This window comes from Streptomyces sp. NPDC054047, assembly GCF_055585065.1.
The window spans coordinates 169318-280103 of the sequence record NZ_JBVJKV010000011.1; the positions used below are offsets into that span (position 1 = coordinate 169318).

At 70.9% G+C, this 110786-nt stretch carries 105 protein-coding genes (2 of these 105 only partly in view); 54 read left to right on the forward strand and 51 right to left on the reverse strand.

Features of this window, described 5'->3' with window-relative positions:
- Positions 1-183, forward strand: the 3' end of a protein-coding gene (locus ACZ6ZP_RS33070) for an acyl-CoA mutase large subunit family protein (protein ID WP_469409469.1). 1398 nt of this gene lie to the left of the window's left edge; the window shows 183 of its 1581 coding nt (coding positions 1399-1581); its start codon lies beyond the left edge, outside the window; the stop codon is at positions 181-183.
- Positions 184-306: 123 nt separating this feature from the next.
- On the forward strand, positions 307-960 hold the full coding sequence (leuE, locus tag ACZ6ZP_RS33075; RefSeq protein ID WP_399983522.1) for a leucine efflux protein LeuE: 654 nt from the start codon (positions 307-309) through the stop codon (positions 958-960).
- A 30-nt stretch (positions 961-990) separates the two neighbouring features.
- Here leuE and ACZ6ZP_RS33080 read toward each other — a convergent pair whose 3' ends face one another.
- A complete protein-coding gene (locus tag ACZ6ZP_RS33080) occupies positions 991-1455 on the reverse strand; it encodes a MarR family winged helix-turn-helix transcriptional regulator (RefSeq protein WP_469409471.1) in 465 nt (154 codons plus the stop codon).
- A gap of 33 nt (positions 1456-1488) precedes the next feature.
- A complete protein-coding gene (locus ACZ6ZP_RS33085) occupies positions 1489-2949 on the reverse strand; it encodes an FAD-dependent oxidoreductase (RefSeq protein ID WP_469409473.1) in 1461 nt (486 codons plus the stop codon).
- Between the two features lie 29 nt (positions 2950-2978).
- Between ACZ6ZP_RS33085 and ACZ6ZP_RS33090 the strand changes: the two genes are divergently transcribed.
- Positions 2979-3662, forward strand: coding sequence for a TetR/AcrR family transcriptional regulator C-terminal domain-containing protein (locus tag ACZ6ZP_RS33090; RefSeq protein WP_469409616.1), 684 nt, complete (start codon positions 2979-2981; stop codon positions 3660-3662).
- Here ACZ6ZP_RS33090 and ACZ6ZP_RS33095 read toward each other — a convergent pair.
- The 3 genes from ACZ6ZP_RS33095 to ACZ6ZP_RS33105 are packed head-to-tail and all read right to left on the reverse strand — an operon-like array spanning position 3646 to position 7123.
- Positions 3646-4800 carry an acyltransferase family protein gene (locus ACZ6ZP_RS33095; protein ID WP_351170795.1) on the reverse strand — a complete coding sequence of 385 codons (1155 nt, stop codon included), beginning with the start codon at positions 4798-4800 and terminating at the stop codon, positions 3646-3648. The genes ACZ6ZP_RS33090 and ACZ6ZP_RS33095 overlap by 17 nt on opposite strands.
- Positions 4797-6146: a polysialyltransferase family glycosyltransferase gene (locus tag ACZ6ZP_RS33100; RefSeq protein WP_469409479.1), complete on the reverse strand. Its 1350-nt coding sequence runs from the start codon at positions 6144-6146 to the stop codon at positions 4797-4799. Before ACZ6ZP_RS33100 ends, ACZ6ZP_RS33095 begins: the two co-directional genes overlap by 4 nt.
- A complete protein-coding gene (locus ACZ6ZP_RS33105; protein WP_351170789.1) occupies positions 6146-7123 on the reverse strand; it encodes a glycosyltransferase family 2 protein in 978 nt (325 codons plus the stop codon). Before ACZ6ZP_RS33105 ends, ACZ6ZP_RS33100 begins: the two co-directional genes overlap by 1 nt.
- 198 nt (positions 7124-7321) lie before the next feature.
- On the opposite strand from ACZ6ZP_RS33105, the gene ACZ6ZP_RS33110 reads away from it, so the two are divergent.
- The 13 genes from ACZ6ZP_RS33110 (at position 7322) to ACZ6ZP_RS33170 (ending at position 22710) form a co-directional block, all read left to right on the forward strand.
- Entirely contained in the window at positions 7322-8647 is a 1326-nt protein-coding gene (locus tag ACZ6ZP_RS33110; RefSeq protein ID WP_351170786.1) for a DUF6716 putative glycosyltransferase, read from the forward strand.
- 56 nt (positions 8648-8703) lie between these two features.
- Complete coding sequence (locus ACZ6ZP_RS33115; protein ID WP_351170784.1) at positions 8704-9990, forward strand: N-acylneuraminate cytidylyltransferase; 1287 nt, start codon at positions 8704-8706, stop codon at positions 9988-9990.
- A gap of 14 nt (positions 9991-10004) precedes the next feature.
- The gene (locus ACZ6ZP_RS33120) at positions 10005-10937 is read left to right on the forward strand and encodes an N-acetylneuraminate synthase family protein (RefSeq protein WP_351170782.1); all 933 of its coding nucleotides are present in this window, start codon (positions 10005-10007) and stop codon (positions 10935-10937) included.
- A gap of 69 nt (positions 10938-11006) precedes the next feature.
- Positions 11007-12128 carry a hypothetical protein gene (locus ACZ6ZP_RS33125; protein ID WP_351170780.1) on the forward strand — a complete coding sequence of 374 codons (1122 nt, stop codon included), beginning with the start codon at positions 11007-11009 and terminating at the stop codon, positions 12126-12128.
- 159 nt (positions 12129-12287) lie between these two features.
- Positions 12288-13550, forward strand: coding sequence for a M20 family metallopeptidase (locus ACZ6ZP_RS33130; RefSeq protein ID WP_351170777.1), 1263 nt, complete (start codon positions 12288-12290; stop codon positions 13548-13550).
- 175 nt (positions 13551-13725) lie between these two features.
- Positions 13726-14832: a BMP family lipoprotein gene (locus ACZ6ZP_RS33135; protein WP_366462369.1), complete on the forward strand. Its 1107-nt coding sequence runs from the start codon at positions 13726-13728 to the stop codon at positions 14830-14832.
- A gap of 209 nt (positions 14833-15041) precedes the next feature.
- Entirely contained in the window at positions 15042-16097 is a 1056-nt protein-coding gene (locus tag ACZ6ZP_RS33140; protein WP_351170771.1) for a BMP family lipoprotein, read from the forward strand.
- 164 nt (positions 16098-16261) lie between these two features.
- Positions 16262-17896 (forward strand): ABC transporter ATP-binding protein, encoded by a 1635-nt coding sequence (locus ACZ6ZP_RS33145; RefSeq protein WP_361471986.1) that lies wholly within the window; start codon positions 16262-16264, stop codon positions 17894-17896.
- Complete coding sequence (locus ACZ6ZP_RS33150; RefSeq protein ID WP_351170768.1) at positions 17893-19038, forward strand: ABC transporter permease; 1146 nt, start codon at positions 17893-17895, stop codon at positions 19036-19038. The genes ACZ6ZP_RS33145 and ACZ6ZP_RS33150 overlap by 4 nt, the downstream gene beginning before the upstream one ends.
- On the forward strand, positions 19035-20297 hold the full coding sequence (locus ACZ6ZP_RS33155; protein ID WP_351170765.1) for an ABC transporter permease: 1263 nt from the start codon (positions 19035-19037) through the stop codon (positions 20295-20297). Before ACZ6ZP_RS33150 ends, ACZ6ZP_RS33155 begins: the two co-directional genes overlap by 4 nt.
- Positions 20294-20683 (forward strand): cytidine deaminase, encoded by a 390-nt coding sequence (locus ACZ6ZP_RS33160; RefSeq protein ID WP_361471953.1) that lies wholly within the window; start codon positions 20294-20296, stop codon positions 20681-20683. Before ACZ6ZP_RS33155 ends, ACZ6ZP_RS33160 begins: the two co-directional genes overlap by 4 nt.
- Positions 20684-20792: 109 nt before the next feature.
- Positions 20793-22070, forward strand: coding sequence for a thymidine phosphorylase (locus ACZ6ZP_RS33165; RefSeq protein ID WP_361471956.1), 1278 nt, complete (start codon positions 20793-20795; stop codon positions 22068-22070).
- A gap of 280 nt (positions 22071-22350) precedes the next feature.
- A complete protein-coding gene (locus ACZ6ZP_RS33170; protein WP_351170756.1) occupies positions 22351-22710 on the forward strand; it encodes an STAS domain-containing protein in 360 nt (119 codons plus the stop codon).
- Here ACZ6ZP_RS33170 and ACZ6ZP_RS33175 read toward each other — a convergent pair.
- Complete coding sequence (locus ACZ6ZP_RS33175; RefSeq protein WP_351170753.1) at positions 22597-23604, reverse strand: sigma-70 family RNA polymerase sigma factor; 1008 nt, start codon at positions 23602-23604, stop codon at positions 22597-22599. The two genes, ACZ6ZP_RS33170 and ACZ6ZP_RS33175, sit on opposite strands and share 114 nt — an antisense overlap.
- A gap of 118 nt (positions 23605-23722) precedes the next feature.
- Positions 23723-25015: an MFS transporter gene (locus tag ACZ6ZP_RS33180; RefSeq protein WP_469409489.1), complete on the reverse strand. Its 1293-nt coding sequence runs from the start codon at positions 25013-25015 to the stop codon at positions 23723-23725.
- Positions 25016-25077: 62 nt separating this feature from the next.
- Between ACZ6ZP_RS33180 and ACZ6ZP_RS33185 the strand changes: the two genes are divergently transcribed.
- Positions 25078-26076 carry a LysR family transcriptional regulator gene (locus ACZ6ZP_RS33185; protein ID WP_366462373.1) on the forward strand — a complete coding sequence of 333 codons (999 nt, stop codon included), beginning with the start codon at positions 25078-25080 and terminating at the stop codon, positions 26074-26076.
- A 23-nt stretch (positions 26077-26099) separates the two neighbouring features.
- On the opposite strand, the gene ACZ6ZP_RS33190 is transcribed toward ACZ6ZP_RS33185, so the two are convergent.
- The gene (locus ACZ6ZP_RS33190) at positions 26100-26864 is read right to left on the reverse strand and encodes a prolyl oligopeptidase family serine peptidase (protein ID WP_351170744.1); all 765 of its coding nucleotides are present in this window, start codon (positions 26862-26864) and stop codon (positions 26100-26102) included.
- A 114-nt stretch (positions 26865-26978) separates the two neighbouring features.
- On the opposite strand from ACZ6ZP_RS33190, the gene ACZ6ZP_RS33195 reads away from it, so the two are divergent.
- Both ACZ6ZP_RS33195 and ACZ6ZP_RS33200 read left to right on the forward strand, forming a co-directional pair.
- The gene (locus ACZ6ZP_RS33195; protein ID WP_469409494.1) at positions 26979-28148 is read left to right on the forward strand and encodes an adenosine deaminase; all 1170 of its coding nucleotides are present in this window, start codon (positions 26979-26981) and stop codon (positions 28146-28148) included.
- Between the two features lie 142 nt (positions 28149-28290).
- Positions 28291-28695: an ATP-binding protein gene (locus ACZ6ZP_RS33200; RefSeq protein ID WP_366462375.1), complete on the forward strand. Its 405-nt coding sequence runs from the start codon at positions 28291-28293 to the stop codon at positions 28693-28695.
- 92 nt (positions 28696-28787) lie between these two features.
- On the opposite strand, the gene ACZ6ZP_RS33205 is transcribed toward ACZ6ZP_RS33200, so the two are convergent.
- The 5 genes from ACZ6ZP_RS33205 to afsQ1 form a co-directional block, all read right to left on the reverse strand.
- On the reverse strand, positions 28788-28991 hold the full coding sequence (locus ACZ6ZP_RS33205; RefSeq protein WP_344523558.1) for a PspC domain-containing protein: 204 nt from the start codon (positions 28989-28991) through the stop codon (positions 28788-28790).
- A 90-nt stretch (positions 28992-29081) separates the two neighbouring features.
- Positions 29082-29630 carry a VanZ family protein gene (locus tag ACZ6ZP_RS33210; RefSeq protein WP_383819992.1) on the reverse strand — a complete coding sequence of 183 codons (549 nt, stop codon included), beginning with the start codon at positions 29628-29630 and terminating at the stop codon, positions 29082-29084.
- A gap of 96 nt (positions 29631-29726) precedes the next feature.
- Complete coding sequence (locus tag ACZ6ZP_RS33215; RefSeq protein WP_351170732.1) at positions 29727-30329, reverse strand: hypothetical protein; 603 nt, start codon at positions 30327-30329, stop codon at positions 29727-29729.
- Positions 30326-31909, reverse strand: coding sequence for an ATP-binding protein (locus ACZ6ZP_RS33220; protein WP_469409498.1), 1584 nt, complete (start codon positions 31907-31909; stop codon positions 30326-30328). The genes ACZ6ZP_RS33215 and ACZ6ZP_RS33220 overlap by 4 nt, the downstream gene beginning before the upstream one ends.
- Positions 31906-32583 (reverse strand): two-component system response regulator AfsQ1, encoded by a 678-nt coding sequence (gene afsQ1, locus ACZ6ZP_RS33225; protein WP_030562528.1) that lies wholly within the window; start codon positions 32581-32583, stop codon positions 31906-31908. Before afsQ1 ends, ACZ6ZP_RS33220 begins: the two co-directional genes overlap by 4 nt.
- A 181-nt stretch (positions 32584-32764) precedes the next feature.
- Between afsQ1 and ACZ6ZP_RS33230 the strand changes: the two genes are divergently transcribed.
- Positions 32765-33544 carry a SigE family RNA polymerase sigma factor gene (locus ACZ6ZP_RS33230; RefSeq protein ID WP_351170726.1) on the forward strand — a complete coding sequence of 260 codons (780 nt, stop codon included), beginning with the start codon at positions 32765-32767 and terminating at the stop codon, positions 33542-33544.
- Between the two features lie 177 nt (positions 33545-33721).
- On the opposite strand, the gene ACZ6ZP_RS33235 is transcribed toward ACZ6ZP_RS33230, so the two are convergent.
- The gene (locus ACZ6ZP_RS33235; protein ID WP_351170724.1) at positions 33722-34360 is read right to left on the reverse strand and encodes a uridine kinase family protein; all 639 of its coding nucleotides are present in this window, start codon (positions 34358-34360) and stop codon (positions 33722-33724) included.
- A 123-nt stretch (positions 34361-34483) separates the two neighbouring features.
- On the opposite strand from ACZ6ZP_RS33235, the gene ACZ6ZP_RS33240 reads away from it, so the two are divergent.
- Positions 34484-34885, forward strand: a complete 402-nt coding sequence (locus ACZ6ZP_RS33240; RefSeq protein ID WP_351170722.1) for a hypothetical protein — start codon at positions 34484-34486, stop codon at positions 34883-34885.
- 95 nt (positions 34886-34980) lie between these two features.
- On the opposite strand, the gene ACZ6ZP_RS33245 is transcribed toward ACZ6ZP_RS33240, so the two are convergent.
- Genes ACZ6ZP_RS33245 through deoC form a run of 3 tightly spaced genes read right to left on the reverse strand, consistent with a single transcriptional unit; the run spans position 34981 to position 38260 of the window.
- Positions 34981-35868 (reverse strand): aldehyde dehydrogenase family protein, encoded by an 888-nt coding sequence (locus tag ACZ6ZP_RS33245; protein WP_351170720.1) that lies wholly within the window; start codon positions 35866-35868, stop codon positions 34981-34983.
- Positions 35861-37300 (reverse strand): aldehyde dehydrogenase family protein, encoded by a 1440-nt coding sequence (locus tag ACZ6ZP_RS33250; protein WP_351170718.1) that lies wholly within the window; start codon positions 37298-37300, stop codon positions 35861-35863. Before ACZ6ZP_RS33250 ends, ACZ6ZP_RS33245 begins: the two co-directional genes overlap by 8 nt.
- 3 nt (positions 37301-37303) lie before the next feature.
- Positions 37304-38260, reverse strand: coding sequence for a deoxyribose-phosphate aldolase (gene deoC, locus ACZ6ZP_RS33255; RefSeq protein WP_383820503.1), 957 nt, complete (start codon positions 38258-38260; stop codon positions 37304-37306).
- Between the two features lie 145 nt (positions 38261-38405).
- On the opposite strand from deoC, the gene ACZ6ZP_RS33260 reads away from it, so the two are divergent.
- On the forward strand, positions 38406-39041 hold the full coding sequence (locus ACZ6ZP_RS33260) for a PH domain-containing protein (RefSeq protein ID WP_351170713.1): 636 nt from the start codon (positions 38406-38408) through the stop codon (positions 39039-39041).
- Between the two features lie 31 nt (positions 39042-39072).
- Here the strand turns inward: ACZ6ZP_RS33260 and ACZ6ZP_RS33265 are convergent, their stop codons facing one another.
- The 4 genes from ACZ6ZP_RS33265 to ACZ6ZP_RS33280 all read right to left on the reverse strand — a co-directional run bounded on the left by ACZ6ZP_RS33265 (position 39073) and on the right by ACZ6ZP_RS33280 (position 44369).
- Positions 39073-40416 carry a hypothetical protein gene (locus ACZ6ZP_RS33265; protein ID WP_469409504.1) on the reverse strand — a complete coding sequence of 448 codons (1344 nt, stop codon included), beginning with the start codon at positions 40414-40416 and terminating at the stop codon, positions 39073-39075.
- Between the two features lie 142 nt (positions 40417-40558).
- Complete coding sequence (locus ACZ6ZP_RS33270; protein ID WP_469409619.1) at positions 40559-42202, reverse strand: phospho-sugar mutase; 1644 nt, start codon at positions 42200-42202, stop codon at positions 40559-40561.
- A 703-nt stretch (positions 42203-42905) separates the two neighbouring features.
- Positions 42906-43730 carry a purine-nucleoside phosphorylase gene (locus ACZ6ZP_RS33275; RefSeq protein ID WP_351170710.1) on the reverse strand — a complete coding sequence of 275 codons (825 nt, stop codon included), beginning with the start codon at positions 43728-43730 and terminating at the stop codon, positions 42906-42908.
- A gap of 201 nt (positions 43731-43931) precedes the next feature.
- On the reverse strand, positions 43932-44369 hold the full coding sequence (locus ACZ6ZP_RS33280; protein WP_160506851.1) for a gamma-glutamylcyclotransferase family protein: 438 nt from the start codon (positions 44367-44369) through the stop codon (positions 43932-43934).
- A 118-nt stretch (positions 44370-44487) separates the two neighbouring features.
- Between ACZ6ZP_RS33280 and ACZ6ZP_RS33285 the strand changes: the two genes are divergently transcribed.
- Both ACZ6ZP_RS33285 and ACZ6ZP_RS33290 read left to right on the forward strand, forming a co-directional pair.
- Entirely contained in the window at positions 44488-45936 is a 1449-nt protein-coding gene (locus ACZ6ZP_RS33285; RefSeq protein ID WP_351170706.1) for an NAD(P)H-quinone dehydrogenase, read from the forward strand.
- Positions 45937-46145: 209 nt separating this feature from the next.
- A complete protein-coding gene (locus ACZ6ZP_RS33290) occupies positions 46146-47123 on the forward strand; it encodes a DeoR/GlpR family DNA-binding transcription regulator (RefSeq protein ID WP_351170703.1) in 978 nt (325 codons plus the stop codon).
- On the opposite strand, the gene ACZ6ZP_RS33295 is transcribed toward ACZ6ZP_RS33290, so the two are convergent.
- Both ACZ6ZP_RS33295 and ACZ6ZP_RS33300 read right to left on the reverse strand, forming a co-directional pair.
- Positions 47109-47744, reverse strand: a complete 636-nt coding sequence (locus ACZ6ZP_RS33295) for a TetR/AcrR family transcriptional regulator (RefSeq protein ID WP_351170700.1) — start codon at positions 47742-47744, stop codon at positions 47109-47111. The two genes, ACZ6ZP_RS33290 and ACZ6ZP_RS33295, sit on opposite strands and share 15 nt — an antisense overlap.
- A 137-nt stretch (positions 47745-47881) precedes the next feature.
- Positions 47882-49654 (reverse strand): acetyl/propionyl/methylcrotonyl-CoA carboxylase subunit alpha, encoded by a 1773-nt coding sequence (locus ACZ6ZP_RS33300; protein ID WP_351170697.1) that lies wholly within the window; start codon positions 49652-49654, stop codon positions 47882-47884.
- A gap of 381 nt (positions 49655-50035) precedes the next feature.
- On the opposite strand from ACZ6ZP_RS33300, the gene ACZ6ZP_RS33305 reads away from it, so the two are divergent.
- Entirely contained in the window at positions 50036-50512 is a 477-nt protein-coding gene (locus ACZ6ZP_RS33305; protein ID WP_366462378.1) for a hypothetical protein, read from the forward strand.
- A 67-nt stretch (positions 50513-50579) separates the two neighbouring features.
- Here ACZ6ZP_RS33305 and ACZ6ZP_RS33310 read toward each other — a convergent pair whose 3' ends face one another.
- The 4 genes from ACZ6ZP_RS33310 to ACZ6ZP_RS33325 form a co-directional block, all read right to left on the reverse strand.
- Entirely contained in the window at positions 50580-51188 is a 609-nt protein-coding gene (locus tag ACZ6ZP_RS33310) for a nucleoside triphosphate pyrophosphatase (protein ID WP_351170691.1), read from the reverse strand.
- A gap of 19 nt (positions 51189-51207) precedes the next feature.
- The gene (gene mmpB / locus ACZ6ZP_RS33315) at positions 51208-51336 is read right to left on the reverse strand and encodes a morphogenic membrane protein MmpB (RefSeq protein ID WP_272902837.1); all 129 of its coding nucleotides are present in this window, start codon (positions 51334-51336) and stop codon (positions 51208-51210) included.
- A gap of 95 nt (positions 51337-51431) precedes the next feature.
- The gene (locus tag ACZ6ZP_RS33320; RefSeq protein ID WP_351170687.1) at positions 51432-51638 is read right to left on the reverse strand and encodes an acyl-CoA carboxylase subunit epsilon; all 207 of its coding nucleotides are present in this window, start codon (positions 51636-51638) and stop codon (positions 51432-51434) included.
- Between the two features lie 63 nt (positions 51639-51701).
- Positions 51702-53360 (reverse strand): acyl-CoA carboxylase subunit beta, encoded by a 1659-nt coding sequence (locus ACZ6ZP_RS33325; RefSeq protein ID WP_351170684.1) that lies wholly within the window; start codon positions 53358-53360, stop codon positions 51702-51704.
- A 149-nt stretch (positions 53361-53509) separates the two neighbouring features.
- Between ACZ6ZP_RS33325 and ACZ6ZP_RS33330 the strand changes: the two genes are divergently transcribed.
- The 5 genes from ACZ6ZP_RS33330 (at position 53510) to hutH (ending at position 59770) form a co-directional block, all read left to right on the forward strand.
- Complete coding sequence (locus ACZ6ZP_RS33330; protein WP_469409507.1) at positions 53510-54394, forward strand: biotin--[acetyl-CoA-carboxylase] ligase; 885 nt, start codon at positions 53510-53512, stop codon at positions 54392-54394.
- A 222-nt stretch (positions 54395-54616) separates the two neighbouring features.
- Complete coding sequence (locus ACZ6ZP_RS33335) at positions 54617-55792, forward strand: adenylate/guanylate cyclase domain-containing protein (RefSeq protein ID WP_351170678.1); 1176 nt, start codon at positions 54617-54619, stop codon at positions 55790-55792.
- Between the two features lie 117 nt (positions 55793-55909).
- A complete protein-coding gene (locus ACZ6ZP_RS33340) occupies positions 55910-56707 on the forward strand; it encodes an enoyl-CoA hydratase/isomerase family protein (RefSeq protein ID WP_351170675.1) in 798 nt (265 codons plus the stop codon).
- A 73-nt stretch (positions 56708-56780) separates the two neighbouring features.
- Entirely contained in the window at positions 56781-57980 is a 1200-nt protein-coding gene (locus tag ACZ6ZP_RS33345) for a GGDEF domain-containing protein (RefSeq protein WP_361472811.1), read from the forward strand.
- 251 nt (positions 57981-58231) lie between these two features.
- Positions 58232-59770, forward strand: coding sequence for a histidine ammonia-lyase (hutH, locus tag ACZ6ZP_RS33350; protein ID WP_351170837.1), 1539 nt, complete (start codon positions 58232-58234; stop codon positions 59768-59770).
- Positions 59771-59842: 72 nt separating this feature from the next.
- On the opposite strand, the gene ACZ6ZP_RS33355 is transcribed toward hutH, so the two are convergent.
- Positions 59843-60613, reverse strand: a complete 771-nt coding sequence (locus ACZ6ZP_RS33355; protein WP_366465096.1) for a PepSY domain-containing protein — start codon at positions 60611-60613, stop codon at positions 59843-59845.
- A 107-nt stretch (positions 60614-60720) separates the two neighbouring features.
- Entirely contained in the window at positions 60721-61044 is a 324-nt protein-coding gene (locus ACZ6ZP_RS33360) for a hypothetical protein (protein WP_361472805.1), read from the reverse strand.
- A 110-nt stretch (positions 61045-61154) separates the two neighbouring features.
- Between ACZ6ZP_RS33360 and ACZ6ZP_RS33365 the strand changes: the two genes are divergently transcribed.
- The 5 genes from ACZ6ZP_RS33365 to ACZ6ZP_RS33385 all read left to right on the forward strand — a co-directional run bounded on the left by ACZ6ZP_RS33365 (position 61155) and on the right by ACZ6ZP_RS33385 (position 68857).
- Entirely contained in the window at positions 61155-61514 is a 360-nt protein-coding gene (locus ACZ6ZP_RS33365; RefSeq protein WP_351170663.1) for a hypothetical protein, read from the forward strand.
- Positions 61515-61764: 250 nt separating this feature from the next.
- Entirely contained in the window at positions 61765-63024 is a 1260-nt protein-coding gene (locus ACZ6ZP_RS33370; protein ID WP_351170660.1) for a L,D-transpeptidase, read from the forward strand.
- 141 nt (positions 63025-63165) lie between these two features.
- Positions 63166-64644, forward strand: coding sequence for an ABC transporter permease (locus ACZ6ZP_RS33375; protein ID WP_469409510.1), 1479 nt, complete (start codon positions 63166-63168; stop codon positions 64642-64644).
- A 58-nt stretch (positions 64645-64702) separates the two neighbouring features.
- Positions 64703-65386 (forward strand): ABC transporter ATP-binding protein, encoded by a 684-nt coding sequence (locus tag ACZ6ZP_RS33380; RefSeq protein WP_351170654.1) that lies wholly within the window; start codon positions 64703-64705, stop codon positions 65384-65386.
- A 129-nt stretch (positions 65387-65515) separates the two neighbouring features.
- Positions 65516-68857 carry a S8 family peptidase gene (locus ACZ6ZP_RS33385; RefSeq protein ID WP_469409513.1) on the forward strand — a complete coding sequence of 1114 codons (3342 nt, stop codon included), beginning with the start codon at positions 65516-65518 and terminating at the stop codon, positions 68855-68857.
- A 48-nt stretch (positions 68858-68905) separates the two neighbouring features.
- On the opposite strand, the gene ACZ6ZP_RS33390 is transcribed toward ACZ6ZP_RS33385, so the two are convergent.
- Positions 68906-69277, reverse strand: coding sequence for a YybH family protein (locus tag ACZ6ZP_RS33390; RefSeq protein WP_361472795.1), 372 nt, complete (start codon positions 69275-69277; stop codon positions 68906-68908).
- Between the two features lie 62 nt (positions 69278-69339).
- Between ACZ6ZP_RS33390 and ACZ6ZP_RS33395 the strand changes: the two genes are divergently transcribed.
- Both ACZ6ZP_RS33395 and ACZ6ZP_RS33400 read left to right on the forward strand, forming a co-directional pair.
- Complete coding sequence (locus ACZ6ZP_RS33395) at positions 69340-69771, forward strand: winged helix-turn-helix transcriptional regulator (RefSeq protein ID WP_366464636.1); 432 nt, start codon at positions 69340-69342, stop codon at positions 69769-69771.
- The gene (locus ACZ6ZP_RS33400) at positions 69768-70538 is read left to right on the forward strand and encodes a group II truncated hemoglobin (RefSeq protein ID WP_351170641.1); all 771 of its coding nucleotides are present in this window, start codon (positions 69768-69770) and stop codon (positions 70536-70538) included. The genes ACZ6ZP_RS33395 and ACZ6ZP_RS33400 overlap by 4 nt, the downstream gene beginning before the upstream one ends.
- Before the next feature lie 26 nt (positions 70539-70564).
- Here the strand turns inward: ACZ6ZP_RS33400 and ACZ6ZP_RS33405 are convergent, their stop codons facing one another.
- A complete protein-coding gene (locus tag ACZ6ZP_RS33405) occupies positions 70565-71473 on the reverse strand; it encodes a helix-turn-helix transcriptional regulator (protein WP_351170638.1) in 909 nt (302 codons plus the stop codon).
- Positions 71474-71591: 118 nt separating this feature from the next.
- Between ACZ6ZP_RS33405 and ACZ6ZP_RS33410 the strand changes: the two genes are divergently transcribed.
- Positions 71592-72650, forward strand: a complete 1059-nt coding sequence (locus ACZ6ZP_RS33410) for an NAD(P)-dependent alcohol dehydrogenase (RefSeq protein ID WP_351170635.1) — start codon at positions 71592-71594, stop codon at positions 72648-72650.
- A 284-nt stretch (positions 72651-72934) separates the two neighbouring features.
- A complete protein-coding gene (locus tag ACZ6ZP_RS33415) occupies positions 72935-73327 on the forward strand; it encodes a VOC family protein (protein WP_351170632.1) in 393 nt (130 codons plus the stop codon).
- Here the strand turns inward: ACZ6ZP_RS33415 and ACZ6ZP_RS33420 are convergent.
- Positions 73324-74139: an alpha/beta fold hydrolase gene (locus tag ACZ6ZP_RS33420; RefSeq protein ID WP_366464634.1), complete on the reverse strand. Its 816-nt coding sequence runs from the start codon at positions 74137-74139 to the stop codon at positions 73324-73326. The genes ACZ6ZP_RS33415 and ACZ6ZP_RS33420 overlap by 4 nt on opposite strands.
- 51 nt (positions 74140-74190) lie before the next feature.
- Here ACZ6ZP_RS33420 and ACZ6ZP_RS33425 point away from each other — a divergent pair, with 51 nt between their 5' ends.
- Entirely contained in the window at positions 74191-75159 is a 969-nt protein-coding gene (locus tag ACZ6ZP_RS33425; RefSeq protein ID WP_469409517.1) for an aminoglycoside phosphotransferase family protein, read from the forward strand.
- 161 nt (positions 75160-75320) lie between these two features.
- Positions 75321-75707: a helix-turn-helix domain-containing protein gene (locus ACZ6ZP_RS33430; RefSeq protein WP_351170834.1), complete on the forward strand. Its 387-nt coding sequence runs from the start codon at positions 75321-75323 to the stop codon at positions 75705-75707.
- Positions 75708-75721: 14 nt separating this feature from the next.
- Here ACZ6ZP_RS33430 and ACZ6ZP_RS33435 read toward each other — a convergent pair whose 3' ends face one another.
- Together ACZ6ZP_RS33435 and ACZ6ZP_RS33440 are read right to left on the reverse strand one after the other, a co-directional pair.
- Positions 75722-76327 carry a ClpP family protease gene (locus tag ACZ6ZP_RS33435; protein WP_469409519.1) on the reverse strand — a complete coding sequence of 202 codons (606 nt, stop codon included), beginning with the start codon at positions 76325-76327 and terminating at the stop codon, positions 75722-75724.
- 1 nt (position 76328) lies between these two features.
- Positions 76329-76976, reverse strand: a complete 648-nt coding sequence (locus ACZ6ZP_RS33440; protein WP_351170620.1) for an ATP-dependent Clp protease proteolytic subunit — start codon at positions 76974-76976, stop codon at positions 76329-76331.
- A gap of 227 nt (positions 76977-77203) precedes the next feature.
- Here ACZ6ZP_RS33440 and ACZ6ZP_RS33445 point away from each other — a divergent pair, with 227 nt between their 5' ends.
- Positions 77204-77638, forward strand: coding sequence for an ester cyclase (locus ACZ6ZP_RS33445; protein ID WP_351170617.1), 435 nt, complete (start codon positions 77204-77206; stop codon positions 77636-77638).
- A gap of 30 nt (positions 77639-77668) precedes the next feature.
- Here ACZ6ZP_RS33445 and msrA read toward each other — a convergent pair whose 3' ends face one another.
- Positions 77669-78379, reverse strand: a complete 711-nt coding sequence (msrA, locus tag ACZ6ZP_RS33450; protein ID WP_469409522.1) for a peptide-methionine (S)-S-oxide reductase MsrA — start codon at positions 78377-78379, stop codon at positions 77669-77671.
- A gap of 134 nt (positions 78380-78513) precedes the next feature.
- Positions 78514-79632: a hypothetical protein gene (locus ACZ6ZP_RS33455; protein ID WP_469409524.1), complete on the reverse strand. Its 1119-nt coding sequence runs from the start codon at positions 79630-79632 to the stop codon at positions 78514-78516.
- Positions 79633-79721: 89 nt separating this feature from the next.
- On the opposite strand from ACZ6ZP_RS33455, the gene ACZ6ZP_RS33460 reads away from it, so the two are divergent.
- Positions 79722-80876, forward strand: a complete 1155-nt coding sequence (locus tag ACZ6ZP_RS33460; protein ID WP_351170592.1) for a cystathionine gamma-synthase — start codon at positions 79722-79724, stop codon at positions 80874-80876.
- 16 nt (positions 80877-80892) lie between these two features.
- Here ACZ6ZP_RS33460 and ACZ6ZP_RS33465 read toward each other — a convergent pair whose 3' ends face one another.
- The 3 genes from ACZ6ZP_RS33465 to ACZ6ZP_RS33475 form a co-directional block, all read right to left on the reverse strand.
- Entirely contained in the window at positions 80893-81147 is a 255-nt protein-coding gene (locus tag ACZ6ZP_RS33465) for a hypothetical protein (RefSeq protein WP_351170589.1), read from the reverse strand.
- The gene (locus tag ACZ6ZP_RS33470; RefSeq protein WP_351170586.1) at positions 81144-81626 is read right to left on the reverse strand and encodes a sigma factor-like helix-turn-helix DNA-binding protein; all 483 of its coding nucleotides are present in this window, start codon (positions 81624-81626) and stop codon (positions 81144-81146) included. The genes ACZ6ZP_RS33465 and ACZ6ZP_RS33470 overlap by 4 nt, the downstream gene beginning before the upstream one ends.
- Positions 81627-81754: 128 nt before the next feature.
- Positions 81755-82258: a MarR family winged helix-turn-helix transcriptional regulator gene (locus tag ACZ6ZP_RS33475; protein ID WP_351170583.1), complete on the reverse strand. Its 504-nt coding sequence runs from the start codon at positions 82256-82258 to the stop codon at positions 81755-81757.
- A gap of 145 nt (positions 82259-82403) precedes the next feature.
- On the opposite strand from ACZ6ZP_RS33475, the gene ilvA reads away from it, so the two are divergent.
- The 3 genes from ilvA to ACZ6ZP_RS33490 all read left to right on the forward strand — a co-directional run bounded on the left by ilvA (position 82404) and on the right by ACZ6ZP_RS33490 (position 85720).
- Positions 82404-83633, forward strand: a complete 1230-nt coding sequence (ilvA, locus tag ACZ6ZP_RS33480) for a threonine ammonia-lyase (protein ID WP_469409528.1) — start codon at positions 82404-82406, stop codon at positions 83631-83633.
- 228 nt (positions 83634-83861) lie between these two features.
- Complete coding sequence (locus ACZ6ZP_RS33485; protein ID WP_469409530.1) at positions 83862-84872, forward strand: ATP-binding cassette domain-containing protein; 1011 nt, start codon at positions 83862-83864, stop codon at positions 84870-84872.
- Positions 84869-85720, forward strand: coding sequence for an ABC transporter permease (locus ACZ6ZP_RS33490; protein ID WP_399983678.1), 852 nt, complete (start codon positions 84869-84871; stop codon positions 85718-85720). Before ACZ6ZP_RS33485 ends, ACZ6ZP_RS33490 begins: the two co-directional genes overlap by 4 nt.
- Positions 85721-85815: 95 nt before the next feature.
- On the opposite strand, the gene greA is transcribed toward ACZ6ZP_RS33490, so the two are convergent.
- Together greA and ACZ6ZP_RS33500 are read right to left on the reverse strand one after the other, a co-directional pair.
- On the reverse strand, positions 85816-86313 hold the full coding sequence (gene greA, locus ACZ6ZP_RS33495) for a transcription elongation factor GreA (protein ID WP_249588092.1): 498 nt from the start codon (positions 86311-86313) through the stop codon (positions 85816-85818).
- 255 nt (positions 86314-86568) lie between these two features.
- Positions 86569-86976 (reverse strand): DUF4307 domain-containing protein, encoded by a 408-nt coding sequence (locus tag ACZ6ZP_RS33500; RefSeq protein ID WP_351170571.1) that lies wholly within the window; start codon positions 86974-86976, stop codon positions 86569-86571.
- 114 nt (positions 86977-87090) lie between these two features.
- On the opposite strand from ACZ6ZP_RS33500, the gene mca reads away from it, so the two are divergent.
- Positions 87091-87972 (forward strand): mycothiol conjugate amidase Mca, encoded by an 882-nt coding sequence (gene mca / locus ACZ6ZP_RS33505; protein ID WP_351170568.1) that lies wholly within the window; start codon positions 87091-87093, stop codon positions 87970-87972.
- 19 nt (positions 87973-87991) lie between these two features.
- Entirely contained in the window at positions 87992-88204 is a 213-nt protein-coding gene (locus ACZ6ZP_RS33510) for a hypothetical protein (RefSeq protein ID WP_383826404.1), read from the forward strand.
- Here the strand turns inward: ACZ6ZP_RS33510 and ACZ6ZP_RS33515 are convergent.
- Positions 88201-91401 (reverse strand): tetratricopeptide repeat protein, encoded by a 3201-nt coding sequence (locus tag ACZ6ZP_RS33515; protein WP_351170562.1) that lies wholly within the window; start codon positions 91399-91401, stop codon positions 88201-88203. The two genes, ACZ6ZP_RS33510 and ACZ6ZP_RS33515, sit on opposite strands and share 4 nt — an antisense overlap.
- Positions 91402-91535: 134 nt before the next feature.
- On the opposite strand from ACZ6ZP_RS33515, the gene ACZ6ZP_RS33520 reads away from it, so the two are divergent.
- Positions 91536-93575 (forward strand): thioredoxin domain-containing protein, encoded by a 2040-nt coding sequence (locus ACZ6ZP_RS33520; RefSeq protein WP_361472749.1) that lies wholly within the window; start codon positions 91536-91538, stop codon positions 93573-93575.
- A 229-nt stretch (positions 93576-93804) separates the two neighbouring features.
- Here the strand turns inward: ACZ6ZP_RS33520 and ACZ6ZP_RS33525 are convergent, their stop codons facing one another.
- The 4 genes from ACZ6ZP_RS33525 to trhA form a co-directional block, all read right to left on the reverse strand.
- On the reverse strand, positions 93805-94569 hold the full coding sequence (locus tag ACZ6ZP_RS33525; protein ID WP_469409535.1) for a Mut7-C RNAse domain-containing protein: 765 nt from the start codon (positions 94567-94569) through the stop codon (positions 93805-93807).
- 76 nt (positions 94570-94645) lie between these two features.
- Entirely contained in the window at positions 94646-95290 is a 645-nt protein-coding gene (locus ACZ6ZP_RS33530) for a TetR/AcrR family transcriptional regulator (protein WP_361471489.1), read from the reverse strand.
- Positions 95287-96846 carry an MFS transporter gene (locus ACZ6ZP_RS33535; protein ID WP_469409537.1) on the reverse strand — a complete coding sequence of 520 codons (1560 nt, stop codon included), beginning with the start codon at positions 96844-96846 and terminating at the stop codon, positions 95287-95289. Before ACZ6ZP_RS33535 ends, ACZ6ZP_RS33530 begins: the two co-directional genes overlap by 4 nt.
- 128 nt (positions 96847-96974) lie before the next feature.
- Positions 96975-97703 carry a PAQR family membrane homeostasis protein TrhA gene (gene trhA / locus ACZ6ZP_RS33540; RefSeq protein ID WP_351170547.1) on the reverse strand — a complete coding sequence of 243 codons (729 nt, stop codon included), beginning with the start codon at positions 97701-97703 and terminating at the stop codon, positions 96975-96977.
- A gap of 310 nt (positions 97704-98013) precedes the next feature.
- Between trhA and ACZ6ZP_RS33545 the strand changes: the two genes are divergently transcribed.
- Both ACZ6ZP_RS33545 and ACZ6ZP_RS33550 read left to right on the forward strand, forming a co-directional pair.
- Positions 98014-99858: a phosphoenolpyruvate carboxykinase (GTP) gene (locus tag ACZ6ZP_RS33545; protein ID WP_351170544.1), complete on the forward strand. Its 1845-nt coding sequence runs from the start codon at positions 98014-98016 to the stop codon at positions 99856-99858.
- Between the two features lie 194 nt (positions 99859-100052).
- Complete coding sequence (locus ACZ6ZP_RS33550; protein WP_469409541.1) at positions 100053-101771, forward strand: Ig-like domain repeat protein; 1719 nt, start codon at positions 100053-100055, stop codon at positions 101769-101771.
- Positions 101772-101909: 138 nt separating this feature from the next.
- Here the strand turns inward: ACZ6ZP_RS33550 and ACZ6ZP_RS33555 are convergent, their stop codons facing one another.
- Positions 101910-102320 carry an SCO4983 family protein gene (locus ACZ6ZP_RS33555; RefSeq protein WP_351170538.1) on the reverse strand — a complete coding sequence of 137 codons (411 nt, stop codon included), beginning with the start codon at positions 102318-102320 and terminating at the stop codon, positions 101910-101912.
- A 93-nt stretch (positions 102321-102413) separates the two neighbouring features.
- Positions 102414-103625, reverse strand: coding sequence for a pyridoxal phosphate-dependent aminotransferase (locus ACZ6ZP_RS33560; RefSeq protein WP_351170535.1), 1212 nt, complete (start codon positions 103623-103625; stop codon positions 102414-102416).
- A gap of 208 nt (positions 103626-103833) precedes the next feature.
- Between ACZ6ZP_RS33560 and ACZ6ZP_RS33565 the strand changes: the two genes are divergently transcribed.
- Entirely contained in the window at positions 103834-104667 is an 834-nt protein-coding gene (locus ACZ6ZP_RS33565) for a S1 family peptidase (RefSeq protein ID WP_366462964.1), read from the forward strand.
- Positions 104668-104808: 141 nt separating this feature from the next.
- Entirely contained in the window at positions 104809-105678 is an 870-nt protein-coding gene (locus ACZ6ZP_RS33570) for a trypsin-like peptidase domain-containing protein (protein WP_351170529.1), read from the forward strand.
- Between the two features lie 53 nt (positions 105679-105731).
- On the opposite strand, the gene ACZ6ZP_RS33575 is transcribed toward ACZ6ZP_RS33570, so the two are convergent.
- Positions 105732-107159: an FG-GAP-like repeat-containing protein gene (locus ACZ6ZP_RS33575; RefSeq protein WP_383826343.1), complete on the reverse strand. Its 1428-nt coding sequence runs from the start codon at positions 107157-107159 to the stop codon at positions 105732-105734.
- A 640-nt stretch (positions 107160-107799) separates the two neighbouring features.
- On the opposite strand from ACZ6ZP_RS33575, the gene ACZ6ZP_RS33580 reads away from it, so the two are divergent.
- Entirely contained in the window at positions 107800-108411 is a 612-nt protein-coding gene (locus ACZ6ZP_RS33580; protein WP_351170520.1) for a hypothetical protein, read from the forward strand.
- A gap of 354 nt (positions 108412-108765) precedes the next feature.
- Here ACZ6ZP_RS33580 and ACZ6ZP_RS33585 read toward each other — a convergent pair whose 3' ends face one another.
- Positions 108766-110382, reverse strand: coding sequence for an N-acyl-D-amino-acid deacylase family protein (locus ACZ6ZP_RS33585; RefSeq protein ID WP_366462961.1), 1617 nt, complete (start codon positions 110380-110382; stop codon positions 108766-108768).
- A gap of 100 nt (positions 110383-110482) precedes the next feature.
- Positions 110483-110786, reverse strand: the 3' portion of a protein-coding gene (locus ACZ6ZP_RS33590) for an amino acid deaminase (RefSeq protein WP_469409547.1). Its footprint extends 1004 nt past the window's final position; the window shows 304 of its 1308 coding nt (coding positions 1005-1308); the start codon falls outside the window, past its right edge; its stop codon occupies positions 110483-110485.

Sequence of the window (110786 nt, forward strand, 5' to 3'; positions counted from 1 at the left end):
CGGGCGGAGCGCGACCGGGCGGCGGTGGACGCGGCGCTCTCGGAGCTCCGGGAGGCGGCCAAGGGGGACGCGAACGTCCTCTACCCGATGAAGGACGCGCTGCGGGCGCGGGCGACGGTGGGCGAGGTGTGCGACGCGCTGCGGGAGGTGTGGGGGGCGTACGTGCCGACGGACGCGTTCTGAGGTCCCGACATTCCGGCCTGAGGTCTTGAGATCCTGAGGTCCTGAGGTCCTGAGGGGAGATGCGGTGTCCGATGTGCGGACACCGCATCCGCTATGTCGTACGCGCGTGCGAGACTCCGCCCCATGCTGGGTGTCACCGATCTTCCGACCTATCTCGCGGGCCTCGCCCTGATCATTCTGCTGCCGGGGCCGAACTCGCTGTACGTGCTCTCCGTGGCCGCGCGCAAGGGCGTACGCACCGGCTATACGGCCGCGGCGGGCGTGTGGTGCGGCGACGCGGTCCTGATGACGCTGTCGGCGGCAGGTGTGGCTTCCTTGCTACAGGCCAATGCCGTGCTCTTCGGGATCGTGAAGTACGCCGGTGCGGGGTATCTGACCTGGCTCGCGTTCGGGATGCTGCGGGCTGCGGTGGCCATGTGGCGGACGCGGCGCGAGCCGGTCGCCGAGCAGGAGGGCGCGGAGGCGGGAGCCGCCGCGGAGCGGCCGTTCCGCAGGGCGTTGGTGATCAGCCTGCTCAACCCGAAGGCGATCCTCTTCTTCATCGCCTTCTTCGTGCAGTTCGTCGATCCGGGGTACGCCTACCCCGCGCTCTCCTTCCTCGTGCTCGGCGCCTTCGCCCAGGTGGCGAGCGTCCTCTACCTCACCGCCCTGATATTCAGCGGCACCAGGCTGTCGGCCGCGTTCCGCCGCCGCAGGCGGCTCTCGGCGGGAGCCACCTCGGCGGCGGGCGCGCTGTTCCTCGGTTTCGCGGCGAAGCTGTCGCTCGCCGGCGGGTGAGCTCAGGGGCCGGGCTCAGTGGGGCCGGGCTCAGTGGTGCCAGGCTGATCCGCCCACGTTGTGGATCATCCGCTGGAGCACCTTGAGGGTGCGGACGTACTCCTCGTCCGGGATGCCCGCGTGGATCTGCGCGCGGGTCTTCTCCTGGCGCGCGGCGGCGTCGTCCCGGAGCGCGCGGCCCTCGTCGGTGATGCGAAGGCGCCCGTCGGCGCTCTTGGTGAGCAGGCCGCGCTCGCTCAGTGCGCGGATGTCGTGCTCCAGGGAACCGTCGCCCACGTTCAGGTAGCCGCGCAGGGTGGCCACGACGGCCGCCTTGTCGCGTCCGTCGTCGGCGACGATCTGGTTCAGGATCCACCACTCGGGCTGCGTGAGCCCGAACTCGGCGAGCATGGTGCGGATGTGGTGGACGACGGCCTCACCGGCGGCCGATGCCCAGTAGCCGATGGGCTGGGTGATGAGGTCTTCGTCGCTGTGGGAGTACGTGAAAGTGTCCATGCCCAGAAGGTAGAACCTCAAGTTTGCTTGAGGTCAACTGCCTTCGTGGATCAGCCTGATGTAGTCCGTCAGGCCCGTCGCGTCCTCGCCCGCCCAGCCGACGTACCCGTCGGGGCGCACCAGGAAGAGGCCCTTGCCGTAGGGCGCGTAGGCGTCGATGCGCCGGACGTGCACCAACTCCTCGTCCAGCGGCGGGAGTTCCGCGTCCGTGCCGACCGCGAGGAGCGTGCAGTGCGGGCCCCTGAAGGCGTCGAACAGCCGCCCCGTGCCGCACGGCCCGTCCGGCGCCCGGTCGCCCGCCCGCAGCGCCTCATCCGGGAGGCCGGTCCGGGTCTCCACCGACAGGGAGCTGTCCCGGTAGCCAAGACCCAGCTGGCGCGTGGCCGCCCCGCGCCGCTCCTCGCCTCGGTGGATGCGGGTGGACAGGCCCAGCATCCGCGCGGCGTTGGGCAGCCGCTCGGCCTCGTACGTGTCGAGGAGGGCCGCGGGTGCGCCGCCCCGCAGGACCGCGCCCAGCTTCCAGCCCAGGTTGTACGCGTCCTGCACGCTGGTGTTCAGGCCCTGCCCGCCCGCCGGTGAATGCACGTGCGCCGCGTCCCCGGCCAGGAACACGCGTCCCTCGCGGAACCGGTCGGCGAGCGCCGCGCGCGGCCGGAAGTCGGAGGCCCAGCGCACCTCGGTCACCTCGTCGGCGGTCAGATGCGTCCGCGCGGCGACGACCTCGCGTACGCCGTCGAGCGAGGTGTCGGGGGCGGTCCCGGCCGGGAACTGGGCCGTCAGCTGGAAGTCCGGCGTGCCCGACAGCGGGCAGAGCGCCAGGAAGCCCGCGCCCTCGGCGGTGGGCGGGAACATGTGCCAGTTGTCGCGGTCCAGGGTGGGGATGCGGACGTCGGCGACCAGGATCGGGTTCGGGTCGACGCTCTCGCCCGTCATGCCGATGCCGAGCGCCGCGCGCACGGTCGAACGGCCGCCGTCGGCCGCCACGGCGTAGGCCGCGCGGACGGTCCTGCCGTCCGCGAGGCGTGCGGTGACGCCGCCCTCGTCCTGGGCGAGGCCGGTCAGCGCGGCGCCGAACTCGACCTCGGCGCCGCCGAGTTCACGCAGGCGGGCGTGCAGGATCTCCTGCGTGCGCCACTGGGGGAGCATGAGCGGCCGGTCGTAGGGGGCGTCCAGTGTCGGCTGGATCTCCTCGAACATCCGGTGCTCGCCCTGCCGCTCGCCGTCCTGCCAGACCATGCCGACCGGGTAGGGGCCGCCCGCGGCCTCGGCCGCCCCGATGACGCCGAGGTCGTCGAAGACCTCCTGGGTGCGGGGCTGGATGCCCTTGCCACGGGAGCCGGGGAAGAGGGTGTCGGCCCGCTCGACGACGAGGGCGCCGACACCGCGCCGTGCGAGGTCGCAGGCGAGGGTCAGTCCGGTGGGCCCGGCGCCCACGACGAGTACGTCGGTCGTGACAGCCACGGCAGGGCTGTCCTTAACGCTGTTAAGTTCCATGGGTCGGAGCCTGCGCTTAACGGTGTTAAATTGTCAAGGTGGCTACGACACCCCTGGACCGCACCCGCGTCGCGAGCACCGCCCTGAGGCTCCTGAACGAGACGGGCCTCGACGGGCTCTCGCTGCGCGCCATCGCCAAGGAGCTGGACGTCAAGGCGCCCGCTCTGTACTGGCACTTCAAGGACAAGCAGGCGCTGCTCGACGAGATGGCGACGGTCATGCTGCGGCGCATGAACGAGGATTTCGCGGCGGACGAGATGCCGGGCGCCGACTGGTCCCAGACCCTGGCCGCCGCGATGCGGGGCCTGCGGCGGCACCTGCTGATGTACCGCGACGGCGCGAAGGTCTACAGCGGCACGCACTTCACCGACCTGTCGTACGCCGCCCCCATGGAGGCCCACCTGCGCAGACTCACCGACGGGGGCTTCACCCCCGGCGGCGCGGCCCGCGCCTGGTTCACGGTGTACAGCTACACGATCGGCTACGTGATCGAGGAGCAGTCCATGGGCCCCGACCCCGTCAAGGAGGAGGGCGGCTACGACCTGGCGGCCCGCGCGGAGCGCCTTTCCGCGTTTCCGCTCGCGGCGGCCGCGGGCGACGAGATGTTCCGTGACTTCGACGCGGGGTTCGAGAAGGGCCTCGCCGCGGTGGTCGCCGGGATCGGGGCGACGATGACGGTCACTTCCGGGCCGACGGTCACTTTCGGGTCATGAGCCCGTTCCGGATCAGCGGCGTGAGCCGCTCCTCCACGAAACGGTTCAGCAGCCACGCGAGCAGCAGCATCGCCGCGACGGTCAGGCCGAAGGTCGCGTACGACGGGAGGCCGAGGCCCCGGTGCAGCGCGCCCACCGTCACCCAGCCCAGGTGCTCGTGCACCAGGTAGAACGGGTACGTCAGGGCTCCCGCCACCGTCAGCCACTGCCAGTCGACCCGGTGCAGGGCGCCGAGCGCGATCAGGAGCACCGCGGCGAAGCCCGCCGTCACGACCGCGATGATGCCGAAGGACGTGCGGTAGGAGAAGAAGTCCGGGTTCGGGGCGTGCCACAGGCGATCGACCGCGTAGTGCTGGCCGATCAGCCAGCTCACGCCCACGATGCCCCAGGCCGTGAGGTCCTTGCGGTCGCGGTGGACGAGGTAGATGCCGATGCCGCCGATGAAGAAGGGCGCGTACTCGGGCATGAGGACGAGGTCGAGCAGCGGCTCGTTCGCGCCCTCCGCGACGACCGCGGCCAGGGTCCACACCGCGCAGAACAGGATCACGCGGGCCCGGTTCGCGCCCGGCAGGACGACGCAGAGGGCGAACAGCGCGTAGAAGCGCAGCTCGGCCCAGAGCGTCCAGCAGACCCCGAGCACCCGGTCCACGCCCAGCGGCTGCTGGAGCATGGTCAGGTTCACCAGGGCGTCGCTCGGTGAGACCGCCTCGTACGCCACCACGGGCAGCGCGAACACCGCCGTCACCAGGATGATCGCGGCCCAGTACGAGGGGAAGAGACGCGAGGCGCGGGACGCGAAGAACGCGCGCAGCGGACGGCCCCAGCCGCTCATGCAGATCACGAAGCCGCTGATCACGAAGAAGACCTGCACGCCGAGGCAGCCGTACGCGAACCAGCTGTGCGCGGTGGGGAACTGGAGCCGCGGCGAGCTGCCCCACGCCTCGGTGATCTCGCCGTCACGGCCGCCGTAGTGGTAGGCCGCGACCATCAGGGCCGCGATGAGCCGCAGCCCGTCGAGCGCTCTGAGGCGGGGTCGCGCGCGCTTGGCGGCCGGGGCGGCCGGAATCGTGCGCGTGAGGGCGTCGGTGGTGTCCGGCCCCGGCGATGCCTGCGGGAGCGTGGTTCCGGGAGAGGTCATCCGAGTGCGGTCCGCTTGATGGAGCGCTGGACCGAGCGGGCGCGGCGCGCGACCCGGCGTACGGCCGCGTTGCGCGGGATGAACGAGAGCTGCGAGGGCACCGCTCCGGGCAGCGCCAGGGCCGTCAGGCGGCGCCGCTTGAAGTAGCGCCAGGTGTGCGGGGTCAGATGCGTCGAGAGGTACCGCTCGGCCGCCCCGCGCCGGCGCGGGTAGATCTGCGGCTGCATGGCGAAGCCGACGGCGACGAGCAGCTCGCCCAGGTCGGCGGCGGGCATGCCCGGCTGCCGTCCGGTGACCGCGCTCTTGTCGGCGAGGTCGGGGATCAGCGCGTCCACGATGGTGACCGGGACCCGGTTGCTGTTCTGGTAGGGCGCGAGCCGCTCCAGGAGCGTCTCCGTGCCGGTGCGGGCGACCGGCAGGTTGTAGAGCGCGGAGGCCGTGAGCAGCGCGGTCGAGAAGCAGCCGATGACAAGCGCGGGACGCATCCGCTGGTAGAGGACCTCGGCCAGGACCGGCGAGTCGAGGACGGTCAGCTCCACGCCGATCGCCTCCGCCTCCTTCTCCAGCATCCGCGACCAGCGCGCCGGGGCCGTCGGGTGCGGTTTGAACACCACGCGGGTATGGCCGAGTTCGGCGGCGCCGCGCACCATGCGCACGTGCATCTCCTCCTCTTCCTCGGCGGTCAGGATGGAGAGGGCGGAGAGGTACTGGCCCAGGAGCAGGGCGGGTTCGTGCAGGTCCGGCAGGTCGTTCTCGCCGTCGGCCAGGCGGCCGAGCACCTTCACGAACGCCTCGGTCGGCACGATCTCCGGCTCGACGTCGAACTCGGTCAGGAGCAGCGGGGTCAGACCCGGCACCAGGTCCAGGTGGAGGAGGCGGCGCACCCGCGTGCCGACCAGCGGGTCGAGCTTGTTGCGGGTTGGGCCGTAACTCATCAGGCCGTCCGCGTAGACGTCCACGGGCGCGCCCGTGAAGATCTGCGTCAGGGCCAGGGCCGGGTTGACCTGGATCGACTCGACGGCCAGCTCGATGTCGTCGTCACCGAGGTCCCACAGGAGCCGGATGTACCGCTCCCACAGCGGGACGTCGTCCATCCGGGGGGCCCAACCGCCCGGATGGAAAGGGGAGATGGCCTCGTTCCAGGACCGTACGTCGTCGAAGCGGTCCCGCAGGCGCTCGAAGCCCGGCATCTCGTCCACGGCGACCGTCGTCTCCGGCGTCGCCGCGTTGTTGCTGATGAGCAGCAGCCGCCGGTCGGCCGGGCCGAAGCCGTCGGCGTCGATCGCGGCGGCCAGCGTCGCGGTGCCGTACAGCGTGGACGCCAGGAAGATCTGCGTCGTCGCCATTACGCGGCCACCTCCGCCGACACCGGGCGCCGGCGCAGCCGGCGAAGACGGGTCGCCCGCTGTATGTCCATGGAGTCGAGGGCGTCGTCGAGAACGCCCTGCGGCATCCGCTTCAGGGCGGCCGCACTCAGTGACTTCAATTTCCGCGCCACTTGTGGCTCGAACCTTTCGATGGATCCCAGATGGTGGGAAATGATCGCGCAGTAAGTACGGACGGCCTTCGGCAGGAGTTTGTCCGCGTCGCGGTCCTCTGCCGTTTCCCGGACCACCTGGTCGAATGCCCGGATGAAATCGAGCTGGCGTACGTCACCGATCTGCGTCAGTGACGACGCGACCCCGCGCCGGTAGAAGACGCCGAGCAGCCCCACCGCGGCGAAGGATTCCGCCTCGCGGTGCAGCCGCCAGATCCACGGCCGGTCCTCCGCGGTGCGCAGACCGTCCGTGAAGTGGAGCAGGCCCTGGTCGGCCAGGCGCCGGTGGTAGATGCCCGCCCAGGCGTAGGCGTAGTCGACGGACGTCGACCGGTCGGCGGGCAGGATGACGTCCCGCGGCGGCATGACGACGCCGCGCCTGCCGTGCGGGACCCGGTGGACGGAGCGGGCCCGAGCGGTGCACTGCACATGGTCGGTCCGCACGAAGTCGCAGCCCAACTGCTCGATGGCGGCGACGAGTTGCGCGTAGTAACCGGGAGCGAGCCAGTCGTCACCGTCCAGGAAGGTGAGGTACTCGCCGCGCGCCGCGTCAAGGCCCGTGTTGCGGGCGGTCGCCAGACCGCCGTTCGTCTCATGTCTGAGATGGACGGCGCCGGGCAGCTCGCGCGCGGCACGCTCCAGGATTTCTGGAGTCTCATCCTTCGAACAGTCGTCGACGAGAATGAATTCGAAGTCTTCGCGTGCGTTCGCTCGCAGACTCCTCAAGGTGTCGGGCGCGTATTGCTGCACGTTGTAGAACGGCACGATGACGGAGAGCTTAACCACGTGGGTGACGTTAGGTGTCGGCCCGGCATTCGTCTTGGCCGAAGGTGAGATGTCAGGTGAACGACGCATGGCGGAATGGTTAACCGGCCTGCTTACCGGCGGTTTCCCGGGCTGATTCGCCATTCGTCGGCGTGCTGTTAACCGTTTGTTGCACCTGAGTTGGGCCGCCAATCTCAATGCCTTCCTAGCGTCCTTCCTGTGCCAGTAAGCAACAGCGGGACGACACGGATCACCGTGCTCGCCGACTCCGACACCCGGTGGAAATGGGGTGCGCTCACCGCGAGCCGCCTCGCGGGTGAGGGAGCGGACACACGCCTCGACGGACGCCTCCTCCGCGGCCGGGCCACGCCCACCGTCCGTCAGCTCGAAGAGGTCGGGGTGCGCGCGGACTCGCTCCGCGAGGTCACCGCCGTCGAGTTCCTGCGCGAGGTGGAGCGCGAAGCGCCCGACGTCATCGTGCTCGCCCTCGTGGGCGGCGCGGTCCAGGCGGTCCTGCACGGTCTCGCCCGCGTGGCGGAGAAAGCCGCCGGCGAGAAGCGGCCCGTCGTCGTCACCGGCTATGTCGGCGTCGTCTACGAGAAGCTCGCCGACGGCCTGCTGCTCCGGCACGGCGCGGACGTCGTCCTCGCCAACTCCCGTCAGGACGCGGAGCGTTTCCGTGCCGTGTACGAAGGAGTGGGCGCCGACGCGTCGAGTGTCGTGGAGAGCGCGCTGCCCTTCCTCGGCGGCGCCGCTTATCTCGAAAAGGACCAGAAGCGCGACCCCTACACGGTCGTCTTCGCCGCGCAGCCCTCTGTCCCGGACAGCCGCGCACACCGGACGTACCTGCTCAGCCGCATGGTCAAGCACGCACGGCTGCACCCGGACCGCGAGGTCCTGCTCAAGCTGCGCAGCAAGCCCGGCGAACACACCACGCACATCGAGGAACTGCCCTACCAGAAGCTCGCCAAGGGCGAGGACCTGCCGCCCAACTGCCGTCTCGTGTACGGGAACATGGGCGAGGTCCTGGACCGCACCGACCTGCTCGTCACGGTCAGCTCCACCGCCGCGCTCGAATCCCTGCACCGCCGCATCCCCACCGCGGTCCTCACCGACCTCGGGGTGCGCGAGGCGCTCGGCAACCACCACTTCATCGGCTCCGGATGCCTGGCGTCCTGGGACGAGATCGACGCGGGGTACAGCCCCGAGGCCGCTCCGGAGTGGGTCGCACGGCAGGGCGTCGCCCCCGACGGGACGTACGCGACGGCGTTCGACGCGGCACGTGAGCGCGTCGCGAGCCTCCTCGCGCGGCCCGCGCTGCCCGCGATCGCCCCGTACTACAGCCTCACCACCGCCCCCGGATACCTCCCCGGCATCCTGGCCCGCCACCACCTGGGCCCGGACGGCTCCCCGCTGCCCGGCGCGCCCGCGGCGGACCGCGGGCCAGGGCCGGTGCGCCAGGCCGTCCGCAGCGCGGCGCGCGGCGCCTACCGGCACGGGGTGCAGCGCGTGGCCCCCGTCATCCGGCGGATGGGCGAGCTGTGATCCCGCCCCGAGGCATCCCCCCGCAAGGCCCCCTTCCTGGCCCTCAAGGAGCCCCCATGTCCCACCCCCACCCAGCGGGAACCCAGGCCCACCGCGTCCTCGCCGTCATCCCGGCCCGCGGCGGCTCCAAGGGCGTGCCCGCCAAGAACCTCGCCCCGGTCGGCGGTGTGCCCCTGGTGGCGCGCGCCATCCGCGAGTGCCTGGCCGCGCGGCTCGTCACGGACGTCGTCGTCTCCACGGACGACCACGTGATCGCCGAGGCCGCGCGCTCGGCCGGCGCCGAGGTGGTCCTGCGGCCCGCGGCGATCGCGGGGGACACCGCGACCAGCGAGGCGGCGGTGCTGCACGCGATGGACGCGCACGAGTCGCTGCACGGCAGCACCGTGGACGTCGTCCTGCTCGTGCAGTGCACCAGCCCCTTCATCGTCCGCGAGGACGTGGACGGCGTGGTCGGCTCGATCCTGGACGGCGGCGCGGACACGGCACTGACCGTGGCGCCCTTCCACGGCTTCGTGTGGCGCGACGCCGACGACGAGCCCGCCGCCCTCGACGCGCGGCGCACCGGCGAGGTGGGCGGCACCACGAAGGTCGCCAACTCGACCGCCACCGACGGCGGTTACGGCGTCAACCACGACAAGTCCTTCCGCCCGCGCCGCCAGGACCGCCCCCAGGACCTCCTGGAGACCGGCGCGGTCTACGCGATGGAGGTCTCCGGCTTCCGCGAGCACAAGCACCGCTTCTTCGGGCGCACCGAGCTCGTACGGACCGACCCCGCGCGCGTCCTGGAGGTCGACGATCCGCACGACCTCGCCCGCGCCCGCGCGCTCGCCCCGCTCTTCGACGGCGGCCGGGCCGACGCCCTTCCGACCCGCGACGACATCGACGCGGTCGTACTCGACTTCGACGGCACCCAGACCGACGACAGGGTGCTGATCGACTCCGAAGGACGGGAGTTCGTCTCCGTGCACCGCGGGGACGGCCTCGGCATCGCGGCCCTGCGTGACTCGGGCCTCCCGCTGCTGATCCTGTCCACGGAACAGAACCCGGTCGTCGCCGCCAGGGCCAGGAAGCTCAAGATCCCGGTCCTGCACGGCATCGACCGCAAGGACCTCGCACTCAAGCAGTGGTGCGAGGAGCAGGGCATCGCTCCCGAGCGCGTGCTCTACGTCGGCAACGACGTCAATGACCTCCCCTGCTTCGGCCTCGTCGGCTGGCCAGTGGCGGTCGCGAGCGCCCACGACGTCGTACGCGGCGCCGCACGCGCGGTCACCGCTCTCCCCGGTGGTGACGGCGCGATCCGAGAGATCGCCGCATGGATCCTCGGCCCCTCCCTCAACAAGTAAGGAAAGTTCCTGCCATGAGCTCCAACTCCCGTCTGCGCACCTTCGGTTCGAAGACCGCCGGTCCCGGTCAGCCCGTCTACATCACCGGTGAGATCGGCATCAACCACAACGGCGACCTCGAGAACGCCCTCGCGCTGATCGACGCGGCCGCCGACGCCGGCTGCGACGCGGTCAAGTTCCAGAAGCGCACCCCGGAGATCTGCACCCCGCGCGACCAGTGGGACATCGAGCGCGACACCCCCTGGGGCCGGATGACGTACATCGACTACCGCCACCGCGTGGAGTTCGGCGAGTCCGAGTACCAGGCCATCGGCGAGCACTGCAAGAAGCGCGGCATCGACTGGTTCGCCTCCCCGTGGGACACCGAGGCCGTCGCCTTCCTGGAGAAGTTCGACGTCCCGGCCCACAAGGTCGCCTCCGCCTCGCTGACGGACGACGAGCTGCTGCGCGCCCTGCGTGCCACGGGCCGCACGGTCATCCTCTCGACCGGCATGTCGACCCCGAAGCAGATCCGCCACGCGGTCGAGGTCCTCGGCTCGGACAACATCCTGATGTGCCACGCCACGTCGACGTACCCGGCGCAGGCCGAGGAGCTCAACCTCCGCGTCATCAACACCCTGCAGGCCGAGTACCCGAACGTCCCGATCGGCTACTCCGGTCACGAGACGGGCCTGCAGACCACGCTCGCCGCGGTCGCCCTCGGCGCCACCTTCGTGGAGCGCCACATCACCCTGGACCGCGCCATGTGGGGCTCGGACCAGGCCGCCTCGGTCGAGCCGCAGGGCCTGACCCGCCTGGTGCGCGACATCCGCACCATCGAGGCCTCCCTCGGCGACGGCGTCAAGAAGGTCTACGAGTCGGAGCTCGGCCCGATGAAGAAGCTGCGCCGCGTGGCGGGCGTCGTCGCCGAGGCCGACGCGGCCGAGCGCGAGCCGGTCTCGGTCTGAGCGCGCGGGCGCTCTTAACGGGACCTTTCACCGGTACCGCCGACAAGGACAGGACACGGTCATACGACGATGAGCCCCCGACCCGGGCCGACGGCCCCCACCGCTGCGGCGCCCACCACCCTGGCGTTCGTGGAGAGCCCCGTACAGCTCCTCAACGTCCTTGAGTGGGCGCATACGGCCGGGGCCACGGGCCCGGCCGGGGGTCTCACCGTCGTCGTCCTCTCCCCGAACGACCCCATGACCCGCGGCCAGCTGCGCCGCATGGCCCAGCTGGCCCGGGACGAGGGCCTGAACGTCCGCTGGGAGGAGGCGCGCGGCGGCGGGGCCGCCCCCTTCCAGACGATCGGCGGCCTGACGGGCTCCCTGCGCGCGGCGGACCGGATCGTCATCGGCGATCCGTTCTCGCGCTACGTACAGCTGCTCCTGACGATCACGCGGGCCCGCTCGCTGGTGGTCGTGGACGACGGCACGGCCACGATGGAGTTCGTGGCCCAACTGGCCGCCGGCGAGCGCCTGGTGCGCTGGCACCGGCGCGGCGGGCGGCCCGGCGCGCGCGACATCGCCTTCGCCCCGATCTCGGCCGCCGCCCGGCGCCGGCTGACGCCCGGCGGCAAGCGCACGGTGGAGGTCTTCTCCTCCATGCCGATCGACTCGGCACCCGCGGGGGTGCGCATCACGGCGAACACCTTCGCCTGGACACGGGAGCGGTTCGGCCCGCCGCGCGTCTCCAAGGGCGCCGACCTGGTCGGCACCTCGCTGGTGGAGACCGGCGTGGTGGACCCCGACCGTTACGTGGAAGCGGTCCGCGGCCTCGCCCGCGCGCACGGCGCCACGCGCTACTTCGCACACCGGCGCGAGAGCTCCGAGAAGCTCCACCGCCTGGCGGTCGAGACGGGACTTCAGGTGGTCCGCCCCGACCTGCCCCTCGAACTGATCGCACGCCGCGGCCCGATCGGCCGCACGATCCTGAGCTTCCCCTCGACGGTGGTGCACACGCTGCCGCTCGCCCTCGCGGGCACCGAGGTCCGGGTCGCGGTGTGCGACATCGACCCGGCCTGGCTGACGGAGAACGCGTCGCCGCGGGCCCAGGGCTTCCTGTCGGGCGTCACGGGCACGGCGCGCGACGTGCATCGCCTGGCTTCGGTGGCCTCGGCGCCGACGGCGCGTCGGGGGGCCGCGGCCCCGGCGTGACCAGCGTCTTTCCCCCTGAAAAGCGGAAGAGTTTACCCATCTCAACTAGCGGCTATGCGCCACGCGGCCACTTTTTCTTACCCTATCGGGCTGAACTTTTGTTGATCGTGGGTCAGTTGGCCCGCCCCTCGCCCTACCCTTCAGAGGGTGAACCAACTGATGTCACGAGAGTCCGAGCGAGGGTCCGAGGCCGATCTGCCCGGAGAAGCAGCGGGGGACGCTCCCGGGGAAGCAGTACTCCCCGGTGCGCTCCCGGACGCCTTGCGCACCGAACTCGTCGCCTTCCGGCGCGACTTGCACATGCACCCCGAGCTCGGGAACCAGGAGTTCCGCACGACCGCGGCGCTCAAGGCCCGGCTGGAGCGCGCGGGCCTCAAGCCCCGCGTACTCGACATCGGCACGGGGCTCGTCTGTGACATCGGCACCGAACAGTGGGACGGCGTGCGCCCCATGCTCGCGCTGCGCGCCGACATCGACGCGCTGCCCATCCCGGACACCAAGCTCGGCGTCGCGTACCGCTCCACCGTGCCCGACCGCGCCCACGCCTGCGGGCACGACGTGCACACCACCGTGGTGCTCGGGGCCGGTCTCGTGCTGGCCGACCTCGCCGACCAGGGCCAACTCCCGCAGCCCGTACGGCTGATCTTCCAGCCCGCCGAGGAGGTGCTGCCCGGCGGCGCGCCCGACGCCATCGAGTCGGGCGTCCTGGAGGGCGTCGGCCGCATCATCGGCGTGCACTGCGACCCCCGCGTCGACGCGGGCAAGATCGGCCTGCGGCACGGCGCGATCACCTCCGCCTGCGACCGCCTGGAGGTCTCGCTCGACGGCGCCGGCGGCCACACCGCGCGCCCCCACCTCACCACCGACCTCGTCACGGCCGCGGCCAAGGTCGTCACCGAGGTCCCCGCCCTGGTCGCGCGCCGTATCGACGCCCGCTCGGGGCTCGCGGTGACGTGGGGCCGCATCGAGTCCGGGCACGCCTGCAACGTCATCCCGCAGCACGCCGAACTCTCCGGCACCGTCCGCTGCCTGGACCTCACCGCCTGGCGGAAGGCGCCCGACCTGGTGATCGGCGCGATCCAGGAGATCGCCGACCTCTACCGCGCCAAGTCCGAGGTGAACTACATCCGCGGGGTGCCGCCCGTCGTGAACGACCCGGACGTGACGGATCTGCTGCGGGAGTCCATGGAGCTGCGGCGCGGGCCGCACTCGGTGGAGGACACCGAACAGAGCCTGGGTGGCGAGGACTTCTCCTGGTACCTGGAGCACATGCCCGGAGCGATGGCCCGCCTCGGCGTCCGTCCGCCAGGCGAGCGCACCGTCCGCGATCTGCACCAGGGCGACTTCGACGCGGACGAGTCGGCGATCACGGTGGGCGTCGAGCTCTTCACCGCGGCGGCGCTGCTGGACGGCGCCCGGTAGGTAACCACCGCTATTGGCCGGTTACGGCGGACCCGTTCACCCGGACGTAACCGGCCCTCGGCACGAATAGGTAACGGCAGTGCGAAACCCCGTTCCCCTCGCTTTCTACGCGCGTTACTGTGCGCCGAAATCAGGCCCTTCAAGGGTGCTTTGGGGAACGTAAGGGGTGCGTCCTATGCGTCTTCGTCGAGGATCTCGTGGAACCCGAGGATCGAAGCTCTCCCAAGTGGCCGTAGTGGTGGCGTCCCTCGCCCTCGCGGCCTCAGCGTGCGGCAAGACCAGCAGCGAGGCCTCGCAGGAGGACGACAAGGACGACAAGTCCGGCTCGTCCTCGAAGTACGACGCCAAGGGCGTCGGCCTCGCGTACGACATCGGAGGCCAGGGCGACCAGTCGTTCAACGACGCCGCGTACGCCGGATACGCCAAGGCCCGCAAGGACTTCAAGATCGGCGGCGTGGACATGGAGCCCGGCGACGGCGAGTCCAGCGCCGACAAGGTGCAGCGCATCGAGCAGCTCGCCAAGCAGGGCTACGACCCGGTGATAGGCGTCGGCTACATCTACGCCCCCGCGATCAAGGAGGCGGCCGAGAAGTTCCCGAAGACCACCTTCGGGATCATCGACGACAACACCGTCAAGGCCGACAACGTCGCCGACCTCGTGTTCCACGAGGAGCAGGGGTCCTACCTGGCGGGCGTCGCCGCCGCGAAGGCGACCAAGGCCGACCACGTCGGTTTCATCGGCGGCGTCGACATCAACCTCATCCACAAGTTCGAGGCCGGCTTCGTGCAGGGCGTGAAGTCCGTCGACCCCAAGATCAAGATCGAGAAGCGGTATCTGACCGAGAAGCCCGAGGACGGCGGCTTCTCCAGCCCCGACAAGGGGCAGAACGCGGCGAGCGGCCAGATCGAGTCGGGCGCCGACGTGCTCTACCACGCGGCCGGGCTCTCCGGGCAGGGCGTGATCCAGGAGGCCGGCTCCCAGAAGGTGTGGGCGATCGGGGTCGACTCCGACCAGTACAAGCAGAAGGCCCTGGCCAAGTACAAGGACTACATCCTCGGCTCGGCCCTCAAGGACGTCGGCGGCGCGGTCTACGACCTGACGAAGTCGGTCGTCGAAGGCAAGCCGATCACGGGCGAGCAGCGCTACGACCTGAAGTCGGGCCGCGTCGGGTTCGCCGACTCGAATCCGAAGTACACGGCCATGAAGGACGTGGTCGCCGCCGTGGAGAAGGCCGAGAAGGACATCGTCGACGGCAAGGTCACGGTGAAGACCACGCCGTAGCCGGTCCTGTGGCAGGTGGGGCGCCCCGTGCGGTGAGGGGCGCCCCACACTGCGTACATGCTCCCGCAACCTCGCGGCCACAGCTCGATAACGGACGGGACAGAAGGGTTCTTATGTCAGGTCTACGCGCGTTACGCTGCGGCGAAATCAGCGCCAGGTGAGGCGCTCGTACGTGCTTGTGCTTGCTTGTACATAAGGAGTTCCTCTCTATGCGCCGGGTTTCGCGAATTGCCGCAGCGGGTGTAGCCACCGCCGCACTCGCCGTCTCCGCCACCGCTTGCGGCGGCACGTCCAGCGACGCCGCCGGTTCCAAGGGCGACGGCAAGAACAAGGGCGTCGCCATCGCGTACGACGTCGGCGGCAAGGGCGACCAGTCCTTCAACGACGCCGCGACCGCCGGCATGGACAAGGCCGCCAAGGACCTGAAGGTCGGCAAGAAGGCCGTCGAGCCGACGGACGGCGAGTCCGACGCCGACAAGGCGCAGCGCCTCACCGAGCTCGCCAAGCAGGGCTACAACCCGGTGATCGGCATCGGCTACGCCTACGCGCCCGCCGTCAAGGAGGTCGCCGCGAAGTTCCCGAAGGTCACCTTCGGCATCGTCGACGACGCCACCATCGACGCGGACAACGTCTCCGACCTGGTCTTCAACGAGGAGCAGTCCTCGTACCTGGCGGGCGTCGCCGCGGCCAAGGCCACCAAGACCAAGACCGTCGGCTTCATCGGCGGCGTGAACAACAACCTGATCCGCAAGTTCGAGGCCGGCTACGTCCAGGGCGTCAAGTCCGTCGACCCGAAGATCAAGATCAAGCGACAGATGCTCACCGAGAAGGCCGAGGACGGCGGCTTCTCCAGCCCGGACAAGGGCAAGGAGGGCGCCAGCGGCCAGATCGAGGATGGCGCCGACGTGGTGTACCACGCGGCCGGCCTCTCGGGTCAGGGCGTCATCGAAGCCGCCGCCGCCGAGAAGGTGTGGGCGATCGGCGTCGACTCCGACCAGTACAAGCAGAAGGCCCTGGACAAGTACAAGAAGTACATCCTCACCTCGGCGACCAAGGACGTCGCCGGAGCGGTGTACAACCTGACCAAGTCGGTCCAGGATGACAACGCCAAGGGCGGCGTGGTCCGTGCGGACCTGAAGTCCGGCGGTGTCGCGCTCGCCGACTCGAACCCCGAGTTCAAGAAGATGAAGGACCTGCAGGCCGCCGTGAAGAAGGCCGAGCAGGACATCATCAGCGGCAAGATCAAGGTCAAGATCACGCTGTAACGGGACTGCGCCTTAACGGCGAAGTCACGGCCGCGGAACGGGGTGTGGGGGACGATGGTTCTCCCGCGCCCCGTTCGCGCGGCCCACTGCTCAACTCCCGTCGAACCAGGGGCGCTACGCGCGTAGGTGGCCCCTTTCCTGAGGATTCCCGAGGAGAGTGCGCCATCGACGCGTCCACCAGCCCTCCGCCCACCGCCAAGGTCTCGGCCGCCCCGGGTGGCACCGCCGTTGAACTCACCGGCATCACCAAGCGATTCCCGGGCGTCGTGGCCAACCACGACATCCGCCTGACCGTCCGCAAGGGCACCGTGCACGCCCTCGTCGGCGAGAACGGCGCGGGCAAGTCGACCCTGATGAAGATCCTCTACGGCATGCAGAAGCCGGACGAGGGCACCATCGCGGTCGACGGCACCCAGGTGACCTTCGCCAGCCCCGCCGACGCCATCGCGCGCGGCATCGGCATGGTCCACCAGCACTTCATGCTCGCCGACCAGCTCACGGTCCTGGAGAACATCGTTCTCGGCAGCGAGAAGCTGCACGGCATCGGCGCCGCGGCCCGCCGCAAGATCGCCGAGATATCCGACCGGTACGGCCTCGGGGTGCGCCCCGACGCGATGGTCGAGGACCTCGGCGTCGCCGACCGCCAGCGCGTGGAGATCCTCAAGGTCCTCTACCGCGGCGCCACCACGCTGATCCTGGACGAGCCGACCGCGGTCCTCGTGCCGCAGGAGGTCGACGCGCTCTTCGACAACCTGCGCGAGCTGAAGTCCGAGGGCCTGTCCGTCATCTTCATCTCCCACAAGCTGGGCGAAGTCCTCTCCGTCGCCGACGACATCACCGTCATCCGGCGCGGCACGACCGTCGGCACGGCGATCCCGTCGGAGACCACCCCGCGCCAGCTCGCCGAGCTGATGGTCGGCAGCGAGCTGCCCACCCCGGAGACGGCCGAGTCGACCGTCACCGAACGGGCGATGATCGAGGTCAAGGAGCTCAAGCTGCTCGCCGACGGCGAGTCGGGCCGCGCCCTCCTCGACGACATCTCCTTCACCATCCACGAGGGCGAGGTCCTTGGCCTCGCGGGCGTCGAGGGCAACGGCCAGACCGAGCTGATCGACGCGCTCATCGGCCTCAAGCACGCCGACTCCGGCGTGATCCGCATGGCGGGCGAGGACATCACCGCCATGGCCACGCGCCACCGCCGCGAGCAGGGCGTCGGCTACATCCCCGAGGACCGCCACCGCCACGGCCTCCTCCTGGAGTCGCCGCTCTGGGAGAACCGCATGCTCGGGCACATCACCGAGAAGCCCAACTCCCGCGGCAAGGGCGGCTTCTGGCTCGACCCCAAGGGCGCGCAGGCCGACACCCGGCGCATCGTCGAGCAGTACGACGTGCGCACCCCCGGCATCGACGTCACGGCGGCCTCCCTCTCCGGCGGCAACCAGCAGAAGCTGATCGTCGGCCGCGAGATGAGCCACAAGCCCCGCTTCCTGATCGCCGCCCACCCCACCCGCGGTGTGGACGTCGGCGCACAGGCCCAGATCTGGGACCAGATCCGCGAGGCCCGCCGCGAAGGACTGGCCGTCCTGCTCATCTCGGCGGACCTGGACGAGCTGATCGGCCTCTCCGACACCCTCCGCGTGATCTACCGCGGGCGGCTCGTCGCCGACGCCGACCCGGCCACCATCACGCCGGAGGAGCTCGGCTCGGCCATGACCGGCGCGGCGTCGGGCCACCTCGAACACGTAGAAGAAGACCCCGAAGAGGGCTCTGCCGGCACTTCAAAGGACGAGGCCCGATGAAGAAGTTCGACAAGGAGCGCGTGCTCCTCGCGGTGGCCGGACCGGTCATCGCCCTTGTCGTGGCCGTGGCGCTGACCTCGGTCGTGCTGCTCGCGTCGGGCAAGAACCCGATCGAGCCGTACACCCTGATGCTGGAGCAGATCAGCTACTCCGACGTCCAGGTCCTGACCATCAACCAGGCCGGGATGTACTACCTGGCCGCGCTCGCGGTGGCCGTCGGCTTCCGCATGAACCTGTTCAACATCGGTGTGGACGGGCAGTACCGCCTCGCCGCGATGACCACCGCCGTCGTCGGCGCGCACGTGGCGCTTCCCGCGCCGCTGCAGATCCCGCTCCTGATGCTGGTCGCCATGCTCACCGGCGCCTTCTGGGCGGGCATCGCGGGCATCCTCAAGACCACCCGCGGGGTCAGCGAGGTCGTCGCGACGATCATGCTCAACGCCATCGCGACGAGCGTCATCGGCTACATGACCCTCACCGACAACTTCGGTGTCCCGGTCGGCAACAACCAGACCACCGGCGAGATGCACGAGTCCGGCTGGTTCCCCGGGATCAGCATGGGCGAGTCCGGCGAGATCTACGGCTTCGTGATCGTCGCCGCGCTCGCCGGTGTCCTGTACTGGCTGGTCCTGGGCCGCACCCGCTTCGGCTTCGACCTGCGCGCCACCGGCGCCTCCACGTCGGCCGCCGCGGCCTCCGGCGTGAACGCCAAGCGCATGGTGCTCAGCGCGATGCTGATCTCCGGCGCGGTCGCCGGCCTCGCGGGCATGCCGATCCTGCTCGGCGACACCCACACCTACAGCCTCAGCTTCCCCGCGGGGCTCGGCTTCACCGGCATCGGCATCGCGCTGCTCGGCCGCAACAACCCGGTCGGCATCGCGTTCGCCGCACTGCTCTGGGCCTTCCTCGACAAGGCGTCGCCCGCTCTCGACTACGCCCAGCCGGTCGCGTACGACAAGGAGATCGCGGTGATCATGCAGGGCCTCATCGTGATCGCGGTCGTCGTCTCCTACGAGGCCGTACGCCGCTGGGGCCTGAGCCGTCAGCAGCGCCGCGTCGGCGAGGAGCTGGCCGCGGCCGCCCGCAACGACAACGGCAACGACGGCAACAACGACACCGTGAAGGAGGTGGCTGCCCGATGAGCACGGCAACCGTGGCCAAGCCCCCGGCCAAGCAGCCCAAGCCGGGCCGCCGCCGCATCTCGCTCCCCGTCCTCCTGCTGATCATCGCGGGCGTCCTCGCCCTCACGTCCGTGGTCCGGCTGATCACCGGCGCGGACGGCATCACCTCCACCGGCCAGATGTCCACCGCGCTGCGGCTCGCCGTGCCGATCGGTCTCGCGGGCCTCGGCGGTCTGTGGGCCGAGCGCGCGGGCGTCGTCAACATCGGCCTGGAGGGCATGCTCATCCTCGGCACCTGGTTCGGCGCGTTCGCCGGATACCAGTGGGGCCCGTGGGTCGGCATCCTGTTCGGCATACTCGGCGGCGCGCTCGGCGGTCTGCTGCACGCGATCGTCACGGTCACCTTCAACGTGAACCACATCGTCTCCGGTGTGGCCCTGAACATCCTCGCGCTCGGCGTCACCCGCTACCTCTCCACCTTCGCCTTCGAGGGCAAGGAGGGCGGTACGTCCAAGCAGTCGCCGCCGGTCGACTCGCTCGGCGAGTTCTCCGTGCCGGGGCTTTCGGACTGGTTGCAGGACCTGAACGAGAAGCACTGGTTCCTCGTCTCGGACCTCGCGGGCCTGCTCGGCGGCCTGTTCACCAACCTCTCGCCGCTCACCGTCATCGCCGTCGCGATGGTGCCGCTGAGCTGGTGGGTCCTGTGGCGCACGTCGTTCGGTCTGCGTCTGCGCTCCTGCGGCGAGAACCCGGTCGCCGCCGAGTCCCTCGGCGTGAACGTCTACAAGTACAAGTACCTGGCAGTGATCATCTCCGGTGGCCTCGCGGGCCTGGGCGGCGCGTTCCTGTCGCTCGTCGCCTCCAACATCTACCTGGAGGGCCAGACCGGCGGGCGCGGCTACATCGGCCTCGCCGCCATGATCTTCGGCAACTGGATGCCGGGCGGACTCGCGCTCGGTGCCGGACTGTTCGGTTACACCGACAGCCTGAAGCTCCGGGGCGGCGGCACGAACGTGCACGCACTGCTCCTGCTGCTCGCGATCCTGCTGGTCATCGGCGCGGCCTACCTCGTATGGCGCAAGCGTTACGTCCCCGCGGCGATCACCGCGGCCGTCTCGGCGCTGATGTTCGCGTGGTACGGCTTGACCGACGAGGTTCCCAACCAGGTCGTCACCGCGACGCCGTACGTCGTCACGCTGCTGGTGCTCTCGCTCTCCGCCCAGCGGCTTCGGATGCCGAAGGCGGACGGACAGCCCTACCGAAAGGGACAAGGAACGTGACCGAGACCGACTGGGACGCGCTGCGGGATGCTGCGCGCGAGGCCATGTCCCGTGCGTACGCGCCCTACTCGGGCTTCCCGGTCGGTGCCGCGGCCCTCGTGGACGACGGCCGCACGGTGTCGGGCTGCAACGTCGAGAACGCGTCGTACGGTCTTGGCCTGTGCGCCGAGTGCGGCCTGGTCTCGCAGCTCCAGCTCACCGGGGGCGGCCGTCTGACGCACTTCACGTGCGTCGACGCCAAGGGCGAGATCCTGATGCCCTGCGGACGCTGCCGCCAGCTGCTCTACGAGTTCGGCGGCCCGACGCTCCTCCTGGAGACGGCCGCGGGCGTCCGGACCCTGGGCGAGATGCTGCCGGACCCGTTCGGCCCGGAGCACCTCAACTGATCGTCGCCCCCTGCCTGTTGCTGTCGCGCGGGCAGGGGGCGACTTCATCTCGCGGCTCTATGCGCGTAGAGTCGCGCTCACCGTTTTAGGCGCAAAGAGGGGTTATGCCATGGACGTCATCTCCGTCATCCGTACGAAGCGGGACCGAGGCGAGCTGAGCGGCGAGCAGATCGACTGGGTCATCGACGCCTACACGCGCGGCGTGGTCGCCGACGAGCAGATGTCGGCGCTCGCCATGGCGATCCTGCTGAACGGCATGAACCGCGGCGAGATCGCCCGCTGGACGGCCGCGATGATCGCGAGCGGCGAGCGCATGGACTTCTCTTCCCTCTCCCGCCCCACGGCCGACAAGCACTCCACGGGCGGCGTCGGCGACAAGATCACGCTGCCGCTCGCCCCGCTGGTCGCCGCGTGCGGCGCCGCGGTCCCGCAGCTGTCGGGCCGGGGTCTTGGCCACACCGGCGGCACGCTGGACAAGCTGGAGTCGATCCCGGGCTGGAAGGCCCTCCTCTCGAACGAGGAGATGCTCTCCGTCCTGGACGGCGTCGGCTCGGTGATCTGCGCGGCGGGCGACGGCCTGGCCCCGGCGGACAAGAAGCTGTACGCGCTGCGGGACGTGACCGGCACGGTGGAGGCCATCCCCCTGATCGCGTCCTCGATCATGTCGAAGAAGATCGCGGAGGGTACGGGCTCGCTGGTCCTGGACGTGAAGGTCGGCACCGGTGCCTTCATGAAGACCCTGGAGGACGCCCGCGAACTGGCCTCCACGATGGTGGGCCTCGGCACGGACCACGGCGTACGCACGGTGGCGCTGCTCACGGACATGTCCACGCCGCTGGGCCTGACGGCGGGCAACGCCCTTGAGGTCCGCGAGTCGGTCGAGGTCCTCGCGGGCGGCGGCCCGGCCGACGTGGTGGAGCTGACCCTGGCCCTGGCGCGGGAGATGCTGGACGCGGCGGGCCTGAAGGACGTGGACCCGGCGAAGGCGCTGGCCGACGGCTCGGCGATGGACGTGTGGCGCCGGATGATCGCGGCCCAGGGCGGCGACCCGGACGCGACGCTCCCGGTGGCCCGCGAGACGCACGTCGTGACGGCGCCGTCGTCGGGCGTCCTGACCCGCCTCGACGCGTACGACGTCGGCGTGGCCGCGTGGCGCCTCGGCGCGGGACGCGCGCGCAAGGAGGACGTGGTGCAGGCGGGCGCGGGCGTCGAGCTGCACGCGAAGCCGGGCGCTCAGGTCCGCGCGGGGGAGCCGCTCATGACCCTGCACACGGACACCCCCGAGCGCTTCGAGTACGCCTTGCAGGCGGTGGCCGGTTCCTTCGACATCGCCCCCGAGGGCACGGAGTTCTCGGCGTCGCCGATCGTGCTGGACCGCATCGCGTAGGGGTGCGGTGGGGGCGGTCCCCTGCGGGGCTATTCCCCAACCCCGCCCCTTCCCGAAAACCCGCTCTGGCGCGGGGGCCTTGGTGGCCGTCATCACCGGCTCCGCCGAGTTCGTCCTCAAACGCCGGACGGGCTAGAACCATCCGGCCCCGGGCCGGAATGGTTCAGCCCCTCCGGCGTTTGAGGAGCGGGGTCTGGGGCGGAGCCCCAGGTAGGTCCGGCCCGCCGCAGGCGAAGTGGACCTACCGATGAGTTCCGGCCCCCCGGCGAGTCATCCCAACGTGAACCCAGAGACGCAGCCACACCTGACCCTGACCGGAACCCTCGACCGAGAGATCACGCAGCGCCTCTGCGAAGAGGCCCGCGCCACGCTGCAGGCGACCGACGCGGACGTCCTCGTGTGTGACGTGGCGGGCCTCGGCCCGCCCGTCCTCGCCGCAGTGGACGCCCTCGCCCGGCTCCAGCTCACCGCCCGCCGCGCCGGTGGCCGGATCCGCCTGCGGAACCCGGCCCCGCACCTGCGCGAGCTACTCGACCTCGTCGGGCTGCCCATGGAGATCGAGATGGGCCGGCAGGCCGAACAGCGGGAACCACCTGGGCGTGTCCAGGAAGCAGTGGAAGCCCGCGATCCGCCCCTCTGAGATCTCGATGACCTGCACCGCCCACGGCGCGAACCCACCCTTCTCGGGGTCGGGCTTGTAGTGGGCGAAGCCCGGCGTGCCGTTGACGTCCACCGGGAACAGCCTGCTGTCGGCGCAGGAGGCGCCGATGGTCGACATGAAGCCCGTGATGTCCGCCGTGCCGCGCAGCCACAGGTCGAACGGGGGCATCGTCATGATGGCGTCTTCGTGCAGCAGCGCCGTCAGCGCCGCCATGTCGTAGCCCTCGAAGGCCGCGACGTATCGCTCGAGCAGCTTCTGCTGCTCCTCGTCCAGCGGGTCGGAGACCGCCGTGTCGTCGGCCGGGCCCTCGGCCAGCGTCGCCCGCGCCCGCTGCAACGCGCTGTTGACGGAGGCCACCGATGTGTCGAGGAGCTCGGCGGCCTCGCTGGCCTTCCACGCGAGGACCTCGCGCAGGATCAGCACCGCCCGCTGCTTGGGCGGCAGTTGCTGGAGGGCGGCGACGAACGCGAGCCGCACCGACTCCTTCGCCACGGCCGCCTCCGCGGGGTCGCTGACGGACGGCAGCATGCGCGCGTCCGGCATCGGCTCCAGCCACACATTGTCCGGGCGCGGCGTGAGCGCGGCCTGGGCCAGCGGCGCCGCCGCGGTCAGGTCCATGGGACGGGCGCGGCGGTTGCCCGCGTTCAGCATGTCCAGGCAGACGTTCGTCGCGATGCGGTACAGCCACGACCTCAGGCTGGAGCGGCCCTCGAACTTGTCGTAGCTCCGCCAGGCGCGGACCATCGTGTCCTGCACCGCGTCCTCGGCCTCGAAGGCCGAGCCCAGCATGCGATAGCAGTACCCGGTCAGTTCGACCCGGTGCTTCTCCAGCGTGACGTCCAGTTCCGACGTCGTCCCTGCGATGTCCGTCATCCCAACCCACCCCTGCGGCTGCCACGAAAGTCCCAGCACTTTGGAAGCTACCGCAGCCCACTGACAACGGCCCCCGGAGTAGGAAAACCCGCAGGCGGGAGTGGTCGTCCGGGACGGCTCAGTGCGCCGCCACGAGCCCCCGGCGCTGCTGGACCCGGGCCGCGTGCGATCCCCAGACGGTGATCGACACGACGCCGAGCACCGCGAGCAGCCCCAGGCCCACCGTCCCGGCCCAGCCCCCGGAGTGGAAGGCGACCGCGCCGAGCGTGCCGCCCGCGCTGGAGCCCAGGTAGTACGCGGACTGGTAGAGCGCCGAAGCCTGTGCCCGCCCCGTGGTGGCCGTACGGCTCACGGAGGAGGAGGCGACCGCGTGGCCCGCGAAGAAGCCCGCGGTGATCAGGACGAGCCCGAGCAGCACCATGACCAGCGAGTCGGAGAGGGAGAGCAGCAGGCCGCCCGCCGTCGTGCTCACCGCCAGGTACAGCGCCCCGCGCCTGCCGAGCCGCGCCACCAGCTTCCCCGCGGCGGCCGACGAGACCGTGCCGACGAGATAGACCAGGAAGATCGAGCCGATGATGCCCTGCGGGAGCGAGAAGGGCGCCTCGGTGAGGCGGTAGCCGATCACCGTGTAGACCGCGCCGAACACCGTCATGAACAGCGCGCCGATCGCGTACAGCCTGCACAGCAGCGGGTTGGCGAGGTGCGAACGGATCGTCCGGCCAAGCGCCTTGGGGTTGAGCGAGCCCGCGGTGAAGTGGCGCGGCGCGGGCAGCAGCGCGCGGAACGCGAGCGCGCACAGGACGGCCACGATGGCCACCACGCCCACGGCCACGCGCCAGCCCCAGGCCTGCGCGACCCAGCCCGTGATGACGCGCCCGCTCATGCCGCCGATGGAATTGCCCGCCACGAACATGCCGATCGCCGCGACAAGCGCCTTGGGCCTGACCTCTTCCGCGAGGAAGGCCATCGCGGACGCCGGGAGCCCGGCGAGCGCCGCGCCCTGGACGGCGCGCAGCGCGATGAGCGCGCCCACGGAGGGCGCGAAGGGGACGAGAAGACCCACGACCACCGCGACCGTCAGCGAGACCGTCATCAGCGTCCGCCGCCCGAAGCGCTCGCTGAGCGCGCTCAGCGGCAGTACGAAGAGGGCGAGCGCACCCGTGGCGGCCGACACCGTCCAGCTCGCCGTGCTCGCGCTGACGCCGAAGTCGGCGGAGACGAGGGGGAGCAGCGCCTGTGTGGAGTACAGCAGGGCGAAGGTGGCGACACCCGCGAGGAAGAGGGCGAAGCTCATCCGGCGGTAGCCGGGCCCGCCGGGATTCAGGCGCGTGTCGGTGGCATCGGTGGGAGGGGACGACGGAGGAAGGGCGACCGCGTGGGTGGCGGACGCCCCGCTACTGGCAGGAGGCATGTGTCGAACGTAGGCACACGTGACTCATCCGTCCAATGCATGGAATGGTCATAATCGTTCCCATGGTGCATGAGCGCAGTTCAGAGCGGCGTCTGTCGCAGAGCAGTTACGTAGGAGACACCGGAGCGTTCGCGTCGCTGCCGGCCGAGCTGACCCCCGGGTCCTGGTCCGCGCTGCTCTCGCCCCGGCTCGCGTACTTCGCGGGGGTGGCGCGGACGGAGCACGTGACGCGGGCCGCGCAGGAGATGCAGGTGCCGCAGTCGACGCTGTCGCGCGCGCTGGTGCGCCTGGAACAGGACCTGGGGGTGGACCTGTTCGCGCGGCACGGCCGGACGGTGTCCCTGACCCCGGCGGGCCGTACGTTCCTCGCCTCCGTCGAGCGGGCGCTCGGCGAGGTGGAGCGGGCCGCGGAGTCCGTGCGGGCGGACGCGGACCCGGCGTCGGGCAAGGTGGCCTTCGGGTTCCTGCACACGATGGGCTCGGAGACCGTGCCCGGCCTGATCCGCGCCTTCCGGGCGGACCACCCGAGGGTCCGCTTCAGCCTCGTGCAGAACTACGGGGAGGCGATGATCGAGCGGCTTCGGGCGGGGGAGCTCGACCTGTGCCTGACCTCGCCCGTGCCCGACGCCCCCGATCTGGTGGCCCGCCGCCTGGACGAGCAGCGGCTGCGTCTCGTGGTGCCGGACGACCACCGGCTGGCCTCACGGAAGCGGGTGCGGCTCGCGGAGGCGGCGGACGAGGCCTTCGTGACGCTCGAGCCCGGCTACGGGCTGCGCCGCATCACGGACGACCTCTGCCAGGAGGCGGGCTTCAAGCCGCGGATCGCGTTCGAGGGGGAGGAGGCGGAGACGCTGCGGGGTCTGGTGGCGGCGGGCCTGGGCGTGGCCCTGCTCCCACCACCGGCCGTTCCCCGCCCGGGAGTCGTGGAGCTGACGGTGACGGGGCAGCGGGCGGTGCGGGAGATCGGCGTGGCCTGGCTGGACGGCCACCCGGACACGCCGCCGGTGGCGGCGTTCAAGAAGTTCCTGCTGGGGCGGCGGGGCCGGTTGCTGCCGGAGTAGCGGCCGTTCCGTGCCGCATCGAATCAGTGCCGCATCGAATCCCCGAACCCCGCGGCCAGCGGCATGCGCAGACCGAGCGGCGGGGGAGCGGCCAACGCGTCCTCCAAGGGGCGGGCGTACGCGTGGCCGAACAGGGAGCCCAGGACGAAGTCCGATGCCAGGGCCTGGACTTCGGACTGGTGCTGCTGCAACCGGTGGCCGTCGGAGTGGACCTCGAACCGGCACACCTCCCGGTTCGCCTTCTTCGCCCGCGCCGCGAGCCGGAACGAAAGCTCGGGATCGGTCCGCTCGTCGTTCGTGCCGTGCACGATCAGGACCCGCCGCCCCACGAGCTGCTTCACCGGCTCGGGGGACGCGGCCACATCGTCCTCGGGCAGCCAAGGGGCCAGCGCCAGAACGGAGTTGACCGCGTCGTGGCCGCTGGCCCGCAGCGCGGCCCGGCCGCCCATGTCCATGCCGACAAGGCAGATGGAGACGTCGCCGTAGAGGCGGACGATCTCGTCCGCCGCCCACTCGGCGTCCCGCGCGAGCTCTGCCTGCGCCCCGTTCCACCCGCGGCAGCGGTAGTGCACGACGTGCGCGGCGAGCCCCTCGCCGCGGCCGTCCTGGGCGAGCTTGCGGCCGAGCGCGCGCACCGCGACCGCGGCGAACGGGGACGGCTTGCGGGCGGAGGTCTCGTGGCCGCCGGGGAGCAGCAGCACCGCGCCACTGACCGCCGAAGGCCGGGTGCCGATCACACGCCCCAGCCTGGCCGCGCGCGCGGAATCGGGCGTCGCTTGCTGTGCCATGACAGAACAGTGTCAGAAGCGATGGTGTACGCCACCCGTCCGCGGGGTCACTGTTACGTATCGACCCATGAGATCCCCCCAGCGATCTACGCGCGTAGGCGCTAGAGTGCCGAGATGACGAGCCAGACCACCACAGCCGGTCAGACGGACCGCGAAACGCCCAGCGCCGAACAGATCCGCCGCGCCCCCAAGGTGCTCCTGCACGACCACCTGGACGGCGGCCTGCGCCCCGGCACCATCGTCGACCTCACCCGTGAGTCGGGGTACGAGGGGCTGCCCGAGACCGACCCCGACAAGCTGGGGATCTGGTTCAGGGAAGCCGCCGACTCCGGTTCGCTGCCGCGCTATCTGGAGACCTTCGCCCACACCTGCGCGGTGATGCAGACGAAGGACGCCCTCAAGCGCGTGGCCGCCGAGTGCGCCGAGGACCTCGCCGAGGACGGCGTCGTCTACGCCGAGATCCGGTACGCCCCCGAGCAGCACCTGGAGCAGGGCCTCACCCTCGAAGAGGTCGTCGAGGCCGTCAACGAAGGCTTCCGGGAGGGCGAGCGGCGCGCGAAGGCGAACGGCCACCGCATCCGCGTGGGCGCGCTGCTCACCGCCATGCGGCACGCCGCCCGCGCCCTGGAGATCGCCGAACTCGCCAACCGCTACCGCGATCTGGGCGTCGTCGGCTTCGACATCGCGGGCGCGGAGGCGGGCTTCCCGCCCACCCGCCACCTCGACGCCTTCGAGTACCTCAAGCGCGAGAACAACCACTTCACGATCCACGCGGGCGAGGCCTTCGGCCTCCCGTCGATCTGGCAGGCCCTCCAGTGGTGCGGCGCGGACCGGCTCGGCCACGGCGTGCGGATCATCGACGACATCCAGGTCGCCGACGACGGCACCGTGAAGCTCGGCCGCCTCGCCAGCTACGTGCGCGACAAGCGCATCCCCCTGGAGATGTGCCCCAGCTCGAACCTGCAGACGGGCGCCGCCAGCTCGTACGCCGAGCACCCCATCGGCCTGCTCCGCAAGCTGCACTTCCGGGCCACGGTGAACACCGACAACCGTCTGATGTCCGGCACCAGCATGAGCCGCGAATTCGAGCACCTGGTCGGCACATTCGGCTACACACTCGACGACATGCAGTGGTTCACAGTCAATGCGATGAAATCAGCGTTCATTCCTTTCGATGAACGCCTGGCCATGATCAATGACGTGATCAAGCCCGGATATGCCGAGCTGAAGTCCGAATGGCTGTTCCGTCAGACCGCCTCCACCAGGGCTTCTGCCGACGTGTAACAGAAATTGACGCAATGCGGACGCGGCCGGGAACATTAATTCCCGGCCGCGTTTTTGCTGTTTCGCTGTTTGCGGACCGCCCCTTCACATGTTTACGGTCGTGGGCCGCTCAAAAGTCCCCCTCATCAAGGACGCATTGAAGATGAAGCAGTCTGCCGCCAAGACCCTCGGTGTCGCCGCTCTCGGCGCCGCCTTCGCAGCCGCCGGCGCGGGTGCCGCCAACGCCGCCCCGGCCCTGCCCGACGCCTCGGGCCTGCTGGGCTCCGCCGCCTCCGCGCTCCCCACGAACCAGGTCGCCGAGAACCTGCCCGCCGGTGGCCCCGAGGCCGTCGCCGCGGGCCAGAGCGCGCTCGGCAGCACCCTGGAGGCCAGCGCGCCGACCGTCGCCGCGCTCGGCGAGGGTGTGAAGGACGCCTCCGACCGCGGCAAGCCCGCCGCGGGCGACCCGGTCTCCGGGCTGCTCGGTGGCCTGCCGCTCGCCGGCGCCCTGCCCACCCAGGGCCTGCCCACGCAGGGTCTGCCCCTCCAGGGCCTGCCGCTCGGCTGATCCTCGCCGGTCTCCGCGTACGCCGATGGGGCGCACCCTTTCGCAAGGGCGCGCCCCATCGGCGTACGCGTGTGGCGGCGGGGGCCGCCGGATCACCAGGCTGCCTGCCGGGCCTTGCCCTCGGTGGGCAACAGGACCCAGAGCGCTATGTAGAGCAGGAACTGCGGTCCGGGAAGAAGGCACGAGAGCACGAAGATCACGCGCATCGTGGTCGCCGATGTGCCGAAGCGCTTGGCGAGGGCGGCACAGACTCCGCCGATCATCCGGCCGTTCGTGGGGCGGGCAAGGGCGGTCATGGTGGCTCCTTCGTGAACCGTCGGCCTGAGGTCCGGGGGCGTTTCCCCGATGACTCAAAGTTACGTTCACGAAGCGGGCAAAGCGTCACTCTAGGGTGCGATGCCGACCCTGGGAATCGTCGGGGTCGACCCCTGAGAAGCGTCCTCCCGAAGGAGGGTCGCGCGCTGCCCGAAGTCGTTACGGCGACGGAGCCTGGCCCTGACCGCGGGTACCACGGCGAGATGCGCGAGGGCCACGCCCACGGCGTTCAGGAACAGCGAGTCGATGTCGACGACCTGCCCCGGCACCCCGGTCTGGAGCAGTTCGATGCCGAGCGAGATCAGCGCGCCGGCCGCGACCGTACGCACCAGCGAACCCAGCGGCGAGACGTGGACCCGCCCCCCGGCGAGCGGAAGCAGCAGGCCGAGCGGGGCCAGGAGCAGCAGGCTGCCGCCTATCTGCCGGGCGGCCTGCACAGGCCCGAGCGCCAGATCCGCCTTGATGCCGGCGAACGGCTGAAGGTTCGCCGCGCTGACCCAGGGCACGTCCAGTGGACGCAGAGTGAGCCAGCCGACGAACAGAAGATGCGCGACGAGGAGGAATCCTCCTGCCGCACGGAAGCGGATGGCGGGCCCGTGGCCGCCCGAGCCTTGACGCACGCCCCCCAAGACGCGCCCAGCGGCAGGATCGGTTCCGCGCATCTCCTCCCGGTACGCGGCGGTGTCCTGATCGCACAGGGTGACTGTCCTGTTCGGCTACTTCACCGTCTCGGTGGGCGGAGCCACCGTCCCGGGGCGCTGGCGGACCGCCTGGGTGCATTCGTAGCGGCGCAGCGGGTCGTCGCCGGGGCCGCCCATGATCACCTCGCGGTCGTCGCCGGCCGCCGCGCTGTCCGCGAACGTGCACACGATCTGCGCCAGCGCGAACGCCGACAGGTCCTCCGGGGACGTGCTGAACCGCAGCGCGTCCTCGGGGTCCCCCTTCTCGGGGCCGCTGACGACCGTGCCGCCGCGTACGTCGGTCGCGAAGCCCGCCTGCTTCTCCGGGGCCGACGGTGCGTGCGCGAGCTCGTCCAGGAGCGCCTGAGCGATGCGGACCCGGTCGGTCGTCGCCTTGTCGGTGGGGATGCGCACCGACCGGTCGACGGTCACCAGCTGCGCCGCGCACACCAGGAAGACCTGCACGGGGACGCCGCTGGTGGACTGCGAGGCGATGCTCGACCCGGACATCACGCACGGCACCCGGGAAGGGCCGGGCCCGAAGTCCGTCGGCACCTCCGTCGCGCGGATGCCGCACCCGGCGAGCGTCGCGGTCAGGGCGGTGGCGAGGAGAGCGGCCCGCAGCCGTCGGCGGTTCATCGCTTCTCCCCCTCGACGGCGTCCGCGTCGTCGTCCGTGCCGTCCGCCGCCTCGTCCTCGGGCAGCAGATCCGAGGGATCGCGCGGCAGCCACAGCGTGAACACCGCACCGCCCTTCGCCGAGTTCGCGGCGGTGATCTCGCCGCCGTGGATGTGGGCGTTCTCCAGGGCGATGGAGAGCCCCAGACCGCTGCCCTCCGAACGCGGCCGGGACGCGCTCGCCTTGTAGAACCGGTCGAAGACGTGCGGCAGTACGTCCTCGGGGATGCCGGGGCCGCCGTCGCGCACCGCGATGACGAGCTTCTCGCCCGCGAGCCGCACCGAGACCTCCACCGGCGAACCGCCGTGCTTGAGGGCGTTGCCGATCAGGTTCGCCAGGATCACGTCCAGGCGCCGCGGGTCGAGCCGCACCATGATGCCGCGCTCCGCGTCCAGCTCGACCGCGTCGAGCCAGGCACGGGCGTCGATGCAGGCCGTGATCTGGTCGGCGATGTCGACGTGGTCCAGGACGAGCCTGGCCGTGCCCGCGTCGAAGCGGGTGACCTCCATCAGGTTCTCCACCAGGTCGTTCAGCCGGCGGGTCTCGCTGACCACCAGACGTACGGCGGGCTCGATCATCGGGTCGACGGAACCGGTCTCCGCGTCGAGCTCCTCCTCCAGGACCTCGGTCACCGCGGTGATCGCGGTCAGCGGCGTACGCAGCTCGTGCGACATGTCGGCGACGAAGCGCCGCGACGCCTCGTCACGGGCGCTCATGTCGTCGACCTTCTTCTCCAGGCTCTCGGCGGTCCGGTTGAACGTCCGTGACAGATCGGCCAGTTCATCCGTGCCCGACACCCGAAGGCGCGTGTCCAGCTTGCCCTCGCCGAGCCGCCGCGCCGCGACGCCGAGCCGGTGCACCGGTTTGAGCACGGTGGTCGCCGCGGCCTGCGCGAGCAGCGCGGAACCGATCAGCGCGAGCCCGGTGGCGATCGCGAGCGACCAGCCCAGCGAACTCAGGTCCTTCGCCTCCGGCTCGAGGGACTTGAGCATGTAACCGGTCGGGCCACCGCCGATGACCTTGGCACCGCCCACGAGATACGGGGTGCCGCCGTCCACGGTCCGCTGCCAGTACAGGTGGTAGGGACTCTTGTTGCTGGAGGTGAGCGGCTGTTCCTTGTTCACCGTCTTGCGCAGCGACTTGGGCACGTCGGCGAGCGTGAAGGCGTCCAGGTCGGAGTAGCCCACGATCGTGTCGCCGTCGGCGTCCTTGCCGATCAGGAGCACGCTGTAGCGCTGGCTGCTGTTGGCCATCGTCCCGGCGGCCTGCTGCAGTTCGTCCTGGGTCGGATTGGGCGGCAGCGCGCCTGCGCGGGTCTGCATCTCCTGCTGGAAGTCCTTCAGGGCCGCGTCCTGCGCGCGGGTCAGGACCGCCTCGCGGTTGAGCCAGTACGCGATTCCGGAGGCCGTCACGGCGGCGGTGAGCGCCACCAGGCCGAACACCACGACCAGCCTGAGCCGCAGGCTCGTGAAGCGGAGGCCCGCCATTATCGCCTTGCGCGCCGCGGCCCAACCGCGGAGCTTGTCCTGCGGTTTGGTCACTGAGGAGTGTCCAGCCGGTAGCCGACCCCACGGACCGTACGGATCAGAGTCGGCGAGGACGGCACGTCCTCCACCTTCGCGCGCAGGCGCTGCACACACGCGTCCACGAGCCGGGAGTCGCCGAGGTAGTCGTGCTCCCACACCAGGCGCAGCAACTGCTGCCGCGACAGCGCCTGTCCGGGCCTGCGGCTCAGCTCAAGGAGCAGCCGCAGCTCGGTCGGCGTGAGCTGGAGATCCTCGCCGTTCTTCGTGACGGTCATCGCGGCGCGGTCGATGACGAGCGAACCGAAGGTCGCCGCGTCATTGGCCTCGCGCTCACCGCGCCGCAGGACCGCGCGGATACGGGCGTCGAGCACCCGGCCCTGCACGGGTTTCACGACATAGTCGTCGGCACCGGACTCCAGCCCGACGACCACGTCGATGTCATCGCTGCGCGCGGTCAGCAGGATGATCGGCAACTGGTCGGTGCGCCGGATGCGACGGCACACCTCGAACCCGTCGATGCCCGGCAGCATCACATCCAGCACGATCAGGTCCGGCCGCTGCTCACTGAGCAGCTTCAGGCCGTCCTCGCCGGTGGCAGCAGTAGCCACCCGATGCCCTTGGCGGGTGAGCGAAAGCTCAAGGGCCGTACGGATGGCGTCGTCGTCCTCGATCAGCAACAGGGAAGGCACGGACGTCATTCTGTCCCATGGCAAGGCCACAGTTCGACTGTTGGAGCGCTCCCACACTTCTCCCCTACACATAGAAGGGCTGTTGCAGGCCTGTGACAGTCGGCGGACACCGTCATGAAGTGGGTCCGGCAGAGTTTTGGTCACACGGAAGAAGCCGGACTCCACCGACGGGGGGCGCGAGATGAACACACTGCACAGCACCAGCTCAAGCGCAGTTATCACGCGTCTCCACGACGTGATCCGGACTGCCGAGAGGCACGAGAAGTCCGGTGCCGTGAGCGGGCGGGGGTGCGCTCGCGGCACCGGGCGTCAGCACACCGCGTACATGACGGTGGTTGACGCGTTCCGGGGGGAAACCCACGGGAGCGACGGGGGAACCGATGGGGGGGCTCACGGGGGAGCCGCGTACAGGGAGGACACGGGGGAGCGCACATCCGCGTCGGAGGCGGAGTTCACCGCCTACGTCCAGGAGCGTCGTGCCTCCCTGTACGCAACCGCCTATCACCTGACCGGTGACCGTTTCGAGGCCGAGGACCTGCTCCAGAGCGCCCTCTTCTCGACGTACCGGGCCTGGGACAGGATCAGCGACAAGGCCGCGGTCGGCGGATACCTCCGCCGCACCATGACCAACCTGCACATCAGCGCCTGGCGGCGCCGCAAGCTCAACGAATACCCGACCGAGGAGCTGCCGGAGACGGCGGGCGACACGGACGCGATGCGTGGCACCGAACTCCGTGCGGTTCTCTGGCAGGCCCTGGCCCGCCTCCCCGAACTTCAGCGGACGATGCTGGTCCTGCGCTATTACGAGGGCCGCACGGACCCCGAGATCGCGGACATCCTCGACATCAGTGTGGGCACGGTGAAGTCCAGCATCTGGCGCTCCCTGCGCCGGATGCGCGAGGACGAGGTCCTCAGCTTCGGCCGTGACCAGGAAGAGTCCTTCGGCGAGTTGGTCGCCTAGGGATCACGGGGGCCGCCGCTCCCGGGGGGAGGCGGCGGTTGGAGGGGGATCCGGGGGGATCCACGGGGGAAAACGGGGATCACGGGGGAAACAGGCAGCAGGACCGGAAGGCCGGGGGGTCTTTCCGGTCCTGCTGCCTTTGGTACGCGGTCTCTTCGTACGTGGAGCCCCGTGGAGCTACGCGGCGTCCGCGCGAGCCTTGACGCACCGCCCGGCGGCAGCGGCGGCGACCCGCCCCAACGCCTCGTCCTTCCCGCAGGGGTGAGCGCCCAGCGCGGTCTGCCGGGCGACGATGGCGCGCTCGGCGCGCATCAGCCGCCAGCCGCGCCGCAGCAGGAACGCCACGGACTTGCGGCCCTCGCGCAGATCCCGCAGCAGCCGCCGCCGGAAGGTCGTCGACGGCCGGCCCCGCAGACAGATCGCGTCGGCGAGCACGCCGATCTCCCGGCACCGGCCCACGATGTCCGCCGCGAAGATGCCCTCCGCGATGAAGAGGGGCGTGCGCTCGATGTCCATCGCGCTCTCGCCCGTACGCGAGCTGGTGGCGATGTCGTAGACGGGGACGCGCGTACGTCCCGTGCGGCACAGCTGCTCGATGGCGGCGACGGCGACGTCCGTGTCCCAGGATGCGGGGGAGTCCCAGTCGATGTCGGTGCTGCCGGGGACCAGTGGAAGCGTCGGGTCGCCGGCTTCCTTGTAGAAGTCGTCGAGGCACAGGACGGGCAGTCCGGAGCGGGTGGCGAACGACGACTTGCCTGAGCCCGAGGGACCGGCGAGCAGCACGACTCGGGTGGGTATCGGGGGATGGGAACTCACGAGAGAACAGTGTGCTGCATTGGGCCGCTCAGATGACCCGACGGGTAGGGCTTTGGTGCCCGCACCATCACTCAACTACTCTACGTGGGCAACTGATTACTCAAGAGGATACGGGCGGTACCCATGGCACGGCACGCAACAGCCTCCAAGAACCTCTCCCGAGCCCTCCTGCGCGCGGGTCTGACGGTCACCGTCGCGGGCGCGGCGCTCGGCATCGGCGGGGCGGCGACGGCGAACGCCGCACCCGCGCCCGCCGCCCCCGCGTCCGACAACCTGCCGGCGGCCGGTGAGGGAGTGCTCCGGGCGGTGGAGGAGGTCGCCGCGGGCGGGATCGGCCCCACCAAGGACCTCAAGCTCAACCCGCTCGCCGGGACCGGCGTGGACCCGCTGGACAACGCGGTGGGCACCCGGATCGCGGACTTCAAGCCGGTCTCGACGGCGCCGCTGACCGCGCCGCTGGCCAAGGGCGGCTCGCTGAACGACCTGCCGGTGGTGAGCTCGGCCGCGGCGCTGCTGCCCGGCTAGCCCCAGCGGCGTACCGACGTGGCGAAGCCCCGGACCTCCTGGACGGAGGAGGACCGGGGCTTCGCCGTGCGGGGAGTGGCTCGGTGCGGCAGGCCTCAGTACGAGGAGCCGGACGCGCCCAGCGAACCCGTGGGGTGCCAGACCGTCTTGGTCTCCAGGAAGGCCGTCAGGCGGTGCGTGCCCGGATCGGCCGACCAGTCCACAGGCTGTGGACGGACGACGCGCTTGAGGTTGTCCGCCGCGGCGACCTCGAGATCCTTGGCCAGGGTCTCGTCCTCGACGCCCGCGAGGTCGATCGCGTTCACGTCCTGGTGGGCGGCGAGCGACGGGGTGATCTCCGCCGTCCTGCCCGACAGGATGTTCACGACGCCGCCCGGCAGGTCGGAGGTGGCGAGCACCTCGCCCAGCGAGAGCGCGGGCAGCGGGGAGTCCTCGCTCGCGATCACCACGGCCGTGTTGCCCGTCGCGATCACCGGGGCGATGACGGACACCAGGCCCAGGAACGACGACTTCTGCGGGGCGACGACCGTCACCACGCCCGTCGGCTCGGGCGAGGAGAGGTTGAAGAAGGGGCCCGCGACGGGGTTTCCGCCGCCCACGATCTGGGCGATCTTGTCGGTCCAGCCCGCGTACCAGACCCAGCGGTCGATCGCCGCGTCCACCACGGCGGCGGCCTTGGACTTCGACAGGCCCTCGGCCTCGGCGACCTCACGGACGAACTGGTCCTTGCGGCCCTCCAGCATCTCCGCGACGCGGTAGAGGATCTGGCCGCGCAGATAGGCCGTCTTGCCCGCCCAGGAGCCCTGCGCCTTGCGCGCGGCCACGACCGCGTCACGCGCGTCCTTGCGGGACGAGAGCGGGGCGTTGGCCAGCCACTTGTTCTTGGAGTCCGTCACCTCGTACACCCGGCCGCTCTCGGAACGCGGGAACTTCCCGCCGACGTACAGCTTGTAGGTCTTCAAGACCGTGAGTCGATCAGACATCGAGGTACGCCTCCAGGCCGTGGCGACCGCCCTCGCGGCCGTAACCCGATTCCTTGTAGCCGCCGAAGGGCGAGGTCGGGTCGAACTTGTTGAACGTGTTGGCCCAGATGACGCCCGCGCGCAGGCGATCGGCGACCGCGAGGATGCGGGAGCCCTTCTCCGTCCAGATGCCGGCGGAGAGGCCGTACTGCGTGTTGTTGGCCTTGGCGACGGCCTCTTCCGGCGTACGGAAGGTGAGGACCGAGAGCACCGGGCCGAAGATCTCGTCGCGGGCGACGGTGTGCGCCTGCGTGACGTTCGTGAAGAGCGTCGGCGCGAACCAGTAGCCGGACGAGGGCAGTTCGCACGGGGCGGACCAGCGCTCGGCGCCCTCCGCCTCGCCCGTCTCGGTGAGCGCGGTGATGCGGGCGAGCTGCTCGGCGGAGTTGATCGCGCCGATGTCGGTGTTCTTGTCGAGCGGGTCGCCCAGGCGCAGGGTCGTCAGACGCCGCTTGAGGGCGTCGAGCACCTCGTCCTGGACCGACTCCTGTACGAGGAGGCGCGATCCGGCGCAGCAGACCTGGCCCTGGTTGAAGAAGATGCCGGTGACGATGCCCTCGACGGCCTGGTCGATGGGGGCGTCGTCGAAGACGATGTTCGCGCCCTTGCCGCCCAGTTCGAGCGTGACCTTCTTGTCCGTGCCCGCGACCTGGCGTGCGATGGCCTTGCCGACGGCGGTCGAGCCGGTGAAGGCGACCTTGTTCACGTCCGGGTGGGCGGTCAGGGCCGCGCCCGCGTCGCCGTACCCGGGAAGGATGTTGACGACGCCCTTGGGCAGGCCCGCCTGGCGGCAGATGTCCGCGAAGAAGAGCGCGGAGAGGGGAGTCGTCTCGGCGGGCTTCAGGACGACCGTGTTGCCCGTCGCGAGCGCCGGGGCGATCTTCCACGCCAGCATCAGGAGCGGGAAGTTCCACGGGATGACCTGGCCCGCGACGCCGAGCGGCCTCGGGTCCGCGCCGTACCCCGCGTGGTCGAGCTTGTCGGCCCAGCCCGCGTAGTAGAAGAAGTGCGCGGCGACCAGGGGGAGGTCGGCGTCGCGCGTCTCCTTGATGGGCTTTCCGTTGTCGAGGGTCTCCAGGACGGCCAGTTCGCGGCTGCGCTCCTGGATGATCCGCGCGATGCGGAAGAGGTACTTGGCGCGCTCGGCGCCCGGAAGCGCCGACCACTTCTCGAAGGCCTTGCGGGCGGCCTTCACCGCGCGGTCGACGTCCTCGGACGAGGCCTGCGCGACTTCGGAGAGGACCTCTTCGGTGGAGGGCGAGACGGTCTTGAAGACCTTGCCGTCCGCCGCCTCCACGAACTCGCCGTCGATGAACAGGCCGTACGACGGCGCGATGTCGACGACGGAGCGGGACTCCGGTGCGGGGGCGTACTCAAAGCGTGGGGAAGTCATGGGTCAGTCCACCGTCACGTAGTCGGGGCCGGAGTAGCGGCCCGTGGCCAGCTTCTGGCGCTGCATCAGCAGGTCGTTGAGGAGCGATGAGGCGCCGAAGCGGAACCAGTGGTTGTCCAGCCAGTCCTCGCCCGCTGTCTCGTTCACCAGGACGAGGAACTTGATCGCGTCCTTGGAGGTGCGGATGCCGCCTGCGGGCTTCACCCCGATCTGTACCCCGGTCTGCTCGCGGAAGTCGCGTACGGCCTCCAGCATCAGGAGGGTGTTCGCGGGGGTGGCGTTCACGCCGACCTTGCCGGTCGAGGTCTTGATGAAGTCCGCGCCCGCGAGCATGCCGATCCAGGAGGCACGCCGGATGTTGTCGTACGTGGACAGCTCGCCGGTCTCGAAGATGACCTTGAGCCGGGCCTCGCCGGAGGCTTCCTTCACGGCGCGGATCTGCTCGAACACCGTCATGTAGTCGCCGGAGAGGAAGGCGCCGCGGTCGATGACCATGTCGATCTCGTCGGCACCCGCCGCGACGGCCTCGCGGACGTCACCGAGCTTCACGTCGATGGCGGCGCGGCCCGCGGGGAAGGCGGTCGCGACGGACGCGACCTTGACGCCGCTGTCGCCGACGGCCGCCTTGGCGGTGGCCACCATGTCCGGATAGACGCAGACCGCGGCGGTCTTCGGCGTGCCGCGGTCGGTCGGGTCCGGGTTCACGGCCTTCGCGCCGAGCGCCCGGACCTTGCCCGGGGTGTCGGCGCCCTCCAGCGTCGTCAGGTCGATCATCGAGATGGCGAGATCGATGGCGTACGCCTTCGCCGTGCTCTTGATCGAGCGGGTGCCGAGCGCCGCGGCACGAGCCTCCAGGCCGACCGTGTCGACGCCGGGCAGCCCGTGGAGGAAGCGGCGCAGCGTGCGGTCCGACGCTGTGGCGTCGCTCAGCGCGTGTGCGGGTACGGATGCAGTGGGCATGGTCACGAGGGGAGCATATCTACGCGCGTAGCGGCTGTACAGGGGGCGGGTCGCGACGGAGAGGGGGCGGGCGTCGCGGCAGCCGGGGGGCGTCCCCGGAGGACCCGCAGGCCCCCCGCGTGGGACCTCAGGCAGAATCAGGGGTATGACCGACCCCCAGCACCCCGTGGCGGAGCCCGAGTACAAGGACCGGACGTACCGGTCGTCCGGCGGTATCGCCGGAGGCGTGCTGCTGCTCGCCCTCGGCGGCTGGCTCGGCATCGACGCGATGATCCGCGGCGAGGGCCGCACCCCGTGGCTCGCGCTCGCCGGGCTGCTCCTCGCGGTGCCGCTCGTCGTCGCCTTCACCGTGCGCCCCGCCGTGTACGCCAACGACGACCGCATCCGCATCCGCAACCCCTTCCGGACCATCACGCTGCCGTGGGCGTCCGTCTCGGGTCTGCGCTCCGGGTACTCGAACGAGGTCTTCACCCAGTCCGGCACCAAGTACCAGCTCTGGGCCATCCCGGTCTCCCTCCGCGGCCGCAAGAAGGCCTCCAGGAGGAAGTCGCAGGGGGTGGCCGCGGGCGATCCGGGCTTCCTCGACCCGCGGCGCCCCGGACAGCAGGCGTCCCTCCGCGCGGCCGGCGACCAGATCATGGACGACCTGCGCGAACTCTCCGAGCTCCGCGCCGACGCGAAGACCGCGCAGGGCGAGCCCGAGGTGCGCTGGGGCTACGAGATCATCGCGCCCGCGGTCGCCGGGGCGGTGCTCCTCGCGGTGGTGCTGGCCTTCCTCTAGGGACGCTCACCGGCCTGCCCGAGCGCCGCTCTCACGGCGGGCCCATCCACGCCAGCAGCATGTGGCCCCCGAACGCCGCCGACGTCACCGCCGCGGCCACCATCACCGTCACGGCGACCTGGGTCCGCGCGCGGGCCAGCGCCGCCGCGAGCGGCAGCAGCAGGGGAAAGCCGGGGAGCAGGAAGCGGGCCCGCGGGAAGTAGACCCCCTTGCTGCCGAGCACGATCAGCAGCAGCAAGCCGGTGAAGACCAGCAGCGGCAGCGGCTGACGGTCGCCCACCGACAGGACGAACAGCGCCAGCGACGCGAGCAGTGTCGCCGTCACCATCGTCAGGAACAGCTGCGGCCGTTGGACCGCGAGCAGGTCGTACATGGTCCGCAGGGTGCTCACCCCGCCGTCCCACTCGTTGTGCCACAGCTTCTGTACGGCGAAATAGCCGTCCCAGCGGTCGAGCCGCAGCCCCACCCAGGCGACGTACGCGACCCAGCCGAGCGGGGCGAGCAGGGCGCCCAGGAGGGTGCGCACGGGGAAGCGACCCTCTCCGTGGCCCTCGTGGCCCTCGTGGCCCTCGTAGCCCTTGAAGTCCCTGTAGCCCTCGGAGCCCTTGCGCCGACGTTGCCGGAACAGCGTGAGCAGCGCCGTCAGGGAGACCGCGGCCGCGAGCGCGACGCCCGTGGGGCGGGTCAGGCCCGCGAGCGCGGCCAGCGAGCCCGCCCAGATCCAGCGGCCGGTGAGCACGGCGTACAGCGCCCACGCGGTGAGCGCCGTGAACAGCGACTCCGTGTAGCCCATCCACTGCACGAGCGCGACGGGCAGCGAGCCCCAGAGGGCGGCGAGCAGGACGCCGGTCCTGCGCCCGTGGAGGTGGTCGCCCACCGCGAAGATCCCCCACGCCGCGAGGAACGAGCAGCCGACGGCGACCGCGAGCCCCACGGCCCCGCGCGGCTCCGGGACGATCACGCTGCCGGCCCTGATGAGCAGCGGATGCAGGGGGAAGAAGGCGAGGTTGTTCGCGTCGATCTGGGTGCCCAGGGTGTCCGCGTACCCCTTGTCGGCGATCCTCAGATACCAGTCGCAGTCCCACGACTCCGCCAGCAGGTGCCAGACGCCGCGATGCTCCGTGCGCGCCCAGAGGGCGAAGACCAGGACTCCGAAGAGACGCACGGCGGCGTACGCGAGGAGTGCGGGCGACGCGTGCCGCAGGGCGCGGGCGGCGCGTGCGGGGCGGCCCTGGGTGCGGTTCGGGGTGACGCGGGGGCGGCGGGACGGAGGGACGATCCGGGGCGGGGCGGCGGACGTCGAGGCGGTCGAGGTGTCTGGCGGAGTGTCTGTCGAGGTGTCGGTCGGGGTGTCTGGGGTCGGTCCGTACGGCACTGCGGCAGCTCCCGGAACGTGATCGTGCGCTGCCGGTCACCCTTCCTGGGGGACCGGCAGCGCACCGGATCGCTGCGGCAGCTGCGCCGTCGGAACCACCCGGACGGGTGGCGGCCCTGCGGCCACCCGCCCCGGAGGCCCGCTAGATGCCCGCGGCCGCGGACAGGTCGTTCTTGATCGCTCCGAGGAGGTCCGTCGCCCTGGCGCGGGCGGCGGGCAGGTCGGCCTTCGTCGCCACCGGGACCACCACCTCCAGGTAGCACTTCAGCTTCGGCTCCGTGCCGCTCGGGCGCACGATGACGCGTGCCCCGTCGAGCGTGTAGCGCAGGCCGTCCGTGGGCGGCAGCTTCTCCGTGCCCTGCGTCAGGTCCTCGGCCTTGGTCACGGGCAGGCCCGCGAGCTCCGTCGGCGGCAGCTCGCGCAGGCGGCGCATCGCGTCCGCGATCAGGGAGAGGTCCTCCACGCGGACCGACAGCTGGTCGGTGGCGTGCAGACCGTGCTCCACGGCCAGGTCGTCCAGGAGGTCGAGCAGCGTGCGGCCCTGCTCCTTGAGCTCGGACGCCAGCTCGGTGAGGAGCAGCGCCGCCGTGATGCCGTCCTTGTCGCGTACGCCTTCGGGGTCCACGCAGTAGCCGAGGGCCTCTTCGTAGCCGTAGCGCAGGCCGTCCACGCGGGCGATCCACTTGAAGCCGGTGAGGGTCTCCTCGTACGGGAGGCCCGCCTTCTCCGCGATCCGGCCCAGGAGGGAGGAGGAGACGATCGACTCGGCGAACGTGCCGCGGGCGCCTCTGCGTACGAGGTGGGCAGCGAGGAGCGCGCCGACCTCATCGCCCCGGAGCATGCGCCAGTCGGCGGGGTCTGTGCCGTCCTTGACCGCCGCCGCGCAGCGGTCCGCGTCCGGGTCGTTGGCGATGATCAGGTCCGGGTCCACCTCGCGGGCCTTCGCGAAGGAGAGGTCCATCGCGCCCGGCTCCTCCGGGTTGGGGAACGCGACCGTGGGGAAGTCCGGGTCGGGCTCCGCCTGCTCGGCGACGAGGACCGGGGCGGGGAACCCCGCCCGGTCGAACGCTGCGAGGAGGGTGTCCTTGCCGACCCCGTGCATCGCCGTGTAGACGGTGCGGGCCGTGCGGGGGGAGCCGGGGGCCAGGACGGCGTCCGTGCGGGCCAGATAGGCGTTCAGGACGTCGTCCGAGAGGGTCTCCCAGCCGGTGTCCGGGCGGGGGACGTCGTGCAGCGAGACGATCGCGTCGATCTGCGCCGCGATCTCCGCGTCCGCGGGCGGCACGATCTGGGAGCCGTCGCCCAGGTAGACCTTGTAGCCGTTGTCGCGCGGAGGGTTGTGGCTCGCCGTCACCTCTACGCCCGCGACCGCCCCGAGGTGCCTTATGGCGAAGGCGAGTACGGGGGTGGGGAGGGGGCGGGGGAGTACGGCGGCCTTGAGACCGGCGCCGGTCATGACGGCCGCGGTGTCGCGCGCGAAGTCCTCCGACTTGTAGCGGGCGTCGTAGCCGATCACTACGGGGCCGTCGGTCTGGTTCTTGGACTTGAGGTACGCGGCGAGGCCCGCGGCCGCGCGGATGACTACGGAGCGGTTCATGCGCATGGGGCCCGCGCCGAGTTCGCCGCGGAGGCCGGCGGTGCCGAACTGGAGGGTGCCGCCGAAGCGGGCGGCCAGCTCTTCGGTGTCCCCGCCGTCGATGAGCTTGGCGAGCTCGTCGCGGGTGTCGGGGTCCGGGTCCTCGGCCAGCCAGGCCTGGGCCCGCGCGATGAGTTCAGAGTCGTCCAACACGTGACGTCAGCCTCTCGTATGCGGAGTTCTATTGCGGGGCGCTCCGGGTACCCCTACCCGGGGTACGGCCCTACGGGGGTTCTTCGGCCCGCCCCGGGTACGCCCCCTACCTACCCGGCGCGGCGGCCCTGCGGGCGCATTTGCAACTGGGCCGGGTGCGCCCCCTGCCGACCCGGTGCGGCTGGTTCGTCCTGCCGCGCCTATCCGGTGCGGCTGGTTCGGGGCTTCCCTGTCCCGCCGCTACCCACCCGGTGCGGCTCGTTCGGGACTTCCCTGTCCCGCTGCACCTACCTGGTGCGGCTCGTTCGTGGCTTCCCTGTCCCGTCGCTCCGCGACGGAGCTTTCCCGCCCACCCACCCGATCACCCCGCAGCTCCCGGGCAATCGGGTGGGCGGGCGGGAAAGCTTGTGCGGCAATGGGTGCTGCTGCCGCTGCGAGGCAACTGGGCGGTGGTCCCGGTGCTGCGGGGCGATCGGGCGGGTGGGCGGGAAGGCTTGTGCGGCAGCGGGCAATGCTGCGGGGCGATCGGGTGGGCGGGTGGGAGAAGCCCGCGCGGCAGCGAGCACCGCACGCCACCCCACCCAGCACCCCGGCAGAGGCACCCCGCCAGGCAAGGCACCCCGCCAGGCAAGGCAACACCCCCACCAGCAAGGCGCCCCCGCCAGGCAAGGCGCCCCCGCCAGACAAGGGCCCCCGCCCGCTAAATGCGGCCCAAGACCTGACCCAGCAGCTCCCCCATGCGGGTAGCGCTGTCGCGGCCCGCCTGGAGGACCTCCTCGTGGTTGAGGGGCTCGCCCGTCATGCCCGCGGCGAGGTTCGTGACCAGGGAGATGCCGAGCACCTCCGCGCCGGCCTCGCGCGCGGCGATCGCCTCGAGGACCGTCGACATGCCCACCAGGTCCGCACCGATCGTGCGGGCCATGCGGACCTCGGCCGGAGTCTCGTAGTGCGGGCCGGGGAACTGCGCGTAGACGCCCTCTTCGAGAGAGGGGTCGATCTCCTTGCAGAGGGTGCGCAGACGCGGCGAGTACAGGTCCGTGAGGTCCACGAAGTTCGCGCCGACGATCGGCGACGTGGCCGTCAGGTTGAGGTGATCGCTGATCAGGACCGGCTGACCGGGGCGCATGCCGTCCCGCAGACCGCCGCAGCCGTTCGTCAGCACGATCGTCTTGCAGCCCGCGGCCACGGCCGTCCGCACGCCGTGCGCGACGGAGGCCACGCCACGGCCCTCGTAGTAGTGGGTGCGGCCCAGGAAGACCAGGGCGCGCTTGTCGCCGACCGTGAAGGAGCGGATGCGGCCGCCGTGGCCCTCCACCGCCGGCGGCGGGAAGCCGGGCAGTTCGGTGACGGGGAACTCGGCGTCGGGCACGCCGAGCGCGTCCACCGCCGGTGCCCAGCCGGAGCCCATCACGAGGGCTACGTCGTGGGTCTCGGCACCCGTCAGCTCACGCAGGCGCGCGGCGGCGGCGTCGGCGGCGGCGTAGGGGTCGCCCTGGATGTCGTCCGGAATAACTGAAGCGTTCACGCGGACGAGAGTAGCCGCTCGTGCCCTACGCGCGTAGATGACGATGCTCACGGGATTCGGATCGTTGTCTTGTCGTTTCCGACGAGAGGTTCGACGAGAGGTTCGACGAGAGGTTCAACGAGAGGTTCAACGAGAGGTTCGAGGGGGCGAGGAAGGTTCGAAGAGGGGCGCGGCGCGCGCCACAGCCCGGGGCAGGCGCCCCTAGCAGGGCCGCTTCCGCAGCTCCATCACGTAGTCGTGGGGCGCTCCCGCGGTCTCCGCAGCGTCGGCGAGCTCCCCCAGATAGCGCGCGGACGGCAGGCCGCCCTCGTATCCGTTGAGCACGTACACCCAGGCGGGTTCCTCGCCGTCCAGGGTGTGCACGCGCACCCGCATCCGCCGGTAGACGTCGAGCCCCACGCCCTCCCACCGGTCCAGGGAGTCCTCGTCCATGGGGGCGACGTCGTACAGCGTGACGAAGACCTGGGAACGCGGCGCCTCCACGATGGTGGCCAGCGCGCCCTCCCACCCCATGTGCTCCCCGCCGAAGGTCAGCCGCCAGCCGTTCAGCCAGCCGGTCTGGCGCAGCGGCGAGTGCGGGGCGCGGCGTGACATGAGCCGCGGATCCAGATTGCCGGCGTACGCGGCGTAGAGCGACATGGGGTCGAGGGTACGGCAGCCGACGCGTGCGTCCCTCCGGTAACGGAAGTGCCCTTCTTGTAGGGAGAACGGCCCGGATGGAGCCCCCGGGGCGAAGCACCTTGAAGCGTGCGGGACAATGGAGTACGTGACTCGGATCGTGATCATTGGCGGCGGACCCGGCGGATACGAGGCGGCACTCGTTGCCGCCCAGCTCGGCGCGGAGGTGACCGTCGTCGACTGCGACGGTCTGGGCGGGGCGTCGGTGCTCACCGACTGCGTCCCGTCCAAGACTCTGATCGCCACGGCCGAGGTGATGACCAGCTTCGACTCCTCCTACGAGGAGCTCGGCATCATCGTCGCGGACGACACTCCGCACATCGACAGCCCGGCGCGCGTCGTCGGCGTCGACCTCGGCAAGGTCAACCGGCGTGTGAAGCGCCTGGCGCTCGCGCAGTCCCACGACATCACCGCCTCCGTCACGCGGGCCGGCGCCCGCGTGCTGCGCGGCCGTGGCCGCCTGGAGGGCCAGCAGGACACCGACGGCTCGCGCAAGGTCGTCGTGCGCGCGGCCGACGGGAGCGAGGAGACCCTCGTCGCCGACGCGGTCCTGATCGCCACCGGCGGGCACCCGCGCGAGGTCCCCGACGCGCTGCCCGACGGCGAGCGGATCCTGAACTGGACCCAGGTGTACGACCTGGACGAGCTCCCCGAAGAGCTCATCGTGGTCGGTTCCGGTGTCACCGGTGCCGAGTTCGCCGGCGCCTATCAGGCGCTCGGGTCGAACGTCACGCTCGTGTCGAGCCGTGACCGCGTGCTGCCCGGCGAGGACCCGGACGCCGCCGCCGTCCTGGAGGACGTCTTCCGGCGCCGCGGCATGAACGTCATGTCGCGCTCGCGCGCCGCCTCCGCCAAGCGCGTGGGCGACCGCGTGGAGGTGACGCTCGACGACGGCCGCGTCATCACCGGTACGCACTGTCTGATGGCTGTCGGTGCCATCCCGAACAGCAGCGGCATGGGCCTGGAGGAGGCCGGGGTCAAGCTCAAGGACTCCGGGCACATCTGGACCGACAAGGTGTCGCGCACGTCCGCGCCGGGTGTGTACGCCGCCGGTGACGTGACCGGGATCTTCGCGCTCGCCTCCGTGGCCGCCATGCAGGGCCGCATCGCGATGTACCACTTCCTGGGCGACGCGGTGCAGCCGCTGAACCTGAAGACCGTGTCGTCGAACGTCTTCACCGACCCGGAGATCGCGACCGTCGGCTACAGCCAGTCCGACGTCGACGGCGGCAAGATCGACGCCCGCGTCGTCAAGCTGCCGCTCCTGCGCAACCCGCGCGCGAAGATGCAGGGCATCCGCGACGGCTTCGTCAAGATCTTCTGCCGTCCCGGTACGGGCATCGTGGTGGGCGGTGTGGTCGTCGCGCCGCGCGCCTCGGAACTGATCCACCCCATCTCGATCGCGGTCGACAACAATCTGACGGTCGAGCAGATCGCGAATGCGTTCACCGTGTATCCATCCCTTTCGGGCTCGATCGCCGAGGTCGCGCGTCAACTTCACACGCGGAAGTCGGCGGGCGAAGCCTGATCGCGGACTGATCGTCGGTTGATCGCCGACTGATCGGCGTCCGGCGGGGTATCAACTCTGCGCAGGTCACGGGCTGTTGTCGCCCATTCGCCCGGCATAGGCGGGGTGAGTAGGCGCCTATACCACTTCCCACCCAACTGTGCGAACAACTTCTGTAATTCGGCGCAAACTGCTGAAAGCAGACGGTCGTTGGGGTTACTGTCAGTTTCGTGTTCGCTGCAGAACGTCGCCAATTGATCCTCGAAATGGTGCGGGCCAACGGAGCTGTATCGCTCCGGGAGCTCGCCCGCGTCGTCCAGACCTCCGAAGTGACCGTACGGCGGGACGTGCGCGCGCTGGAGGCAGAAGGACTCCTCGACCGCAGACATGGCGGTGCGGTATTGCCGGGCGGATTCACGCGGGAGTCCGGCTTTCCGCAGAAATCACATCTCGCGACCGCCGAGAAGACGGCTATCGCCGATCTCGCGGCGGGACTCGTCGAAGAAGGCGAAGCCATCGTCGTCGGGGCGGGTACGACCACGCAGGAGCTGGCCCGACGGCTCGCGCGGGTACCCGGTCTGACCGTCGTCACCAATTCCCTCTTGGTGGCACAGGCCCTGGCCCATGCCAACCGCGTCGAGGTCGTCATGACCGGCGGCACTCTGCGCGGGTCCAACTACGCACTTGTGGGCAGCGGGGCCGAACAGTCCCTGCAGGGACTGCGGGTGTCGCGCGCCTTCTTGTCGGGCAGTGGTCTGACCGCCGAGCGCGGGCTCTCCACGTCCAACATGCTCTCGGCGAGCGTGGACCGTGCGCTCGTCCAGGCGGCCGCCGAGGTGGTGGTCCTCGCCGACCACACCAAGCTCGGCACCGACACGATGTTCCAGACGGTGCCGACGGACGTCATCACCCGTCTGGTCACGGACGAGCCGCCCACGCACGACGACCGTGCGGCCACCGAGCTGCAGGCCCTGGCCGACCAGGGTGTGCAGATCGCGGTCGCGGGCGGGAGCGCGAGCCCCAACTCCGGATCAGGGGTGGATTCCGTCCCGGCGCGGCAGTCGCGCCGGGACGTGCCACTGCCGGGTCAGCGCCGCAACCACGGCGGTCACGGGTCGGGACCCGGTGCGCAGTTGCGCAGTGCGGTGCTCGGGGAGCAGCAGCCCGGGGAGCGTGCCGCGCGGGTGGCGGATCTACGCCGCCGCTGAACCGGTCGCGGGGCCGGGCTCGTCCGGTGCCGACCCTTCGGGCTTCAGGCCGCGCAGGGTCAGCATCAGGAGGCGGTCGGCCAACTCGGGCTCGTCGGGGGTCTCTTCGGCGGCCAGCGCGATCGCGTTGGTCAGCTGCATCAGATCGGCGATCGAGACACCGGGGCGTACGGCACCTGCCTGCTGTGCCCGCACGAGCAGGGCCGTGCCCGCCTCGCGCATCGGCCTGCTGCATCGGGAGAGTGCCGAACTGTCGTCGTGCGACGCCGACATGAGGGCGCGGGAGAGCCCGCGGTACTCACCCGCATGAGTGATGATGGCGCGGAGCCAGGTCACCAGGGCCGAGCAGGGCTGCGGATCTTTCAGGAGCGCGCGGGAGCGGTCCAGGAGATCACTCACCGCCTCTTCGAAGACGGCGCTCATCAGGGCGTGCCGGTTGGGGAAGTGGCGGTAGAGGGTGCCGATGCCCACGTTCGCGTGGCGGGCGATGTCCTCCAGCGAGGCGTCCGTGCCGTGCTCCGCGAAGGCGGTGCGGGCCTCTGCGAGGAGCCGGTCGTAATTGCGGCGCGCGTCGGCTCTTTTCGAGCGGGGGCGCTCTTGCGGGCTCTCTGCCTCTGCCATGGCGTGCCTCCCTGAACGTACGCGTGCTTCAAGTCTGCCCGAAGCGTGCGTGCCGCCTGTCACCGGCTTCGCCGAGTTCGTCCTCAAGCGCCGGACGGGCTGAACATTCAGCCCGTCCGGCGCCCGATGGCCGAGGACTAGTCCTTGATCTCGCAGATCACCGCGCCGGAGGTCAGGCTCGCGCCCACCTCCGCCGTGAGGCCCTTGATGGTGCCCGAGCGGTGTGCGTTCAGGGGCTGTTCCATCTTCATGGCCTCCAGGACGACGATCAGGTCGCCCTCCTGGACCTCCTGGCCCTCCTCGACCGCGATCTTGACGATCGTGCCCTGCATGGGCGAGGCCAGGGTGTCACCGGAAGCCGCCGGGCCCGACTTCTTCGCCGCGCGCCGCTTGGGGCGGGCGCCGCCCGCCGCCGCGGTGCGGGCGATGGTCATGCCCAGCGAGGAGGGCAGCGAGACCTCCAGGCGCTTGCCGCCGACCTCGACGACCACCGTCTCGCGGCCCGGCTCCTCGTCCGTCTCGGTGTCGGTCGCCGCGGCGAACGCGGGGATCTCGTTGACGAACTCGGTCTCGATCCACCGGGTGTGGATCGTGAACGGGTCGGCGGAGCCGGTCAGTTCGGGGGCGAAGGCCGGGTCCTTGACGACCGCGCGGTGGAAGGGGATGGCCGTGGCCATGCCCTCCACGTTGAACTCCTCCAGGGCGCGCGCGGCGCGCTGCAGGGCCTGCTCGCGCGTCGCGCCGGTCACGATCAGCTTGGCGAGGAGCGAGTCCCACGCCGGGCCGATCACGGAGCCGGACTCCACGCCCGCGTCCAGGCGCACGCCCGGACCCGACGGCGGGGCGAAGACGGTGACGGTGCCCGGTGCCGGCAGGAAACCGCGGCCCGGGTCCTCGCCGTTGATGCGGAACTCGAAGGAGTGGCCCCGCAGTTCGGGGTCTCCGTAGCCCAGCTCCTCGCCGTCCGCGACGCGGAACATCTCGCGGACCAGGTCGATGCCGGTGACCTCTTCGGTGACCGGGTGCTCCACCTGCAGACGGGTGTTGACCTCCAGGAAGGAGATCGTGCCGTCGACGCCGACGAGGAACTCGACGGTGCCGGCGCCCACATAGCCGGCCTCCTTGAGGATGGCCTTGGACGCCGCGTACAGCTCGGCGTTCTGGGCCTCGCTCAGGAACGGCGCGGGGGCCTCCTCCACCAGCTTCTGGTGGCGGCGCTGAAGCGAGCAGTCACGGGTCGAGACGACCACCACGTTGCCGTGCTGGTCGGCCAGGCACTGGGTCTCCACGTGCCGCGGCTTGTCGAGGTAGCGCTCCACGAAGCACTCGCCACGGCCGAAGGCCGCGACGGCCTCGCGCACCGCGGAGTCGTACAGCTCGGGCACCTCTTCGAGGGTCCGGGCCACCTTGAGACCGCGTCCGCCGCCACCGAAGGCGGCCTTGATCGCGATCGGCAGTCCGTGCTCCTCGGCGAAGGCCACGACCTCGTCCGAACCGCTCACGGGGTCCGGCGTACCGGCCACGAGCGGGGCACCCGCGCGCTGCGCGATGTGCCGGGCGGCGACCTTGTCACCCAGGTCACGAATTGCTTGCGGCGGCGGGCCGATCCAGATCAGACCCGCGTCCAGAACGGCCTGCGCGAAGTCGGCGTTCTCCGAAAGGAAGCCGTAGCCGGGGTGGATCGCGTCCGCCCCCGCGTCCTTGGCCGCTGCCAGCACCTTGGAGATGTCCAAGTAGCTGGTGGCCGGAGTGTCACCGCCCAGCGCGAACGCCTCATCTGCCGCACGTACATGCAGAGCGTCCCGGTCAGGATCTGCGTAGACGGCTACGCTCGCGATCCCTGCATCCCGGCATGCCCGAGCAACGCGGACAGCGATTTCGCCACGGTTGGCGATGAGCACCTTGCGCACGATGGCTCCCTCCTTGAAACAAGCCGAGTTTAGGGACTGCCGACACGACCTTTCGACCCGTCCCCAATGGTGAGCTTGCCCACACGGAGCGTGATCCGGGGCCTGCCCGTCCGCGAAATCCCTTGTCGCACCACGGTACGCAGGGTCCCTTCGAGGCAGACTAACGCGCCGGTGTGGTCAAGGTCTCTGTGAGGGCGTGCTGCGGCAGAGGGCCATTCTTTGTCGAGTCCCTACGAATGGCCCAATGATTCTTTGCCTTCGGCAGGGCCCTTGTCCCTCGGTTTACCCTCCCCCGAGCTCTTAACGAGCAGGGGGTGCCCCCATGTAGCGTTCGCGATGTCTGGCACGTACTGGCGGTAACAGCGGAAGTGGGTGGGCGCCGTGGCGCGTAGACCGGTGGCCTGGGTGGGCGCGATCGTGCTCCTGGTGGAGGCGGTGGGCATCGCGTTGCTCAACTGGTTCCTCGGCCTCGTCGTGAACAAGCAGGACATGTCGCTCGCCGGCCTCGACCCGCACGCGATGTCCGTGTCGACGTGGATCGCGGGCGGCGTCTTCGGCTGCTACCTCGCGCTGTGCGCCGTCGTCATGCTGCGCTCGGCGATACGCGACCGCGCGCCGGGCCGCCTCGGCCGGCTGCTCCTGATCAGCGCCGCCGTGGTGCACGCGCTGCTCGGGGCGTTCTCCGTCGGCCTGGTGGGCTGGCCCGCCTTCGCCTTCATGATGGTCGTGCTCGGCCTGATCGTGCTCACGCTGGTGGCATACGACAAGAAGCCCGACGAGGTCGCCGACGGGCCCCGCGCGAGCAACGGGGCAGCGGGCGGTGGCGCGCCGGAGAACGGCGCTCCACAGCCCGCCTGAGAGCCCTCCTGGGGCCGCTGAGGTAGCCGGGGCCGCCGCTGAGGTCGCCCGGGACCGCCGGGGCGGGCTACTTCGTCCACAACTCCGTGATGCCGACGCCCAGTTCGGCGAGCAGGCGGCGCAGCAGCGGCAGCGACAGGCCGATGACGTTGCCGTGGTCGCCCTCGATCGAGTCGACGAAGGGGGCCGAGCGGCCGTCGAGCGTGAACGCGCCCGCCACGTGCAGGGGTTCGCCGCTCGCCACGTACGCGGCGATCTCCTCGTCCGAGGGCTCGCCGAAGCGGACCACGGTCGAGGCGAGCGCCGATACGTGGCGGCCCGCCGCGGTGTCGTACACGCAGTGGCCGGTCTGCAGGACGCCCGCGCGGCCGCGCATGGACTTCCAGCGGGCGGTGGCCTCCTCGGCGTCGGCGGGCTTGCCGAGCGCCTGTCCGTCCAGTTCGAGGACGGAGTCGCAGCCGATGACCAGGGCGCCCTTCGCGTCCGGGCGCGCGGCGACGACCGACGCCTTGGCCTCGGCCAGGGCGACGGCGAGCTCGGCGGGGGTCGGCGCGGAGATCGCGTCCTCGTCGACCCCGCTGACGATCACCTCGGGGGCGAGACCGGCCTGGCGCAGGAGGCCGAGCCGGGCGGGGGACTTGGAGGCGAGGACGAGACGGCGGGGCTGATCACTCATGCGGTCAGCGTATCGAGGCTCAGTGGATGCCGAGGACGAACATCGCCACGACCATGGCGAGGGCAAGGACGAGCCCCGCACGGCGCATCTTCGCCTGCATGTCCCGCATGTCCTTGGGCGGGTTGTTCTCGGGGTCCGACCACAGCATGAGACCGATACTGCGCGCGGTGGCGGCGGGGCGCCTGAGTACGCGTACTCAGGCGCCCCGGCCCGTGTCACTCATTCCCGGGTCGCCGCGCCCGGCTAGCCGGGCCAGTACGTGCGGCCCCAGGCAGTCGGCCCCGGTGCGGGCAGCCGGTCGCGGGCCACGCGGGCCGGGTCCGCCCAGGCGTCGAGGACCGCGGGCGCGCCGGACGGCTGGTTCGCGACCGCCGCGGCGCGCGCCTGGACCACCGCCAGTGCGGCGGCCAGCTCCTCCGGGGTGGGATTGCCCCGTACGACCTTGATCATGAAGGGTCTCCTCGCTCTCCTCGCCGGGGCGCGCTCTGCATGGCCTGCCCCGGTCCGCCCGGTCTAGAGGGGGATGTTGCCGTGCTTCTTCGGGGGCAGGGATTCGCGCTTCGTACGCAGCTGGCGCAGGCCGCGCACCAGGTGGGAGCGGGTCTCCGACGGCATGACCACGGCGTCGATGTAGCCGCGCTCGGCAGCCGTGTACGGGTTGAGCAGCCGGTCCTCGTACTCCTGGATCAGGCGGGCCCGGGTCGCCTCCACGTCACCCGATGCCTCGGCCGCGGCGAGGGTCTTGCGGTGCAGGATGTTCACCGCGCCCTGCGCGCCCATCACCGCGATCTGCGCGGTCGGCCAGGCCAGGTTGAGGTCGGCGCCCAGGTGCTTGGAGCCCATGACGTCGTACGCGCCGCCGAACGCCTTGCGGGTGATGACGGTGATCAGCGGGACCGTCGCCTCCGCGTAGGCGTAGATCAGCTTCGCGCCGCGGCGGATGATGCCCGTGTGCTCCTGCTCGACGCCCGGCAGGAAGCCCGGCACGTCGACGAAGGTGATGACCGGGACGTTGAACGCGTCGCAGGTGCGGACGAAGCGGGCGCCCTTCTCGGAGGCGTCGATGTTCAGGCAGCCGGCGAACTGCGTGGGCTGGTTGGCGACGATGCCCACCGGGCGGCCCTCGATGCGGCCGAAGCCGGTGAGGATGTTCGGCGCGAACAGCGGCTGCGTCTCGAAGAACTCGGCGTCGTCCAGGACGTGTTCGATCACCGTGTGCATGTCGTACGGCTGGTTCGCACTGTCCGGGATGAGGGTGTCGAGCTCGCGGTCCTCGTCCGTCAGCTCCAGGTCCGCGTCCTCGGGGAAGGCGGGGGGCTCGCTGAGGTTGTTCGAAGGCAGGTAGGACAGGAGGGACTTGACGTACTCGATCGCGTCCTTCTCGTCGCCCGCCATGTGGTGCGCGACGCCGGAGGTGCTGTTGTGGGTGCGGGCGCCGCCGAGCTCCTCGAAGCCGACGTCCTCGCCGGTGACCGTCTTGATGACGTCGGGCCCGGTGATGAACATGTGCGAGGTCTGGTCGACCATCACCGTGAAGTCGGTGATCGCGGGGGAGTAGACGGCGCCGCCCGCGCAGGGGCCGACGACGAGGGAGATCTGCGGGATCACGCCGGAGGCGTGGGTGTTGCGGCGGAAGATCTCGCCGTACATCCCCAGGGCCATGACGCCCTCCTGGATGCGGGCGCCGCCGGAGTCGTTGATGCCGACGACCGGGCAGCCGGTCTTCAGGGCGAAGTCCATGACCTTGACGATCTTCTGGCCGAAGACCTCGCCCAGGGCGCCGCCGAAGACGGTGAAGTCCTGGGAGAAGACGGCCACGGGGCGGCCGTCGACGGTTCCGTAGCCGGTCACGACGCCGTCGCCGTAGGGGCGGTTGGCCTCCAGGCCGAAGTCGGTCGAGCGGTGCTGGGCGAACTCGTCGAACTCGACGAAGGAGTTCTCGTCCAGGAGCAGGTCGATGCGTTCGCGCGCCGTCAACTTGCCCTTGGCGTGCTGCTTCTCGACCGCGCGAGCGGAACCGGCGTGCTTGGCCTCCTCGATGCGGCGCTGCAGATCAGCGAGTTTTCCCGCAGTCGTATGGATGTCGATACCTGTGTCACCTGCGTCAGGGGTGGTGGGGGTATCGCTTGCGGCGCTTGGCACGGGCACGTTGGGCTCTTCCGGCTCGGACATAGGGATGCGGCTCCCTGCCTGCTCAAAGGGGCGACTGGCGGCTTGCGGCGTGGCTTGTGGCTGCTGTGACTCGCTTGCTACTGAGTCGTAGGGTATCGGCGCCGATACGGTTCGGCAGTGCGGCGTTTACCACACCTAAGGTGGCTTGCATGACGCCGCGAGATGCTTCAGACGACCCTTCCGACCTCCCTGAGGACAACCGCTGGTCCGACCTCGACCGGCCGCCGCTGAACGCCGCGTCGCTGCGGCGGGCGCTGGTGCGGGGCGGGGGCCTGTGGACCTCTCTGGACGTGGTGCCCGCGACGGGGTCGACCAACACGGATCTGGCCGCACGCGCGGACGAACTGCCCGAGGGGGCGGTGCTCGTCGCCGAGGAGCAGAGCTCGGGGCGGGGCCGGCTCGACCGCCGCTGGTCGGCGCCCGCGCGCTCGGGGCTCTTCTTCTCCGTACTCCTGAGGCCGGGGCCGTCGGTGCCGGTCGAGCGGTGGGGGTGGCTGCCGCTGCTCACGGGGGTGGCCGTGGCCACCGGTCTCTCGCGGTCGGCGGGGGTGGACACGGCCCTCAAGTGGCCGAACGACCTGCTGGTGACGGTGGGGGGAGAGGAGCGCAAGGCCGGGGGGATCCTCGCGGAGCGGGCGGGTTCCGGTGGGGGCGGTGTTGTGGTCGGCATCGGGATCAATGTGACCCTGCGCGAGGAGGAGCTGCCGGTGCCGACGGCGGGGTCGCTGGCGTTGGCCGGGGCGGCGAGCACTGACCGGGACACGGTGTTGCGGGCGGTGCTGCGTTCTCTTGAGCAGTGGTACGGGGACTGGCGCGCGGCGGAGGGCGATCCGGCGGCGTCCCGCCTCCAGGAGGCGTACGCGGCGGGCTGCGCGACGCTCGGCCGCAAGGTCAGGGCGGAGCTGCCGGGTGATCGGTCGATCACGGGGGAGGCGGTGGCGGTGGACGGCGACGGCCGCTTGGTGCTGGCTACGGGGGACGGGGTGCAGGAGCCTGTGGGGGCGGGGGATGTGGTGCATCTGAGGGGGGTGTAAGGGGGGATGCGGGGATTCGGGCGGGTGGATGAGGCTTGTTCGTCCAGGTGGGGATGTGGGGCAAACGGGCGGGTGGGTGGGGAAAGGGTGTTCGGCGCCGGTGGGGCGGGGAAAGCGCTGTCCTGGGCGCCCACGCCGGCGAAAGGCGTGAGCTGCGGCACACCTGCCGTAAAGTTGGCGCCGGTCGATACCTGACCGCGGCAGATCGGAAGGGCAGCAGGCGTGACCGTCGACGACACGGGCTCCGGCACGGGTGCATCCCCCGACGGCGAGCCCGGACGTACCGCTGGGTCCGTCACCCACGCGTTCGACTCGATGGACTCGGGGGACGAGAAGCCGGGGGATCCCGAGAAGGATCCCCTCGCCCTGCGCCTCGAAGGGCTCATCCTCGGCGCCGACCGCCGCTACACCCCGTTCCAGGCGGCCCGCAGCGCCGGCGTATCCATGGAGCTCGCCTCCCGTTTCTGGCGGGCCATGGGCTTTCCCGACATCGGCCAGGCCAAGGCCCTGACCGAGGCGGACGTGCTCGCGCTGCGCCGCCTCGCCGGTCTCGTCGAAGCGGGGCTGCTCAGCGAGGCGATGGCGGTGCAGGTGGCCCGGTCCACCGGGCAGACCACCGCCCGGCTGGCCGAATGGCAGATCGACTCCTTCCTGGAAGGTCTCACGGAGCCGCCCGAGCCGGGCATGACGCGGACCGAAGTGACCTATCCGTTGATAGAGCTTCTGCTGCCCGAGCTCGAAGAGTTCCTCGTCTACGTCTGGCGGCGGCAGCTCGCCGCCGCCACCGGGCGGGTCGTGCAGGCCGCGGACGACGAGGAAATGGTCGACCGGCGGCTCGCCGTCGGGTTCGCCGATCTCGTCGGCTTCACGCGGCTCACCCGGCGCATGGAGGAGGAGGAACTCGGCGAGCTCGTCGAGGCCTTCGAGACCACCGCCGCTGACCTGGTCGCGGCGCACGGCGGGCGGCTCATCAAGACCCTGGGCGACGAGGTGCTCTACGCCGCCGACGACGCGGGCGTGGCCGCGGAGATCGCCCTGCGGCTGATCGAGACCATGGCCAACGACGAGACGATGCCCGAGCTGCGGGTCGGCATCGCCTTCGGCACGGTCACGACGCGCATGGGCGACGTCTTCGGTACGACGGTGAACCTCGCGAGCCGCCTCACGTCGATAGCGCCTCGGGACGCCGTCCTGGTGGACGGCGCGCTCGCCGAGGAGCTGACGCGCACGGGAGACGCCCCCGCCTCCGAGACCCAGGCGGCGGAGGCCGCCGAGACCGCGGAGAAGGAGGGCTCGGAGCCGCCCTCCTACCGCTTCGCCCTGCAGCCGATGTGGCAGCGGCCCGTGCGAGGACTCGGTGTCGTCGAGCCGTGGCTGCTGGCCCGGCGCGGCAGCTGACTTCCCGACCACCGCTGCGGCGCGGAATTTTCCTGCCCGCCCACCGTGCGCTCCGTGGCGGTGACATGATCCTCCTGCAATGCGGTAACGACCGTTAACCTTCCGTGGAGGAAAGCAATGGGTGGCGAGCAGCGGTTCGGGGAATTCGTCGGCGTCAGGCGGCACGACCACGTCGCCGAGCTCGTCCTCGACCGGCCCAAGGCCATGAACGCCGTGTCCACGGACATGGCCCGCGCCATCGGCTCCGCCTGCGCCGCCCTCGCCGAGGACCGCGACGTGCGGGTCGTGGTCGTGACGTCGAGCCACGAGCGTGCCTTCTGTGTCGGTGCCGACCTGAAGGAGCGCAACTCCTTCTCCGACGCCGAGTTGGTGCGCCAGCGCCCCACCGCGCGGGCCGCCTACACCGGCGTACTCGAACTGCCCGTGCCGACCGTCGCCGCCGTGCACGGCTTCGCGCTCGGCGGCGGGTTCGAGCTCGCGCTCGCCTGCGATCTCATCGTCGCCGACCCGACCGCCGTGGTCGGCCTCCCCGAGGTGTCGGTCGGCGTGATCCCGGGCGGCGGCGGTACGCAGCTGCTTCCGCGCCGGGTGGGCGCGGCGAGGGCCGCCGAGCTGATCTTCACCGCGCGGCGCGTGGAGGCGGCCGAGGCGCGGGAGTTGGGGCTCGTGGATCAGCTCGTGGGCGAGGGCGAGGACCGTACGGAAGCGCTCGCGCTCGCCGCGCGGATCGCCGCCAACTCGCCCGTCGGGCTGCGTGCCGCCAAGCGCGCCCTGCGGCTCGGGCACGGGCTCGACCTGCGCGCCGGGCTCGAGGTCGAGGACGCGGCCTGGCGCTCGGTGGCCTTCTCCGGTGACCGGGCGGAGGGCGTCGCGGCGTTCAACGAGAAGCGGAAGCCGCAGTGGCCGGGAGAGTGAGTCCGAGGCCCGGTCCGCACTCTGCGTGATGTTCCGATCGCCCAAAATGTCGTAAATCTCCTAGCCTGGGGAGATGGGAGAGGATCTCCGGCTGCGGGCCGTGGTCGTGCTGGCGCAGGGGATGGCCGCCGCGCACACTCCGCGTGAGTCCTGGCGGGCCGCTGCCCGCGGCGCGTGCCGAGCGCTGGCGGGGAGTTTCGCGGCCCTGTCCGTCTGGGAGCGCGATCTCGGACGGCTGAGGGTGCTCGTGAACGTGGGCGAACGGGCCGAGGGGGAGGAAGAGTTCCCGGAGCGCGAGGCGTACCCGGTGAACGAGTTCCCGGAGATCACCGAGTTCCTGCACGAGCGCTGGGCGGGCGGCGGTGAGCCGCACGCCTGGGTGGAGACGGCGCAGGGCCCCGCGGAGGCCGCGACCCCCGGCTACTGCCACCAGCGTGTCGCCGCCCTGCGCAGGCGCGGTCGCGGCTGCTGCGTGGTCGCGCCGATCGTGCTGCACGGGCGGGCGTGGGGCGAGCTGTACGTGGCGCGTGCGGTGGGGGCGCCGGTCTTCGGGCGCGAGGACGCGGACTTCGCGACGGTGCTCGCCTCGGTCGTGGCGGCCGGGATCGCGCAGACCGAGAGGCTGGAGGAGGCCCGCCGTCTTGCCTTCACTGACGCGCTGACCGGGCTCGCCAACCGGCGCGCGGTCGATCTGCGCCTCGAGGAGGCGGTGGAGCGGCACCGCGCGGACGGGACCGCGGTGAGCCTGGTCGTGTGTGACGTGAACGGCCTCAAGTGGGTCAACGACACCCAGGGGCACGCGGTCGGCGACCGTCTGCTCGAACGTTTCGGTTCGGTGCTGTCCCTGTGCGGGGCGATGCTGCCGGGGACGCTGGCGGCGCGGCTGGGCGGGGACGAGTTCTGTCTGCTCTCGGTGGGGCCCACCGCCGACGAGGTGGTGCGGGTCGCCGATGAACTCTGCGTACGGGCGGCCGAGTTGGAGCTGGGGGACGGTGTCGCGTGCGGGGTCGCCTCCACGGAGGACCCGATCGGCGAGGTGCGCTCGGCCCGCCGCCTGTTCCGCCTCGCGGACGCGGCCCAGTACCGCGCGAAGGCGGCACGCGCCCCGAAGCCGGTGGTTGCGGGGCGCGAAGGTGCGGATGACCCCGTGGTGCGGCTTGCTGACTCGGAGGCGTCGCGCCCGGCGGGGGAGAGGCGCCGCTTCCGGGGGCGTGGGCCGGAGCGGCGGGGCGGCGAGCGGGGCTCCTGGGAGGGTGGGCAGGGGGGTCGGTGAGGGGGTGCGGGCTGGTGGGGGCTTGTCGCGCAGTTCCCCGCGCCCCTTGTGGGGCCCGGTGTCGGGTGTTGGCTGCGGGCTGGTGGGGGCTTGGCGCGCCGTTCCTCGTGCCCCTTGCGGGGTCGTGGGGGCTTGGCGTGCAGTTCGTCGTGGCCCTGGAGGGGCCCGGTGGCGTCGACCCCGGTAAGAGGCTCAGTCCGTATCCACCCGTGACACCTGGCGATTCAGTCCGTACGCTGCTGAATATGGATATGCACACCGTGGTCCTGGGGACGTCCGGGACAACCGCAGCGGACGTCATCGCCGTCGCGCGTGGCAACGCCCGCATCGAGCTTTCGGCGGAAGCCGTGACCGCCCTCGCCGCGTCGCGCGAGATCGTCGACGCCCTCGCGGCCAAGCCCGAGCCCGTCTATGGCGTGTCGACCGGCTTCGGCGCCCTCGCCACCCGGCACATCGGCCCTGACCTCCGCGCCCAGCTCCAGCGCAACATCGTCCGCTCGCACGCGGCGGGGATGGGCCCGCGCGTGGAGCGCGAGGTGGTCCGCGCGCTGATGTTCCTGCGGCTCAAGACGGTCTGCTCGGGCCGTACCGGCGTACGCCCCGAGGTCGCGCAGACCATGGCCGACGTACTCAACGCGGGCATCACGCCCGTCGTGCACGAGTACGGCTCGCTCGGCTGTTCCGGCGACCTCGCGCCGCTCAGCCACTGCGCGCTCACGCTCATGGGCGAGGGCGACGCGGAGGGCCCGGACGGCGAGCTGAAGCCGGCGGGCGAGCTGCTCGCCGCGCACGGCATCACGCCGGTCGAGCTGCGCGAGAAGGAGGGCCTCGCCCTCCTGAACGGCACCGACGGCATGCTCGGCATGCTGGTCATGGCCCTCGCCGACCTCGACGCCCTCTACAAGTCCGCCGACATCACCGCGGCCCTCACCCTCGAAGCGCTGCTCGGCACCGCCAAGGTCCTCGCCCCCGAGCTGCACGCCATCAGGCCGCACCCGGGCCAGGGGGCGTCCGCCGCCAACATGCTCGCGGTCCTTGCCGGTTCGGGCCTCACCGGTCACCACCAGGACGACGCGCCGCGCGTCCAGGACGCGTACTCGGTGCGGTGCGCGCCGCAGGTCGCGGGCGCCGGGCGCGACACGATGGCGCACGCGCGCCTGGTCGCCGAGCGCGAGCTCGCCGCCGCCGTCGACAACCCCGTCGTGCTGCCCGACGGCCGCGTCGAGTCGAACGGCAACTTCCACGGGGCGCCGGTCGCGTACGTCCTGGACTTCCTCGCGATCGCCGCCGCGGACCTCGGCTCGATCACGGAGCGCCGCACGGACCGGCTGCTCGACAAGAACCGCTCGCACGGCCTGCCGCCGTTCCTCGCGGACGACGCGGGCGTGGACTCGGGCCTGATGATCGCCCAGTACACGCAGGCGGCCCTGGTCAGCGAGATGAAGCGGCTCGCGGTCCCGGCATCGGCGGACTCGATCCCGTCCTCCGCGATGCAGGAGGACCACGTCTCGATGGGCTGGTCGGCGGCCCGCAAGCTCCGCACGGCGGTCGACAACCTCACCCGCATCGTCGCGATCGAGCTGTACGCGGCGACGCGCGCGGTCGAACTCCGCGAGGGCCTCACGCCGGCCCCGGCGACCCGGGCGGTCATCGAGGCCATCCGCAAGGCGGGCGTCGAGGGCCCGGGCCCGGACCGCTTCCTCGCGCCCGACCTGGCGGCGGCCGACGCGTTCGTGCGCTCCGGCGCGCTGCTCGCCGCGGTCGAGCCGGTGACGGGTCCGCTGGCCTAGCCAAGGCGTTTCCGTACGCCGAAGGGGGCGCCGTCACCAGGTGACGGCGCCCCCTTGCGTGGTGACGGCGCGTCAGTCGCGGTCGACGTGCTCACGGGTGATGTCGCCCTTGACCGCGTCGATCTCGAAGTCGGTCTTGTTCCAGTCCTTGGTGACGACGTCGACGGACCAGACGAGCGCGTTGCTGTCGTTGTCGTCCAGGCCGATGGACGTGACCGTGCCCTTCTTCTTGTCCGTCGCCACCTTGGCGGCCTGCTCCGGCGACTGCTTGACGCGGGAGAGCCGGTCGGCCGTCTCCTTCTTGTCGTCGGCGTCCTGGTCCTTCTCCGGCGCGGAGCTGATCACCTTGCCCGACACCGCGTCGATACGGACGTCGTGCACCGTGCCGTCCTTCTCGGCGACCTCGGCGACCCACTGCGGGGCGCCCGCGCTGCCGCTCGGGCTCGGGCTCGGGCTGGGGCTCGCGCTCGCGTCGTCATCGTCGTCGCCGTCGTTGTCGTCGTCCACGCCCTCCAGGTCCAGGTCGGTCAGCTTGCCGCCCGGAACCTTGTCCACCGCCGTGCCGGCCGCCTTGTCGTAGGTGACCTTGGTGGCGGCGAGCAGGGCCTTGCGCTCCTGCTGGTCCTGCGTGAGGGACGCGCTGCCCGTGGGGCTCTCCGACGGCGCCTCCTTCGGGACGCTCTTCGCCGCCTTCGAGGTCGCTTCGGCGGACGACGCGTCGCCGTCCTCCCCGCAGCCCGTCACCAGGGCTGCCGAAGCCGCGACGGCGCACAGGGCGCCGACGAGGCGGAGGCGGCGGGCGCGGGGCGTCGCGGTGTTCTTGTTCCGGGGCTCGAATCTCATAACCGCATGCCTAGCCCTCGCCCCGTATCCGGCCGGGGCGCCGCGCGGCCGGGGTCACCCGACTGCCCGGCGCGCGCGCCCCTCCTCCGGGGCGCCTAGGCGGTTCCTCAGTAGGCCGGGCCCCGCTGCTCCCGGCGTACGGAGTACGCGACGAACCCCGCCCCGAGGCCCAGGAAGGCCGTCCCGCCGATCAGGTACGGCGTCGTGTCGACGCCCGCGCCCGTGTCCGCGAGGCGGTCCTCGGTGGGAGCGGCGGCGGTGGTCTCCGAGGGCGGCGTCGCGCGACGCTGTTCGGTGTGGACGACCTGGGGCGATTCAGGGGCCTGCGGTGATCTGAACGTCGCCGTCGCGTTGGCGGAGGGAACGAACCACAGGGCGCCGAGGAGGGCCCCCGCGGCAGTGGCGGTCAGCAGCGATCGACGTGCGGACACGGAATCGGATCCCCCTTGTGGCGCTGGCGAATTGGCCGTGTGGGGCGATGGTAATGAAAGGCGCGGGTCGCGGGAAAGTCGCGGGGGTCATGGGTCGTACGCTCCGACGCATGAGCACATCTGAGACATCACGTTTTGTACGGCTCCGCGTCGAATTGGTGGTGGAGGTCGACGACTCCGGCGAGCTCGCGGCCTCCGCGCTGCGCCGGATCGCGGAGGACGAGCACATGCCCGCCGAGGAGCGGCTGCATGCCGAGACGGCCGTCAAGGAGGACGACGCGGAGGCACTCGCCTATCTGGTGGACCCGTTCGACCTGGTCAGCGCGGTGCCCGGAGTGGAGCTCTCGCAGGCGTCCTGGAGCAGCGAGCAGATCGACTACGACCCCGATTCGCCGGACTGGGACCCGGACGAGGATGATGGCGACGACGAGGACACGGGCGATGACGGTGCCGGTGGCCGGGGGCTGTAGCGGTTAGACGAAATTCGTACGTCTACCGGACGGAAAAAACGGAACCCGTAGCCCCGGACGGCAACCGCCGCCCGGGGTTCCGTCGTCTCAGAGATGCACGGCTGTCACCGGCGCATCGCATGACGTGGTGTTCCCCACATCTTCGGCGGAAGTGGAACGGGACGAACCGGGCAGGACGTTATGCGGGATTACGGGGACTCTCGGCGTTCTTGGCGTGTTGAGAATTTCGGCAACGATGGAGAAGCGTGTGATGACGGACAGTAGGCGGCAGCGCGGACGGCGCAAGGGTCTTGCGGCCGTATCCGCTCTGGTCGGCGGCGTCCTTGTGCTCTCGGCCTGTAGCAGCGACGACGGCGACAAGACCGCCGCGGGCGGCAAGGAGTCCCAGAACCAGGTCGACGAAGCGGCTGCCAAGAAGACTTCCGACGCCGATATCAAGATCGCGCCGAAGGACGGCTCCGACAACGCGGGCATCAACAACGCCGCCAAGGTCAAGGTGAGCAGCGGTTCGCTGACGGACGTCACGATGACGACCGAGGAAGGAACCGCGGTAGCCGGCGAGATAGCTGCCGACAAGAAGAGCTGGAAGCCCAGCGGCCAGCTGGAGCGTGCGACCACGTACAAGATCAGTGCCACCGCCAAGGACTCCGAGGGCCGCAAGGCGCACGAGAACTCGAAGTTCACGACGGTCTCGCCGAGCAACAGCTTCATCGGGAACTTCACGCCCGAGGACGGCTCCACGGTCGGCGTGGGCATGCCGGTGTCGATCAACTTCGACAAGGCGATCAGCAACAAGAAGGACGTTCAGTCCAACATCAAGGTGTCCTCCAGCAGCGGCCAGGAAGTCGTCGGCCACTGGTTCGGCGACAACCGCATCGACTTCCGCCCCGAGGACTACTGGCAGGGCAACTCCACGGTCACCATGAAGCTGTCCCTGGACGGCGTCGAGGGCTCGGACGGCGTCACCGGCGTCCAGGAGAAGACGGTCCAGTTCAAGATCGGCCGTAACCAGGTCTCCATCGTCGACGCCAAGACGAAGACCATGAAGGTCATGCGGGACGACAAGGTCATCAAGACCATCCCGATCTCCGCGGGCTCCCCGGAGAACAAGACGTACAACGGCAAGATGGTGATCTCCGAGAAGTTCAAGGAGACCCGGATGAACGGCGCGACGGTCGGCTTCACGGACGACGACGGCAAGGGCGAGTACGACATCAAGGACGTGCCGCACGCCATGCGCCTGTCGAACTCGGGCACGTTCATCCACGGCAACTACTGGGGCGCGAAGTCCATCTTCGGCGGCGCCAACACCAGCCACGGCTGTGTCGGCCTGGAGGACGCCAAGGGCGCGGGCGACAAGAGCACCCCGGGCGCCTGGTTCTACGACAACTCGATGATCGGTGACGTCGTGGACGTCCGGAACACCGGCGACAAGACGGTCCAGCCGGACAACGGCTTCAACGGCTGGGTCATGGACTGGGCGCAGTGGAAGGCCGGTTCGGCCGTCTAGGAGCACCCAGGACACGCAAGAAGACGCAGGCGGCGGCCCGCACCCCACAACAGGGGTGCGGGCCGCCGCCGTTCGGGCTTCTCATCTTTCTCTTATGCCGCCCTTATCCGTTCATCACGGCGCGTACTTAGCTTCACGCTCATGTTCTTCACCTACCTGAGGCGCGAGCTGCGCCGCCGCAGAAAAGCGGCCCTCGTCGTGGCCTCCGGACTCGCGCTCGGCATCGCGCTGGTCATCGTCGTCAGCTCCGTGTCGTCCGGCATGAAGCAGGCGCAGGGCAAGGTCCTGGAGTCGCTCTACGGGCTCGGCACCGACATGACCGTCACCAAGGCGGCCACTCCGCCCAAGGAGGGCGGCCAGAGTGGGCGCCCGCGCTTCAAGTTCGACGCCAAGGACGCCGACGAGGACGGCAAGGAGCAGAGCAGCGACCGCGTCATGGTGCAGGGCTTCCAGACGCTGTCCTCGTCCACCGTCGCCAAGGTCGACGGCCAGAGCGGTGTCGCCGACGCCGTCGGCGGTCTCAGCCTGCAGGTGATGAAGGTCAACGGCCAGTTCGAGCGGGGCGAGTTCGAGCAGACGCCGGGCTCCACCGGCAAGGGCCGGCCGCCCGGCGGCGGCAGCGACCAGCAGGAGGGGCAGGTGCGCGGCGGCGGAGCCGACTTCGGCGTCGACTCCTACAGCGTCTACGGCACGGACGTCGGCAAGCTCGACCTGGGCCCGCTGACCTCCTCCAAGATCAGCGAGGGGCGTACGTTCACGGGGTCGGAGTCCGACGCCAAGGTGGCCGTCGCCGACGCGTCGTACGCCAAGGAGAAGAAGCTCTCCGTGGGCGACACCGTCACGGTCTCCGGCACCAAGATCAAGGTCGTCGGCATCGCGACGCCCGACAGCGGGGACGCCGCGGCCAACCTCTACCTGCCGCTCAAGCGCGCCCAGACCCTCGCCGACTCGAAGAACAAGATCACCACGGTGTACGTCAAGGCCGCGGACTCGCAGCGGATCGACGCGGTCAAGAGCGCCATCCAGAAGAACGTCTCCGGGACGACCGTGACCACGTCGGCCGACCTCGCCGACACCGTCTCGGGCTCGCTCTCCACCGCCTCCGACCTCGCGTCCAGCGTCGGCAAGTGGCTCTCCATAGCCGTGCTCGTCGCCGCCTTCCTGGTCGCGGGGCTGCTCACCTCGTCGGCGGTCAGCCGTCGCGTACGGGAGTTCGGCACCCTGAAGGCGCTCGGCTGGAAGAGCGGCCGTGTGACCCGGCAGGTCATCGGCGAGGCGGTGGTCAACGGCCTGGTGGGCGGCGTGCTCGGCATCGCCGTCGGCCTCGGCGGCGCGTACCTGGTGACGGCGATCAGCCCCACCCTGACGGCCCGGCTCGGCTCGGCCGGCGGGCAGTCGGGCGGCGGCATGGGCGGCGGACCCGGCGGCGGGGGCCCCGGCGCCGCGCTGAGCGAGTCGGCGTCCAAGGCCCTGGACATCTCGCTGACCGCACCGGTCAGCGCCACCACCATCGCGCTCGCCGTCGGCCTCGCCGTGGCCGGCGGTCTCGTCGCGGGCGCCTTCGGCGGCTGGCGTGCCTCGCGGCTGCGGCCCGCGGACACCCTGCGCCGCGTCGAGTAGGCGGCCAGCGAACGCCGCTCACGCCGCCAACCCCCTTACGCATCGCAGGAGTCACACCATGTATCAGCTCAGAGGCGTCACCAAGCAGTACCGCAGGGGCAAGGAGACCGTCGACGCGCTCGCCGGAGTCGACCTGGCCATCGGCGACGGTGACCGGCTCGTCATCCAGGGTCCGACGGGCGGCGGCAAATCCACGCTCCTGCAGATGCTCGGCGGGCTCGACCGGCCGACGTCCGGCAGCGTCGAGCTCGACGGGGTCGACCTGGCGGCGCTGCCCGAGGCGCGGCTCACCAAGGTCCGCGCCGAGTCGATCGGCTTCGTCTTCCAGTCCTTCAACCTGATCCCCACGCTCAGCGCCCAGGAGAACGTCGAGACGGCGCTCGTGCCGCTGGGCCTGCGCGCCGCCGACCGCCGTGAACGCGCCGCCGACGCCCTGGCGTCCGTGGGCCTGGGCGAACGCCGCAGCCACCTGCCCGCCGAGCTCTCCGGCGGCCAGCAGCAGCGCGTCGCCATCGCCCGCGCCCTGGTCAAGCGGCCGAAGGTACTGCTCGCCGACGAGCCCACCGGCAACCTCGACGAGTCCATGCGCGACGAGATCATGGACCTGCTCGAAGGGCTCTGGAAGGAGCACGGCCTGACGTTCGTGATGGTCACGCACGACAGCGCCATCGCGCGCAAGGCACCGCGTCTCGCGACGATCCGACGCGGGCGGATCGAGGTCACGGAGCAGGCCGCGCAGTGACCAACTCACCACTTCTGGCGCGCTATTGAACTTCTGACGCACTATTGAGCAGATGTTCGACTCTGGGCAATACTTCCTCGTCCAGGGGCGAGAGCCCCTTGACCTCCAGGGGGAGACTTGCGCAGACAAGTGAAGAGAGCCTACGGGGCCACGATCGCCACAGCGGCGGCCGTGGCCCTCGCCGCGGGCATGACCAGCCCGGCATCGGCGGCGAAGCAGGCGCCGGACGCGAACCCGGCAGCCGCGCGGGCCGCGGGTCTCGACAGCGCCGAACGGACCACGCACCGCATCACCCTGATCACCGGCGACCGCGTCACCGCCGACTCCAAGGGGCGCGTCACCCGCTTCGAGCGGGCGAAGGGGCGGGAGCGGATCCCCGTCATGACCAAGCGGGTCGGCGGTCACACGCTCGTGATCCCGGCCGACGCCCAGCGCCTGATAGCCACCGGCAAGCTGGACCAGCGTCTGTTCGACATCACCGAGTTGAGCAAGAAGGACAACCGCAGGGCCCAGAAGAAGGGCCTCAAGCTGATCGTCGGCTACAAGGGGGCCGCCGCGGGGGCCAGGTCCGATGTGCGCGCCGCGGGCGACACCACGGTCCGCAGGACCCTGAAGTCCCTGAACGCCGACGCCATCACGACCCCGAAGCAGGACGCGGGCGACCTGTGGTCCGCGCTCGTGGCCGAGAAGGGCGCCGCCACCGCGTCCGGCGTCAGCCGCGTCTGGCTGGACGGCGTACGCAAGGCGAGGCTCGACAAGAGCGTTCCGCAGATCGGCGCCGACAAGGCGTGGGCGGCGGGCTTCGACGGCAAGGGCGTCAAGGTCGCCGTCCTGGACACCGGCGTCGACGCCACGCACGCCGACCTGAAGGACCAGGTCGTCGGCGAGAAGAACTTCACCACCGCGGCCGACGCCAAGGACCGCTACGGCCACGGCACCCACGTCGCCTCCATCGCGGCCGGCACCGGCGCGAAGTCGGGCGGCAAGCTCAAGGGCGTGGCGCCCGGCGCCAAGCTCCTGAACGGCAAGGTCCTTGACGACAACGGCTACGGCGACGACTCCGGCATCATCGCGGGCATGGAGTGGGCGGCCGACCAGGGCGCCGACGTCGTGAACCTGAGCCTGGGCGGCGGCGACACCCCCGGTGTCGACCCGCTCGAAGCCGAGGTGGACAAGCTCTCCGCGGAGAAGGGCATCCTCTTCGCGATCGCCGCGGGCAACGACGGAGAGCCCGGCAGCGTCGGCTCCCCGGGCAGCGCGGACGCGGCCCTCACGGTCGGCGCGGTCGACGACAACGACAAGCTCGCCGACTTCTCCAGCCAGGGCCCGCGCGTCGGCGACGGCGCCATCAAGCCCGACGTCACCGCCCCCGGCGTGGACATCACCGCGGCCGCGGCCCCCGGCAGCGTCATCGAGCAGGAGGTCGGTCAGAAGCCCGAGGGCTATCTGACGATCTCCGGTACGTCGATGGCGACCCCGCACGTGGCGGGCGCCGCCGCCCTGCTCAAGCAGCAGCACCCGGAGTGGAAGTACGCCGAGCTCAAGGGCGCGCTGACCGCGTCCACGAAGGGCGGCAAGTACACGCCGTTCCAGCAGGGTTCGGGACGCATCGCGCTCGACAAGGCCATCAAGCAGTCGGTGGTCGCCGAGCCGGTGTCGCTCTCCTTCGAGGCGCAGCAGTGGCCGCACACCGACGACAAGCCGGCCACGAAGAAGGTGACGTACAAGAACCTCGGCAAGGAGGACGTCACCCTCGACCTCACGGCGACGGGCACGAACCCCAAGGGCGCTCCGGCCCCCGCGGGCTTCTTCAAGCTCGGCGCGAAGACGGTGAAGGTCCCCGCGGGCGGCACGGCGGCGGTCGACCTGACCATCGACACCAAGCTCGGCGGCACCGTCGACGGCGCGTACTCCGCGTATGTCGTGGCGACCGGCGGCGGCCAGACCGTGCGCACGGCGGCCGCGGTCGAGCGCGAGGTCGAGTCGTACGAGCTGACGCTGAAGCACATCGGGCGCGACGGACAGGCCCCGAAGTACTACGACAGCGACCTGGAGGGAGTCTCCGGGCTCGCCACCCGGAAGTCCTTCAACCCCCACGACGCCTCCGGCACGGTCAAGATCCGTGTCCCCAAGGGCGGTTACCTGCTGAACACCAGCATGTTCGCCGACCCGGAGGACTTCACCAAGGGCGCCGACTGGATCGCCCAGCCGAAGCTCAGCGTCACCAAGGACACGACGGTGACGCTGGACGCCCGCAAGGGCAAGCCGGTCGACTTCACGGTCCCGGCCGCGGACGCCAAGCCGTCCTTCGCCCTGGCGGACTTCACGGTCGACACACCGCACACCAGCTACTCCTTCGGCTGGTTCCTCGACTCGTACACCGACTTCCGGACCTCGCACCTGGGTCCGCAGGTCACCGACGGGTCGCTCTACCAGCAGTGGAACGGACACTGGGTCAAGGGTGACGACGCCGAGTACGACACCGTGATCGGCGGCAAGGTCAAGCAGGTCGCCACGGGCTACACCAAGCACTTCAAGGCCTCCGAACTGGCCACGGTGAAGGCGAACTTGGGCGCTTCGGCCAAGGGCAAGAAGGGCACGATCGGAGCCCTGGGATACCTCCCGGGCAGCTCGGGCGGCTCCTCGATCAACGTTCCGCAGGCGCTGCCCGGCACCCGGACGCTGTACCTGTCCACGGCCGACGCCGTGAAGTGGGGTCTTTACTTCGAGCAGCAGGCAGGGGTCGACCCGGACGGCTGGCCGATCACGGACGCCGGTTACACGCTGGGCGCGGCGCAGAAGTTCGAGGCGGGCAAGAGCTACGAGAAGACGTTCAACACGGCCGTCTTCGGCCCGCGCATCGGCGGCGAGTACGGCGTCACGCGTCGGGGCAACGAGATCGGCGGCTCTCTGCCGCTGTTCGCCGACGGCAAGACGCACGTGGGCTCCTCGCTCTACACCTCGGTGAAGACCACCCTCCACAAGGGCTCCACCAAGATCGGCGAGAACGAGGACCCGCTGGCCGGCGGCTCCACGTTCAAGGTCCCCGCGGCCGAGGCCGAGTACAAGCTGTCGACGTCCGTGAAGCGCAGCGTCAAGGTGGCTGCCGCCTCCACGCGCATCGACGCCGCCTGGACGTTCCGCTCCAAGAAGGCCGACAACGCGAAGCTGCCGGTCTCCACGGCACGGTTCGCCCCGGCGGTCGACCTGAGCAGCAAGGCCAAGGCCGGCGAGACCCAGTCCGTGCCGGTGACGGTGCAGGGCGCGGCCGCGGGCGCGAACCTCAAGTCCCTCGCGGTGTACGTGTCGTACGACTACGGCCAGACCTGGAAGAAGGCCACCGTCAGCGGCGGCAAGATCAAGGTCAAGAACCCGGCCGCGGGCAAGGGGATCTCCTTCCACGCGAAGATCGCGGACAAGAAGGGCAACAAGTCGACGCTGTCGATCTACAACGCGTACTACGGCAAGTGAGGCAGGTGAGGCGAGTGAGGCGGGCAAGTTAGCCGCACCACGCGCTGACTAGGCAGGAACCGCGGCGCCGAAGGGGCTGTCGATCACGTATCGCCAGTACCCGTCGGCGCCGCGGCGTGCCACGTCCGTGGCCGTGGAGCTCACGACTCCCTCGATCTCCCAGTCGACGACCAGCAGCGCGATGTCGCCGGAGACGTGCACCTGGCGCGGGCGCACGGAGATCGGCAGGCCGGTCGCGAGGAACGGGCCGTTCGCCCGCGCGATGTCCGCGAGTCCGTGCACCGTGTCGCCCGACTGCGGCACGAAGGCGGCGTTCTCCTCGTAGAGCTCGTGCACCGCCTGCGGATCGCCGCTGTTGAACCGCTCGGCGAAGGCGGCGGGGACGTCCTGGGGACGGGTGGGAAGAGCCGTGGCGGTCATGTGCAACCCTCCGGGAAGGGCCCTGGAGCGGGCCTGTGCCGGCAACAGTAGGAGGCGCTCCCGTGACTCACCGAACGGTAAGCCAGGGGGTGGGACAGGGGGTGGGGCAGGGCGCGGTGCAGGGGCTCCCGGACGACCCGATGGCCCGCGTCGGCGCACCCGCGCCCGGCTGCCCCGTGGAGATCGCCCTCGCCGCCCTGCGCGGCCGCTGGACCACCTTGATCGTCCGGGAGCTGCTGCGGGTCGACTCCTACGCGTACAGCGAACTGGCCTCCACGCTGCCGGAGTTGTCGGACAAGGTGCTCACAGAGCGGCTCTCCCAGCTGGTCGCCGCGGGCGTCGTCCTGCGCACCAGAACGCCCGGCTGGCCCCCCACGGTCACCTACGAACTCACCCCCCACGGGAAAGAACTCGGCCCGGTCCTGCAGGCGCTGTGGGACTGGGGAGCACGCGTGCCGGCACCACCCACCGCACAGGAAGCCGACGTCACATGACCGTCCACACCGTCGAGTACATCCGCTACCGCATCCCGCCCGAGCTCTCCGCGGAGTTCCTCTCCGCGTACACCCGCGCCGCCGTCCCGCTGGCCGCGGCGCCGAGTTGCGTCGACTACGAACTGACGCGCTGCGAGGAGGACTTCGAGCACTTCGTCCTGCGCATCACCTGGACGTCGACCAAGGACCACATGGAGGGCTTCCGGCGATCGGAGCTCTTCCGCGACTTCTTCGCGGAGATCCGTCCGTACGTCGAGAACATCGAGGAGATGCGCCACTACACGCCCACCGCCGTGCGCGGCAAGGGCGCGTCGACGCCGACCCTGTACGCGTGGGCGGGCGGCGAGGAGAACTTCGAGCGCCTGACGGAGATCTTCTACGCCAAGGTCCTCAAGGACGACCTCCTCGCACCGCTCTTCGAGGGCCTGCCCGCCGAGCACGCCCGGCACGTCGCCCAGTGGCTCGGCGAGGTCTTCGGCGGCCCCGCCGCCTACTCTCAGGAGCACGGCGGCCACTCCGAGATGGTCGGCAAGCACCTCGGCAAGGGCATCACCGAGCCGCAGCGCCGCCGCTGGGTCAACCTGATGCAGGACGCGGCGGACGACGCGGGCCTGCCGACGGACGCCGAGTTCCGGTCCGCCTTCCTCGCCTACATCGAGTGGGGCACCCGGCTCGCGGTCTACTTCTCGGGACCGGAGGCCAGCCGCCCGACCGACCAGCCGGTGCCGCTGTGGAACTGGGGCGCGGCACCTCCCTACCAGCCGTGACGGCCGGGGGCGGGCGCCCGGGACGGCTACTTCCCGGCGCCCGCCGTGCCGGTGCGCGTCGCGTCCACGCCCCAGCTGGCGAGCAGCCGCAGGGCGTCGGCCGACGCCGAGTCCGGCTCCGCGTGGTACGTCACCAGTGACTGGTCGTGGTCGTCGGGCAGCCGCAGCGTCTCGAACGACAGGGTCATGTCGCCCACCAGGGAGTGGTGCAGGCGCTTGACGCCGTGGCCCTTCTCCCGCACGTCGTGCGTGGCCCACAGGCCCCGGAACTCCTCGCTCTTCACGGAGAGCTCGCCGACCAGCGCCGAGAGCAGCGGATCGTTCGGGAAGCAGCCCGCGTCCATCCGCAGGAAGCTCACGATGTCCGACGCCTTCTGCTCCCAGTCACGGAAGAGCACACGCGACTCGGGGTGCAGGAAACAGATCCGCGCCCAGTTGCGCTCCTCGGGCGGCATGGTGCCCCAGTCGCCGAAGAGCGCGGCGGCCATGCGGTTCCAGCCGAGGATGTCCGAGCGGCGGCCGACCACATAGGCGGGGACGCCGTCCATCGCGTCCATCAGCTGGAGCAGCGCGGGCCGCACGCGCTGGGGGCGGGCCGCCCGCTTCTTCTTGTGCTGCTTGGGCTTGGCCAGGTGCGTCAGGTGGGCGTGCTCGGCGTCCGTGAGGCGCAGGGCGCGGGCGATCGCGTCCAGGACCTCGCCCGAGACGTTGCGGCCGTTGCCCTGCTCAAGACGGGTGTAGTACGCCACGGAGACCCCCGCCAGCTGCGCCAGCTCCTCGCGGCGCAGGCCCGGCACCCGCCGGTGGCGCCCGAAGTTCGGCAGGCCGACGTCCTCCGGCTGCAACCGGGCCCTGCGGGTGCGCAGGAACTCGCTGAGCTCGGCGCGGCCGTCGAGGGGCTCGGGGGCGGGGGAGTGCTGGGCGTGGTCGTCCATGCTTCCCAGTATCAGGGCTCGCGGGGGTACGAGCCTGTCCCCACCAGTAGTAGGACCACTGGACGTAGGCAGAGCTGTGACCTGGGTAGATGTCCGCACGCCTGGCACGGTGGAGGACATGACCGCACAGACCAGCACCACCACCGTTACCGCTTACGCCGCCCCGTCCGCCAAGGCCCCCCTGGAGCGGACCACCATTCCGCGCCGCCCGGTGGGCGAGTCCGACGTGCTGATCGACATCAAGTACGCGGGCATCTGTCACTCGGACATCCACCAGGCCCGCGACGGCTGGGGCGAGGGCATCTTCCCGATGGTCCCGGGCCACGAGATCGCCGGTGTCGTCACCGAGGTCGGCTCCGCCGTCACCAAGTTCGCCGTCGGCGACCGCGTGGGCGTCGGCTGCATGGTCGACTCCTGCCGCGAGTGCGTGAACTGCAAGGCGGGTCTTGAGCAGTACTGCCTCAAGGGCAACGTCGGCACGTACAACGCCCTCGACAAGAACGGCGAGCCCACCTACGGCGGCTACTCCACGCACATCGTCGTGGACGAGGCCTTCACCGTCCGCATCCCCGACGGCCTCTCCCTGGACGTCGCCGCGCCGCTGCTGTGCGCGGGCATCACCACGTACTCCCCGCTCGCGCACTGGAACGCGGGCCCCGGCAAGAAGGTCGCCGTCGTCGGCCTCGGCGGTCTCGGCCACATGGCCGTCAAGATCGCGCACGCGATGGGCGCCGAGGTCACCGTCCTCTCGCAGACCCTGCGCAAGAAGGACGACGGCCTGAAGCTGGGCGCCGACCACTACTACGCGACCAGCGACGACGCGACCTTCGAGGAGCTCACCGCCTCCTTCGACCTGATCGTCTCGACGGTCTCCGCCCCGCTCCCGCTGGACAAGTACCTGAGCCTGCTGCGGACCGACGGCGCCATGGTGAACGTCGGCGCCCCCGAGGAGCCCGTCTCGCTCAACCTCTTCTCCGTCATCGCGGGCCGCAAGACCCTCGCGGGCTCCGGCATCGGCGGCATCCAGGAGACCCAGGAAATGCTGGACTTCTGCGCCGAGCACGGCCTGGGCGCGGAGATCGAGCTGATCGACGCCGACAAGATCAACGAGGCGTACGAGCGTGTCCTCGCCAGCGACGTGCGCTACCGCTTCGTGATCGACACGGCCACGATCTGACCGGTCTGATCGGCCGCCTTCAGCGAGGCGTGTGAACCAGGACGTGACCGCCGTCGCCCTGCTGCCCCGAAAGGGACAGCAGGGCGACGGCGTTTCCGCCCGGGGTGTGGGCGGGCGGCGGTGTGGCCGTGTGGCCGTGTGGCCGGAACTCGCCTCGGCCCGCGGCCCTAGGACGCATTGCGCAGCAGGTGGGGGGCCGTGTGACCGATGTCGGGGGCGCGGCCCGTGCCTAGTGTGGTGGGCGTCAACACGGGCACTTCAGACGCAGAGGAAGAGGTCGCACGATGACCATCGCGCTCAACCACACCATCGTCGCCGCCAAGGACAAGAAGGCGTCCGCTCAGTTCCTGGCCGACATCCTGGGCCTCGAAGTGAGCCCCCAGTACGGCCCGTTCACCCCCGTGGAGATCCCCAACGGCGTCACGCTGGACTACTACGAGGGCGAGGGCGACGACGCGCCGATCACCCCCCAGCACTACGCCTTCCTGGTCTCCGATGAGGAGTTCGACGCCATCTTCGGGCGCATCAAGGAAGCGGGGCTCACCTACTGGGCCGACCCGCAGCACAAGATCGTCAAAGAGATCAACACCAACGACGGCGGCCGGGGCGTGTACTGGGACGACCCGAACGGCCACGTCCTGGAGATCCTCACCAAGCCGTACGGCAGCGGGTCCTAGGCGCCTGCGGCTGTTGGCCCCTCCGCCAGGAAGTCGAGCACCAGGGGCGTCGCCTCCCGCGCGAACTCCTCGAAGTACGCGTGCCGCGCACCGGAGATGAGCCGCATCCGGGCCCCGGGAATGCGGTCCGCGAGCAGGGGCGCGTTGGCCGTCGGGTTGAACACGTCGTCCGTGCCGTGCACGACGAGCGTCGGCGCCGTGATCCGCGCCAGCGCGTCCCAGGAGTCGTGCCGGGCGCTGGCCCGCAGATGGCGGCGCCGGGCGTGCGGGGGCATCGCCGGATCGCCGAGCGTGTGGAACACCGGCTTCTGCGAGCCGCGTTCCCGCTCGGCGATCCAGCCGGGGGTGTACATCAGCTCCATGAGGGCGCGGCGCGCGGCCGAGGCGTCGGCCTGGCTGAGGGCGGCACGCACCTCGGGGCCGCGCTCGATGCCGTGCGGCGCCCCCGGTGACGTACATCCGAGGACGAGCCGGTCGACCCGCCCCGGGTGGTCGGCGGCGATCCACTGGGCGACACGGCCCCCCATCGACGTGCCGTACACATGCGCGCTGTCGATGCCCGCGTGGTCGAGCACGGCGACGACGTCGCGGGCGAAGCCCGGGGTGCTGTAGCTGTCGGTCTCCGGGTGTCCGCTCTCGCCGGTGCCGCGCCAGTCGAGGACGACGGTGCGGTACGCGGCGGCGAAGTCGTCCCGCACCGGGTCCCACCAGCGGTGGCTGTTGGACTGCCCGCCGAGCAGGACGAGGGGGTGTCCGGAGCCGTGGACTTCGTAGTGCAGGGCGGTGCCGTCGGGGGCTTCAGCGAGGGGCATGGGTGAACGGTAACCATCCGCCGGCCGCGCCGCCCTCGCTAGGGTGCCGGGATGATCGGGACACCCATTCAGGTACCAGAGGGCTTCGCGCTCGGCACGGTCCAGCGGGAGGGCGATCGGGGCCGCGCGTGGCTCGCGACCCTGCCGGAGCTGGCCGGCGAACTGCTCACGCGCTGGGACTGCGAGCCGACACAAGCGGTCACGCACGGGCAGGTCGGTATCGTCGTCCCCGTGAGACGGCGGTACGACGGGACGCCCGCCGTCCTGAAGATCTCCTTCCCGCACCCCGGCAACGCGCACGAGCCGGACGCCTTCGCGGTGTGGGCGGGGCGGGGCGCGGTCCGGCTGTACGAGCGGGAGGACGCGCGGTTCGCGATGCTGCTGGAGCGGGCGGGTGCGGGTGCGGGTGCGGGAGCGGGCCCGGACTCGGGCTCGGGCTCGGGCCCGGGGGCAGGGTCTCTCGCCGACGTCGAGGACACCGACGAGGCGGTGACCGTCGCCGGGCGGCTCGCGCGCCGGCTCGCGGTGCCCGCGCCCGCGGGGCTGCCGCGGATGAGTTCGCTCGTGGCCGAGTGGGAGCGCGAACTGCGGGACGAAGACCGGGAGTTGGGGTCACCACTGCCCGCCCCCGTGGTCGCCGCGGCGATCGGGACGGTCCGTGAACTCGGCCGGGACCAGCCGGACACCCTCGTCCACGGCGACCTGCACTTCACCAACGTACTGAGGTCGGAACGCGAACCCTGGCTCGCCATCGACCCCAAGGGCTATGTCGGAGACCCGGCGTACGACTCGATCACGCTGCTGCGCACCCGCTTCGAGCCCCTGCTCACCGCGCCCGATCCGCGTGCGGCGGCCCTGCGCCGCCTCGCCGTCTTCGCCGACGCGGCGGAGGTCGACCGGGAGCGTGCCCGGAGGTGGGCGCAGGCGCGGGCGGTGACGGCGGCGCACTGGGGGCTGCGGCACGGGGACCCGGCGTGGGTGGTCAAGGCGACGGCGGCGTTGGCGGAGGCGCTGACGTGAGGCGTCGCGCGGCGGGGCGTTCGCCCGGGGCGGAACGCTGATCGCTGGCTGGCGGCCGGGGCGGCTCCTACCCTGAGAAGGTGAGCAGCCAAGAGCGGTACCACGAGCCGGAGCAGGCCTCGAAGACGGAGCGGCCCCCGAAGGTGGAGCAGCCCCCGACGGTGGAGCGGCAGGCCCGCGTCATCCCGCTGCGCCCCCGCACGGCGGGGGCGGCGCCGCACCGGCCCGCCGCCCCGGTGCGCACAACTCCCGTGTCACCGAAGGTGAAAGAGCCCCTGTGGCGGGACGTGGTGGGTGACGTGCTGCGCCGCGAGCGCCTCGCCCAGGAGCGGACGCTCAAGGACGTCGCCGACGCGGCCCGCATCTCGATGCCGTACCTCTCCGAGGTGGAGCGCGGCCGCAAGGAGGCTTCGTCCGAAGTCCTCGCGGCCGGCGCGCACGCCCTGGGTCTGAGCCTGGCGGACCTTCTCTCCCTGGCGCAGACCGAGTTGACCCGCCAGACGCAGTCGACGCGACCGCGCCAGGGAGACATCCGCCTGGCGGCGTAAGGGCTCTCCGGCACCTAGGCCGCGGCGAGCATCCGCCGGCTGAGCACCTCGTCCGCGAGTCCGTACGCCACCGCGTCCTCGGCGGTGAACACCTTGTCGCGGTCCATGTCCGCGCGCAGCGTGGCGACATCTTGCCCCGAGTGCCGGGACAGGACGTCCTCCACCTGCGAGCGGATCCGCACCATCTCCTTGGCCTGGAGGGTGAGATCGGAGACGGTGCCCTGCTGCCCGCCGCTCGCGGGCTGCCCGAGCAGTACGCGCGCGTGCTCCAGGACGAACCGCCGCCCGGGATCGCCACCGGCGAGGAGCACGGCGGCGGTGGACGCGGCCTGCCCGACGCAGAAGGTCGAGATGGGGGCGCGGACGAAGCTCATGGTGTCGTAGATGGCCATGAGCGAAGTGAAGGACCCGCCCGGCGAGTTGATGTAAATGGCCACCTCCCGCTCGGGGTTCGAGGACTCCAGGTGGAGCAGCTGCGCGATGACGACATTGGCCACGCCGTCGTCGATCTCGGTGCCGAGGAAGATGATCCGCTCCGAGAGCAGCCTGCTGAAGACGTCGTAGGCACGCTCTCCCTGCGGGGTGCGCTCGACGACGGTCGGAATCGTGTACTGGCTCATGTCAGACCCCCAGTCCCATCCGCGGCTTGGTGGCGGCGGGCCGCACATCGGCGAGCGAGTCGAGCACGCGGTCGACCATCCCGTACTCCTTGGCCTGCTCGGCGGTGAACCACCGGTCACGATCACCGTCACGCGAGATGGTCTCCTGCGACTGCCCGGTGTGCGCGGCGGTGATCCGCTCGACGGCCTTCTTCGTGAACTCCAGGTTCTCGGCCTGGATCGCGATGTCGGCGGTGGTGCCGCCGATGCCGGCGGAGGGCTGGTGCATCATGATCCGCGCGTTGGGCAGGGCGTACCGCTTGCCCGCGGTGCCCACGGCCAGCAGGAACTGCCCCATGCTGGCGGCGAACCCCATGGCAAGGGTCGACACGTCGTTGGGAATCAACTGCATGGTGTCGTAGATGGCGAGCCCGGCGGTGACGGAGCCGCCGGGGCTGTTGATGTAGAGACTGATGTCGGTCCGCGGGTCCTCGGCGGAGAGCAGCAGCATCTGCGCACAGACGCGATGCGCGGAGACCTCGTCGACCTGCGTCCCCAGAAAGACGATCCGCTGGGTCAGCAACTGCGCGGCCAGATGATCGTCGAACCGAGTCGAGGGCGTCTCGCCCTCGGAGGCTCGCGGGGCAGTGGCGTGGACGATGGGTGGCATCGTTGGTCCTCCTGACGGTGGGAGCGGCGGCTGACCTGTCGGCCGCGCTGTTCTGTCCCACCACCTTCGGCCGACCGTCCCTGCCGCGTAAGGCCTGTCGCCCCGCAGCAGATTCGCCGAGGGCAGAGCGGATGCCCGCCCGGCCGTCCGGCCCGTCCGCCGATCTGCTGGTGCGCCGCCTCGGTGGGAAAATGAAAGCGGGTGATCCTCAGTTGAGGAGGCGGATCATGGGACAGGCACGTGACGTCATGGACCGGCTCACGGACGCGCTCACCACCCACCCGGATCTCAAGGCCATCGGCGAGCTGTATGCCGAGGACGCGGTCGCCCTCACCCCGGACGAGGGGGAGATCCGCGGCCGCGACAACATCGTGGAGTACTGGCGGCAGATGACGGAGGCGGTCCCCGAGGCCACGTTCGAGACACTGCACGCGTACGAGGCCGGTGACACGGCCATCGACGAGGGGATCTTCAGCGGCAGGAACACCGGGCCGCTGCGTCTGCCGTCCGGGGAGACCCTTCCCGCGACCCAGAAGGAGGTCAGGATCCGCGGGGTGGACATCGCCACCGTGGCGGACGGCCGGATCGTCGATTACCGGCTCTACTTCGACGAGATGGAGTTTCTCGGGCAGCTGGGAATGCTGCCCGACGAACCGTCCTGAGAGAGCTTGCCCGGCGCCGCCGCCCTGCCGCTACTCCGCCGTGGGAGCGGGAGCGGGGGCGATCCCTGTCGGGCAGGCCCGGCCCCAGTTCGTCTCCGAGGGGCTGTCCAGCTGCAGGCCCGTGCCGCCGATGCCGCAGTAGCCGTCGGGGTTCTTGTCGAGGTACTGCTGGTGGTAGGCCTCCGCCGGCCAGAACGGGCGGGAGGCTGCCGGGAGGATCGTCGTGGTGATCTCGCCGTGCCTCGCCGCCGTGAGGACCTGCTGGTACGCGTCTCGGGATGCCACCGCGCCCGCCTCCTGGTCGGCGGAGTGCGTGTAGATCGCCGAGCGGTACTGCGTGCCCACGTCGTTGCCCTGGCGGAAGCCCTGCGTGGGGTTGTGGGACTCCCAGAAGAGCTTCAGGAGCGCGGCGTACGAGACGCGGGTCGGGTCGAAGACCACGCGGACCACCTCGGCGTGGCCGGTCAGGCCCGAGCACACCTCCTCGTAGGAGGGGTTCTCGGTGTAACCGCCCTGGTAGCCGACGTACGTCGTCCAGACGCCCTCCGTCTGCCAGAACTTGCGCTCCGCCCCCCAGAAGCAGCCGAGCCCGAAGTCCGCGATCTCCAGGCCCTCGGGGTAGGGGCCCAGGAGGGGGTTGCCGAGGACCGTGTGGCGGGACGGGACCTCGAATTCGGGGGTCGCGCGGCCCTTCAGGGCCTGCTCGGGGGTGGGGAGCTCGGGCGTACGGCCGAAGAGCATGGAGCTGTCCTCCTGGGGCGGAACGGGGCGGAACAGGGTGAGGCGAGGTGAGGCGGTGTGGGGTGGGGCCGGGCGTTTTCTGTGCGGGGCTTTCGCTCCCGCGTCAACGCTCTCGGCACCAAACGCATTCCGTCTCAGTGCGACAGCGTCGCCGGGCTGCCGCCGTTCGCCTCGTACCCCGCGACCGCGAGCGCGCGGTACACCGCGTAGTCCGCGGCCGGGTCGGCGGAGACCGTCCAGGGTAGGGCGCCGACGTGGCCGTCCACGTGGATCAGCTGGTTCATCGCCTCCGCCCACCGCTCGCTGCGGACCAGGAAGAAGATCAGGAGGTGCCGGACGTGCGCCAGCATCGGGTCGTCCGGGCGGGCGGAGTGCACCGCGTAGAGCGCGCCCTCCATGGCCTTGCGTACGACCTCGCTCTCGTAGAAACCACTGACCATGTTGACCTCGGGCAGGTGCTCGTACACCGCGAAGAGCGGGAGTCCGGCCAGGAGCGAGCCCTTGGGGGCGCGGGCCGCCGCGGCCTCCGTGAAGTTGTTCGCCAGCTCACGCGAGCCGTGCCACTTCTCGCACCAGTAGTGCAGGGCCGCCAGGTGCGCCCCCATGTGCGCGGGCGCGCGGTCCAGGATCTTCAGCCACAGCTGCTCGAACTCCTCGCGCGGGTACGCGAGGCCGCGGGCGATGGAGAGCTCGATGATGTACGGCACGGGGTCCCCGGGGGAGAGCAGCGCCGCCTGCGCACAGGCCTCCTTCGCCTCCTCCAGGATGATCCGGAACTCGTCCGTCCCGGACGTGGACGACCTCCAGGCCTGCTGGACCAGGAACTCCGCGTGCACCGCCGCGCCGCCCGCGTCCTTGGGCGCCTCGGCCCGCCACACCCGCAGCCACTGCCCGCCGGGCTGGTCGCCGACCCCGCCGGGGCGCTGCTGGAGCTCCAGGGAGGCCGCTCCCGCGAACGCCTGCACGCGCTGCCAGCGCTCCTCGCCGTGCACCTCCGTGCCCGCGAGCAGCTGCGAGGCCGCCTGCCAGCTCTGCGACCGCTGGACCACGTCGAGGACGTCCAGGAGGTCGCGGTCCGGTCCCGGCATGCGGATGTCCAGCTCCTCCTGCCGCGCGAAGCCGTAGTCGGCAGGGTCCGCGGCGTCCGGTGAACCGGGGGCGACCTGGCGGATTCCGCCGCGCCTGCGCAGCAGGACAGGGCCGAGCACCGCCCCGATCATGATCGCTGCCATCAGCACCCAGAGAATCTCCATGACTCAAGCGAACCAGACGGGTCTGACACTTGGCGAACCAGTCTCGAACTCGTCGGCCCGCTCCCCGTCCCGGACTAGGCTCTGGCCACATGAGTGACACGTTCAGCAGCCAGAGTTTCGAGACCGTCGCGATCCACGCGGGCAATACCGCCGACCCGCTGACCGGCGCCGTCGTCCCGCCGATCTACCAGGTGTCGACGTACAAGCAGGACGGCGTGGGCGGGCTGCGCGGCGGCTACGAGTACAGCCGCAGCGCCAACCCCACCCGTACCGCCCTGGAGGAGAACCTGGCCGCCCTGGAGGGCGGCAGGCGCGGGCTCGCCTTCGCTTCGGGCCTGGCCGCCGAGGACTGCCTGCTGCGTACGCTGCTCGCCCCCGGTGACCACGTGGTCATCCCCAACGACGCGTACGGCGGCACGTTCCGGCTCTTCGCGAAGGTCGTCTCGCGGTGGGGCGTCGAGTGGTCGGTCGCCGACACCTCCGACCCGGCGGCGGTACGGGCGGCCGTGACCGACCGTACGAAGGCGATCTGGGTGGAGACCCCCTCCAACCCCCTGCTCGGCATCACCGACATCGCCGCCGTCGCCCAGGTCGCCAAGGAGACGGGGGCCCGCCTCGTCGTCGACAACACCTTCGCGAGCCCCTACCTCCAGCAGCCCCTGGCGCTCGGCGCGGACGTCGTCGTGCACTCCCTGACGAAGTACATGGGCGGGCACTCGGACGTCGTCGGCGGCGCGCTGGTCGTCAACGACGCCGCGCTGGGCGAGGAGTTGGCGTACCACCAGAACGCGATGGGCGCGGTGGCCGGGCCCTTCGACGCGTGGCTGGTGCTGCGCGGCATCAAGACGCTGGCCGTCCGGATGGACCGGCACAGCGAGAACGCGACGAAGGTCGCCGAGATGCTGACGCGGCACGCGCGCGTGACGCGCGTTCTCTACCCGGGGCTTCCGGAGCACCCCGGTCACGAGACCGCCGCCAAGCAGATGAAGGCGTTCGGCGGGATGGTGTCCTTCCAGGTCGCCGGGGGCGAGGAGGCCGCGGTGGCCGTCTGCGACCGCGCGAAGCTGTTCACCCTGGGGGAGTCGCTGGGTGGCGTGGAGTCCTTGATCGAGCACCCGGGGCGGATGACGCACGCGTCCGTGGTGGGCTCGGCGCTCGAGGTCCCGGCGGACCTGGTGCGGCTCTCGGTGGGCATCGAGAACGTGGACGACCTGCTCGCCGACCTTCAGCAGGCGCTGGGCTAGTCGCCCTCGACCCCGCTCACCAGCGGGTGAGGGGTGGAGTCGTCTCCGAGGGCGGCTCCACCCAGGGCTGCTCGACCGACGCCCAGATCACGAAGGCGACCGCCGCCACGAGCAGCGTGAGCCACAGCAGCCGGCGCAGCGCCCTCCTGCGGCGCAGCATGCGGCCGCCGCGGCGGACCGCCTGCTCGTGGAGCTCGGGCGGGACCGAGGGGGGCGTGCCGTCGTCCAGGAGGTGGCGGACCGCGTTCGCCTTGCGATCGAACTGGCTCATGACGGGGCCGCCTCCTCCAGGGGCCGCGTCGGTGCCGGGCCGCGCGGCGGGTGCAGGACCGTCTCCATCGCGCGGGCGCAGATCGCCCCCACCCGGTCGGCGGGCAGGCCGAGGAGGGCGGCCGTCTGCTCCTCGGCGACCCCCTCGTACAGCCGCAGTACGAGGATCAGCCGCTCCTGGGGCGTGAGCCGGGCCAGGACGCCGCCGTGGCCGCGGTGCCGCCGCCAGGCCCCGCGGGCGAAGCGGATGGCCAGCTGCTGGCGGGTGCGGTCGTACGGGTCCTCGCCGCGCATCCGGTCCCAGGCCGCGTACGAATGGGCGAGGGACGCGGTCAGCAGGGCACGCGCGCGTGGGTTGGCGTCCGGCGGCTCGGTGGTGAGCAGCGTGGCGGCATGCAGCAGCCGCCCTGCCGCGCCCGCGACGAACGCCTCGAACTCCCGGGCCCGGCGGGCGTCCGCAAACGCCTGCCGTCCGCGCACCGCGCCTCCCGCCTGGAGGGGGACGGGCCCCCGGTCTCATATGAGGCCAGGCACACGGCCGAGGTCAAGAGGCGGGAGCCCCCGGAGCGGTCGGGCTCGGGATGCGGACGCCCCGGGAGGCGTCGGGCTCAGGAAGCCGGCGCGTCCGGAGCCGACTGGGAGGTCTGGCGGGCGGAGAGCGCTGAATTGAAGCGCGTGAGGAGCGTGCAGAAGCTTTCGCGCTCCTCCGGGGACCAGTCACCGGTCAGTTCGGCCATGAGGTCACGCCTCGACGACCGCACTTCGTTGAGGCGGGCTTCGCCGCGCGGCGAGAGCTGGAGGACCACGGCGCGGCCGTCCTCGGGGTGCGACGTGCGCTTGACGAGCCCCGTGTCGACCAGCGGGGCGACCTGCCGGGTGACCGTCGAGGAGTCGATCCCCATGCTCGCCGCGAGCGCCTTCACGCCCATCGGCCCCTCCTTGTCGAGGCGGTTGAGCAGCAGATATGCGGCGCGGTCCATGGAGTTGCGGACCTGTCCTACGCCGCCGAGGCGGGTCTGCTCCGCACGGCGGGCGAACACGGCCACCTGGTGCTGCAGCGTGTCGAGGAGGCCGGGATCGCTGGCGGTCGTCATGTCCGGAGTTGTGGGCATGGCCGGGGGCTCACTTCATGCGAGGGCGATGGGTTGGGGGACAGGGTACGCGGCCGGGACGCGGGGCGTACCAGCGCTGCGCAAACCAGTCTCGGCACGTGGTCACCACAGGAGGACCCTGGTGTGAGCTGGGAGACTGGCCGTCATGAGCTACCGCACGCCTCACTCCTTGCCGACGGTCACCCTCGACGACGTGCGCGGCGCCCAGAAGATGCTCTCGGGTGTGTCCAGGGTGACGGCGATGGAGGGCAGCAGGCACCTCTCGCAGCTGGTGGGCGCGCCGGTCCACTTCAAGTGCGAGAACCTCCAGCGGACGGGCTCCTTCAAGCTGCGTGGCGCGTACGTACGGATCGCGGGCCTGCTCCCCGAGGAGCGCGCGGCCGGTGTGGTCGCCGCGAGCGCGGGCAACCACGCGCAGGGCGTGGCCCTCGCGTCCTCGCTGCTCGGCGTGCGGTCCACGGTCTTCATGCCGGTGGGCGCCCCGCTGCCCAAGGTCGCCGCGACCCGCGAGTACGGCGCGGAGGTGCGGATGCACGGCCAGGTGGTCGACGAGACGCTGGCCGCCGCGCAGGAGTACGCGCACGAGACGGGCGCCGTCTTCATCCACCCCTTCGACCACCCGGACATCATCGCGGGGCAGGGCACGGTGGGCCTGGAGATCCTGGAGCAGTGCCCCGAGCTGCGCACCCTGGTCCTGGGCGTCGGCGGCGGCGGGCTCGCGGCGGGCATCGCGGTGGCGGTCAAGACGCTGCGCCCGGACGTCAAGGTGATCGGCGTGCAGGCGGCGGGCTCCGCGGCGTACCCGCCCTCGCTCGCGGCCGGGCACCCGGTGTCGATCGAGAACCCGGCGACGATGGCCGACGGCATCAAGGTCGGGCGCCCCGGCGACGTGCCGTTCCGGATCATCGACGAGCTGCTGGACGACGTGGTCACCGTCTCCGAGGACGAGCTGTCCAGCGCGCTGCTGCTCTGCCTGGAGCGGGCCAAGATGGTCGTCGAGCCCGCGGGCGCGAGCCCCGTCGCGGCGCTCTTGAGCAGGCCGCAGGAGTTCGAGGGCCCGGTGGTCGCGCTCCTGTCGGGCGGCAACGTCGACCCGCTCCTGATGCAGCGGATCCTGCGCCACGGCATGGCGGCCGCGGGCCGCTATCTGTCGCTGCGCCTTCGCCTCACGGACCGGCCCGGGGCGCTGGCCACGCTTCTCGGGGTGTTGTCAGTGGTCGACGCCAACGTCCTCGACGTGGGCCATGTGCGGACCGATCCGCGCCTGGGACTCACGGAGGTGGAGGTGGAGTTGCACCTGGAGACCAAGGGTCCGGCGCACTGCGCCGAGGTCGGCGTGGCCCTGCGCGAGGCGGGCTACACCGTCATCGGTTGATCGGCCGGCCGCTGAGGCCGATGACGCCGTGCCCCGCCGCGAGTCCCTTACGTCCGACGCCGTTCCCCCCCGGCCGCTCCGCGTTGTCCACAGGCTTCGCCCATCCCGTTGAAGAGACGCGATGTATCGCGTTATGGTGTGTCTCACGTCGCTGGTCGCCGGGCGCGCGATACCCGGCAAATCTAAGCTTTTCCGAAGGAAGTCACCCAAACCACGGGGAGAACCCTCATGCCAGGCGCCATCTACGCCGAAGGTCTCGTGAAGACCTTCGGCGACGTAAGGGCTCTGGACGGCGTTGATCTGGATGTCCCGGAAGGCACCGTGCTCGGTCTCCTGGGACCGAACGGCGCGGGCAAGACCACGGCGGTGCGCTGTCTGACGACGCTTCTGACGCCGGACAGCGGCCGGGCGGTCGTCGCGGGCATCGACGTACTGAAGCATCCGAACGAAGTGCGGCGCTCGATCGGCCTCTCGGGCCAGTTCGCCGCCGTCGACGAATATCTGACGGGCCGCGAGAACCTCCAGATGGTCGGCCAGCTCTACCAGATGAGGGCCAAGGAGGCGAAGGCCAGGGCCGGCGAGCTGCTCGACCGGTTCAACCTCGCCGACGCGGCCGACCGCCCCTCCAAGACGTATTCGGGAGGCATGCGCCGCCGCCTGGACCTGGCGGCCGCGCTCGTCGTCTCGCCCCCGGTGATGTTCATGGACGAGCCGACCACGGGCCTCGACCCGCGCAACCGCCAGCAGCTCTGGGAGGTCATCCAGGAGCTGGTGGCGGGCGGCACGACCCTGCTGCTCACCACCCAGTACCTCGAAGAGGCCGATCACCTGGCGCACGACATCTGCGTCATCGACCACGGCCGGGTCATCGCGCGCGGCACCTCCGACCAGCTCAAGGCGCAGACCGGCGGCGAGCGCGTCGAGGTCGTGGTGCACGAGCGCGAGGACATCACCCCGGCCACGGAGGTCCTGCGCGGCCTCGGCAAGGGCGAGGTCGCCGTCGAGAACCACACCCGCAAGCTCACGGTCCCGGTCACCGGCGGCGCCAAGCTGCTCGCCGAGGTCATCCGCGAGCTGGACGCCCGCGGGGTCGAGATCGACGACATCGGACTGCGCCGCCCGACCCTGGACGACGTGTTCATCTCCCTGACCGGCCACGCGGCCGAGGCAACGAACGGCGAGAACGGCGAGATCGGCGAGATCGGCGAGAACGGCAAAGACACGGAGGGCGCGAAGTGAGCTCGACAACCGAAGCGGTCCGGACCGTGGCCCCCAGGCCGCGCGGCGGCGTCGTCCAGTCGGTCAACGACTCGCTCGTCGTCGCCAAGCGCAACCTCATCCGCATGACGCGCATCCCGGAGATGATCATCTTCGGCCTGATCCAGCCGATCATGTTCGTGGTGCTCTTCGCCTACGTCTTCGGCGGCTCGATGAACATCGGGGGCAGCACGGACCCCAGTGTCTACCGCGAGTTCCTGATGGCCGGCATCTTCGCCCAGACCGTCACCTTCGCCACCGCGGGCGCCGGCGCGGGCATCGCCGACGACATGCACAAGGGCCTCATCGACCGCTTCCGCTCGCTGCCCATGGCGCGCGGCGCCGTCCTCACCGGCCGCACCATCGCCGACCTCGTGCAGACCGCGCTCACCCTGGTCGTGCTCGCGATCGTGGCGCTCCTGGTCGGCTGGCGGGTCCACGAGGGCATCGGCAAGGCGATCGGCGCCTTCGGCCTGCTCCTCCTGCTCGGCTATGCCTTCACCTGGATCGGCGCGCTCATCGGCCTCTCGGTGCGCACCCCGGAGGCGGCCACCTCGGGCGGCCTGATCTGGCTCTTCCCGGTCACGTTCATCTCGAACGCCTTCGTCCCCACGGACAACATGGCCACCTGGATCCGGACCATCGCCGACTGGAACCCCTTCAGCGCCACCGTCCAGGCCTGCCGCGAGCTGTTCGGCAACCCAGGAGTGGTCGACTCGTCGGCCTGGCCCATGCAGCACCCCGTCTGGGCCTCGGTGATCTACTCGATCCTGATCGTCGTGCTCTTCCGGACCCTCGCGGTCCGCAAGTACCGCTCGGCCACGGCCTGACCGCGGACACGTGACCTGACCGCGGACACGCGAAAGGCCCCCCGCGCGGGGCGCGGGGGGCCTTTAACGTCAACCGATCATCAACCGAAGAGGCCTCAGGCCTGGTAGGGCTTGGCCTCGAGGATCTTCACCGATGCGAGCTTGCCGTTCGGCAGTTCGTACTGCGCGTCCTCGCCGATCTTCTTGCCGTTCACGCCACTGCCCAGCGGGGACTGCGGCGAGTACGTCTCGATGTCGCTGCTCGCGTACTCGCGCGAGGCGAGCAGGAACGCCAGGGTGTCGTCCTCGTCGCCGTCAAAGGCGATCGTCACGACCATGCCGGGCGCCACCGCGCCGTCCGCGGCCGGCGCCTCGCCGACCTTCGCATGCTCCAGGAGCTGAGTCAGCTGGCGGACGCGGAGCTCCTGCTTGCCCTGCTCCTCCTTGGCCGCGTGGTACCCGCCGTTCTCGCGCAGGTCGCCCTCCTCACGTGCCGCCGCGATCTTCGTAGCGATCTCGGTGCGCGCAGGACCAGACAGGTACTCCAGCTCGGCCTTGAGCTGGTTGTACGCCTCCTGGGTCAGCCAGGTGACGTTTTCGCTGGTCTGGGTCACAGGTGCTCCTCGTAGGTACTGGGAATACAAAGCATCGCCCTACCCAGAAGGATGTTCCCTAACGGGTGGGCGAAACCACGAGCCTAACAATTCAGGCGCGTGAGGGGGAGGACATAAGCCATCAGAAATACGTCAACGCAGGTGAGAGCAGGTACGCCGGGGGCGTCGGACGACCGGTGTGGCGCGAGGGGCACCCCGACGGCACCCCGACGGCACCCCGACGGCACTCCGACGGCACTCCGGCGGCGGCCGACGTCAGTCCGAGTGGCAGCCCAGCAGCTCCGCGCTCGTCCCGCGCGCCTTCGTGCGCAGCGTGACGACCTTGTCGATCCGGCCCGTGTCCTGATCGAAGCGGAAGTCGGCGCGGCCCACCTCTTCGCCGTCCTCGGCCTGCGAGCGCAGGGTGCAGTAGCCGTGCGCGTCCGCGTCCTTGCGCACCTCGAGGTGCACCTTGACCGCGCTGTCCGACGCGACCTCGAACTTGATCACTTCGCCGCTGACCTTGGTGCCGGAGACGTAGTCGTATCCGAACCAGCCGATCATCAGGAGGAAGAGCACGCCGAGGACGCCGCCGGTGATCTTCAGCTTCCGGTCCGCGCGCTCGTCGGCCGTGCGCGAGCGGCCGTATCGGCCCTCGGGGATCTTCTCGCCCACGGCGGTCATGATCGTCCTCCAGGAAAAGGGATGCCGGAATTTTCCGCCCCCCGGTTCCGTCACTATAGAAGCCGCCCATTGCGCCGAATGACCGAGGGCGCCGGATCACTGAGGATCAGAGTCTTGACTGAGCAGCTTCGACTGATGGCCGTCCACGCCCACCCCGACGACGAGTCTTCGAAGGGCGCGGCCACCATGGCCAAGTACGTGTCCGAGGGGGTGGACGTGCATGTCGTGACCTGCACGGGCGGGGAGCGCGGCGACATCCTCAACCCCAAGCTCCAGGGGGACACCTACATCCAGCAGAACATCCACGAGGTGCGCCGCAAGGAGATGGAGGAGGCGCGCGAGATCCTCGGCGTCAAGCAGGACTGGCTCGGTTTCGTCGACTCGGGGCTGCCCGAGGGCGACCCGCTGCCGCCGCTGCCCGAGGGCTGCTTCGCCCTGGAGGACGTCGACAAGGCGGCCGGTGAGCTGGTCCGGCAGATCCGCTCCTTCCGTCCGCAGGTCATCACGACGTACGACGAGAACGGCGGCTACCCCCACCCCGACCACATCATGACCCACAAGATCTCGATGGTGGCCTTCGACGGGGCGGCGGACGCCGAGAAGTACCCCGAGAGCGAGTTCGGCCCGGTCTACCAGCCGAAGAAGCTCTACTACAACCAGGGCTTCAACCGGCCGCGCACCGAGGCGCTGCACCAGGCGATGCTCGACAAGGGCCTGGAGTCGCCGTACGGGGACTGGCTCAAGCGCTGGGACGAGTTCGAGCGGGTCGAGCGCACGCTGACCACGCATGTTCCCTGCGCCGACTTCTACGAGGTGCGCGACCGGGCGCTGATCGCGCACGCCACGCAGATCGACCCCGAGGGCGGCTGGTTCCGGGTGCCGATGGAGCTCCAGAAGGAGGTCTGGCCCACGGAGGAGTACGAGCTCGCGAAGTCGCTCGTCGATACATCCCTCCCCGAGGACGACCTCTTTGCGGGCATCCGCGACAATGCCTAGCGTGAACGCACATCTGGCAATGACGCATCTCGTCCCTCTCGCCAAAGAGGTCGACGATGACAAGGTGACCCCGGGTGTTCTCGGCTTCATCGTCTTCGCGGTGATGGCTCTCGCCGTCTGGGGTCTGATGAAGTCGATGAGCAAGCACATGCGGAAGGTCGACTTCAAGGAGCCCGCGGAGGCCTCGGCCTCGGAGGCGAGGGCTTCCGAGGCCGAGCCCCGCAAGGGCTAGCCCGCTGCCGCCACCGTCACTCCCATCACCTCGCGGGAGTGACGGTTCGGCACCATGCCCAGGCGCCAGGCCTGCCAGCCGGCCTCCAGGTCGGCGCCGCGCTCCAGGAGGAGGCCGTACGCCTCCATGTAGTCGTCCAGCTTGCCGTCGCGCGTCGGGTGACCGGCGCGGGCCAGCTGGCTGAGCTCCTCCTGGGCGACCGCGGTGCCGATCTCCCAGCCGCCGGGCGATCCGTACGGCAGCAGGGTGCAGCGAAGGAAGCGGGCCCAGTCCTCGCCCCGCCGGTCGCCGTACGAGGCGAACAGCGCGGCCGCCTCGTCGCACAGGGCGAGCGCCTGTTGGGCGCGCGTGTTCCCCGCGTCCACCACCGCGAGCTCCAGGCACGTCCAGGCCTCGCCGTGCGCGACACCGATGCGCTGGAAGTCGGCGCGGGCGTCCACCAGGAGCTGGCGGGCGAAGCCGGAGTTGCGCAGCGAGCCCGTCTGGGCGGCGCGCTGGTCGCGGGTCACCCGGGCCGAGTGGTGCCGGGCGCAGGCCAGGCCGTACACGTCGCGCATCCGCGAGAACATCGTCCGCGAGCGCTCCAGCTCGCGCACCGCCTGGTCCAGGCTGCCCGCCTCCTCCAGGGCCTGGCCCAGGTAGTAGGCGCTCCACGCCTCGCCGCGCGCGTCCTCGTTGTCGCGGTGCCGGGACACCGCCTGGCGCAGCCCGTCGACCGCGGCCGACGCGTCGCCGTCCACCAGGCGGGCGCGCGCCAGCTGCGTCAGGGCCCAGGCCTCGCCGCGGCCGTCGCGCGTGCGCCCGTACAGGTCGAGGGCGCCCTTGAGCTGCTTCTCCGCGCGCGGTACGTCGCCCATGCGCAGGCAGAGCTGACCGAGCTGGAAGTGCGCCCAGGCCTCGCCGTGCAGGGAGTCGTTCTCGCGGTGCAGGACGAGCGAGGCCTCCAGGAGACCCAGCGCCTCGTTGAGGTTGGCGCGGTCGCGCTCCACGGCGGCGAGGGCGTGCATCGTCCAGGCGCGGTCACCGGCGAGCTCGTCGGCGGCCTGGAGTTCCAGGGCCTCGTGCAGCCGCGCGGACGCCTCCGTCAGATTGCCCTGGTGGTGCAGGGTGATCCCCAGCGAGCACAGGGCCAGAGCGGCGCCCGCGTCCTGGTGGGCCTCCATGTACAGGTCCACGACCGACGTCAGGGTGGTGCGCGCCTGGTCGAGTTCGCCGAGCTGGCGGGACGCGATGCCGGTGCGCCACCGCACGCTGCGTGTGAGGAGCCCCTGGTCGACGGCTTGCGTCAGCTCGCTGATCTCGCCCAGGCGGTAGAGGTCGCCGCGCAGCAGGCAGTAGTCGCACAGCGCGCCCAGGAGGTTGAGCACCGCCTCCTGGTCCACGCCCTCCGCGTGCCGCAGCGTCGCCGTGATGAAGCTGGACTCGTCGTCCAGCCAGCGCAGGGCCGCTTCGAGCGAGGAGAAGCCGTGCCGGTCGAACTGGCCCGCCCGCGTCGACATCTTGCCGTCGACCAGGCGGATCACCGATCCGGCGAGCTCGCTGTAGCTGACGATGAGCCGCTCCTGGGCGGCCGTGCGCTCGGCGGGCTCCTCCTCGTCGATGAGACGGGCGAGCGCGAAGGCGCGTACGAGATCGTGCAGGCGGTAGCGGCTGCCGCGCACGTGGTCGACGAGGCCCGCGCGCGCGAGCGCGGTCAGCTGGCGGGCCGCCTCCGTCTCGTCGGCGCCGAGCAGGGCAGCGGCGGCGGCCGCCCCCAGGGACGCGCGGCCGGCGAGCGCGAGCCTGCGCAGGAGGCGCCGCGCGGGCTCGGTCTGGTCGGTGTAGCGCAGCCACAGGACGCGCTCGACGGGCTCCACGGGGCCGTACGCCGCGAGGTCGGCGGCGAGCCGGCTCGGTGTGCGCGCGCCGATCGAGGACCCGGCGACGCGCAGGGCGAGCGGCAGGCCGCCGCACAACTCCCGCACCGCGTCGGCGGATTCGGCGTCGTAGGGCCCCGACGCGTCCTCGGCCGCATCCCGCAGGAGCTCCTCCGCGCCCGCCGCGTCCAGCGGCTCCACCGGCAGCTGGTGCACCCAGGCCGGGAGGTCGGCGGGCAGTTCCAGGGGCTTGCGGGTGGTGACAAGGACGAGACTGTCGGAGCGCTCGGGCACCAGGGTGCGCACCTGCTCCGGGTCGCTCGCGTCGTCGAGCACGACGGTCACCGCGAGCCCGGTCAGATACTGGTGGTACAGCTCGCTGAGCCGCTTGAGCTGCTGTTCCTGCGAGGAGCGCTCCCGGATGAGGAGCTGCTCGCGCGGGGCGCCCAATCGATTCAGCAGATGCAGGAGCGCGTCCCGCGTGGACAGCGGCTTGGAGCTCTCGCCCCGCAGGTCGACCACGCAGGCGCCCCGGAACTGGTCCCGCAGATCGTGCGCGGCACGCACCGCGAGCGAGGACCGCCCGGAGCCCGGCGCGCCGTGCAGCACGACGACGGTGGGCCGGGTCTCGGTGCTGGCCCGCGCCGCGTGCACCCACTGGGCGACGCGGGCGAGCTCGGCGCGGCGGCCGGCGAACGGCCCGTCCGGCTCCGGCAGTTGGGTGAAGGACTGCTCCAGTACGGTGCGCCTGCGGGCCGCCGCGCTCTTGTCCGTGCCCCGCAGCTGGGGCGCGGCCTTCTTCTTGCCGGAGCCGGAGGACGCCTGGAGCACCCGCTGCTGGTCCAGGAAGGGCCGGATGCCCCGCACCTCCAGGGCCGTCAGCCACTGCAGCCGCAGCTGCTCGGGCCCGCCCGGCTGGCTGACCGCACCGGCGCGGCGGCTGGCCGCGGGCACGTGGGACGCGGTGACCTTCAGGACGGTGGTGGCCGCACCGGCGACGGCGACGGCGGCGCCCGCCCCCATGGCGGTCGAGACCCCGGTCCCGAGCACGAGGTCGGCCAGGCACGCGCCCACGGCGGCAACGGCCGCCACCAGCAGGGGAGTTCCGGCCCCCTCCTTGGCGTACCGCTGCCCGAAGGAGAGCTGCCCCGCCTCCGCCTCGTCCACGGCCTGCGTGTAGGCGGCGTACTCCTCGGCGGCACTCTGCCCCATGGCATCCAGCGCGCCCCGGGCCCGCGAGAGCAGCACGCCCCCGTCGATCCGCCCGCCGGAGCGGCGCACCTCTTCCTCCACCGCCCGCACCAACAGCCGCTCGGCTTCGGCCCGATGGCTGTCCCGCATATGGGTCCCCCTCCGAGAGCAATAGTCACCTGCGGGCACAAGTGTCCTGCGTACGGAGCTCCGGCGCGAGGGAGTCCGCGGATCACGTGGGGCAGTCCACGGATCGGAGGGCCGGGTGCGCGAGGATGGAAGGCATGCCGAACCGACTGGCCCATGAGACGTCCCCCTACCTTCTTCAGCACGCCGACAACCCCGTCGACTGGTGGCCCTGGTCGGCGCAGGCCTTCTCGGAGGCGCGGGAGCGCGGCGTTCCCGTGCTGCTCAGCGTCGGGTACAGCAGTTGCCACTGGTGCCACGTCATGGCGCACGAGTCCTTCGAGGACGCCGGCACGGCCGCCTTCCTGAACGAGCACTTCGTCAACGTCAAGGTCGACCGCGAGGAGCGGCCCGACATCGACGCCGTCTACATGGAGGCCGTGCAGGCCGCGACGGGTCAGGGCGGCTGGCCCATGACGGTCTTCCTGACGCCCGACGCCGAGCCCTTCTACTTCGGCACGTACTTCCCGCCCGAGCCCCGGCACGGCATGCCGTCCTTCCAGCAGGTGGCCGACGGGGTGCGGCGCGCCTGGACGGACCGGCGCGACGAGGTCGCCGAGGTCGCGGGCAAGATTGTGCGCGACCTCTCCGAGCGCCAGCTGGCGTTCGGCGCCGACGAGCTGCCCGGCGAGGACGAGCTCGCGCAGGCGCTGCTCGGCCTGACGCGCGACTACGACGCATCGCGCGGCGGATTCGGGGGCGCGCCCAAGTTCCCGCCGTCCATGGTCGTCGAGTTCCTGCTGCGGCACTACGCCCGCACCGGCTCGGAGGGCGCCCTGCAGATGGCGGCCGACACCTGCGAGCGGATGGCGCGCGGCGGGATCTACGACCAGCTGGGCGGCGGGTTCGCCCGGTACTCCGTGGACCGGGAGTGGGTCGTGCCCCACTTCGAGAAGATGCTGTACGACAACGCCCTGCTCTGCCGGGTCTACGCCCACCTGTGGCGGGCCACGGGCTCGGACCTCGCGCGGCGCGTCGCCCTGGAGACCGCCGACTTCATGGTGCGCGAACTGCGCACGAACGAGGGCGGGTTCGCCTCCGCCCTCGACGCGGACAGCGAGGACGCCACCACCGGCAAGCACGTCGAGGGCGCCTACTACGTGTGGACGCCGGAGCAGCTGCGTGAGGTGCTCGGCGACGCGGACGCCGAGACCGCCGTCGCGTACTTCGGGGTGACGGAGGAAGGGACCTTCGAGGAAGGCGCTTCGGTGCTGCAGCTCCCCGAGGGCGGGAGCGGGGACGGGGGCGGTGGCGCGGTGGCGGATGCCGACCGGATCGCCTCGATCCGGGAGCGGCTGCTCGCGGCGCGCTCGGAGCGGCCCGCGCCCGGCCGCGACGACAAGATCGTCGCCGCCTGGAACGGGCTCGCGGTCGCCGCGCTCGCCGAGGTGGGCGCGTACTTCGACCGGCCCGACCTGGTGGCGGCTGCGGTGGGCGCCGGTGACCTGCTCGTACGGCTGCACATGGACGACCGCGCACGGCTCTCCCGGACATCCAAGGACGGCCAAGTGGGCGCGAACGCGGGCGTGTTGGAGGACTACGCCGATGTCGCGGAGGGGTTCCTCGCGCTGGCGTCCGTGACGGGGGAGGGGGTCTGGCTGGAGTTCGCCGGGTTCCTCCTCGACCACGTGCTCGGCCAGTTCGTGGACGCGGAGTCCGGGTCTCTGTACGACACGGCCGCGGACGCCGAGCAGTTGATCCGGCGGCCGCAGGACCCCACGGACAACGCGGTGCCGTCCGGGTGGACGGCGGCCGCGGGGGCGCTGCTCTCGTACGCGGCGCAGACCGGGGCCGAGCCGCATCGTCTGGCTGCGGAGCGGGCGTTGGGCGTGGTGAAGGGGCTCGCGCCGCGGGCGCCGCGGTTCATCGGGCATGGCCTTGCGGTGGCGGAGGCGGCGCTGGACGGGCCGCGGGAGGTGGCCGTGATCGGTCCGGTGGGCGGCGAGTTGCACCGCACCGCGATGCTCGCGGGGGCGCCTGGGGCGGTGATCGCCGCCGGGCCTGCGGACGGCGAGCTTCCGCTGCTCGCGGGGCGGGGGCTGGTGGAGGGGCTTCCGGCGGCCTATGTGTGCCGGCGGTTCGTCTGCGACGCGCCTACCACTGACGTGGGGGAGCTGGCGGCGAAGCTGTCTGGCTGAGGGCTCTGGCGCGGGGGCCTTGGTGGCCGTCCATCACCGGCTCCGCCGAGTTTGTCCTCAAACGCCGGACGGGCTGGAGATCCAGCCCTCCGGGCGTTTGAGGAGCGGGGGTCCGGGGGCGGAGCCCCCGGGTCTGTGGCCGGAGCGGGTGCCCACCCAGGGTCCGGCCCCCGGGCTGTATTTCAGCCCCTCCGGCGTGTGAGGAGCGGGGTCTGGGGCGGAGCCCCAGCTAGGCCCCCGCGCCGAGCGGGTTTTCGGGAAGGGGCGGGGGCGGGGAGAATTCCGCCACCGCCCGCGCCACGATCCCCTCAAGGCGGTCATGATGCGCCCCCCGCCAGTACACCCGCCCGCACTCCCCGCACTCCGCGAACACCTCGTACGTCCCTCGCGTACCGCCCTCCAGACGCTCCGCGACCTCCTCCTTGCTCGCCGCCCGCAGCGAGCCGTTGCACGCCGTGCAGCGGGTCCACGGGTGCAGGGCGGGGGCGAAACGGCTCAGTACGTCCCGGAGTTGTTCGTCCGGCGCGTCGCTGTAGACGTACGCGCCGGCCCACAGCTCCCGCCGCCGCAGCAGGCCCCGGTCCCGGCTGAGCAGCACCCGCCGCTCAGCGGCCGAGCGCGTGGCCAGGGCGGGGTCGCCGATGTCCGTGCTCTCGTACGCCGTGTCCACGCCGAGCAGGCGCAAGCGCCGCGCCAGCGTGCCGAGGTGGACGTCCAGGAGGAAGCGCAGGGGCGCGTCGGGGAGAGGCTGGGGGCGGGGGACGGCGCGGACCTCGACCGACTCGTCCGCCGCCGGGACGTGCGAGACCGCGACCTCCGCGCCGTCCACCACCAGCGAGCCGACCTCCGTCAGCGGAACCCCGAGCGACTCGACGACGTGCCCGAGCGTGGACGCGCCGTCCGTAACGGCCTTGGTGGGGCCGCCCCTTCGGTCGTGCTGCACGAAGAGGCCCAGCTCGGGGGCGAAGCGGATGAGGATCTCCGGACCGTTCATGCGGTCAGGATGGCACGGGCCGAACGCGCACGGCCGGGGATTTCCCGCGGCCCCGCGGGCGGGACCGCGCGGAGTGTCAGGCTTCCGGCGCACCCGTGCCGAAGCCGGAGGTCAGCATGTCCATCGTGCGGCCCACCAGCTCGCCCAGGTCGTCCTGGTGGCCGTGTTCCGCCCAGTACGCCGCCGTCTCCGTGAGCGCGGCGATCAGGGCCATCGAGAACACCCGGACCTCCAGCTCCCCGGGGTCGCGGCCGCTGCGCTCCGCGATGACGCGGCAGAGCATCTGGCCGGTGACCGACATGCTCTCCAGGAGCCGGGACCGCACGGCGGGCACCTCGATCATCAGGCGCGTACGCAGGCGCGAGACCTCGGGCTCCTCCGTGAATCCGAGGCCCACCGCCCTGCACAGCACGATCCGCAGGGACTCCACGATCGGCTCGTCCGCGGGGCGCGCCCGCAACTCGTCCTCGAGCAGCGGGTCGTACTCGTCGGTGAGGACGATGTCCTCCTTGGTCGGGAAGTAGCGGAAGACCGTCGACGCCGACACCTCCGCCGCCTCCGCGATCTGCTCGACCGTCGTCGCCTCGTACCCCTGCTCCTCGATCAGCCGGTAGGTGGCCTCACGGATCGCGATGCGGGTCTTGAGCTTCTTCCGTTCGCGGAGCCCCGGCCGGGGGCCGTGCGCGGAAGCGGTGGTGCGTGCGGCGGTCATGGCGCTCATTGTCGGGCATCCTCCGGCCGCCGTGCCATGTCGGCGCCGTCCGGCGTCGTGCCGGCCGCCTTCGGCAGCAGCGCCGCGACCAGCAGCGCCGTCACCAGCGCCGCGATGCCGCTCACCAGGAGGACCGTCACCATGCCGTCGATGTACGCCGCGTCGGCGGAGTCCACGAGCCCGGGAGCCCCGAGCCGTTCGGCGACCGCGTGGGCGGCCACCACCGAATCGCCCGCGGTCTGCGCCGCCGCGTCCGGCAGCCGCGCGGTGTCGAGGCGGTCGACGTACACGCTGGAGAGCAGCGAACCGAGCAGCGCGATCCCGACGGCGCCGCCCACCTGCCGCACGGTCATCAGGAGACCCGTGCCCGACCCCGCCCGCTCGACGGGGAGCGCGCCGAGGGCCGAGTCCATGGACGGCACGACGGCGAAGCCGAAGCCGAGTCCGGCGACGGTGAGCCAGAGCGCGGTGAAGCCGTAGCCGGATTCGACCGTCGTACGGCTGCCGAGGATCGCCGCGAAGGCGAGGACGACGAGCCCGGCGCTGATCACCGCACGCGGGCCGAAGCGGCGTACGACGGGCTCCGCGCCCCTCGCCGCGACGAGGAGGCCGCCCATCATCGGCAGCATCCGCAGCCCGGTGCCGAAGGCGTCGTGGCCGAGCACCGCCTGGAGATACTGCGGAAGGACGAACATCAGACCCGACAGGACGAACATGACGAGGGTCGCCGCGAGCGTGTTGAGCAGGAAGCCGCGGTTTCGCAGCAGCGACATGTCGAGCATCGGGCGCGGCATGCGCCGTTCGCGCAGGACGAGCGCGGTGATCAGGACGGCCGCGCCGCCGAACATGCCGAGGATCAGCGGGTCGCCCCAGCCGCGTACGGGAGCCTCGATGATCCCGTAGATGAGCGCGCCAAGACCGGCCGCGGTGAGCGCGGTGGAGGCGACGTCGACCTTGGGGGAGGACGGGTCGGTCGTCTCCGGGAGCAGGAAGACGCAGGCCGTGATGCCGATCGCGATCATCGGGACGTTGATCAGGAAGATCGAGCCCCACCAGAAGTGGTCGAGCAGCCAGCCGCCGACGATCGGCCCGAGCGGCGCGCCGAGCGCGGAGGCCGCCGAGACGATGCCGATGGCCTTGGTCCGCTCGCCGGGAGCGAAGAGCGCGGGCAGCACGGCCAGGGCGAGCGGCATGACGAGCGCGCCGCCCATGCCCATGACCGCCCGCGCCACGACGACCAGCTCGACGGAGTGGACGAGGGCGCCGAGCAGTGAGCCCACCAGGAAGACGCCGAGCCCGGTGACCAGCATCTTGCGGCGCCCGAACCGGTCGCCGAGCAGCCCGGCCGGAAGCATCAGGGCCGCGAAGACGACGACGTACGCATCCGCCATCCACTGTTGCTCGCCCGTGCTCGCGTCCAGCTGCCCGGCCATCGTCGGCAGGGCGACGTTGAGGATCGTCATGTCGAAACCGAGCACGAGCATGCTCGCGACGAGGGCGGCGAGCGCCCACCAGCGGCGGGGGTCGCGCTGCTCCACGGCAGACGCATTCGTGACAGTGGCCATGAAATGAGAGTAGCTCTCAAAAGGTAGTCACCGTCAATACCTGCGTCGGTCCGCGCCCGCGCACGCACATGGCCGCGGCTCGAAAGCCGCGGCCATAAGAAGGAGAAGGAGAGGGTGGGGCGTGGTGACTACCCGTGCTGGTAAGCCACCAGCGAGATCCCCACGTAGTGCACCGCGAACGCGGCCAGCGTCAGCGAGTGGAAGACCTCGTGGAAGCCGAAGAAGCGCGGGGAGGGGTTGGGGCGCTTGATGCCGTAGATCACGCCGCCCGCGCTGTAGAGCAGTCCGCCCACGATCACGAGGACCAGGACGGCGATGCCGCCCGCCCGCATGAAGTCGGGCAGGAAGAAGACCGCGGCCCAGCCCATCGCGATGTAGCAAGGGGTGTAGAGCCAGCGCGGCGCGCCGACCCAGAAGACGCGGAAGAGGATGCCGGCCACCGCCGCGCCCCAGACGCCCCACAGCAGCCACTGCCCCTTGGAGCCGGGCAGCAGCAGCATCGTCAGCGGGGTGTACGTGCCGGCGATGATCAGGAAGATGTTCGCGTGGTCGAGTCTGCGCAGCACGCCGTCCGCACGCGGGGTCCAGGTGCCCCGGTGGTAGATCGCGCTCACTCCGAAGAGCAGGCAGGCCGACAGGACGTAGATGCCGACGGCGATCCGGCCACGGGTGGAGTCCGTGAGTGCCGTGAGCACGATGCCGGACACGAGGACCAGGGGGAACATGCCCGCGTGCAGCCAGCCGCGCATCTTCGGCTTCACTTCGGAGAGGTCCGGGAGCGGCAGGGCATCGAGCGCGGACGAGTCGGCGCCCTTGGTCGGGGGGTCCGTGATCGCGTCGGGGACGGGAGCGGTCATGAGAGGAATCGTACCTACGCAACCGTAAGTTAGGCATCAGTCAGGGGAGAGCCGTGGCGTACAAGTGGCGATGCTCACGGTGATACCCGAGCGTACAAGTGACGGACTCGCGTACAGAAGGCCGCCCGAGCGAGTGGCGATGCTCACGCCGCTCACGTGTGAGGCCCTCTGGACATATGCGCGGAAGCGTCGGATGATCAAATGAGTGCGGTCGGCACCGGATGAGCGCCAGAGGGAACAACACGTGAAGCGTCCGGGTCGCAGCCCCCACGGGGCAACAAACCTATAAACCCCTCGTATAGGAGCAATCGTGGCGCGCGACATCGCGGCTCCCCTTCTCTCTGAGTCCCAGGGCACCGCCCCCACCAACCACCAGGACCTCGTCTCCTGGGTGAGCGAGATCGCCGAACTGACGCAGCCGGACAGCGTGGTCTGGTGTGACGGGTCCGAGGCCGAGTACGAGCGCCTGTGCGAGGAGCTCGTCGCCAAGGGCACCTTCAAGAAGCTCGACCCGATCAAGCGCCCGAACTCGTACTACGCGGCCTCCGACCCGACCGACGTCGCGCGCGTCGAGGACCGCACCTTCATCTGCTCCGCGAAGGAGGAGGACGCGGGCCCGACCAACCACTGGAAGGACCCCGCCGAGATGCGGGAGATCTTCACGGGTGAGAAGGGCGTCTTCCGCGGCTCGATGCGCGGCCGCACGATGTACGTCGTGCCCTTCTGCATGGGCCCGGTCGGCTCGCCGCTCTCCGCGATCGGCGTCGAGATCACCGACTCCGCGTACGTCGCGGTCTCCATGCGCACCATGACCCGCATGGGCCAGGCGGTCCTGGACGAGCTCGGCGACGACGGCTTCTTCGTCAAGGCCGTCCACACGCTCGGCGCCCCGCTCGAAGAGGGCGAGGCCGACGTGCCGTGGCCCTGCAACTCCACCAAGTACATCTCGCACTTCCCCGAGGACCGCGAGATCTGGTCGTACGGCTCGGGCTACGGCGGCAACGCCCTGCTCGGCAAGAAGTGCTACGCCCTGCGCATCGCCTCCGTCATGGCGCGCGACGAGGGCTGGCTGGCCGAGCACATGCTGATCCTGAAGCTGACGCCCCCGCAGGGCGAGAGCAAGTACGTCGCGGCGGCCTTCCCGTCCGCCTGTGGCAAGACGAACCTCGCCATGCTGGAGCCGACGGTCCGCGGCTGGACGGTCGAGACCATCGGCGACGACATCGCCTGGATGCGCTTCGGCGAGGACGGCCGGCTCTACGCGATCAACCCCGAGGCCGGTTTCTTCGGCGTCGCGCCCGGCACCGGCGAGCACACCAACGCCAACGCCATGAAGACCCTGTGGGGCAACTCGGTCTTCACGAACGTCGCGCTCACCGACGACAACGACGTCTGGTGGGAGGGCATGACGGAGGAGACTCCGGCCCACCTCACCGACTGGAAGGGCAACGACTGGACGCCCGAGTCGGGCGTCCCGGCCGCGCACCCGAACGCGCGCTTCACCACGCCCGCCTCGCAGTGCCCGATCATCGCGCCCGAGTGGGAGGACCCCAAGGGCGTGCCGATCTCGGCGATCCTCTTCGGCGGCCGTCGCGCCAGCGCGGTGCCGCTGGTGACGGAGTCCTTCAACTGGCAGCACGGCGTCTTCCTCGGCGCCAACGTGGCGAGCGAGAAGACCGCCGCGGCCGAGGGCAAGGTCGGCGAGCTGCGCCGCGACCCGTTCGCGATGCTGCCGTTCTGCGGCTACAACATGGGCGACTACATGGCCCACTGGGTCAAGGTCGGCGCCGACAAGCCCGACCAGTCCAAGCTGCCGAAGATCTACTACGTGAACTGGTTCCGCAAGAACGCCGACGGCAAGTTCGTGTGGCCCGGCTTCGGTGAGAACAGCCGCGTCCTGAAGTGGATCGTCGACCGCCTCGACGGCAAGGCCGAGGGCGTCGAGACCCCCATCGGCATCCTGCCGACGGTGGACTCGCTGGACACCGAGGGGCTCGAACTGCCCACCGCTGACCTGGAGTTCCTGCTCACGGTCGACAAGGAGGTCTGGCGCGACGAGGCCTCGCTGGTCCCCGAGCACCTGAACACCTTCGGCGACCACACGCCCAAGGAGCTGTGGGACGAGTACCGCGCGCTGGTGCAGCGTCTCGGCTGAGATCCCGCGCATTCCGGATGGGCCCCGCACAACGGCGTGCGGGGCCCATCCGCGTATATCCGCATCTTGCATACGCCGCCTTCACATGCCCCTCACATGTTTCAATGACCCCACACGGCGGCCCTTCGATCATTTCGGGCCACCAAATGAGCCTGTGGGGGGACAAGTTGAAGCACTCTCAGCGGTTAAGGCGTGTGACGGGCGCCGCGCTCGCGGCGGTCCTGGGGTCGGCCGGTCTGGTCGCCGTCACCGCGCCCGCCGCGTACGCCGCCACTCCGTCGGACGAGGTGGCGAAGCTGCCGATCTCCTCGTTCGGGGCGATGGTGGTCGACGACGCGCAGGAGCGGGTCTACGTCACCGACGGACGCATGAGCGGCAGTGGCGCGAGCGCCGTCCTGGTCTACAACTTCCAGGGACAACGCGTCGGTTCGCTCGCCACGGATCAGCCGGCGTCCGGCATGGCGCTCAGCGCGGACGGCGCGACGCTGCACGTGTCGCAGTCCAACCGCATCCTGACGTTCGACACGGCGACGCAGGCCAGGACCGGCGCGGCGAGCACGCCCTATGACGTCACCTGTGGCCGGGAGGTGGCCGTCGCCGGCGGCAAGACGTGGTTCACGGAGACGCCGTACACCGGCGGCTCGTACTGCGACCGCCCCGACAACATCGCGCTGCTGTACGGGGTCAACGGCACCTCCTCGACCAACACCGGCTGGAACAGCGAGGGGCGGCTGCGGCTCGACACCGGGCCCGGGGCGCCGGACCGGCTCGTGATGGGGCAGGCGGGCGCGGGCAACGCGGCCAACGCGTTCCTCGCCACCTTCGACGCCAGCGGCGAGAACCTGGTGCGGGGCCCCCAGCGGCGCTTCGCGGACGCCGAGGGCAAGGGCGCGCTCGACCTGAAGGACATCGCCCAGAGCGCCGACGGCAAGCGGATCGCCGTGGCGGACGCCGCGTACGGCACCCGGCTGCTCGACGCCGCCGACCTGGCGGACGCCCCGGTCGGCTACCAGCCGCTGCCGGAGGGCGCGAAGGCGTCGGCGGTGGCGTTCAGCGGCGACGGGAAGTACGTGGCGCGGGGCGCGGCCGCCTCCGGCAGCACGTCCGACCTGCTGATCCAGCCCGCCGACCCGGCGGACGGCGGCGCACCGCTGGAGTTCGCCTTCGAGGGGGAGCTCGACGGGGCGCGGGTCGTGCCGCAGGGTCTGAGCTGGGCCAAGGACGGCTCGCGGCTCTTCGCGGTGACCTCGGACGGCGGCGGCGGCCACTGGCTGCACGTCATCAAGCCCCCGGCCGCCCAGTACGACTCGCGCTTCACGGGCACCCTGAGCACCACGCCCACCAAGCCCGTGGTCGGTGAACCGCTCGGCATCCGCGGCAAGTTGGAGCTGGACGGGCCCGCGCCCGCGGAGCCGGTGAAGGTCGAGGCCGTCCGCAAGGACGCCGACGGCACGCAGGAGGTGGCGGCCGCCAAGGTCGCGGCCGACGGCAGCTTCACCGTCTTGGACGTGCCGGACCGGCTCGGCGAGGCGACGTACACGCTGCGGTTCCTCGGCGACGTCACGCACCGCCCCGCCCAGGACGTCACGGTCACCGTCGACGTGGCGAAGGCGGCGACGGCGATCGAGCTGACGGCGCCCGCCGAGGCGACCCGTACGGGTGGTGTGGAGATCACCGGCACGTTGACCGGGCAGGGGCGTGCGCTGCCGTCCGGGATCAGCCTGAAGGTGACGCGGACCGACCGGTTCGGCACGACGGGCGAGCTGGCCTCGGCATCGGTCGCGGCCGACGGCACGTTCAGGATCAAGGACCTGCCGAACAAGCGCGGCAGGACGGTCTACGCCGTCAGCTACGAGGGCGACGCCCTGCACGCGGGCTCGTCGGCCGAGGCGACGGTGCGGGTGATCGGCTAGCCGGGCAGATGGCACCCGGTCCGAAGACCTCAGGGCCTTCGGACCGGGGCCGTTCAGGGCCGCGCCCCGTAGGGGCGCGCGGAACTGCGCGACAAGCCGCGAATCACCCGCAGCCGCGCACGCGGCCTCAGTGGCAGCTCAGAGGGCGCCAACCAGCCGGGCGGCGCCCTCGTGCGCGTCCATGCGCCGGGCGGCGAGAATCGCCGCCGCGGTGTCGGCGCGGGACGCCGCCACCACCAGGGCGCGGCCCGCGAGGGCGTGGGCGCGCTGGTGCAGGGCGGTGAGGTGCGGTTCGTGGATCGCGGTCACCACGGCGGAGCGGACCGGCGGAAGACCGCCGCGCAGCCGGGCCACCTCGGACGCCAGCTGCTCGGCGGCGTCGTCCAGGTCGGTGGCGGGCGCGAGGGCGCGCAGCTCGTCCGTGACGGCGAGGAGCGCGGCCAGGTGCGCGGCGAGCTGGATGTCCAGCTCCTCCTCGCGCGAGCGGTGCGGGAAGTCGCCGGGGTCGGCCATGGCGTGGACCGACTTGGTGCGGATCGGCTCGTACATGGAATGGCCTCCTGGCGGGTAGCTTGAAAACCATCCTACATTAGATTCAGTCTAAAGTTGACTCCGGCGGCTCTCCGCGGATTAGGGCTGGGGCTAGGGCTGGGTGTAGCCGTCCAGGAAGGTGCCGATCCGGGTGACGGCCTCGGTCAGGTCCGTCACGGTGGGCAGCGTGACGACCCGGAAGTGATCGGGCTCGGGCCAGTTGAAGCCGGTGCCGTGCACGACCATGATCTTCTCGGCGCGGAGCAGGTCGAGCACCATCTGGCGGTCGTCCTTGATCTTGAAGACCTTCGGATCGAGCCGCGGGAAGAGATAGAGGGACCCCTTGGGCTTCACGCAGCTCACGCCGGGGATCTGCGTGAGCAGGTCGTACGCCGTGTCGCGCTGCTCCACGAGCCGGCCGCCCGGCAGCACGAGGTCGTTGATGGTCTGCCGCCCGCTGAGCGCGGCGACCACGCCGTGCTGGCCCGGCATGTTCGCGCACAGGCGCATGTTCGCGAGGATCGTCAGGCCCTCGATGTACGAGGACGCGTGGGCCTTCGGCCCCGAGATGGCCACCCAGCCCACGCGGTATCCGGCCACCCGGTAGGCCTTCGACATGCCGTTGAAGGTGAGGGTGAGCAGGTCCGGGGCGATGGCGGCGGTGGGGGTGTGGACGGCATCGTCGTAGAGGATCTTGTCGTAGATCTCGTCGGAGCAGACCAGGAGGTTGTGCCGACGCGCGATGTCGGTGAGGCCGCGCAGCATCTCCTCGCTGTACACGGCGCCGGTCGGGTTGTTCGGGTTGATGATCACGAGCGCCTTGGTGCGGTCGGTCACCTTGCGCTCGATGTCGGCGAGGTCCGGCATCCAGTCCGCCTGCTCGTCGCAGCGGTAGTGCACGGCCGTGCCGCCGGAGAGCGAGACCGCGGCCGTCCACAGCGGATAGTCCGGCGCCGGTACGAGGACCTCGTCGCCGTCGTCGAGCAGGCCCTGCATGGCCATGACGATGAGTTCGGAGACGCCGTTGCCGATGAAGACGTGCTCGACGTCCGTCTCGATGCCCAAGGTCTGGTTGTGCATGACCACCGCGCGGCGGGCGGCGAGCAGGCCCTTCGCGTCGCCGTAGCCGTGCGCGTCGCCGACGTTGCGGAGGACGTCCTCCAGGATCTCGGGCGGGCACTCGAACCCGAAGGCCGCCGGGTTGCCGGTGTTGAGCTTCAGGATGCGGTGGCCCGCCGCTTCCAGCCGCATCGCCTCCTCGAGCACCGGGCCCCGGATCTCGTAACAGACGTTGGCGAGCTTCGTCGACTGGATGACCTGCATGTCCGCGAGCTTACGGGCGCGTAAGGAGACCCGCCTCGTGTTTTGCGCCACGTAGGGGGTGCGGGGGAGCGGCCGGGCCTTCCGGGTGTCCTGTCAGCGGTCAGCCGTGTCCGTATGCGGTCTTGTCCTCGCGGCCGAGTACCTCAACAATGCGCATGACAAAACCGAAGCAACTTCGGTCACACAGTCATCAGAGGGGACCCCCCACATGAACAAGCCTCTCGTCGTCGCGTGCTTTTCCGCCCTGCTCCTCGGAGCGACCGCGGTGCCCGCGACGGCCGTCAGCGACGAACGGCCCGTCAAGGCGAAGGCGGTTGACTTCGCGGGCACGGTCGCGCTGAGCAACTGTTCCGGCTCCGTCGTCCGTGTGCCGGACTCGAAGCCGGGCGACCCGGCGCTCGTGATGTCCAACGGCCACTGCCTGGAGGCCGGATTCCCGGCGCCCGGCGAAGTCGTCGTCGACAAGCCCTCTTCGCGCAGCTTCACGCTGTTGAACTCCAGCGGCGGCAACGCGGGCACGGTCAAGGCGAGCAAGATCGCCTACGGCACGATGACGGACACCGACCTCTCGCTCTACCAACTCACCAGCACCTACAGCGAGATCGAGAGCAAGTTCGGCATCAAGGCCCTTGAACTGAACGCGTCGCGACCGGAGCAGGGCAAGGCGATCACCGTCGCGTCCGGCTACTGGAAGAAGATGTACAAGTGCAGCATCGACGGGTTCGCCTACCGCCTCAAGGAGGGGAACTGGACCTGGAAGGATTCGGTCCGCTACACCCCCGACTGCCAGACGATCGGCGGCACTTCGGGCTCTCCGGTGATCGATGACGCTACCGGCAAGGTCGTCGCCGTCAACAACACCGGCAACGAGAGCGGCGAGGAGTGCACGGACAACAACCCGTGCGAGGTCGACGAGAGCGGCAAGGTGACGGTCCGCAAGGGCATCAACTACGCCCAGCAGACGTACGGCGTCGTGCCGTGCGTGGCGCCCGGCAACAAGATCGACCTGAGCCGCTCGGGCTGCGAGCTCCCCAAGCCGTAAGGCTTCGGACCACGGCGGGTCGGCCCAGCCGGGCCGGCCCGCCGAATTGTCAAGAGTTCTCGCCCCTTGTCCCCCTCCACGGGCCCCCGAAGAATGCCCATGACAACCACACAGGGCACAGCTACAAGGGGGGCTCCACACATGAACAAGGCTCTCGCGGGCGGCTTACTCGCCCTCACCCTCGTAGGGTTCGGCTCCGCACCCTCGGTCGCGGCTCCGGACGGCACGTCGTCGACGCGAGCGGCGGGGGAGGCCGCGAAGAAGGGCGTCGACTTCGCGGGGACCGTCGCGCTCAGCAACTGTTCGGGCTCCGTCGTCCGCACGCCCCAGTCGAAGGCGGACGACCCCGCGCTCGTCCTCTCCAACGGCCACTGCCTGGAGAGCGGCTTCCCGGCGGCGGGCGAGGTCATCGTCGACCAGCCGTCCACCCGCACCTTCAAGCTCCTGGACGCCAAGGGCGCGGAGAAGGCGACACTCACGGCGAGCAAGATCTCGTACGCGACGATGACCGACACCGACATCTCGATCTACCAACTCACCACCAGCTACGCCGACATCCAGAAGAAGTACGGCATCAAGGCACTGGAGATCGAGGACGACCACCCGGTCAAGGGGCGAGCCATCACGGTCGTCTCCGGCTACTGGAAGCAGACGTACACCTGCAAGATCGACGGTTTCGCGTACCGCCTCAAGGAAGGCGAGTGGACCTGGAAGGACTCGGTCCGCTACACCCCCGAGTGCCAGACCATCGGCGGCACTTCGGGCTCGCCGGTGATCGACCACAAGACCGGCAAGGTCACGGCCGTCAACAACACGGGGAACGAGGACGGCGAGCGCTGCACCCTCAACAACCCGTGTGAGGTGGACCGGAAGGGCAACGTGACGGTCCGCAAGGGCATCAACTACGCCCAGCAGACGTACGGGATCGTGCCCTGCGTCGGACACGACAGCAAGATCGACCTCGGCCGCAAGGGCTGCAAGCTGCCGCGCCCGGCAGCCGCGAGGCGGTAGCGGGCGGTGTACGTGGTCCCCATCCCCGTCGGTGACGGGGATGGGGACCGTTCTCAGTCGAGCAGGCTCTCGCCGAACCGCGAGCCGCTCGCGAGGCCGAAGTCGGCAGAGCTGAGCGACGTGGAACCGGAACCGGTGAGGCCGGACGACGTGCCCGGCAGGGTCCACAGGCCGCCGCTGCGGTTGTTCTCGAAGGAGGCTGTCACCGCCAGGTCACCCTTGCCGTCCTTGTCGTAGTCGGCGATCCGGACCTGCGCGCCGAAGAGATCCCCGGCCTCGGCGGCGCCCGGAACCCCGGCGGTGTCCTGGGAAACACGCACGACCGAGGACTGCGAGACACCGGAGGCGGAACCGCGGAACACGGTCACGTCACCGGCGTTGTCCAGGTCGCCGAGCTGCTCGCCGTTGGCGCCGACCACCAGCTCGGCCTTGCCGTCGCCGGTGACGTCACCGATCGCCACCGAGGCTCCCCAGTTGTCGCCGTCCTCGTTGGCACCGGGCACGCCGGCGCTGTTCTGGTGCAGGGTCACCGGCTCGCCGAAGCCCGTCGGGCTGCCCAGACGGACCCTGACGTAGCCGGAGCCGTTGCTCGGGTCGTCGACGGAGAAGAACTCGGGCCAGGTCAGGGAGGTGGCCATGTCATCGAAGCCGTCACCGTTCACGTCACCGAGAGCGACGGCGGTGTTCCCGTCGTCCACACGCTGAATCCGGTTCGGGCGGCCCTCCTGACCCGTGAAGATGTCGGTGCCCGGCCGTCCGGTCCCGGCATCGCCGGTCACGGCCAGGTCGTCCTTGCCGTCCCCGTTGACGTCGCCCACGGCGGCCTCCGAGTACCGGAGCCCTCCACCAGGGACCGACAGGGTGTACGCGGGCACCGGCTTGCTCGCTCGGTCGAAGCCGCCCTTGTAGACGACGGCCGCGCGCGGCTCGATCACCGCGAGGTCCGCGCCGCTGTCGCCGGTGAAGTCCCCCACCGCGACGTCCCAGCCGTGGGACTGCCACTGTTCCGGGTTCTCCACGGTGGTCGTGGTGCTGCTGGTGAACGGCTTCACGCCGCCCCACAGGATGGTGACGCTGCCCTGGCCCTCGAAGTCCCCCACGTCCTCGCCGTCGGCGCCGACGACGAGGTCCGCGTATCCGTCACCGTCGAGGTCGCCGCTGGCGATCGACATCCCGAAATGGTCACTGTCCTCGGGCGTGCCCGGCACGCCCGAGGAACTCTGAGTGAGCGAGGCCTTGCCGGTGGTGGCCGGACCGTCGGCCGTCCCGAAAGCCACGACCACCTCACCCGCGGCCTGCGCCCCGCCGACGGTCTTGTACGGCGCGCCGACCGCGATGTCCCGGTGCCCGTCACCGTTGAAGTCGTCGGCGAGCTTGGCGGGTGCGGCAGCCGCCGACGCCACTGGACCAGCGACGAACAAGCCGCCGGTCAGGGCGGTGACGGCCGCGGCGGCGACAACGGTGCGGAAGGGCATGGGCATGAAGGTTCTCTCCTTGGAGCAGTCCTGGACGGTGCCCAAGACAATCCAAGGAGTCGAATGGTTGTACCCCTACCCTGTCAGGCTCTTACAGCCCTTGAGCGCCGCCACTCGCCGCCGTACCTCGTGAGGCGTGCACTCCACGAGGACCTGACGCCGTGCCGCGAGCTGCGGCGGCAGCTTGTCGCGCAGCCTGCGGCGGACGAAAGCGCCGGGGGAGTGCACCTGGTCCGGCAGCCCGGCGGTGAGCTGCCGTGCGTGAGGTATCCCGCGTACCCGAGTTGTTCCTCGTATGAGTGACCTGTACGGCTTCGAGATCGAGCCGGAGGTGCGAGCGTGGCTGGACGGTCTCAGTGAGGCGGGCCGAGGGCGGGACGGCCCCGACGCTGGAGCTGCTCAGGCTGCTTGCGGCGGCTCTCGACCCGGACGCGCACCTCACCCCTGGTCACCGACCTCGGTTCGCTCTGGTTCGAAGGTCACGCGGCCTAGAAGCGGTTCGTGGCGGCGGGCGGGACCGTCTTGAGGCAGCGGATCCAGCGGCGAGAACCGGACGGGCCGCCACCCGGTGACGGCGGTCCGCTCCGGTGAGACGTTGCCCGCGGCACTCGTCGCCGGACGGACCGGCGGGGAGGAAGGGAACACCATGACCAAGATGATCGGGCACGTGGAATACGCGAACGACGAGACGGAAGCGACCGACCTGCTCACCGAGTACAGCGAGTCGATCGGCCTTCCCTGGGGACTGATCCCGCAGCGCAAGCGGGAAGCCTCCGTCCGCATCGCGACCTACGAGGACAAGAACAACGGTCTGGCGGCGGCCAAGAAGACCCTCGACGACGATGTGGCCGAACAGCGGCGCGCGGCGCGGGTGGCGGAACGCACGGCGGAGATCAAGAAGCAGGCCGATTCCTTTGTGAACGCGGTCGGAGTGTCGAGCAGCGCCGGCTCGCTCCTCGATCTGTGCAGGCACCACTACGAGCAGGCCAACCACCCCAACTTCACGTTCGGCTCCGGCATGACGGAGACCGAATACGCCTCCTTCCAGGAGGAGTGGGCGGAAGCCGCCGACCTGGCGTCGCAGCGCTACAACCAGTTCACGAACCTCCGCTCGACCGCGATCCAGGACAAGGCCGCCCTCGGCAAGGGGCAGGTCGGGGACACCCTGGACACACGCGGCCGGCAGGGCAACGTGTTCGTGACGATCCTGGGCGCGAAGTTCAACGCCCACATCGACATCAAGGGCAAGAAGAAGTAGGGGACCTGGCGGTCCAAGAGGGCGCATTCGGCAACGCGTGCGCCCCCCTGCTGCCAGAACACAACTTTCCCAAAGTAGGTGCGCCACCCCACGCGGATAGATCCGGTCCGCAGACGCTTGACGAGACCGGTTCCGATCCCGGAGCTCTCGCGGGCCCGGCGGTGAGAGGCCCGTGACGGTCATGCCGGAAGACTGGTCGGCAGCCGACCGGAACACCGAACAGCATGCCGGGAGTGGTCGAGAGTCCCGCCCCTCGGGCCGTCCGGTCGTCTTCCGTCCCGTAACCGCCAACCTCGGGACAACCGGGCGGCCCCGGCATTCAGCAAGGCCGCAGGCACCGCGAAACCCCCCGGCCTAGGGAGCCCGGCGCACCGACCGCCCCGCGAGGACGTCCGTGCGTCGCCCGTCCTCCATCACGAACTTGCCGTCGATCAGGACGTGCGGGATGCCGGAGGGAAGCGTGCGGGGGGTGTCGAAGGTGGAGCCCGCCGCGACCGTCTCGGGGTCGAACAGGACCAGGTCGGCGCGGTAGCCCTCGCGGACGAAGCCCCGGTCGGGCAGCCGCAGCCGGGCGGCCGGGCGCGCGGTGAGGTGGGCGACGCACTCCTCCAGGGTGAGGACGCCGAGTTCGCGCACGTAGCGGCCGAGGTACTGGGGGAAGGTGCCGTAGGCACGCGGGTGCGGCTTGAAGCCCTGGAGAATGCCGTCGCTGCCGCCCGTGTGCACGGGGTGGCGCATGATCGCCTGCACGTTCTCCTCGTGGCCGACGTGCTGGAGGATCGTCGAGCCCAGCTTGTCGTTGATGAGCAGACGCCGGGCGGTGACCCAGGGCTCCTCGCCGCGCTGCTCGGCGGACTGGGCGACGGTCTTGCCCACGCAGGAGGCGAGCCCCGGGTCGGAGACGCCTGAGATCTCGATCTTGTCCCACTCGATCGGTACGCCGTGACAGCCGTCGGCGCCGATGACCTCCATGTGGTGGCGGATCTTCTCGGCGGTCTCGTCGTCCTGCAGCCGGGCCAGGATCGCGTCGGGCCCGCCCTCGCTCGCCCAGCTCGGCAGCATGGCGACGAGCGTCGTGCAGCCGGGGGTGTAGGGGTAGGTGTCCAGGGTGATGTCCGCGCCGTTCGCCAGCGCGTCGTCCAGGAGGGCGAGCAGGTCGGGCGCCTTGCCCTTGTTCACACCGAAGTTCATGGTGGCGTGCGCGAGGTGCAGGGGGCAGTTCGCGGTGCGCGTGAGGTCGACCATCTCCTCGTACGCCTGGAGGGCGCCGGCGCCGTAACTGCGGTGGTGGGGGCAGTAGTAGCCGTTGAACTGAGCCACGACCTTGCAGAGTTCGGTGAGCTCGGAGTCGTCGGCGTACATGCCGGGGGTGTACGTGAGTCCGGAGGACATGCCGACGGCGCCCTGCTCCATGCCCTCGGCGACGAGCTGCTTCATCCGCTCGACCTCGGCGGGGGTCGCCGGGCGGTCGTCCCAGCCGAGCGCGTACATGCGGACGGTGCCCTGCGGGATGAGGTAGGCCGCGTTCACGGCGATGCCCTGGCCGCCGTGGGAGCGGTCCAGGCGGTCCAGGTACTCGCCGACGGTGCGCCAGTCGAAGTCGATGTCGCTGCCGTCGCCGTTCCAGCCGGTGATGGCCTGGCGGACCTGGGCCAGGGTGCGGTCGTCGACCGGGGCGTAGCTCAGCCCGTCCTGGCCGATGACCTCCAGGGTGACGCCCTGGGCCGCCTTCGCGCTGTGGTCAGGGTCTCGGAGGAGGGCGAGGTCGCTGTGGGCGTGCATGTCGATGAAACCGGGGGCGAGGGCCAGGCCGTGGGCTTCGACCGTGCGGTCCCCCGTGGGGCGGGGGCCCGCGTCCCCTCCCTCCCGGTGGATCTCGGTGATCCTGCCCTCGTGTACGCCGACATCGGCTCGGTAGGAGGCACCTCCGGTGCCGTCTATGACGCGGGCGTCTCGGATGACGAGGTCCACGGGGTGCCTCTCACTTTGCTCGGCTGCGGGGTAATCGGGTGGGTGGGTGGGAGACACCCGCCGCGGAGCGGCGGTTCAGGGAGCCCCCAGGACCCAGGGGTCAGAAATAGGTGCGGATGTAGTCCGTGACCGTTCCGTCCGCCTCGACGAGGGGAATCAGCTGCCACTTGTCGAAGGACGTGCAGGGGTGGGACAGACCCATGCCGATCCAGTCGCCCACGGCCAGCTCCGCCTGCGGAGTAGTACGGATCCACGCGTGCTGGTCCGAGAGCCCGGTAACCGTGATCCCGGTTGCAGGGCGGTCGGTACCGCCCCGGCGCACAACCTGCGCCTCGGGCAGGTCGATGTCGTACGCCGCGTCCCGCTTGCCCGCGTTCGTGAACGCCTGCTCCGGCGTCGGCCGG

What these genes read in the sequence shown, in the direction of transcription:
- ACZ6ZP_RS33115 (WP_351170784.1), top strand. Translation starts at nt 8,704, where the DNA reads ATGTCCCACCCCCACCCAGCGGGAACCCAGGCCCACCGCGTCCTCGCC.
- mmpB (WP_272902837.1), bottom strand. Translation starts at nt 51,336, where the DNA reads ATGCTGTGGTCGGACCCCGAGAACAACCCGCCCAAGGACATGCGGGAC.
- ACZ6ZP_RS33405 (WP_351170638.1), bottom strand. Translation starts at nt 71,473, where the DNA reads ATGGACGACCACGCCCAGCACTCCCCCGCCCCCGAGCCCCTCGACGGC.
- ACZ6ZP_RS33200 (WP_366462375.1), top strand. Translation starts at nt 28,291, where the DNA reads ATGAAGCAGTCTGCCGCCAAGACCCTCGGTGTCGCCGCTCTCGGCGCC.
- ACZ6ZP_RS33140 (WP_351170771.1), top strand. Translation starts at nt 15,042, where the DNA reads ATGCGCCGGGTTTCGCGAATTGCCGCAGCGGGTGTAGCCACCGCCGCA.
- ACZ6ZP_RS33565 (WP_366462964.1), top strand. Translation starts at nt 103,834, where the DNA reads ATGAACAAGCCTCTCGTCGTCGCGTGCTTTTCCGCCCTGCTCCTCGGA.
- ACZ6ZP_RS33190 (WP_351170744.1), bottom strand. Translation starts at nt 26,864, where the DNA reads ATGGCACAGCAAGCGACGCCCGATTCCGCGCGCGCGGCCAGGCTGGGG.
- ACZ6ZP_RS33515 (WP_351170562.1), bottom strand. Translation starts at nt 91,401, where the DNA reads ATGCGGGACAGCCATCGGGCCGAAGCCGAGCGGCTGTTGGTGCGGGCG.
- ACZ6ZP_RS33390 (WP_361472795.1), bottom strand. Translation starts at nt 69,277, where the DNA reads ATGACCGCCACGGCTCTTCCCACCCGTCCCCAGGACGTCCCCGCCGCC.
- ACZ6ZP_RS33380 (WP_351170654.1), top strand. Translation starts at nt 64,703, where the DNA reads ATGTATCAGCTCAGAGGCGTCACCAAGCAGTACCGCAGGGGCAAGGAG.
- ACZ6ZP_RS33570 (WP_351170529.1), top strand. Translation starts at nt 104,809, where the DNA reads ATGAACAAGGCTCTCGCGGGCGGCTTACTCGCCCTCACCCTCGTAGGG.
- ACZ6ZP_RS33250 (WP_351170718.1), bottom strand. Translation starts at nt 37,300, where the DNA reads ATGACTTCCCCACGCTTTGAGTACGCCCCCGCACCGGAGTCCCGCTCC.
- ACZ6ZP_RS33485 (WP_469409530.1), top strand. Translation starts at nt 83,862, where the DNA reads ATGCCAGGCGCCATCTACGCCGAAGGTCTCGTGAAGACCTTCGGCGAC.
- deoC (WP_383820503.1), bottom strand. Translation starts at nt 38,260, where the DNA reads ATGCCCACTGCATCCGTACCCGCACACGCGCTGAGCGACGCCACAGCG.
- ACZ6ZP_RS33560 (WP_351170535.1), bottom strand. Translation starts at nt 103,625, where the DNA reads ATGCAGGTCATCCAGTCGACGAAGCTCGCCAACGTCTGTTACGAGATC.
- ACZ6ZP_RS33135 (WP_366462369.1), top strand. Translation starts at nt 13,726, where the DNA reads ATGCGTCTTCGTCGAGGATCTCGTGGAACCCGAGGATCGAAGCTCTCC.
- ACZ6ZP_RS33440 (WP_351170620.1), bottom strand. Translation starts at nt 76,976, where the DNA reads ATGCCACCCATCGTCCACGCCACTGCCCCGCGAGCCTCCGAGGGCGAG.
- ACZ6ZP_RS33445 (WP_351170617.1), top strand. Translation starts at nt 77,204, where the DNA reads ATGGGACAGGCACGTGACGTCATGGACCGGCTCACGGACGCGCTCACC.
- ACZ6ZP_RS33345 (WP_361472811.1), top strand. Translation starts at nt 56,781, where the DNA reads ATGGGAGAGGATCTCCGGCTGCGGGCCGTGGTCGTGCTGGCGCAGGGG.
- ilvA (WP_469409528.1), top strand. Translation starts at nt 82,404, where the DNA reads ATGAGCTACCGCACGCCTCACTCCTTGCCGACGGTCACCCTCGACGAC.
- ACZ6ZP_RS33475 (WP_351170583.1), bottom strand. Translation starts at nt 82,258, where the DNA reads ATGCCCACAACTCCGGACATGACGACCGCCAGCGATCCCGGCCTCCTC.
- ACZ6ZP_RS33365 (WP_351170663.1), top strand. Translation starts at nt 61,155, where the DNA reads ATGAGCACATCTGAGACATCACGTTTTGTACGGCTCCGCGTCGAATTG.
- ACZ6ZP_RS33205 (WP_344523558.1), bottom strand. Translation starts at nt 28,991, where the DNA reads ATGACCGCCCTTGCCCGCCCCACGAACGGCCGGATGATCGGCGGAGTC.
- ACZ6ZP_RS33325 (WP_351170684.1), bottom strand. Translation starts at nt 53,360, where the DNA reads ATGTCCGAGCCGGAAGAGCCCAACGTGCCCGTGCCAAGCGCCGCAAGC.
- ACZ6ZP_RS33340 (WP_351170675.1), top strand. Translation starts at nt 55,910, where the DNA reads ATGGGTGGCGAGCAGCGGTTCGGGGAATTCGTCGGCGTCAGGCGGCAC.
- ACZ6ZP_RS33195 (WP_469409494.1), top strand. Translation starts at nt 26,979, where the DNA reads ATGACGAGCCAGACCACCACAGCCGGTCAGACGGACCGCGAAACGCCC.
- ACZ6ZP_RS33510 (WP_383826404.1), top strand. Translation starts at nt 87,992, where the DNA reads ATGACGCATCTCGTCCCTCTCGCCAAAGAGGTCGACGATGACAAGGTG.
- ACZ6ZP_RS33435 (WP_469409519.1), bottom strand. Translation starts at nt 76,327, where the DNA reads ATGAGCCAGTACACGATTCCGACCGTCGTCGAGCGCACCCCGCAGGGA.
- ACZ6ZP_RS33375 (WP_469409510.1), top strand. Translation starts at nt 63,166, where the DNA reads ATGTTCTTCACCTACCTGAGGCGCGAGCTGCGCCGCCGCAGAAAAGCG.
- ACZ6ZP_RS33130 (WP_351170777.1), top strand. Translation starts at nt 12,288, where the DNA reads ATGTCACGAGAGTCCGAGCGAGGGTCCGAGGCCGATCTGCCCGGAGAA.
- hutH (WP_351170837.1), top strand. Translation starts at nt 58,232, where the DNA reads ATGCACACCGTGGTCCTGGGGACGTCCGGGACAACCGCAGCGGACGTC.
- ACZ6ZP_RS33310 (WP_351170691.1), bottom strand. Translation starts at nt 51,188, where the DNA reads ATGAGTGATCAGCCCCGCCGTCTCGTCCTCGCCTCCAAGTCCCCCGCC.
- ACZ6ZP_RS33240 (WP_351170722.1), top strand. Translation starts at nt 34,484, where the DNA reads ATGGCACGGCACGCAACAGCCTCCAAGAACCTCTCCCGAGCCCTCCTG.
- ACZ6ZP_RS33400 (WP_351170641.1), top strand. Translation starts at nt 69,768, where the DNA reads ATGACCGTCCACACCGTCGAGTACATCCGCTACCGCATCCCGCCCGAG.
- ACZ6ZP_RS33150 (WP_351170768.1), top strand. Translation starts at nt 17,893, where the DNA reads ATGAAGAAGTTCGACAAGGAGCGCGTGCTCCTCGCGGTGGCCGGACCG.
- ACZ6ZP_RS33180 (WP_469409489.1), bottom strand. Translation starts at nt 25,015, where the DNA reads ATGCCTCCTGCCAGTAGCGGGGCGTCCGCCACCCACGCGGTCGCCCTT.
- ACZ6ZP_RS33295 (WP_351170700.1), bottom strand. Translation starts at nt 47,744, where the DNA reads ATGGCAGAGGCAGAGAGCCCGCAAGAGCGCCCCCGCTCGAAAAGAGCC.
- ACZ6ZP_RS33230 (WP_351170726.1), top strand. Translation starts at nt 32,765, where the DNA reads ATGAACACACTGCACAGCACCAGCTCAAGCGCAGTTATCACGCGTCTC.
- leuE (WP_399983522.1), top strand. Translation starts at nt 307, where the DNA reads ATGCTGGGTGTCACCGATCTTCCGACCTATCTCGCGGGCCTCGCCCTG.
- ACZ6ZP_RS33420 (WP_366464634.1), bottom strand. Translation starts at nt 74,139, where the DNA reads ATGCCCCTCGCTGAAGCCCCCGACGGCACCGCCCTGCACTACGAAGTC.
- ACZ6ZP_RS33580 (WP_351170520.1), top strand. Translation starts at nt 107,800, where the DNA reads ATGACCAAGATGATCGGGCACGTGGAATACGCGAACGACGAGACGGAA.
- ACZ6ZP_RS33095 (WP_351170795.1), bottom strand. Translation starts at nt 4,800, where the DNA reads ATGACCTCTCCCGGAACCACGCTCCCGCAGGCATCGCCGGGGCCGGAC.
- ACZ6ZP_RS33460 (WP_351170592.1), top strand. Translation starts at nt 79,722, where the DNA reads ATGAGTGACACGTTCAGCAGCCAGAGTTTCGAGACCGTCGCGATCCAC.
- ACZ6ZP_RS33500 (WP_351170571.1), bottom strand. Translation starts at nt 86,976, where the DNA reads ATGACCGCCGTGGGCGAGAAGATCCCCGAGGGCCGATACGGCCGCTCG.
- ACZ6ZP_RS33535 (WP_469409537.1), bottom strand. Translation starts at nt 96,846, where the DNA reads ATGGCCACTGTCACGAATGCGTCTGCCGTGGAGCAGCGCGACCCCCGC.
- ACZ6ZP_RS33245 (WP_351170720.1), bottom strand. Translation starts at nt 35,868, where the DNA reads ATGTCTGATCGACTCACGGTCTTGAAGACCTACAAGCTGTACGTCGGC.
- ACZ6ZP_RS33415 (WP_351170632.1), top strand. Translation starts at nt 72,935, where the DNA reads ATGACCATCGCGCTCAACCACACCATCGTCGCCGCCAAGGACAAGAAG.
- ACZ6ZP_RS33260 (WP_351170713.1), top strand. Translation starts at nt 38,406, where the DNA reads ATGACCGACCCCCAGCACCCCGTGGCGGAGCCCGAGTACAAGGACCGG.
- ACZ6ZP_RS33185 (WP_366462373.1), top strand. Translation starts at nt 25,078, where the DNA reads ATGGTGCATGAGCGCAGTTCAGAGCGGCGTCTGTCGCAGAGCAGTTAC.
- ACZ6ZP_RS33370 (WP_351170660.1), top strand. Translation starts at nt 61,765, where the DNA reads ATGACGGACAGTAGGCGGCAGCGCGGACGGCGCAAGGGTCTTGCGGCC.
- ACZ6ZP_RS33155 (WP_351170765.1), top strand. Translation starts at nt 19,035, where the DNA reads ATGAGCACGGCAACCGTGGCCAAGCCCCCGGCCAAGCAGCCCAAGCCG.
- ACZ6ZP_RS33125 (WP_351170780.1), top strand. Translation starts at nt 11,007, where the DNA reads ATGAGCCCCCGACCCGGGCCGACGGCCCCCACCGCTGCGGCGCCCACC.
- ACZ6ZP_RS33085 (WP_469409473.1), bottom strand. Translation starts at nt 2,949, where the DNA reads ATGGAACTTAACAGCGTTAAGGACAGCCCTGCCGTGGCTGTCACGACC.
- trhA (WP_351170547.1), bottom strand. Translation starts at nt 97,703, where the DNA reads ATGACCGCTCCCGTCCCCGACGCGATCACGGACCCCCCGACCAAGGGC.
- ACZ6ZP_RS33285 (WP_351170706.1), top strand. Translation starts at nt 44,488, where the DNA reads ATGGAGTACGTGACTCGGATCGTGATCATTGGCGGCGGACCCGGCGGA.
- ACZ6ZP_RS33215 (WP_351170732.1), bottom strand. Translation starts at nt 30,329, where the DNA reads ATGAACCGCCGACGGCTGCGGGCCGCTCTCCTCGCCACCGCCCTGACC.
- ACZ6ZP_RS33465 (WP_351170589.1), bottom strand. Translation starts at nt 81,147, where the DNA reads ATGAGCCAGTTCGATCGCAAGGCGAACGCGGTCCGCCACCTCCTGGAC.
- ACZ6ZP_RS33280 (WP_160506851.1), bottom strand. Translation starts at nt 44,369, where the DNA reads ATGTCGCTCTACGCCGCGTACGCCGGCAATCTGGATCCGCGGCTCATG.
- ACZ6ZP_RS33455 (WP_469409524.1), bottom strand. Translation starts at nt 79,632, where the DNA reads ATGGAGATTCTCTGGGTGCTGATGGCAGCGATCATGATCGGGGCGGTG.
- msrA (WP_469409522.1), bottom strand. Translation starts at nt 78,379, where the DNA reads ATGCTCTTCGGCCGTACGCCCGAGCTCCCCACCCCCGAGCAGGCCCTG.
- ACZ6ZP_RS33080 (WP_469409471.1), bottom strand. Translation starts at nt 1,455, where the DNA reads ATGGACACTTTCACGTACTCCCACAGCGACGAAGACCTCATCACCCAG.
- ACZ6ZP_RS33520 (WP_361472749.1), top strand. Translation starts at nt 91,536, where the DNA reads ATGCCGAACCGACTGGCCCATGAGACGTCCCCCTACCTTCTTCAGCAC.
- ACZ6ZP_RS33320 (WP_351170687.1), bottom strand. Translation starts at nt 51,638, where the DNA reads ATGATCAAGGTCGTACGGGGCAATCCCACCCCGGAGGAGCTGGCCGCC.
- ACZ6ZP_RS33425 (WP_469409517.1), top strand. Translation starts at nt 74,191, where the DNA reads ATGATCGGGACACCCATTCAGGTACCAGAGGGCTTCGCGCTCGGCACG.
- ACZ6ZP_RS33165 (WP_361471956.1), top strand. Translation starts at nt 20,793, where the DNA reads ATGGACGTCATCTCCGTCATCCGTACGAAGCGGGACCGAGGCGAGCTG.
- ACZ6ZP_RS33100 (WP_469409479.1), bottom strand. Translation starts at nt 6,146, where the DNA reads ATGGCGACGACGCAGATCTTCCTGGCGTCCACGCTGTACGGCACCGCG.
- ACZ6ZP_RS33355 (WP_366465096.1), bottom strand. Translation starts at nt 60,613, where the DNA reads ATGAGATTCGAGCCCCGGAACAAGAACACCGCGACGCCCCGCGCCCGC.
- ACZ6ZP_RS33555 (WP_351170538.1), bottom strand. Translation starts at nt 102,320, where the DNA reads ATGTACGAGCCGATCCGCACCAAGTCGGTCCACGCCATGGCCGACCCC.
- ACZ6ZP_RS33175 (WP_351170753.1), bottom strand. Translation starts at nt 23,604, where the DNA reads ATGACGGACATCGCAGGGACGACGTCGGAACTGGACGTCACGCTGGAG.
- ACZ6ZP_RS33575 (WP_383826343.1), bottom strand. Translation starts at nt 107,159, where the DNA reads ATGCCCATGCCCTTCCGCACCGTTGTCGCCGCCGCGGCCGTCACCGCC.
- ACZ6ZP_RS33410 (WP_351170635.1), top strand. Translation starts at nt 71,592, where the DNA reads ATGACCGCACAGACCAGCACCACCACCGTTACCGCTTACGCCGCCCCG.
- ACZ6ZP_RS33120 (WP_351170782.1), top strand. Translation starts at nt 10,005, where the DNA reads ATGAGCTCCAACTCCCGTCTGCGCACCTTCGGTTCGAAGACCGCCGGT.
- ACZ6ZP_RS33530 (WP_361471489.1), bottom strand. Translation starts at nt 95,290, where the DNA reads ATGAGCGCCATGACCGCCGCACGCACCACCGCTTCCGCGCACGGCCCC.
- ACZ6ZP_RS33330 (WP_469409507.1), top strand. Translation starts at nt 53,510, where the DNA reads ATGACGCCGCGAGATGCTTCAGACGACCCTTCCGACCTCCCTGAGGAC.
- ACZ6ZP_RS33525 (WP_469409535.1), bottom strand. Translation starts at nt 94,569, where the DNA reads ATGAACGGTCCGGAGATCCTCATCCGCTTCGCCCCCGAGCTGGGCCTC.